General features: G+C 61.4%; 97 protein-coding genes, 1 tRNA gene, 1 pseudogene and 1 riboswitch (1 of these 100 only partly in view). Of the genes and pseudogenes, 50 read left to right on the forward strand and 49 right to left on the reverse strand.

The window, feature by feature from the left end; all coding sequences use genetic code 11:
- Positions 1–209: 209 nt before the first annotated feature.
- Positions 210–1,136: a cation diffusion facilitator family transporter gene (locus tag AACQ43_RS10365; protein WP_168967200.1), complete on the reverse strand. Its 927-nt coding sequence runs from the start codon at positions 1,134–1,136 to the stop codon at positions 210–212.
- Positions 1,137–1,302: 166 nt separating this feature from the next.
- Here AACQ43_RS10365 and ydiJ point away from each other — a divergent pair, with 166 nt between their 5' ends.
- From ydiJ to AACQ43_RS10385, 4 genes are all read left to right on the forward strand, one after another.
- Complete coding sequence (gene ydiJ / locus AACQ43_RS10370; RefSeq protein ID WP_168967201.1) at positions 1,303–4,362, forward strand: D-2-hydroxyglutarate dehydrogenase YdiJ; 3,060 nt, start codon at positions 1,303–1,305, stop codon at positions 4,360–4,362.
- Positions 4,362–4,850, forward strand: a complete 489-nt coding sequence (locus tag AACQ43_RS10375; RefSeq protein ID WP_168967202.1) for a hypothetical protein — start codon at positions 4,362–4,364, stop codon at positions 4,848–4,850. Before ydiJ ends, AACQ43_RS10375 begins: the two co-directional genes overlap by 1 nt.
- A gap of 126 nt (positions 4,851–4,976) precedes the next feature.
- Complete coding sequence (locus AACQ43_RS10380) at positions 4,977–5,438, forward strand: hotdog fold thioesterase (RefSeq protein WP_168967203.1); 462 nt, start codon at positions 4,977–4,979, stop codon at positions 5,436–5,438.
- Positions 5,439–5,623: 185 nt separating this feature from the next.
- The gene (locus AACQ43_RS10385) at positions 5,624–7,483 is read left to right on the forward strand and encodes a DEAD/DEAH box helicase (protein WP_168967204.1); all 1,860 of its coding nucleotides are present in this window, start codon (positions 5,624–5,626) and stop codon (positions 7,481–7,483) included.
- 363 nt (positions 7,484–7,846) lie between these two features.
- Here AACQ43_RS10385 and AACQ43_RS10390 read toward each other — a convergent pair whose 3' ends face one another.
- On the reverse strand, positions 7,847–9,169 hold the full coding sequence (locus AACQ43_RS10390; RefSeq protein ID WP_076361006.1) for a Na+/H+ antiporter family protein: 1,323 nt from the start codon (positions 9,167–9,169) through the stop codon (positions 7,847–7,849).
- A 247-nt stretch (positions 9,170–9,416) separates the two neighbouring features.
- Positions 9,417–10,076 (reverse strand): ribonuclease T, encoded by a 660-nt coding sequence (rnt, locus tag AACQ43_RS10395; RefSeq protein ID WP_168967205.1) that lies wholly within the window; start codon positions 10,074–10,076, stop codon positions 9,417–9,419.
- Positions 10,077–10,224: 148 nt separating this feature from the next.
- On the opposite strand from rnt, the gene AACQ43_RS10400 reads away from it, so the two are divergent.
- A complete protein-coding gene (locus AACQ43_RS10400; RefSeq protein WP_168967206.1) occupies positions 10,225–12,198 on the forward strand; it encodes a methyl-accepting chemotaxis protein in 1,974 nt (657 codons plus the stop codon).
- Between the two features lie 68 nt (positions 12,199–12,266).
- Complete coding sequence (locus AACQ43_RS10405) at positions 12,267–13,142, forward strand: flagellar protein MotY (protein ID WP_024944879.1); 876 nt, start codon at positions 12,267–12,269, stop codon at positions 13,140–13,142.
- 66 nt (positions 13,143–13,208) lie between these two features.
- Here AACQ43_RS10405 and gloA read toward each other — a convergent pair whose 3' ends face one another.
- From gloA to rsxA, 8 genes are all read right to left on the reverse strand, one after another.
- Positions 13,209–13,622 carry a lactoylglutathione lyase gene (gene gloA / locus AACQ43_RS10410; protein WP_011706456.1) on the reverse strand — a complete coding sequence of 138 codons (414 nt, stop codon included), beginning with the start codon at positions 13,620–13,622 and terminating at the stop codon, positions 13,209–13,211.
- A 132-nt stretch (positions 13,623–13,754) separates the two neighbouring features.
- Positions 13,755–14,396, reverse strand: a complete 642-nt coding sequence (gene nth, locus AACQ43_RS10415) for an endonuclease III (RefSeq protein WP_017408071.1) — start codon at positions 14,394–14,396, stop codon at positions 13,755–13,757.
- Positions 14,397–14,410: 14 nt separating this feature from the next.
- The gene (locus AACQ43_RS10420) at positions 14,411–15,169 is read right to left on the reverse strand and encodes an electron transport complex subunit E (protein WP_065017978.1); all 759 of its coding nucleotides are present in this window, start codon (positions 15,167–15,169) and stop codon (positions 14,411–14,413) included.
- Positions 15,170–15,185: 16 nt separating this feature from the next.
- Positions 15,186–15,818 carry an electron transport complex subunit RsxG gene (rsxG, locus tag AACQ43_RS10425; RefSeq protein WP_011706453.1) on the reverse strand — a complete coding sequence of 211 codons (633 nt, stop codon included), beginning with the start codon at positions 15,816–15,818 and terminating at the stop codon, positions 15,186–15,188.
- A 34-nt stretch (positions 15,819–15,852) separates the two neighbouring features.
- Positions 15,853–16,905, reverse strand: a complete 1,053-nt coding sequence (rsxD, locus tag AACQ43_RS10430) for an electron transport complex subunit RsxD (protein WP_168967207.1) — start codon at positions 16,903–16,905, stop codon at positions 15,853–15,855.
- 3 nt (positions 16,906–16,908) lie between these two features.
- A complete protein-coding gene (gene rsxC / locus AACQ43_RS10435) occupies positions 16,909–19,314 on the reverse strand; it encodes an electron transport complex subunit RsxC (RefSeq protein ID WP_168967208.1) in 2,406 nt (801 codons plus the stop codon).
- A gap of 6 nt (positions 19,315–19,320) precedes the next feature.
- The gene (gene rsxB / locus AACQ43_RS10440; protein WP_011706450.1) at positions 19,321–19,884 is read right to left on the reverse strand and encodes an electron transport complex subunit RsxB; all 564 of its coding nucleotides are present in this window, start codon (positions 19,882–19,884) and stop codon (positions 19,321–19,323) included.
- Positions 19,885–19,888: 4 nt separating this feature from the next.
- Complete coding sequence (rsxA, locus tag AACQ43_RS10445) at positions 19,889–20,470, reverse strand: electron transport complex subunit RsxA (protein WP_076361000.1); 582 nt, start codon at positions 20,468–20,470, stop codon at positions 19,889–19,891.
- Positions 20,471–20,582: 112 nt separating this feature from the next.
- Between rsxA and AACQ43_RS10450 the strand changes: the two genes are divergently transcribed.
- Both AACQ43_RS10450 and AACQ43_RS10455 read left to right on the forward strand, forming a co-directional pair.
- The gene (locus tag AACQ43_RS10450; RefSeq protein WP_168967209.1) at positions 20,583–21,479 is read left to right on the forward strand and encodes an EamA family transporter; all 897 of its coding nucleotides are present in this window, start codon (positions 20,583–20,585) and stop codon (positions 21,477–21,479) included.
- Positions 21,480–21,529: 50 nt separating this feature from the next.
- Positions 21,530–21,727 carry a hypothetical protein gene (locus tag AACQ43_RS10455; RefSeq protein ID WP_168967210.1) on the forward strand — a complete coding sequence of 66 codons (198 nt, stop codon included), beginning with the start codon at positions 21,530–21,532 and terminating at the stop codon, positions 21,725–21,727.
- A gap of 59 nt (positions 21,728–21,786) precedes the next feature.
- On the opposite strand, the gene AACQ43_RS22205 is transcribed toward AACQ43_RS10455, so the two are convergent.
- Both AACQ43_RS22205 and AACQ43_RS22210 read right to left on the reverse strand, forming a co-directional pair.
- Entirely contained in the window at positions 21,787–22,320 is a 534-nt protein-coding gene (locus AACQ43_RS22205; protein ID WP_256821952.1) for a methyl-accepting chemotaxis protein, read from the reverse strand.
- A gap of 6 nt (positions 22,321–22,326) precedes the next feature.
- Positions 22,327–23,181: pseudogene (locus AACQ43_RS22210) on the reverse strand (PAS domain-containing protein); the annotation flags it as partial.
- Between the two features lie 229 nt (positions 23,182–23,410).
- On the opposite strand from AACQ43_RS22210, the gene fabV reads away from it, so the two are divergent.
- Entirely contained in the window at positions 23,411–24,604 is a 1,194-nt protein-coding gene (fabV, locus tag AACQ43_RS10465; protein ID WP_060390276.1) for an enoyl-ACP reductase FabV, read from the forward strand.
- 163 nt (positions 24,605–24,767) lie between these two features.
- Positions 24,768–26,243, forward strand: a complete 1,476-nt coding sequence (locus AACQ43_RS10470) for a YfcC family protein (protein WP_101149472.1) — start codon at positions 24,768–24,770, stop codon at positions 26,241–26,243.
- A 65-nt stretch (positions 26,244–26,308) separates the two neighbouring features.
- Here the strand turns inward: AACQ43_RS10470 and AACQ43_RS10475 are convergent, their stop codons facing one another.
- Positions 26,309–27,523, reverse strand: coding sequence for a pyridoxal phosphate-dependent aminotransferase (locus AACQ43_RS10475; RefSeq protein ID WP_011706443.1), 1,215 nt, complete (start codon positions 27,521–27,523; stop codon positions 26,309–26,311).
- A gap of 379 nt (positions 27,524–27,902) precedes the next feature.
- On the opposite strand from AACQ43_RS10475, the gene AACQ43_RS10480 reads away from it, so the two are divergent.
- Positions 27,903–28,115: a DUF1653 domain-containing protein gene (locus tag AACQ43_RS10480; RefSeq protein ID WP_029302765.1), complete on the forward strand. Its 213-nt coding sequence runs from the start codon at positions 27,903–27,905 to the stop codon at positions 28,113–28,115.
- A 57-nt stretch (positions 28,116–28,172) separates the two neighbouring features.
- Here the strand turns inward: AACQ43_RS10480 and AACQ43_RS10485 are convergent, their stop codons facing one another.
- The 11 genes from AACQ43_RS10485 to AACQ43_RS10535 form a co-directional block, all read right to left on the reverse strand.
- Positions 28,173–28,436: a GrxA family glutaredoxin gene (locus AACQ43_RS10485; RefSeq protein WP_010633640.1), complete on the reverse strand. Its 264-nt coding sequence runs from the start codon at positions 28,434–28,436 to the stop codon at positions 28,173–28,175.
- 142 nt (positions 28,437–28,578) lie between these two features.
- A complete protein-coding gene (gene dacB / locus AACQ43_RS10490; protein ID WP_168967211.1) occupies positions 28,579–30,015 on the reverse strand; it encodes a D-alanyl-D-alanine carboxypeptidase/D-alanyl-D-alanine endopeptidase in 1,437 nt (478 codons plus the stop codon).
- Between the two features lie 131 nt (positions 30,016–30,146).
- Positions 30,147–31,907, reverse strand: coding sequence for a DEAD/DEAH box helicase (locus AACQ43_RS10495; protein ID WP_168967212.1), 1,761 nt, complete (start codon positions 31,905–31,907; stop codon positions 30,147–30,149).
- Between the two features lie 113 nt (positions 31,908–32,020).
- The gene (locus AACQ43_RS10500; protein WP_076360993.1) at positions 32,021–33,058 is read right to left on the reverse strand and encodes an HlyD family secretion protein; all 1,038 of its coding nucleotides are present in this window, start codon (positions 33,056–33,058) and stop codon (positions 32,021–32,023) included.
- Positions 33,059–33,061: 3 nt separating this feature from the next.
- Positions 33,062–33,400, reverse strand: coding sequence for a DUF3302 domain-containing protein (locus AACQ43_RS10505; protein ID WP_017408083.1), 339 nt, complete (start codon positions 33,398–33,400; stop codon positions 33,062–33,064).
- A 289-nt stretch (positions 33,401–33,689) separates the two neighbouring features.
- On the reverse strand, positions 33,690–35,111 hold the full coding sequence (locus AACQ43_RS10510; protein WP_076360991.1) for a carbon starvation CstA family protein: 1,422 nt from the start codon (positions 35,109–35,111) through the stop codon (positions 33,690–33,692).
- Positions 35,112–35,251: 140 nt separating this feature from the next.
- A complete protein-coding gene (btsR, locus tag AACQ43_RS10515) occupies positions 35,252–35,956 on the reverse strand; it encodes a two-component system response regulator BtsR (RefSeq protein WP_168967213.1) in 705 nt (234 codons plus the stop codon).
- A 57-nt stretch (positions 35,957–36,013) separates the two neighbouring features.
- A complete protein-coding gene (locus AACQ43_RS10520) occupies positions 36,014–37,684 on the reverse strand; it encodes a sensor histidine kinase (RefSeq protein WP_168967214.1) in 1,671 nt (556 codons plus the stop codon).
- A gap of 353 nt (positions 37,685–38,037) precedes the next feature.
- Positions 38,038–39,273, reverse strand: coding sequence for an HD-GYP domain-containing protein (locus tag AACQ43_RS10525; protein ID WP_076360988.1), 1,236 nt, complete (start codon positions 39,271–39,273; stop codon positions 38,038–38,040).
- 109 nt (positions 39,274–39,382) lie between these two features.
- Complete coding sequence (gene adhE / locus AACQ43_RS10530) at positions 39,383–42,046, reverse strand: bifunctional acetaldehyde-CoA/alcohol dehydrogenase (protein WP_168967215.1); 2,664 nt, start codon at positions 42,044–42,046, stop codon at positions 39,383–39,385.
- Positions 42,047–42,341: 295 nt separating this feature from the next.
- On the reverse strand, positions 42,342–42,974 hold the full coding sequence (locus tag AACQ43_RS10535; RefSeq protein WP_168967216.1) for a 2OG-Fe dioxygenase family protein: 633 nt from the start codon (positions 42,972–42,974) through the stop codon (positions 42,342–42,344).
- Between the two features lie 269 nt (positions 42,975–43,243).
- On the opposite strand from AACQ43_RS10535, the gene AACQ43_RS10540 reads away from it, so the two are divergent.
- From AACQ43_RS10540 to AACQ43_RS10575, 8 genes are all read left to right on the forward strand, one after another.
- Positions 43,244–43,879, forward strand: a complete 636-nt coding sequence (locus AACQ43_RS10540) for a YchE family NAAT transporter (RefSeq protein ID WP_016351085.1) — start codon at positions 43,244–43,246, stop codon at positions 43,877–43,879.
- A gap of 279 nt (positions 43,880–44,158) precedes the next feature.
- A complete protein-coding gene (locus AACQ43_RS10545) occupies positions 44,159–45,778 on the forward strand; it encodes an ABC transporter substrate-binding protein (protein WP_076360985.1) in 1,620 nt (539 codons plus the stop codon).
- A gap of 97 nt (positions 45,779–45,875) precedes the next feature.
- A complete protein-coding gene (gene oppB / locus AACQ43_RS10550) occupies positions 45,876–46,796 on the forward strand; it encodes an oligopeptide ABC transporter permease OppB (protein ID WP_011706429.1) in 921 nt (306 codons plus the stop codon).
- A 14-nt stretch (positions 46,797–46,810) separates the two neighbouring features.
- Entirely contained in the window at positions 46,811–47,722 is a 912-nt protein-coding gene (oppC, locus tag AACQ43_RS10555; protein ID WP_011706428.1) for an oligopeptide ABC transporter permease OppC, read from the forward strand.
- A 140-nt stretch (positions 47,723–47,862) separates the two neighbouring features.
- Positions 47,863–48,849: an ABC transporter ATP-binding protein gene (locus AACQ43_RS10560; protein ID WP_168967217.1), complete on the forward strand. Its 987-nt coding sequence runs from the start codon at positions 47,863–47,865 to the stop codon at positions 48,847–48,849.
- Complete coding sequence (locus AACQ43_RS10565; RefSeq protein ID WP_016351082.1) at positions 48,846–48,959, forward strand: hypothetical protein; 114 nt, start codon at positions 48,846–48,848, stop codon at positions 48,957–48,959. Before AACQ43_RS10560 ends, AACQ43_RS10565 begins: the two co-directional genes overlap by 4 nt.
- On the forward strand, positions 48,960–49,955 hold the full coding sequence (gene oppF, locus AACQ43_RS10570; protein WP_011706426.1) for a murein tripeptide/oligopeptide ABC transporter ATP binding protein OppF: 996 nt from the start codon (positions 48,960–48,962) through the stop codon (positions 49,953–49,955).
- Between the two features lie 294 nt (positions 49,956–50,249).
- Positions 50,250–51,194 carry a TerC family protein gene (locus AACQ43_RS10575; RefSeq protein ID WP_168967218.1) on the forward strand — a complete coding sequence of 315 codons (945 nt, stop codon included), beginning with the start codon at positions 50,250–50,252 and terminating at the stop codon, positions 51,192–51,194.
- 56 nt (positions 51,195–51,250) lie between these two features.
- Here the strand turns inward: AACQ43_RS10575 and alr are convergent, their stop codons facing one another.
- Positions 51,251–52,477: an alanine racemase gene (alr, locus tag AACQ43_RS10580; protein ID WP_168967219.1), complete on the reverse strand. Its 1,227-nt coding sequence runs from the start codon at positions 52,475–52,477 to the stop codon at positions 51,251–51,253.
- Positions 52,478–52,667: 190 nt separating this feature from the next.
- Here alr and AACQ43_RS10585 point away from each other — a divergent pair, with 190 nt between their 5' ends.
- Positions 52,668–53,123, forward strand: a complete 456-nt coding sequence (locus AACQ43_RS10585; protein ID WP_168967220.1) for a methyltransferase family protein — start codon at positions 52,668–52,670, stop codon at positions 53,121–53,123.
- A 78-nt stretch (positions 53,124–53,201) separates the two neighbouring features.
- Here the strand turns inward: AACQ43_RS10585 and AACQ43_RS10590 are convergent, their stop codons facing one another.
- The 4 genes from AACQ43_RS10590 to AACQ43_RS10605 form a co-directional block, all read right to left on the reverse strand.
- Positions 53,202–54,461, reverse strand: coding sequence for a dicarboxylate/amino acid:cation symporter (locus AACQ43_RS10590; protein WP_168967221.1), 1,260 nt, complete (start codon positions 54,459–54,461; stop codon positions 53,202–53,204).
- A gap of 205 nt (positions 54,462–54,666) precedes the next feature.
- A complete protein-coding gene (locus AACQ43_RS10595) occupies positions 54,667–55,143 on the reverse strand; it encodes a CC0125/CC1285 family lipoprotein (RefSeq protein ID WP_168967222.1) in 477 nt (158 codons plus the stop codon).
- 133 nt (positions 55,144–55,276) lie between these two features.
- A tRNA-Pro gene (locus AACQ43_RS10600) sits at positions 55,277–55,353 on the reverse strand.
- A gap of 231 nt (positions 55,354–55,584) precedes the next feature.
- On the reverse strand, positions 55,585–56,928 hold the full coding sequence (locus AACQ43_RS10605) for a dihydroorotase (RefSeq protein WP_168967223.1): 1,344 nt from the start codon (positions 56,926–56,928) through the stop codon (positions 55,585–55,587).
- A gap of 79 nt (positions 56,929–57,007) precedes the next feature.
- Between AACQ43_RS10605 and AACQ43_RS10610 the strand changes: the two genes are divergently transcribed.
- Positions 57,008–57,892, forward strand: a complete 885-nt coding sequence (locus AACQ43_RS10610) for a 6-carboxytetrahydropterin synthase (protein WP_168967224.1) — start codon at positions 57,008–57,010, stop codon at positions 57,890–57,892.
- A 75-nt stretch (positions 57,893–57,967) separates the two neighbouring features.
- Here the strand turns inward: AACQ43_RS10610 and AACQ43_RS10615 are convergent, their stop codons facing one another.
- Positions 57,968–59,968: a methyl-accepting chemotaxis protein gene (locus AACQ43_RS10615; protein WP_241872192.1), complete on the reverse strand. Its 2,001-nt coding sequence runs from the start codon at positions 59,966–59,968 to the stop codon at positions 57,968–57,970.
- A 262-nt stretch (positions 59,969–60,230) separates the two neighbouring features.
- Between AACQ43_RS10615 and hinT the strand changes: the two genes are divergently transcribed.
- From hinT to AACQ43_RS10665, 10 genes are all read left to right on the forward strand, one after another.
- Positions 60,231–60,581, forward strand: coding sequence for a purine nucleoside phosphoramidase (hinT, locus tag AACQ43_RS10620; RefSeq protein WP_168967226.1), 351 nt, complete (start codon positions 60,231–60,233; stop codon positions 60,579–60,581).
- The gene (locus AACQ43_RS10625) at positions 60,581–62,002 is read left to right on the forward strand and encodes a COG3014 family protein (RefSeq protein WP_168967227.1); all 1,422 of its coding nucleotides are present in this window, start codon (positions 60,581–60,583) and stop codon (positions 62,000–62,002) included. The genes hinT and AACQ43_RS10625 overlap by 1 nt, the downstream gene beginning before the upstream one ends.
- Positions 62,003–62,070: 68 nt before the next feature.
- Entirely contained in the window at positions 62,071–62,469 is a 399-nt protein-coding gene (locus tag AACQ43_RS10630; protein ID WP_010633660.1) for a YcfL family protein, read from the forward strand.
- Positions 62,469–63,065 (forward strand): penicillin-binding protein activator LpoB, encoded by a 597-nt coding sequence (lpoB, locus tag AACQ43_RS10635; protein WP_005302153.1) that lies wholly within the window; start codon positions 62,469–62,471, stop codon positions 63,063–63,065. The genes AACQ43_RS10630 and lpoB overlap by 1 nt, the downstream gene beginning before the upstream one ends.
- The gene (locus AACQ43_RS10640; RefSeq protein WP_168967228.1) at positions 63,055–63,909 is read left to right on the forward strand and encodes a phosphotransferase; all 855 of its coding nucleotides are present in this window, start codon (positions 63,055–63,057) and stop codon (positions 63,907–63,909) included. Before lpoB ends, AACQ43_RS10640 begins: the two co-directional genes overlap by 11 nt.
- 61 nt (positions 63,910–63,970) lie before the next feature.
- Positions 63,971–64,828: a DUF6279 family lipoprotein gene (locus AACQ43_RS10645; RefSeq protein WP_043123699.1), complete on the forward strand. Its 858-nt coding sequence runs from the start codon at positions 63,971–63,973 to the stop codon at positions 64,826–64,828.
- Positions 64,829–64,894: 66 nt separating this feature from the next.
- Positions 64,895–65,401 carry a hypothetical protein gene (locus AACQ43_RS10650; RefSeq protein WP_339354055.1) on the forward strand — a complete coding sequence of 169 codons (507 nt, stop codon included), beginning with the start codon at positions 64,895–64,897 and terminating at the stop codon, positions 65,399–65,401.
- Positions 65,402–65,548: 147 nt separating this feature from the next.
- Positions 65,549–67,351, forward strand: coding sequence for a protein translocase subunit SecD (secD, locus tag AACQ43_RS10655; protein WP_050438126.1), 1,803 nt, complete (start codon positions 65,549–65,551; stop codon positions 67,349–67,351).
- 112 nt (positions 67,352–67,463) lie between these two features.
- Positions 67,464–68,378: a protein translocase subunit SecF gene (gene secF / locus AACQ43_RS10660; RefSeq protein ID WP_024944906.1), complete on the forward strand. Its 915-nt coding sequence runs from the start codon at positions 67,464–67,466 to the stop codon at positions 68,376–68,378.
- Positions 68,379–68,689: 311 nt separating this feature from the next.
- Entirely contained in the window at positions 68,690–70,309 is a 1,620-nt protein-coding gene (locus AACQ43_RS10665) for a methyl-accepting chemotaxis protein (RefSeq protein WP_168967606.1), read from the forward strand.
- A gap of 49 nt (positions 70,310–70,358) precedes the next feature.
- Here AACQ43_RS10665 and AACQ43_RS10670 read toward each other — a convergent pair whose 3' ends face one another.
- Entirely contained in the window at positions 70,359–70,961 is a 603-nt protein-coding gene (locus tag AACQ43_RS10670; RefSeq protein ID WP_168967230.1) for a DUF924 family protein, read from the reverse strand.
- A gap of 259 nt (positions 70,962–71,220) precedes the next feature.
- Here AACQ43_RS10670 and AACQ43_RS10675 point away from each other — a divergent pair, with 259 nt between their 5' ends.
- From AACQ43_RS10675 to AACQ43_RS10690, 4 genes are all read left to right on the forward strand, one after another.
- Complete coding sequence (locus AACQ43_RS10675) at positions 71,221–71,361, forward strand: hypothetical protein (RefSeq protein ID WP_168967231.1); 141 nt, start codon at positions 71,221–71,223, stop codon at positions 71,359–71,361.
- Position 71,362: 1 nt separating this feature from the next.
- Positions 71,363–72,280 (forward strand): DUF808 domain-containing protein, encoded by a 918-nt coding sequence (locus tag AACQ43_RS10680; RefSeq protein WP_168967232.1) that lies wholly within the window; start codon positions 71,363–71,365, stop codon positions 72,278–72,280.
- Between the two features lie 181 nt (positions 72,281–72,461).
- Positions 72,462–74,240: a M3 family oligoendopeptidase gene (locus tag AACQ43_RS10685; protein ID WP_168967233.1), complete on the forward strand. Its 1,779-nt coding sequence runs from the start codon at positions 72,462–72,464 to the stop codon at positions 74,238–74,240.
- Between the two features lie 93 nt (positions 74,241–74,333).
- Positions 74,334–76,142, forward strand: coding sequence for a M3 family oligoendopeptidase (locus AACQ43_RS10690; RefSeq protein ID WP_168967234.1), 1,809 nt, complete (start codon positions 74,334–74,336; stop codon positions 76,140–76,142).
- A gap of 51 nt (positions 76,143–76,193) precedes the next feature.
- On the opposite strand, the gene AACQ43_RS10695 is transcribed toward AACQ43_RS10690, so the two are convergent.
- Positions 76,194–77,609, reverse strand: coding sequence for a nucleobase:cation symporter-2 family protein (locus AACQ43_RS10695; RefSeq protein ID WP_077096439.1), 1,416 nt, complete (start codon positions 77,607–77,609; stop codon positions 76,194–76,196).
- A gap of 468 nt (positions 77,610–78,077) precedes the next feature.
- Here AACQ43_RS10695 and ycfP point away from each other — a divergent pair, with 468 nt between their 5' ends.
- Entirely contained in the window at positions 78,078–78,617 is a 540-nt protein-coding gene (ycfP, locus tag AACQ43_RS10700) for an alpha/beta hydrolase YcfP (RefSeq protein ID WP_016351064.1), read from the forward strand.
- 78 nt (positions 78,618–78,695) lie between these two features.
- Positions 78,696–79,988 (forward strand): NAD(P)/FAD-dependent oxidoreductase, encoded by a 1,293-nt coding sequence (locus AACQ43_RS10705; protein WP_076360969.1) that lies wholly within the window; start codon positions 78,696–78,698, stop codon positions 79,986–79,988.
- 91 nt (positions 79,989–80,079) lie between these two features.
- On the opposite strand, the gene AACQ43_RS10710 is transcribed toward AACQ43_RS10705, so the two are convergent.
- The 3 genes from AACQ43_RS10710 to AACQ43_RS10720 are packed head-to-tail and all read right to left on the reverse strand — an operon-like array spanning position 80,080 to position 83,149.
- Complete coding sequence (locus AACQ43_RS10710; protein WP_168967235.1) at positions 80,080–80,880, reverse strand: hypothetical protein; 801 nt, start codon at positions 80,878–80,880, stop codon at positions 80,080–80,082.
- A gap of 46 nt (positions 80,881–80,926) precedes the next feature.
- Positions 80,927–82,006 carry an HBL/NHE enterotoxin family protein gene (locus tag AACQ43_RS10715; RefSeq protein ID WP_168967236.1) on the reverse strand — a complete coding sequence of 360 codons (1,080 nt, stop codon included), beginning with the start codon at positions 82,004–82,006 and terminating at the stop codon, positions 80,927–80,929.
- A 24-nt stretch (positions 82,007–82,030) separates the two neighbouring features.
- Positions 82,031–83,149, reverse strand: a complete 1,119-nt coding sequence (locus AACQ43_RS10720; RefSeq protein WP_168967237.1) for a hypothetical protein — start codon at positions 83,147–83,149, stop codon at positions 82,031–82,033.
- Between the two features lie 450 nt (positions 83,150–83,599).
- On the opposite strand from AACQ43_RS10720, the gene AACQ43_RS10725 reads away from it, so the two are divergent.
- Both AACQ43_RS10725 and AACQ43_RS10730 read left to right on the forward strand, forming a co-directional pair.
- Complete coding sequence (locus AACQ43_RS10725; protein ID WP_011706400.1) at positions 83,600–83,917, forward strand: heavy metal-binding domain-containing protein; 318 nt, start codon at positions 83,600–83,602, stop codon at positions 83,915–83,917.
- A gap of 271 nt (positions 83,918–84,188) precedes the next feature.
- The gene (locus AACQ43_RS10730; protein WP_168967238.1) at positions 84,189–84,791 is read left to right on the forward strand and encodes a hypothetical protein; all 603 of its coding nucleotides are present in this window, start codon (positions 84,189–84,191) and stop codon (positions 84,789–84,791) included.
- A 218-nt stretch (positions 84,792–85,009) separates the two neighbouring features.
- Here AACQ43_RS10730 and AACQ43_RS10735 read toward each other — a convergent pair whose 3' ends face one another.
- Complete coding sequence (locus AACQ43_RS10735) at positions 85,010–85,852, reverse strand: patatin-like phospholipase family protein (protein WP_168967239.1); 843 nt, start codon at positions 85,850–85,852, stop codon at positions 85,010–85,012.
- 265 nt (positions 85,853–86,117) lie between these two features.
- Between AACQ43_RS10735 and AACQ43_RS10740 the strand changes: the two genes are divergently transcribed.
- On the forward strand, positions 86,118–87,131 hold the full coding sequence (locus AACQ43_RS10740; protein WP_168967240.1) for a S66 family peptidase: 1,014 nt from the start codon (positions 86,118–86,120) through the stop codon (positions 87,129–87,131).
- 89 nt (positions 87,132–87,220) lie between these two features.
- Here the strand turns inward: AACQ43_RS10740 and AACQ43_RS10745 are convergent, their stop codons facing one another.
- Complete coding sequence (locus tag AACQ43_RS10745) at positions 87,221–89,482, reverse strand: LTA synthase family protein (protein WP_168967241.1); 2,262 nt, start codon at positions 89,480–89,482, stop codon at positions 87,221–87,223.
- Between the two features lie 254 nt (positions 89,483–89,736).
- On the opposite strand from AACQ43_RS10745, the gene AACQ43_RS10750 reads away from it, so the two are divergent.
- A complete protein-coding gene (locus AACQ43_RS10750) occupies positions 89,737–90,825 on the forward strand; it encodes a hypothetical protein (protein WP_103829112.1) in 1,089 nt (362 codons plus the stop codon).
- Between the two features lie 94 nt (positions 90,826–90,919).
- Here the strand turns inward: AACQ43_RS10750 and lysC are convergent, their stop codons facing one another.
- Positions 90,920–92,272 (reverse strand): lysine-sensitive aspartokinase 3, encoded by a 1,353-nt coding sequence (gene lysC / locus AACQ43_RS10755; RefSeq protein ID WP_168967242.1) that lies wholly within the window; start codon positions 92,270–92,272, stop codon positions 90,920–90,922.
- An 89-nt stretch (positions 92,273–92,361) separates the two neighbouring features.
- Positions 92,362–92,586, reverse strand: a riboswitch (Lysine riboswitch).
- Between the two features lie 107 nt (positions 92,587–92,693).
- Positions 92,694–94,022: an amino-acid N-acetyltransferase gene (gene argA, locus AACQ43_RS10760; RefSeq protein ID WP_011706389.1), complete on the reverse strand. Its 1,329-nt coding sequence runs from the start codon at positions 94,020–94,022 to the stop codon at positions 92,694–92,696.
- Positions 94,023–94,281: 259 nt separating this feature from the next.
- Between argA and msrA the strand changes: the two genes are divergently transcribed.
- Positions 94,282–94,914, forward strand: a complete 633-nt coding sequence (gene msrA / locus AACQ43_RS10765) for a peptide-methionine (S)-S-oxide reductase MsrA (RefSeq protein WP_168967243.1) — start codon at positions 94,282–94,284, stop codon at positions 94,912–94,914.
- Positions 94,915–95,254: 340 nt separating this feature from the next.
- Here the strand turns inward: msrA and AACQ43_RS10770 are convergent, their stop codons facing one another.
- Genes AACQ43_RS10770 through AACQ43_RS10780 form a run of 3 tightly spaced genes read right to left on the reverse strand, consistent with a single transcriptional unit; the run spans position 95,255 to position 96,487 of the window.
- Entirely contained in the window at positions 95,255–95,590 is a 336-nt protein-coding gene (locus AACQ43_RS10770) for a DUF3802 family protein (protein WP_024944925.1), read from the reverse strand.
- Between the two features lie 55 nt (positions 95,591–95,645).
- Positions 95,646–96,134 (reverse strand): GNAT family N-acetyltransferase, encoded by a 489-nt coding sequence (locus tag AACQ43_RS10775; RefSeq protein ID WP_076360958.1) that lies wholly within the window; start codon positions 96,132–96,134, stop codon positions 95,646–95,648.
- Positions 96,131–96,487, reverse strand: coding sequence for an MmcQ/YjbR family DNA-binding protein (locus AACQ43_RS10780; protein ID WP_168967244.1), 357 nt, complete (start codon positions 96,485–96,487; stop codon positions 96,131–96,133). The genes AACQ43_RS10775 and AACQ43_RS10780 overlap by 4 nt, the downstream gene beginning before the upstream one ends.
- 106 nt (positions 96,488–96,593) lie before the next feature.
- Between AACQ43_RS10780 and AACQ43_RS10785 the strand changes: the two genes are divergently transcribed.
- Both AACQ43_RS10785 and AACQ43_RS10790 read left to right on the forward strand, forming a co-directional pair.
- Complete coding sequence (locus AACQ43_RS10785; RefSeq protein ID WP_168967245.1) at positions 96,594–97,376, forward strand: alpha/beta fold hydrolase; 783 nt, start codon at positions 96,594–96,596, stop codon at positions 97,374–97,376.
- A gap of 153 nt (positions 97,377–97,529) precedes the next feature.
- The gene (locus AACQ43_RS10790) at positions 97,530–97,925 is read left to right on the forward strand and encodes a VOC family protein (RefSeq protein WP_168967246.1); all 396 of its coding nucleotides are present in this window, start codon (positions 97,530–97,532) and stop codon (positions 97,923–97,925) included.
- Positions 97,926–97,997: 72 nt separating this feature from the next.
- Here AACQ43_RS10790 and AACQ43_RS10795 read toward each other — a convergent pair whose 3' ends face one another.
- Positions 97,998–98,312, reverse strand: coding sequence for a ribbon-helix-helix domain-containing protein (locus AACQ43_RS10795; protein WP_026080093.1), 315 nt, complete (start codon positions 98,310–98,312; stop codon positions 97,998–98,000).
- 68 nt (positions 98,313–98,380) lie between these two features.
- Positions 98,381–99,358, reverse strand: coding sequence for a LysR family transcriptional regulator (locus tag AACQ43_RS10800; RefSeq protein WP_017778861.1), 978 nt, complete (start codon positions 99,356–99,358; stop codon positions 98,381–98,383).
- Positions 99,359–99,418: 60 nt separating this feature from the next.
- Here AACQ43_RS10800 and AACQ43_RS10805 point away from each other — a divergent pair, with 60 nt between their 5' ends.
- Genes AACQ43_RS10805 through AACQ43_RS10825 form a run of 5 tightly spaced genes read left to right on the forward strand, consistent with a single transcriptional unit; the run spans position 99,419 to position 106,788 of the window.
- Positions 99,419–101,116, forward strand: coding sequence for an L-lactate permease (locus tag AACQ43_RS10805; RefSeq protein ID WP_168967247.1), 1,698 nt, complete (start codon positions 99,419–99,421; stop codon positions 101,114–101,116).
- Positions 101,117–101,129: 13 nt separating this feature from the next.
- A complete protein-coding gene (locus AACQ43_RS10810) occupies positions 101,130–101,921 on the forward strand; it encodes a (Fe-S)-binding protein (RefSeq protein ID WP_211162545.1) in 792 nt (263 codons plus the stop codon).
- Positions 101,914–103,350 (forward strand): LutB/LldF family L-lactate oxidation iron-sulfur protein, encoded by a 1,437-nt coding sequence (locus tag AACQ43_RS10815; RefSeq protein WP_168967248.1) that lies wholly within the window; start codon positions 101,914–101,916, stop codon positions 103,348–103,350. The genes AACQ43_RS10810 and AACQ43_RS10815 overlap by 8 nt, the downstream gene beginning before the upstream one ends.
- A 1-nt stretch (position 103,351) precedes the next feature.
- Positions 103,352–103,996, forward strand: coding sequence for a LutC/YkgG family protein (locus AACQ43_RS10820; RefSeq protein ID WP_168967249.1), 645 nt, complete (start codon positions 103,352–103,354; stop codon positions 103,994–103,996).
- The gene (locus AACQ43_RS10825; protein ID WP_168967250.1) at positions 103,996–106,788 is read left to right on the forward strand and encodes an FAD-binding and (Fe-S)-binding domain-containing protein; all 2,793 of its coding nucleotides are present in this window, start codon (positions 103,996–103,998) and stop codon (positions 106,786–106,788) included. The genes AACQ43_RS10820 and AACQ43_RS10825 overlap by 1 nt, the downstream gene beginning before the upstream one ends.
- Before the next feature lie 152 nt (positions 106,789–106,940).
- Here the strand turns inward: AACQ43_RS10825 and AACQ43_RS10830 are convergent, their stop codons facing one another.
- Positions 106,941–107,801 (reverse strand): hypothetical protein, encoded by an 861-nt coding sequence (locus AACQ43_RS10830; RefSeq protein WP_168967251.1) that lies wholly within the window; start codon positions 107,799–107,801, stop codon positions 106,941–106,943.
- On the reverse strand, positions 107,791–109,503 hold the full coding sequence (locus AACQ43_RS10835; protein ID WP_168967252.1) for an AAA family ATPase: 1,713 nt from the start codon (positions 109,501–109,503) through the stop codon (positions 107,791–107,793). The genes AACQ43_RS10830 and AACQ43_RS10835 overlap by 11 nt, the downstream gene beginning before the upstream one ends.
- Positions 109,504–110,331: 828 nt before the next feature.
- Between AACQ43_RS10835 and AACQ43_RS10840 the strand changes: the two genes are divergently transcribed.
- Positions 110,332–111,276, forward strand: a complete 945-nt coding sequence (locus AACQ43_RS10840) for a hypothetical protein (RefSeq protein WP_168967608.1) — start codon at positions 110,332–110,334, stop codon at positions 111,274–111,276.
- Between the two features lie 101 nt (positions 111,277–111,377).
- Here AACQ43_RS10840 and AACQ43_RS10845 read toward each other — a convergent pair whose 3' ends face one another.
- Positions 111,378–112,430: a lipocalin-like domain-containing protein gene (locus AACQ43_RS10845; RefSeq protein ID WP_168967609.1), complete on the reverse strand. Its 1,053-nt coding sequence runs from the start codon at positions 112,428–112,430 to the stop codon at positions 111,378–111,380.
- 173 nt (positions 112,431–112,603) lie between these two features.
- Positions 112,604–114,647, reverse strand: partial view of an FtsX-like permease family protein gene (locus tag AACQ43_RS10850; protein WP_168967253.1) — the 3' portion only. The gene runs 404 nt beyond the window's last position; only the last 2,044 of its 2,448 coding nucleotides appear in the window; its start codon lies off the right edge, out of view; its stop codon occupies positions 112,604–112,606.

Below are 114,647 nucleotides of genomic sequence, written 5' to 3' on the forward strand. Positions count from 1 at the left end.
ATAAAGATAGGCTTTGACGGGAAGAAACGAAGGGCAACTTCGGGGATTGTCCATGATGGGCAATAAAACCTCGGGTTAAAAATGAGCCCTGATGATAACGGGAATCCCGTATTTGGCAAGAGGGGGGCGGGCAGCGCAGGGGCAAAGGCGCTCGCCAAGCGGGGCGACAGGCGCGGGCGGAGCTTGCCAGACAAGCCCCGCCGTGCGGCTTACAGCCAGCGTTTCTCGCGGGTGAAGCAGACCGACAGCCAGGCGTCCCCCAGGGTATCGCCGAGGCGGGACCAGAGCTCCTGGCGCAGGGCATCCTGGCGCTCGACGGGCCACTCCTGGCCGGGGGCTACCAGAATGTTGAGTTCGAGATCGAAGCGGCGGCCGCTTTTCGCCAGATGGCTGTAGCACTCGATGCCATGGCGCAGGCGCAGGGCCTCGACTTCGCTTGCCACCAGCCGGGAGACATCCCCCTTGGGGGCGATCTTCAGCACTTCCCGCAGGTTGCGACCGAGCACCTTGATGGGAATGAGGGTGGCGCAGAGGGCCAGCAGCGAGACCAGCACCGGGTCTATATAGCGGTTGTATTGGCCGTAGCCGATGGCATCGAGGCCGATGGCGACCACGAAGCCGATGAGCAGGGTAGTGCTGAGCAGGGTGTCGACCAGCCACTCCTTGGAGTCCACCCGCACCAGCTCGGAGTTGACCCGCTCGGCCACGTCGGCTTCGACCCGGTAGATGATGCCGCAGAAGAAGGTGGAGACGACGGCATAGATGAGGGCGTGGCCGAGATCGATCTCCCGTCCGCCCGCCAGCAGGGTGGTGAGGCCGTTGTAGAGTGCCGCCAGACAGAGCAGCAGAATAATGGAGCCGTTGATGACGTTGGCGATGGGCTCGAAGTGCGCATAGCCATACTGGAAACGGTCATCGGAGGGGCGGGTAACGAGGTAGGCGGTGACCAGACCGAGGCCTGTCATGCCCATGCTGAACAGGGTAAAGATGCCATCGAGCATGATGGCGTTGGAGCCAACGAACAGGCCGTAGCCGATGCCGAAGATGGCGAAAGTGATGCAGCCAAACAGCGACAGGGTAAGCGCCTGCTTCTCTGTGGTGACCAGCGTACTGATAACATGGCTGTGGTGAGCCATAAAAGTCCTCCTTTCAAATGGTTAATATTGCTACGCGCAAGCGGTTTTCGAGCTGATATACTGCCCGCTCACATGTGAGCGGACTGGCCTGATTGCCATTGATGGGCGATGGGTCAGTCGTAGTCGCCGGGGTGCCGGCATCAAGCAAATAAGGGAACAAGGATTCATGATCCCGAGACTCGATTACCAGGACAGTTTGTCACCCACAACCCTGTCGTTCCTAGAGTTGCTAGGGCGCAGCGCCTTTCGTGGTGATATCGAAAAGTCTTATGCAAGCCGGTTGGCGATGGCGACGGACAACAGCGTCTATCAGGTAGTACCTCAGGCGGTTCTCTATCCGCGCAGTGCGGACGACATAGCAGTAATGCTCAAGCTGGCGGCGGAACCGGCGTACCACACTCTGAGTTTTTTCCCTCGCGGTGGCGGTACCGGCACCAACGGTCAGTCATTGGGCGGCGGCATTATCGTCGATCTCTCCCGTCATATGAACCAGATCATGGAAATTAATCTGGAAGAGGGGTGGGTGCGCGCCCAAGCCGGGGTGGTGAAAGACCAACTCAACGCTTATCTCAAGCCCTACGGTTACTTCTTCTCGCCGGATCTCTCCACCTCCAACCGCGCCACTTTAGGCGGCATGATCAACACCGATGCCTCGGGGCAGGGCTCGCTGGTTTACGGCAAAACCTCGGATCACGTGCTCGGCCTCAAAGCTGTGCTGGAGAACGGCGATCTGATGACTACCGAGCCACTGACCGGTGAGCGACTGGCCGACAAGCTGGCGCTGGAGAGTCGGGAAGGGGAGATCTATCGCACCCTCTATCGCATCGGCAAGGAGCGCCGCACCGACATCGAGGCGACCTTCCCCAAGCTCAACCGCTTTCTGACCGGCTACGATCTCAAGCACCTCTATCAACCGGATACCGACACGCTGGATGTGAGCCGGGTGCTGTGCGGATCTGAAGGGTCTCTCGGCTTTATCACCGAAGCCAGACTCAATATCACGCCCATCCCGCGCTATCGCACCCTGGTTAACGTCAAGTACGACAGCTTCCCCTCCGCCCTGCGCAATGCCCCCTTTATGGTGCAGGCCGAGGCGCTGTCGGTGGAGACGGTGGACTCCCGGGTGCTCGGGCTGGCCCGCGCCGACATCATCTGGCATTCGGTGAAAGAACTTATTCAGGATGTGCCCGGCAAGGATCTGCAGGGGCTCAATATTGTCGAGTTTGCCGATACCGACGAGGCTGCGCACAAGGCCAAGGTGGCAGAGCTCTGCCGCCGTATCGACGCGCTGCTGGCTCATGGCGAAGCCGGGATCATCGGCTATCAGGTGTGTGACCACCTGCCGAGCATCGAGACCATCTACGCCATGCGCAAGAAGTCGGTGGGGCTGCTCGGCAACGCCGAAGGGCGCAAGAAGCCGGTGGCCTTCACCGAAGATACCGCCGTGCCGCCAGAGTCGCTGGCCGATTTCATTATGGAGTTTCGTGCCCTGCTCGATGCCCACGGCCTCGACTACGGCATGTTTGGCCACGTCGATGCCGGTGTGCTGCATGTGCGCCCGGCGCTCGATTTGTGCGATCCCGCGCAGGAGGTGTTGCTGCGGCGCATCTCCGATCAGGTGGTGGCCCTCACTGCCAAATATGGCGGCCTGATGTGGGGCGAGCATGGCAAGGGTTTTCGCTCCGAGTACAGCCCCGCCTTCTTTGGCGAGCTGTGGGAAGAGCTGCAGCGGGTCAAGGGGGCGTTCGATCCGGCAAACCGCATCAACCCGGGCAAGATCTGTGTCCCGTATGGCAGCGATGCCGAGCTGGTCTCGGTCGATGGCCCCAAGCGCGGCAAGTTTGACCGCCAGATCCCGGTGGCGGTGCGCGAGAGTTATACCCGGGCCCTCGATTGCAACGGCAACGGTCTCTGTTTCACCTTCGAGACCGACTCGCCCATGTGTCCCTCGGTTAAAATAAGCCGCGATCGCCGCCACTCACCCAAGGGGCGAGCCGGCCTGATGCGCGAGTGGCTGCGTCAGTTGGCGGAGCAGGGCTTCGACCCGTTGGCGGAAGAGGTAGCACTTCACTCCGGCGGCGTGCGCTTCAAACAGCTGGTGGAAAAGGTGCGCAACAGCTGGGCCAAACAGCGTGGCGAGTATGACTTCTCCCACGAAGTGATGGAGGCGATGGAGGGGTGCCTGGCGTGTAAAGCCTGCACCAGCCAGTGCCCCATCAAGGTGGATGTGCCCACCTTCCGCGCCCGCTTCATGCAGCTCTATCACAGCCGCTATCTGCGCGGTCCCAAGGATTACTTCGTCGGCACGGTGGAAAGCTATGCTCCTTTGCTGGCCAAGGCGCCGAAACTGGTCAACTTTTTCCTCGAGAAAGAGTGGGCCCAGAAGGCGACCGAGAAGAGCATCGGCATGGTGGACGTGCCGCTATTGAGCGTGCCGACCCTGGCCGAGGAGCTGCGCGACCATCGCGCCCGCTATTTCGACCTGCCGGGTCTGGAGGCCATGAGCCCCGAGCAGCGTCAAAAAGTGGTGCTCATCGTGCAGGATCCCTTCACCAGTTATTACGACGCCCCCGTGGTACGTGATCTGGTGAAGCTCGCCAGCAAGCTCGGCCTGCAGCCCTATCTGCTGCCGTTCAAACCCAACGGCAAGCCCCAGCACGTTAAGGGTTTTCTGCGCGCCTTCGCCCGTACCGCCGCCAGCAGCGCCCAGTTCCTCAACAAGGTGGCGGCGCTCGGCATCCCCATGGTGGGGGTCGATCCCTCCTTGGTGCTCTGCTATCGGGACGAATACGTGAAGGCGCTCGGCCCCGCCCGCGGCGACTTCCAGGTGCTGCTGCCCCAGGAGTGGCTGCTCTCCTTGCCGGCTGAGGCGCTGCCTGTGCGAGAAGCTGACGCCGGCGCCGAGCCCTGGTATCTGTTTGCCCACTGCACCGAGAAGACCACCAAGCCGTCGACCCACGGTGACTGGAGCACCCTGTTCCGCCGCTTCGGTGCCACGCTGCAACCGGTGTCGGTGGGCTGCTGCGGCATGGCCGGTACCTATGGCCACGATGCCAAACAGGTGGAGAACTCCAAGGGCATCTATGGCCTGAGCTGGGCCGAGCCTCTGGCTCGCCTGCCGCAAGCCCGTTGTCTGGCCACCGGTTATTCGTGCCGCAGCCAGGTCAAGCGGATGGAGGGGGAGAAACTCAAGCACCCGCTGCAGGCCCTGCTGGAACTGCTCTGATGCTGACGCTCCCTAAGCGGTTTCGGGTGCCGCAAGCCTATCGGCACCCGCACTTCCTGCTGCTGCCGGTCAACCCGACCCAGGCAGTGGTGGAGTTCGTCGCCATGCTGCGCGAGCGCGAGCAGCTTCATCAGCTGTTTCGCCTGGACGATGTGTGGCCCTCTGCCCATTTCAGCCTGAGCCAGCACGAGGCCGATCTGGAGTGGCAGCACTCCGAATTTCTGGCCAAACGCTCCTTTGCCTATGGCCTCTGGAGCCCGGCGCGGGAGCCCGAGTTCTGGGGTGGGGTTTATCTCTACCCCTCGGTGTTGCCGGAGGTGGCGGTAGAGCTCTTCTTCTGGAAGGTGGCCGAGGCGCCGCTCACCGATGCCGAACTGGAGGCCGAACTGCGCGCCTGGCTCGGCAAGGTGTGGCAGTGGCCCGAGCCGCGCCTGCCGGGGCGGGGCCAGCCCTGGTCCGAGTGGCCAGGGGTGACCTATCCCTGGTGAGGGTCAACCTCGATGCAAGATGCCCCAGCGTGGGCATCTTTTTTTTTGCTCCTTTTTCGCCGACACTGCTGGTTTGCCGCTACGGCGCATCGATAACCCGTTGATCACGCAAGGAGTCCGCGCACCATGAGTCAAGAAAGCAGCCCTATCTGGCGCAAGCCTATGAGCCTTGAAGGGCTTAACGCCAGCTCCCGCAACACCCTGATGGCCCACCTCGACATCGTCTATACCGCCTTTGGTCCCGACTGGCTGGAGGCCACCATGCCGGTGGATCACCGCACCCATCAGCCGCTCGGCATGCTGCACGGCGGCGCCTCCGTGGTGCTGGCGGAGACGCTGGGATCGCTCGCGGCCAACATGGCGGTGGGAGCGGAGAGCTACTGCGTGGGGCTGGAGGTCAATGCGAACCACCTGAGGGCCAAGCGGGAAGGGGTGGTGACCGGGCGCTGCAGCCCGCTGCATCTGGGGACCACGACTCAGGTGTGGCAGATAGAAATTCGGGATGAACGTGGTCGTTTATTGTGCACCAGCCGGTTGACCATGGCGGTGCTCAAACACAAGCGGGACAAGGACTCCCGCGAGGAGTGATCCGCAATAACGCACTATGCGTGCAAAATAAGCAAGCCATAGTCGCGAGATCCCTCTATAATTGCCAACGTCTTGAGATGCCTATCACATTTTTCAAGACAGCAGAACAAAGTGGCGCTATAATCGCCGCCTTTTTGCTATTCCGCGGTGTTAGCCGCCTGCCTTAATCTGGAAGAATCGAATCTATGTCTGATACCGAACAACTGCCCCTTTTTAGTGAGCTTGGACTGGCCGCGCCTGTACTGAAAGCGCTGCAGGACGTGGGCTATGAGCGCCCGTCCCCCATCCAGGCCGCAGCAATTCCCCACCTGATGGCGGGCCATGATCTGCTGGGGCAGGCGCAAACCGGTACAGGGAAGACCGCTGCTTTTGCCTTGCCTCTGTTGTCTCGTCTGGAAGCTGGTAACCGCAACACCCAGATCCTGGTGCTGGCACCGACTCGTGAACTGGCTCTGCAGGTGGCTGAAGCGTGCCAACGCTATGCCCACCACATGCCTGATTTCCACGTGCTGCCCATCTACGGCGGCGCCTCCTACGAAACCCAGACCCGCGCCCTGCGCCGAGGTGCTCAGGTTGTCGTGGGTACCCCGGGCCGCGTGATGGACCTGATCCGTCGCAAGAACCTGGACCTCTCCGGCCTGAAAGCCCTGGTGCTGGACGAAGCGGACGAGATGCTGCGCATGGGCTTTATCGACGACGTGGACTGGATCATGGAACAGTGCCCGGCCGGTCGTCAGGTTGCCCTGTTCTCCGCCACCATGCCGGAGCAGATCCGTCGTGTGGCCCAGAAGCACCTGAAGCAGCCCAAAGAGATCAAGATCGCCTCCAAGACTGCTACCGCCACCACCATTCGCCAGCGTTACTGGCAGGTGACCGGTCTGCACAAGCTGGACGCCATGACCCGTCTGCTGGAAGTCGAACCCTACGAAGCCCTGCTGGTGTTCGTACGCACCAAGAACGCCGCCGAAGAACTGGCTGGCAAGCTGGCAGCCCGTGGTCATGCTTGTGAAGCGCTGCACGGTGACATCCCGCAGAAGCTGCGTGAGCGTACCGTCGACAAGCTGCGTCAGGGCCAGCTGGACATCCTGATCGCCACCGACGTGGTTGCCCGTGGTCTGGACGTTGAGCGCATCACCCACGTGGTGAACTACGACATCCCCTACGACACCGAATCCTACGTTCACCGTATCGGCCGTACCGGCCGTGCCGGTCGCAAGGGCGAAGCCATCCTGTTCGTGGCACCGCGCGAGCGTCGCATGCTGCGCGCCATCGAGCACGCAACCCGTCAGGCCATCGAGCCGATGAAGATGCCGAGCACCGAGGACATCAACCAGCACCGTCTGGCCAAGTTCAAGGAGCGCATCCGCGAAACCATGATGGGCGAAGAGCTCGAGATCTACGTGAACCTGGTGAACGAGCTGATCGAAGAAGACTCTGCCGATCCGCTGGAGCTGGCTGCCGCACTGGCCAAGCTGGTACAGGGTGACCAACCGCTGCTGCTGGATGACTCCATTCCGGATCCGGTGTTCAACGCCGGCAACGATCGCGGTGGTTTCGAGCGTCGTGACTTCAACGACCGTGGTGGCCGTGATTTCGCCGACCGTGGCGATCGCCCGGCTCGTCGCATGCCGTCTCTGGAGCCGCGTCCGCTCAAAGACAACCCGGACGTGGAGATGGAGCGCTACCGCGTAGACGTGGGTGCCCATCACGGCGTCAAGCCGGGCCAGATCGTGGGTGCCATCGCCAACGAAGCGAACATCGAGAGCCGCTTCATCGGCAACATCGATATCGCCGATGACTTCTCCACCGTCGATCTGCCCAAGGGTATGAGCGCCGACGTGCTGGAAGTGATCAAGAAGGCCCGCGTCTGCCAGCGTCCGCTGCAGATCAGCCGCTACACCGAAGTGCCGGCCGGCAGCAACACTGCTCCCCGTCCGCCTCGTGGTGATCGTCCGTTCCGTGGCGACCGTCCCTTCAACAAGGATCGCCGCGAAGGCGGTTTCGACAAGGGTCGCAAATTCGGTGGCAAGCGCCGCGACAGCTAAACCTTGACTGCTAGCTAAAAAGGCCGCTCATCGAGCGGCCTTTTTGTTGCCCGTCGTTCACCCAGGCGACACTGCAGTACTACATGGGTGGGGGATGTGGATGGGTACGTCCATGGCGTACCCTTGATATCGCTGATGGGTTGCCTGACGTTGTCCTGGCAGTGTGGGGATGTGGCAGGGAAGAGACAGGTAAACGCAGGGTAGCGGGGGCTGCGAGCCACTCCCGCATAAATAGGGAAGGATGCAGCAGCAAGATCAGGCAGAGAGGGGCGCCCGGGCTCGTCTGTCCCGGTCTATGCCACGCGATGAAGGCAGCAAAAAGGCGACCCTGGGGTCGCCTTTTATGTTTATGCATCTTGGGGCTTAGAGCACCATGGCGGCAATCCAGCCGAAGATGATAAGCGGGATGTTGTAGTGGATGAAGGTGGGCACCACGCTGTCCCAGATATGGTCGTGCTGGCCGTCGGCGTTGAGGCCCGAGGTGGGGCCCAGGGTCGAGTCGGAGGCAGGAGAGCCCGCATCCCCCAGGGCGCCGGCGGTGCCGACCAGAGAGATGGTCGCCAGGGGGGAGAAGCCGAGGTGGATGCACAGCGGCACATAGATGGTGGCGATGATGGGCACGGTGGAGAAGGAGGAGCCGATCCCCATGGTGATGAGCAGGCCCACCAGCAGCATCAGGAAGGCGGCCAGCCCCTTGTGGCCGGCCATCATGCCGGAGACGGCCTGTACCAGGCTCTCCACCCCATGGGTCTCTTTCATCACGGCGGCGAAGCCGGCGGCGGAGATCATGATAAAGCCGATGAGGGACATCATGCGCACCCCCTGGGTGAAGGCATCCTGGCTCTCGCGGAACTTGATGACACCGCCACAGGTGAAGATGACGAAGCCAGCCAGCGCCCCCAGCACGATGCTGTTGGTCATCAGTTGCAGCCCCAGCGCCACGGCGATGGCCAGCAGGGCGACCCAGATGTGGTTGAGGTTGAGATCGACCGTCTCCGGCTCGGCGGCCAGGATCTGCTCCAGATCATACTGGCGCGGCTTGCGGTAGCTGAAGAAGACGGCGATCAGCAGGCCGACGAACATGCCCAGCACCGGAATGGCCATGGCCAGCGGCAGCTGGCTGTGTTCGACCGGCACGCCGTTGTCGATGAGGTTCTTGGCCAGGATGTTGTTGAGGAAGATGCCGCCAAAGCCTACCGGCAGCAGCATATAGGTCGCGGTCAGGCCAAAGGTGATGACGCAGGCCACCTGACGGCGGTCGATCTGCATCTGGGCCATGACGTGCAACAGCGGCGGGATCAGGATGGGAATGAAGGCGATATGGACCGGGATCAGGTTCTGGGAGGAGATGGAGACCCCCAGCACCGAGCTGAGCAGCAGGGCCTTGACCCAGAGGATGCGGGAGCTGCTGGCATCCTTGCCGAGTTGGCTGATCACCTTGCGCGCCAGCAGATCCGTGATGCCGGAGCGGGAGATGGCGACTGCGAAGGCCCCCAGCATGGCGTAGGAGAGGGCGATCTCGGCACCGCCACCCAGGCCACCGCTGAAGGTGCTGAGGGTCTGCTCGAGGGAGAGACCGCCGATCAGGCCGCCGACGATGGCGCCGATGGCGAGAGAGACCACCACATTGATCCGCAGCAGGCTGAGCACCAGCATCAGCGCCACCGCGATAACAACAGGATTCATTTGCTTTCCTTATAGTTTGTGTTGCTGTCTGTCGTGTGAAAGGCAGTTAGTTTGCGAAAAATGTGACAAATGTCGAGTAAAAAATCAGGTGAATGGCCTATCTACAGCATTCCCGGCGGTTCAACCCAGATGAAGAGTCGGGAGAGATAAGAAACGGTGCTGGATGGGCCTTTCTTCGGCATTCTGGTCAAACCAGATGGCGCAAGAAAAGAGGCTGCCGTGGCAGCCTCTTGGGAAGGGGGCGTCGTTACTCGCTGGCGTCGTCGGCTACCTCGTCCGGGTGGGCCGGGGGCCAGCCACCCAGGCTCTTCCAGCGGTTGACGATATGACAGAACAGCTCGGTGGTGCGCTCGGTGTCGTAGAGGGCGGAGTGCGCCTCTTTATTGTCAAACGGAATGCGCGCGCTCTGGCACGCTTTGGCCAGCACCGTCTGGCCCAGCGCCAGGCCGGAGAGGGCGGCGGTGTCGAAGGTGGCAAATGGATGGAACGGATTGCGCTTGAGGCCGGCCCGCTCGGCGGCGGCCATGACGAAGCCGTGATCGAAGGTGGCGTTGTGGGCCACTATGATGGCGCGGCTGCAATCCTGCTCCTTCATCCCCTTGCGGATGCCCTTGAAGATCTCGGTCAGCGCCTCTTTCTCGCTGACGGCACCGCGCAGCGGATTGAAGGGGTCGATGCCAGTGAACTCCAGCGCCGCTTTTTCCAGATTGGCCCCTTCAAACGGCTCGACATGAAAATGGAAGATCTGGTCGGGCACGAGCCAGCCCTGCTCGTCCATCTTGAGGGTATAGGCGGCGATTTCCAGCAAGGCGTCGGTTCTGGCATTGAACCCGGCGGTTTCAACATCGATGACGACGGGGTAAAAGCCACGAAAACGGCCCTTGAGGGTGTGAACAGCGTCGGTCATGGTATCTCGGTCGGCGTGAAATGAGGCGGCATTATGGCAAAAAAGCCGGCCTTTGTCCCTCATCGGCCGCTATCGGCACGGTGGCCGATTCTATTATCGATACGCGGGCTTATAATTGACCACTTCAACAATGGAATGGGGAGCAAGGATGAAGAAGCTGGGATTGGCGCACAAGATGTTGCTGGTGGTCTGCCTGCCACTGCTGGCTTTGCTGTTCTTCTCCGGCCGATACGTCTATGAGCGTTATCGGGTAGAGCAGGAGATGAATCAGGCCCAGGCCGCACTGGCGGTGGTGCGGGAAGCGGCGCAGCTGGCCCACGAGCTGCAAAAGGAGCGCGGCATGTCGGCCGGCTTCCTGGGTTCCGGTGGCAACAAGTTCCGCGATGCCCTGCCGGCGCAGCGCAAGCAGGTCGATACCCTGCTGCAGCGCTTTCGTGAGGATCCCGCCCTGCTGGCGCTCAAAGAGGTGCAGCAGGAGCTGGCCGGGCTCACCGCCATGCGCGAGCGGGTCAGTGCGCTGGGGGTCGAAGTGGCGGAGCAGGTCAGCTTCTATACCCGGATGATCACCCAGTTGCTGGCGGTGGTGGATCAGATCAGCATCAATAGCCGGGATGCCACCATAGCGCTGCAGACCAATGCCTATGCCGCCTTCTTGCAGAGCAAGGAGCGGATGGGGCTGGAGCGGGCGACCTTAAGCAACGTGTTCGGCCGCGACAGCTTCACGCCGGCACTGTTGCAACAGTTCATCTCTCTGTTGGCGGCCCAGAATACCTATCTTGAGCGTTTCCAGGCGGTGGCGAGCCCCTCCCAGCGTCAGCTGTTGGCCGACAGCCTGGCCTCGCCGGTGGTGAGCAAGGTGGCCGCCATGGAGAAGCTGGCGCTGGACAAGGCGGCCAGCGGCGGCTTCGGGGTGGATGCCGAGGCCTGGTTTGCCTTGAGCACCGACAAGATCAGCCTGCTCAAGGAGAGCGAAGACCGCCTCTATCAGCAGCTGTCCGAGCGGGTGGATCAGATGCGGGCGAAGAGTGCCAGCGACTTCTGGTGGGCCGCGACCGGAGTCCTGCTGTGCGTGCTGCTCACCAGCTTCGTCTGCTGGCGGGTGGTGCGGGATCTGCATCTGGGTTTCATGGCCCTGCACCATACCTTCAAGCGGCTGGTGCAGGAGAACGATCTGACGGTGCGGGTCAACTGGCGATCCGGTGACGAACTGGGGGCATTGTCGCGGGATCTGAACCACTTCCTCGAACATCTGGAAGGGCTGATGCTGGCGGTGCGCCGCTCCTGCGAGGTGCTGGCCCGCAGCGCCGCCGCCTCGGCCAACGTCATTGCCGAAGTCAACGCCGGGGTGGCCAAGGGATTTGGTCAGGTGGATCTGGTGGCGACAGCCGCTACCGAGATGGCCTCAACGGTTGCCGAGATCGCGCGCAACGCGACCCAGACATCGCTCGCGACCCAGCAGGCCATCGGCCGGGCCCGGCAGGGTGATAAGGAGGTGGATCAGACCATCGATGCCATCCAGCAGGTCGCGGGCACCTTGAGTGATACCCAGCAACTGGTGGACAGCCTGCATCAGGACACCGAGTCGGTGGGCGAGGCGCTCAATCTCATCAAGCAGATCTCGGATCGCACCAACCTGCTGGCCCTCAACGCCGCCATCGAGGCGGCCCGCGCCGGCGAATCCGGTCGCGGTTTTGCGGTGGTGGCGGAAGAGGTGCGGGCGCTGGCGTCGCGCACCCAGCAGGCCGCCGACGACATAGAGCGGATGCTGGTGCGGCTGCGGCAGGGGGCCAATCAGGCGGTGACCGCCATGCACCTGGGGACCGAGCAGGCGGGGCTGAGTGTGACAGAGGCCAAGCGGGCGGGCAGCGAGCTGACCGACATCGTCAACGAGGTGCGCAAGGTGAGCGACATGACCGCCCAGGTGGCCACCGCCACCGAGGAGCAACGCTATGTCACCGACGACATCCAGCACAACGTGATGACCATCCGCGAGGTGTACGAGGCACACCGCCAGCACTCGGAAACCCTGCAGCAAAACAGCGCCGAGCTGGATCTGCTGGCGCGGGAGCTGGCGGGGCGCATCGCCCGCTTCAAACTGATGGACGCTACTTCGACCCACTGATCGGTTTGCCCTAAAGCTTGTCCTGCCCCTGCCGATATCTAACCTGAGATCGTGTGGAGGGCAGGCAGTTGAACGCTTGGATGTTGGGGTTGGTCAGCATATCCGTGAGTATGCAGTTACAGGCGGGAGTCACCGAATTCGGTGCCGGCCTGGATCAATCCGTCTGGCGCTTGACCTCCGACACCCAGGTGGAGTGCCGGCTCGAGCACCCCATCCCCAACTGGGGGACGGGGGCATTCGTCAGCCGCGCCGGTCGCAAGATCAATCTGGATTTCGAGCTCAAGGGGCTGCGCCAGCAGGCCCAGACCCAGACCGTCAGCCTGGGCATCATGCCGCCGGTCTGGCGCCCTGGCATTGCCGGGCGGGAAGTGAGCCAGCTGCGCTTTTACCAGCAGTTTGACGGGCTGGTGGAGGGGCAGACCGCCTGGACCATGCTGGACGAGCTGGAAGGGGGGCGCATGCCGACCTTCCAGTACCGCGACTGGTATCGGCAGAATCGGCCGGTGCGGGTCTCGCTCTCCTCGGTCAACTTCCGGGTCAAGTATCAGGCCTTCGTGGATTGCCTCAATGGCCTGCTGCCCTACAGTTTCAACGACATCGCTTTCAGCGTGCTCACCTATGACAAGAACAGTGACGAGCTGTCGCTGGCCTCCAAGCGGCGGCTGGCGATGATCGGCGAGTATGTGAAGGTGGACAAGAGCATCGACGTGGTGGTGATCGACGCCTACAGCGACAGCTATGGCGGCCGCTGGCCGAACCAGAAGCTCTCCGAAAAACGGGCCGATGCCATCAAGAAGGTGTTTGTGGATCTGGGCATCGAACCCGGCAAGATCTCGGTGGAGGGGCACGGTGAGAAGCAGCACGTCGCCTCCAACGAAACCGAAGATGGTCGTGCCAAGAACCGGCGGGTGGTGATCAACATGGGCCGCAACGGCGCCATCTGAGGTAAACCCATCCATGAAAAAAGAGCGCCGTGGCGCTCTTTTTTGTTTTTCGGGGATGAGTCTGGATCAGAAGCTGTCGCCGAGGCCGCTGCCGGCATCCTTCTTGGCGATCAGCTCAATCTTGTAACCGTCCGGATCTTCCACGAAGGCGATGACGGTGGTGCCACCCTTGACCGGGCCCGGCTCGCGGGTGATCTTGGCACCGGCGGCGCGTAGCGCCTCGCAGGTGGCGTAGATGTCGTCCGCTTCCAGCGCGATGTGACCGTAGGCCGAGCCCAGCTCGTACTCGCTGACACCCCAGTTGTAGGTGAGCTCGATCACCGCTTCATCTTTCTCGTCACCGTAGCCGACGAAGGCCAGGGTGTACTTGTATTCGCTGTTCTCGCTCTTGCGCAGCAGTTTCATCCCCAGCACTCGGGTATAGAAGTCGATGGAGCGTTGCAGATCGCCGACGCGCAACATGGTATGCAGGATTCTCATTGCTCAATTCTCCGGGTAGTGGTTCTTGTGGTATTGGTGCCGCCCAGGGGAGCGGATACCGGCGCTTGGCTCAAGCCCGTGCTCGCCAGGAGCGGTGCCATGGCTACGCCGCTTGCGAGCCGGTAGCCGTGTTCAGCTCTCCGGGTAGACCTTTTCCTTGTACTCGCACAAGTCCTCGATGATACAGGAACCGCAGCGCGGTTTGCGAGCCAGACAGGTGTAGCGTCCGTGCAGGATCAGCCAGTGGTGCACGTCCAGCTTGAATTCGGCGGGGACCACCTTGAGCAGCTTCTCCTCCACCTGATCGACGTTCTTGCCCACCGCAAAGCCGGTGCGGTTGGAAACCCGGAAAATATGGGTATCGACGGCGATGGTGGGCCAGCCGAAGGCGGTGTTGAGCACCACGTTGGCGGTCTTGCGGCCGACACCGGGCAGGGCCTCGAGGGCTTCGCGGTTCTCCGGCACTTCACCACCGTGGCGCTCCAGCAGGATGGCGCAGGTCTTGATGACGTTCTCGGCCTTGGTGTTGAACAGGCCAATGGTCTTGATGTACTCCTTGACCCCGTCCACCCCCAGTTCCAGCATGGCCTGGGGGGTGTTGGCCACCGGGTAGAGCTTGTCGGTGGCCTTGTTGACGCTGACATCGGTGGCCTGGGCCGACAGCAGCACGGCGATCAGCAGCTCGAACGGCGTCTTGAAGTTGAGCTCGGTGGTGGGGTGGGGGTTGTCGTCCCGCAGTCGCTCCAGTATCTGCCTACGTTTCTGATTGTTCATGGCTCTCTCTTGGCTCAGAGCTGGGTCGCGCTGGCACCCGCGGCAGGCACGCTGCAGTGGGCCTTCTCGGCGCTCTGCTTGCGACCCATCCAGTCGTTGATGGCGTTCTTGCCGGCGATCATCAGGCCGAGACCGATGAAGCCGCCAGGGGGCAGGATTGCCAGCAGCAGGCTGGCATCGGCGTGGAACAGCTCGATGCGCAATGACTTGGCCCACTCTCCCAGCAGCAGGTCGGCACCGTCAAACAGGGTGCCCATGCCGATGATTTCGCGCAGCCCACCCAGCACCAGCAGCACCAGAGTAAAGCCGAGCCCCATCATGAAGCCGTCGAGGGCAGCCAGCAGCGGCGGGTTCTTGGAGGCATACGCCTCGGCCCGGCCGATGATGACGCAGTTGGTGACGATGAGGGCGATGAAGATACCGAGCGCCTGATAGAGGCCGTAGGTGTAGGCGTTCATCAGCAACTGCACGCTGGTCACCAGCGCCGCGATGATCATCACGTAGACCGGGATGCGAATATCCTTGGGCACCAGGTTGCGCACCAGCGAGATGGCGAGGTTGGAGCTGACCAGCACCGCCATGGTGGCAAGGCCGAGCCCCAGCGCATTGGTGAAGGTGGAGGAGACCGCCAGGGTGGGGCACAGACCCAGCACCTGAACCAGGGAGGGGTTGTTCTTCCACAGCCCCTGCAGCATCAGCTCCTTGAGCTCTTCGCGGCGGCCATTGCTCTCGCTGAGCGGGCTCTGCCCGTCAATCACATCGACTTGTTCCATAGCTTGTGCTCCGGCGTTAGGGGGTGGCGTCACAGGCGGGGGCGTCGCGCAGCAACTCTGGGTGCTCCTGTTGCAGCAGCAACAGGTTCTTCACCGCCTTGACCACCGCCCGGGGGGTGATGGTGGCGCCGGTGAAGGCGTCGAACTCGCCGCCGTCTTTCTTCACGGCCCAGCTGGCTTCGTTGTCGTGGCTGAGAAACTTGCCGACGAAGCTGTTGATCCAGTCCGATTTCTTCAGCTCGATCTTGTCGCCAAGGCCGGGGGTTTCCTTGTGGGCCAACACCCGCACAGCGCTCACGGCGCCCTTGGCATCGGTGCCCACGATGAGGCGAATGGCCCCACTGTAGCCGTCGGGAGCCACGGTTTCCAGCGCGTAGCCGGTGATTTCGCCCTGCTTGGTCGCGGTGTAGAGCGGCATTGCTTGGTCGCTGCCCAGATAGCGTCTGCTCTGTACCAGCTTGCAGCTGGCGACCAGATCGTTGTCATAGCTCCCCTCCGGCAGCAGGGCGGAGAGGGTGCGCAGCTTCTCCAGCTGCTGCTGGTGGGCGATCCGCCCCTGGGTCAGCTCGTTGGTCAGCACCACCACGGCGGTGCAGGCGAGGGCAAACAGGGCGAGAGTGACGCCGTTTTTGCGCATGCTCTTTAACATTGCATCATTCCTGAGGGTGAGGTGTGCGCGAGGGTCATTTGCGACGGGCTCCGTAGACTTTCGGGCGGGTCAGGCTGTCGATCAGCGGTACGCACAGGTTGGCCAGCAGCACGGCAAAGGCGAAGGCATCCGGATAGCCGCCAAAACGGCGGATGACATAGACCAGCACGCCGATGAGCACACCATAGACTAGGCGGCCGCGTGGGGTGGTACTGGCACTCACCGGATCGGTGGCGATGAAGAAAGCCCCGAGCATGGTGGCACCGCTGAACAGGTGCAGCATGGGCGTGGCAGTGGCATCCGGGGTTGCCAGATAGCCCAGGGTGGCGGCCAGCAGCAATGAGCCCAGCACGGCAGTCGGAATGCGCCAGTTGATCACCTTCTGCTGCAGCAGGAACAGGCCGCCCAGCAGGTAACCGAGGTTGACCCAGCTCCAACCGATGCCGCCCCAGCCTTCGAAGACGGTGTGGGTCATCACCTCGCCGGTGGTGAGGCCCTGAGTCAACCCGGTTTTCAGGGTGTCGAGCGGCGTGGCCATGGTCAGCCCATCCACCCCCTGCTTGAGCTGCGCCATGCTGTAACCGTCGAGGCTGAAGCCGGTGAAGATCACCGAGGCCGCATCGCCAAAGCCGATGTCATAGGCGGCGATGCTGGAGGGCGGCAACCAGCTGGTCATCTGCACCGGGAAGGAGACCAACAGCAGCACATAGGCCACCATGGCGGGGTTGAACAGGTTTTGACCCAGCCCGCCATAGAGGTGCTTGGCGATGATGATTGCAAACGCCGTGCCCAGCACCAGCATCCACCAAGGCAGTAGCGGCGGCAGGGAGAGACCGATCAGCACGGCGGTCAGGGCCGCGCTGCCATCCAGCAGGGCCGGTTTGACAGGGCGTCCGCGCAAGCGCAGCACCAGCGCCTCCGAACCCAGCGCTGTGACCAGCGCCAGCAGGATCTGGATCAGGGTGCCCCAACCAAAGAACCAGCTCTGCGCCAGAAAACCGGGCAGGCAGGCCAGGATCACCAGCAACATCAGGGTTTGGGTCTGTTTGCGGTTGTGAGCAAACGGCGCACTCGCGATATTGAACATGGATCAGTGGCTCTTGTCGGTCGATGGAGAAGGAGAGGCCTGAGCTGCTGCTTCGGCCGCCAGTTTGCGGGCCTTGGCACGGGCCACGGCGGCGGCAATGGCCGCTTTCTTGGGATCCGCATCGGCGGCTGGTTGCGGTGCATCGGCAGCCGGTGCAGCTACGGTGGTCACCTCGGGCTTGGCAGTGGCCTCCTCGTCTTGCACCGCTGCGGGCTTGGCAACGGCCTCCTCACCTTGTGCCTGAGCGGCCTTCTTGGCCTTGGCACGGGCGATGGCGGCAGCTATGGCCGCCTTCTTGGGGTCGACCTCGGCGGCTGAGTCAGGCTGCGGCGCTGCGGCAGGAGCTGCCACGGCAGCCTCTTCATCTTCGGCCACGGCTGCGTCCCCTTGCGCCTGAGCGGCCTTCTTGGCCTTGGCACGGGCAATGGCGGCAGCGATGGCCGCCTTTTTGGGATCCGTATCGGCAGCGGGGTCAGACTGGGGCGCTGCTGCAGGAATATCCGCAGCCGCCTCATCACCTTGCGTGCTGGCGGCTTTTTTGGCTTTGGCACGGGCGATGGCGGCAGCAATGGCGGCCTTCTTGGGATCCGTATCTGCAGCTGAGTTAGGCTGCGGCGCTGCAGCAGGGCTATCCGCAGCCGCTGCTTCGCCGGGCTCCTGAGCCGCTTTTTTGGCCTTGGCACGTGCCAGTGCCGCCGCAATGGCGGCTTTCTTGGCATCCTGCCCGTCCGTTGCCGGTGCATCGGCCTGGGCCGAGTCGGGCTCGCAGGCGGCCGCCTTGGCGGCGCGGCGGGCGATGGCCTCCTGCTTGCGCGCCTCGCGGGCGGCAATCATGGCGCTGTTGTCCGGCGCGAGTTCGCTGGCACCAACGGGTGCTGCGTCCTGCTTGGCCTTGATGCGGGCCAGTGCGGCGGCCACCGGATCTTCTCCGCCGGCCGCCGTCATGGCCTGGCGACGCTGGGCGGCAGCCTCGGCATGGCGGGCTTCGCGGGCGGCTTTTTCCCGTTCGAAGCGGGCCTGCTTGGCTTCGAAGCGCTGCTTGGCGCGCTCGGCCTTCTCGGCTTCGGCACGCGCCTCGCGGATGTCATCCTTGGCAATCTTGTAGTACTGCACCAGCGGGATCTCGCTTGGGCAGACCCAGGCACAGGCGCCGCACTCGATGCAGTCGAACAGGTTGAGCCCCTCGGCCTTGTCGTACTCCTTGGCCCGGCTGTACCAGTAGAGCTCCTGGGGCAGCAGGTTGGCCGGACAGGCATCGGCACAGGCGCTGCAGCGAATGCAGGCCTGCTCCGGACCGGGCGGCGGCAGCTCGGCCCGGGTGGGGGAGAGCAGGCAGTTGGTGGCCTTGACTACCGGCACCATGGCATGGGGCAGGGTGAAGCCCATCATGGGGCCGCCCATGATCACCCGCTGATCCGCCTCGGGCTGCAGTTCGAAACGCTGCAGCAACCAGCGCACCGGGGTGCCCAGCAGCACCCAGGCGTTGCCCGGCTTCTTGAAGGCGTCGCCGGTGAGGGTGACGATGCGGGAGATGAGCGGCTCGCCGTCGATGATGGCGCGCTTGATGGCAAACACGGTAGCCACGTTGAGCACCATGATGCCCATGTCCACGGCGCGGCCCCCTTTGGGGACCTGGCGGCCGGTGAGCAGCTCGATGGTCTGCTTGGCACCGCCCGAGGGATACTTGGTGGGCACCGTCTTGACCAGTACGTCTTCGTCCGTGGCATGACGGGTCAGCTCACCAATGGCGGCCGGCTTGTTGTCTTCCACCCCGATCAGGGTCAGCTTGGGCTTGAGCAGGTGCTTGAGCACCCGGATGCCGTCCATGATCTCGTCGGCATACTCCTGCATCAGCCGGTCATCGGTGGTGATGTAGGGCTCGCACTCCAGCCCGTTGACGATCAGGATCTCGGTCAGCTGACCGCGGCCATCAAGCTTGCTGTGGGTCGGGAAGACAGCGCCGCCGAGGCCCGCGATACCGGCCTGCTGGATGCGCTCGAGCAGCTCGCCCCGCTCCAGATTCCAGTAGTCGCTGCGGCCCTGACGCTCGCCCCAGGCATCTTCGCCATCCGGGGTAAGGGTGATGCAGAGATCGTCGAGACCCGAGGGGTGAGCCACCGTGTGGTGACCGATGGCGGTGATGGTGCCGGAGGTGGAGGCGTGCACCGGCACGAAACGCCCCTTGTCATGACGAGTGAGCGGCTGGCCTTTCTTGACCTTGTCGCCGACCCGCACCAGCAGGTCGCCGGCCGGGCCCGCGTGCTGGCGCACCGGGATGATGAGCTGGGATGGCAGACCGGCGTCCACCACCGGGGTGAGACTGGATTGGTCTTTGTTTTCGGGAGGGTGAATGCCGCCGTGAAAATCCCACAGAGTGCCGGCTTTGATGCGTTCGAGTAAGGACTGCATGGTTACTTATTCCACTATCTTGACCGGAATGGCGACGTTGGCCAGATCCCACTTCCAGTTGTCGACCGTGGTCGGCACCGGGATCATTTCGATACAGTCGGTCGGGCAGGGATCGACACAGAGATCGCAGCCGGTGCACTCGTCGGCAATGACGGTGTGCATCGCCTTGGTGGCGCCGACGATGGCGTCGACCGGGCAGGCCTGGATGCACTTGGTGCAGCCGATGCATTGATCTTCATGAATGAAGGCGACTTTCTTGATGGGGGCGGCGGCCTCGGCGCCGCCCAGCGGCTGGGGTTCGACCCCCATCAGGTCGGCAATCTTGCGCATGGTGGCATCGCCACCTGGCACGCACTTGTTGATCTGGTCGCCATTGGCCAGTGCCTCGGCGTAGGGCTTGCAGCCCGGGTAGCCGCACTGGCCGCACTGGGTTTGCGGCAGCAGGGCGTCGAGCTGATCGACGATGGGATCGGCTTCCACATGAAATTTGACGGCGGCAAAGCCCAGGATGATGCCGAAGGCCAGAGCCAGCAGAGCCAACACCAGAACGGCAAAGAGTATGTGAGTCATAGCGCTATATCTTGATGAGGCCGGTAAAGCCCATAAAGGCCAGCGACATCAGGCCGGCGGTGATCATGGCGATGGAGACGCCGCGAAACGGGGTCGGGACGTCAGCGGCCACCAGACGTTCGCGCATGGCGGCAAACAGGATCAGCACCAGCGAGAAACCGGTGGCAGCGCCAAAGCCGTAGATGATGCTCTGGATGAAGTTGTGGTGCTCGTTGATGCTGAGCAGGGCCACCCCCAGCACGGCGCAGTTGGTGGTGATGAGCGGCAGGAAGATGCCCAGCAGACGATAGAGGGTGGGGCTGCTTTTGCGGATAACCATCTCGGTAAACTGAACCACGACGGCGATCACAAGAATGAAGGCGAGCGTGCGCAGGTAGGCGATGTTCAGCGGGATCAGGATATAGTGTTCCATCAGATAGGAACTTGCGCTGGCCAGGGTCATCACGAAGGTGGTCGCCAGCCCCATGCCGATGGCGGTTTCCAGCTTGCCGGAGACGCCCATGAAAGGGCAGAGGCCGAGGAATTTCACCAGCACGAAGTTGTTAATCAGCACAGTGCCGACCAATAAAAGCAGGTACTCAGTCATTGCAGGTTGGTTATCCGGTGTGAAGGCGGCGGTATTATCTGATTTTAGGTGCCTTTTAACAACCGCAAGGCCGCATGGTTATTATTCAAATAGCCAATTTCATGGAGGAAAGGTGCGCCCTTTACCCATTTTTACCCTGACCCTGGCGATGCTGCTCTGGTCCAGCTCCTTCATCGCGCTCAAGCACGTGCTGGGGGTCTGGGGCTTCGGCCAGGTGCTGTTCATGCGCATGAGCGTGGCGGCGCTTTGCTGGCTGTGCTGCTATCGCTATCTCGGCAATTTCCGCTACAAGAAAGGGGACTGGCGCTGGCTGGCGTTGATGGGGGCACTGGAGCCCTGTCTCTATTTCCTGCTGGAGGTCAACGCCCTGCGCTACACCAGTGCCGGTCAGGCCGGCATGGTCTGTGCCCTGTTGCCGCTCATCGTGGCGCTGGTGGCCTTCGTGCTGATCCGCGAGCGGGTGAGCCGGCGCCAGTTGCTCGGCTTTGCTATCGCCATCTTCGGTATCGCGCTGCTCGGCTTTGGCAGCGGGACGGATGAATTTGCCCCCAATGCCCTGCTTGGCAACAGCCTGGAGATGGCGGCCATGTTCTGCGCCGCGACCTACTCGGTGGTGTTCAAGAAGCTCTGCAGCCGCTACAGCGTGCTGACCCTGACTGCGTTGCAGGCCTTCGTCGGCACCCTCTTCTTCGCCCCCTTTGCCTTTGGCGAACCCTGGCCGACGGCCTGGGTCTGGCAGGACATGGCGGTCATCGTCTTTCTCGGTGCCTGCGTGACCCTGGGGGCCTACCTGCTCTACAACTGGTCGGTGACCCAGGTGAAGGTGACGCTGGCGGCAGCCTACGTCAATCTCATCCCGGTGTTCACCCTGCTGCTGGCCTATCTGCTGCTGGGGGAGACCCTCAACGCTTTGCAATGGGTGGCCTGCGGCGCCGTGCTGCTGGGGATCGCGGTGGGGCAACTGCCGGCCAAACGTGTGCGGATGCCGGCGGCCACCACAGGCCTGTGATGGCCGCAAATTGACTACAGTCAGAGCATGTAGCAGCGAGGAGCGGGATCATGAGTGACATGAGGTTACTGGCGCAGGCGCGACTGCTGCTTGGCCACCATCCCTTCACCCTGGCCGATGCACAGGCACTGGAGGCGCTGGAAGAGGAAGCGGTGGGCGAGGAGGGGCTCTGCATCGCCGAGCTGTGGGAGTGCGCCCTGCAGCAGGCGGATGATGAGGCTAGGCACTATCTGTCGGGGCAGGATTGACGCTTTGATCGGAAGAAAAAACACGGGGCCTAGCCCCGTGTGTTGTGATGGCGAGGCCCCTAGATGGAGAGGCCCTTGACGGTGTCCGACACCGAGTTGGCGTCCTCGATGATCTCCTGAATGACACCGGCAATGATGTCGGCCTGGGCCTGGCCCGCCATCGCCTTGTCCGATACCACCGAGACGGTCTGGGTGATCCTGGAGGTGATGTCGGAGTTGAGCCGGATGACGGAGACTATCTCGCCGGTAGAGGTGGAGGTTCTCGCCGCCAGCTGGCGCACTTCATCGGCCACTACCGCAAACCCGCGGCCCTGCTCGCCGGCGCGGGCCGCCTCGATGGCGGCGTTGAGCGCCAGCAGGTTGGTCTGATCCGCGATGCTGCTGATGGTCGAGATGATGGACTCGATGCTTCTGGATTGCTGGTTGAGGTTCTCTATCTGCCGGCTGACTTCACTGACCGAGCTGTTGATGTGGGCCGAGGTTTCCAGCACCTTGTCGATCACCTCCCGGCCTCTGGCGGCGCTCAGCACCGTCTCTCCGGCGATGGCGCAGGCCTTCTGGGCCGCTTCGCGCACCGAGATGGACTTCTCCACCCGTTCGCTGATGTCACTCGCCAGCTTGATGATTTTGATCACCTTGCCTTCGTGGTTGAAGATGGGGTTGTAGGTGGCCTCCAGCCAGATCTTCTCGCCGTGGCGGCCACGGCGCATGAAGAGCCCGGACTGGATGGAGCCCGTCCCCAGATCCCGCCAGAAGTTGGGATTCTGCTGATAGAACTCCTCGTCACAGAACATGCGGTGGGATTGGCCCACCACCTCGTCCAGCCGGTAGCCGAAGCAGTGCAGAAAATTCTGGTTGGCGGTGATGACGGTGCCATCGGGCTGGAAGTCGATGACGGCCAGGGATTTGTCCAGTGCCGCCAGCAGAGCCTGGCTGCGTTCCAGGGTGGATTGCTGCTCGGTGACGTTGGAGGCCACCTTGGCTACCTTGATCACCTTGCCATCGAGGAGGATCGGAAAGTAGCTGGCCTCGAGCCAGACCGCCTTGCCCGATTTGGCCTGCCGGATGAAACGGCTGTTGCGGGATTCCCCTCTGCGCAGGTCCTGCCACAGCTGCTCATATTCACGGGTTTTCACGTCCTCGGGAAAGCAGAGGGCGCTGTGGTGCTTGCCAATTACCTCCTCCCGGGCGTAGCCCATGATGGCGAGAAAGCGATCGTTGACGAAGGTGACCACCCCCTCCGGGGTGAACTCGATATAGGGAACCCGTGACTGGATGGCCTGCTCAAAGGCGCCAAGTTCTGCGATCTGTGCCGCTTGTTCACTCTTTTCACTTCTACCCGTGCGATTCCAAAACATGGCTGAGCTCCTTGTTAAGACCCTGGTGAGGCCTTCCATGACAATACCCGACCGGCTGAATACTAGTACAGGTTGTTTGGCTGTCGCCTCAGCCATCAGGGGTAATTGCCTGTTTTATCATTATCAATCTTGCCATGTTGGCAAGTCGTGCAGAGGGGTGGGGAGGCCGGTTCTGCTCCGCAGTCTGACGGCAGGCTCCTGCGGCGGCATTTGTCCCACGCTTTGCTCATTTTCCCTGCGATTCAACACATCAGAGCACCTTATCGCGGCAAGATGAGGTATCTTATGCCCCGATTTCATCCATTAAACGGATCCGAGACCCAAAATGATCATCAAACCCAAGGTTCGCGGTTTTATCTGCACCACCACTCACCCGGTCGGTTGTGAAGCCAATGTTCGTCGCCAGATCGCTTATACAAAGGCCAAGGGCACCATCGAGAATGGTCCCAAGAAGGTGCTGGTGATCGGCGCTTCCACCGGTTATGGCCTAGCTTCCCGCATTGCCGCCGCCTTTGGCTCCGGCGCTGCCACCCTCGGTGTCTTCTTCGAAAAAGCCGGTAGCGAGACCAAGACTGCCACCGCCGGCTGGTACAACTCCGCCGCCTTCGACAAGGCCGCCAAAGAGGCTGGCCTCTACGCCAAGAGCATCAACGGCGATGCCTTCTCCAACGAATGCCGCGCCAAGGTGATCGAGCTCATCAAGCAGGATCTGGGTCAGATTGATCTGGTGGTCTACTCCCTGGCCTCGCCGGTGCGCAAGCTGCCGGATACCGGTGAAGTGGTGCGCTCTGCCCTCAAGCCCATCGGCGAGGTCTACACCACCACTGCCATCGACACCAACAAGGATCAGATCATCACCGCCACCGTCGAGCCGGCGAATGAGGAAGAGATCCAGAACACCATCACCGTCATGGGTGGTCAGGATTGGGAGCTGTGGATGGCGGCCCTGCGCGATGCAGGCGTGCTGGCCGACGGCGCCAAGTCCGTGGCCTACTCCTACATCGGCACCGACCTGACCTGGCCAATCTACTGGCACGGTACTCTGGGCCGCGCCAAGGAAGATCTGGACCGCGCCGCTGCCGCCATCCGTGGCGATCTGGCTGCCAAGGGCGGTACCGCCCACGTGGCCGTGCTGAAATCCGTGGTAACTCAGGCCTCTTCCGCCATTCCGGTGATGCCGCTCTACATCTCCATGGCCTTCAAGATCATGAAGGAGAAGGGCATTCACGAAGGCTGCATGGAGCAGGTTGACCGCATGATGCGCACTCGCCTCTACGCTGCCGACATGGTGCTGGACGATCAGGCCCGCATCCGTATGGATGACTGGGAACTGCGCGAAGACGTGCAGCAGACCTGCCGCGACCTGTGGCCGTCCATCACCAGCGAGAACCTCTGTGAGCTGACCGACTACACCGGTTACAAACAGGAGTTCCTGCGTCTGTTCGGTTTCGGGCTGGACGAGGTGGATTACGATGCGGATGTGAATCCGGACGTGCAATTTGATGTGGTCGAGCTCTGAGTCTGACCCAAGTTAAAACAGGGCCCCGCGGGGCCCTGTTTTTTTGGCAAAAATCCCGCTAAGTTACGGAATTTTATTATCCGCGATCACCTTTTTCCCATATCAAACCCGCTAGTCTGGCGGTGATCGGATCACATGACGGCATTGCCGAGGTACGGAAGCTATGACCACTCCACATGAAGCGCCCAAAAAGCGCCAACTCCCCACTGTCTATACCCTGCTTTTCATCATCATCGCCCTGATGGCGGCCCTGACCTGGGTGCTGCCGGCGGGCAAATACAACTACGTGACGGCCAAGACCCAGCAGCCGGTGGCGGCAGCCGCCGTGGCCGACTACAGCGGCGATGAGCGACTGTTGCCGGTGCCCGGCAGCTACACCGAGCTCCCCTCCCAACCGCAGGGGGTATTCGATGTGCTCAAGGCGCCCATTCAGGGCTTTCACAAGGCAGCGGACGTGGCGCTGTTCGTGCTCATCATCGGCGGTTTTCTGGCGGTGACCATGCAGAGCGGGGCGCTGGATGCCGGGGTTGGTGCCATCGTGCGCGGCTTTGCCGGGCGCGAGCGGCTGCTTATCCCCGTGCTGATCGCCCTGTTTGCCCTCGGCGGCTCCACCTTCGGCATGGCGGAGGAGACGGTGGCCTTCTGGGCTCTCATCGTGCCGGTGATGATGGCGGCGGGCTTCGATCGCATGGTGGCGGCGGGGATCATATTGCTCGGCTCCGGGGTCGGGGTGCTTGCCTCTACCGTCAACCCGTTTGCCACCGGCATCGCCTCCGGTTTTGCCGGCATTCCCATCGGGGAGGGGATTGGCCTTAGGGTTGTGCAGTGGCTGCTGCTGGTGATCTTCGCCTCCTGGTTCGTGATGCGCTACGCCAAGCAGGTGCAGCAGGACAAGTCCCGCTCCGTGCTGGCCGACATCGCCTATGACGACGAGTTCTCCCAGATGAAGAGCGGCAATCTCGCTTTCAGCGGCAAGCAGAAGCTCACCATGCTGGTCTTCTTCGGCACCTTCCTGCTGATGATCTATGCGGTGGTGCCCTGGTCGGATCTGGGCATCGATCTGCTGCCTACCCTGGGCTGGTGGTTCGACGAGCTCTCCACCCTGTTTTTCAGCGCTTCCATCCTGATCGCGCTGATCAACCGGATGCCGGAGTCCAACTACGTGGCGACCTTCCTGAGCGGCGCTCGGGATCTTATCGGGGTGGCGCTGGTGGTGGCGGTGGCGCGCGGCATCTATGTGGTGATGGAACATGGCGTCATCATCGACACCATTTTGCACTGGGCCGAGGGGCTGGTGAGCGGGCTGTCGTCGTCGGTCTTCATCCTGATGGCCTATCTGGTGCACATCATCCTGAGCTTCTTCATCCCGTCCACCTCGGGGCTGGCGACCGTCTCCATGCCGCTGATGGGGCCGCTGGCGGACTTCTCCGGGATCTCGCGGGATCTGGTGATCACCGCCTATCAGTCCGCCTCCGGCTGGATCAACCTGTTCGCCCCCACAGCAGCCCATCTGGTGGCGGGGCTGGCGCTGGCCAAGATCCCCTATGATCGCTTCGTGCGCTGGGTGCTGCCCTTCATCATCGGGGTGGCCCTCATCACCATGGCGGTGCTGGTAGCCGGTGCCCTGCTGCACGGCTGATGGCACGGATAGAAAACGACAGACAACAAAAAGGCTCCCGCGGGAGCCTTTTTCATGAGCCTTGCTTACTGCTTGTAGCCCTTGAGGAAGCGGGCGAGACGGCCGATGGCCTCTTCCAGCTCCTCTTCCCGGGGCAGGAACACCAGCCGGAAGTGATCCGGCGCTGGCCAGTTGAATCCAGTACCTTGTACCAGCAGCAATTTTTCCTGCTGCAGCAGATCGAACACCATCTTCTGGTCGTCTCGGATGTCGTACACCTTGGGGTCGAGGCGCGGGAACATGTAGAGCGCCCCCTTGGGTTTGACGCAGGAGACCCCAGGGATGTCGTTGAGCAGCTCCCACGCCTTGTCGCGCTGGCGGCGCAGGCGGCCGCCCGGCAGGATCAGCTCGTTGATGCTCTGGTAGCCACCCAGGGCGGTCTGGATGGCGTGCTGCATCGGCACGTTGGCACACAGCCGCATGGAGGCCAGCATCTCCAGTCCCTCGATGTAGCCCTTGGCACGGCCCTTGGGACCGGTGATGACCATCCAGCCCTGACGGAAGCCACAGGCACGGTAAGCCTTGGAGAGGCCGTTGAAGGTCACCACCATCACATCGTCGCACAGGGTGCAGACGCTGGTGTGGGAGATGTCATCGTAGAGGATCTTGTCGTAGATCTCGTCGGCGAAAATGATGAGGTTGTGCTGACGGGCGATCTCGATCACTTCAAGCAAAAATTCGCTGCCGTAGACGGCGCCGGTCGGGTTGTTGGGGTTGATCAGCACCAGGCCGCGGGTGCGCGGGGTGATGCGGGCGCGGATGTCGTCGAGATCCGGATACCAGTCAGCCCCTTCGTCGCAGCGGTAGTGCACCGCATGGCCACCGGAGAGGGTGACGGCGGCGGTCCAGAGCGGGTAGTCGGGGGAGGGCACCAGCATCTCGTCGCCGTTGTTGAGCAGCGCCTGCATCGCCATCACGATGAGCTCGCTGGCGCCGTTGCCGATGTAGATGTCGTCGATGTCGACCTTGCGCATCCCTTTCTGCTGGTAGTACTGCATCACCGCCTTGCGGGCCGAGAACAGCCCCTTGGAGTCGCAGTAGCCCTGGCTGAGCGGCATGTTGAGGATCACATCCTTGATGATCTCTTCCGGCGCATCGAAACCGAACGGGGCCGGGTTGCCGATGTTGAGCTTGATGATGCGGTGGCCTTCGTCTTCGAGACGGCGAGCTTCTTTATGCACCGGGCCGCGGATGTCATAGCAGACATCGTCGAGCTTGTGCGACTTGTCGATAGTGAACATGGTGACTGTGATTCCTTCCCCTGGGGGCGCGTTGGCGAAAAAGGCGTTTTTTAGTATCAAATTTCCTTTCCCCTATTCTTCACAGAATTGAATGCTAGAACAATCCTCTTTTTAGTAGAATTCCCTGATTTTTAGCCCTAAAACAGGGTTGCTAAAACGTTAAATTCAGCACGATCGTTTGTGGTAACCGAGTTTCACCAGTGAAAGATGAGGGGCTGATTAACAAAGCTACCCGACTGTGTTGAAATATTCATTCTCGCTGGCACGATTGGCTTGCGTGAAAAATGCCATAATTTTTGTCGGCGCCGGCCCCAAAAGCAGAGCATGTGGTCTGCGCGCCATGCTGGCGCCGCTTGGCGTCGATATCGAAGGAGTTCCCATGCAAGCCCCCGCAGTTGGTCGCTACCGCCATTTCAAGGGTGGGTATTATCAGGTGTTGACCCTGGCCCTGCACACCGAAACCGGGGAGCAGCTGGTGATCTACCAGAGCGAGCAGGATGGCGCCGTCTACGCCCGCCCGGTGGCCATGTTCATGGAGTGGATCGAGCATCAGGGAGAAGTGGTGAGCCGTTTCACCCCGGTTGCCGGCTGAGGCTGACCATTGACCATGAAAAAAGGCGCCTGACGGCGCCTTTTTCACAACCTGAGTTTACTGGTAGAGACCCAGGTTCTCTTTGGCATAAGCTTCGAAATCGGTGCAGCCACCGATGTGCTGCTCGTCCAGGAAGATCTGCGGCACGGTATTGACCGGCTTGCCGGCGCTCTTGGCCAGATCTTCCTTGGTGATGCCTTCGGCGTGGATGTCCACGTAGCGGAATTTGAAATCGTCACGCTGTTCAACCAGCTGCTCGGCGATCTGCTTGGCACGGACACAATAGGGGCAACCGGGACGACCAAAAATCACTGCAAACATGTTCTCTCTCCATTCATATGAGGCTGGGGACAGGATAGCCCTGCCTCGCGACTAGTCAAAGTGGAAATTGTCGATACGGCCGTTCGCCATCTTCGATAAGGCGCGCTTCGCCGGCCGTCATCGTCAATCACCATGCGGCAGCTCAACCCTGATCGGCGATCTGGATCGGCTGCTGCTGATAGATGCTCTCCAGCACTCCCTTCTCGAACACGGTCCAGGGCCAGGCGGCCTTGCTGGCGCGGTAGCGCTCGTGGGTTGCCGGATCTTGCGACAGGCCGCGCTGGAACATCACGAACGCCTTGCGCTGGCCACCGGCGGTATCGATAAAGCCCACCAGGTTGGAGGTACCGGTGATGGTGCCGGTCTTGGCGTGCACCTTGTTCTTCATCATGGGGGCGGTGACGCTGCGCCGCCACGCCAGGGTGCCATCTACCTGAGAGCTTGGCAGTAGCTTGATAAGGCCAAGTTCGGCATCATTTTTCTGGATGAAGTTCAGCACCGACAGCATCTGGCGGGCGCTGATGAGATTGTGAGCGGAGAGGCCGGAGCCGTCGGCCAGGGTGGCGTTGCCCAGATCGATGCCGTTCTTGGTCAGGATGGCGCGCACCGCCATGGTGCCGCTGCGATAGCTGCCCGGCTTGTTGTAGTAGTGGCGACCTACGGTCTTGAGGAAGGTATCGGCATAGAGGTTGTCCGATTTCTTCAGCATCTTGGCCAGCATCACCGGCAGGGAGACCGAGTAGTGGGTGCCCAGCGTCTCGGCGTTGTCCGGTGCTTTGTGGGTAACCCGCAGCAGGCCGTCATGCTTGATACCGGCACGGTCCATCGCCCAGCGGATGTTGTCCCAGCCCCAGGCTTCCACGTCGTGGATGGCGAAACGCAGACCCTGCGGATCCTTGTTCGGGGTGATGCAGCCCTTGAGCTCGTAGAAGTTGCCCTTGGCCATGTCCACTTCCAGTGCGCAGAACTGGCGCGCCATGTCGGCGTAGCTCATCACCTCCACGTTGTCGGCACCGATGCCGATGGGCACGCCGGTGGCCACATTGCCGACCGCCGGTTTGCCAATCTGGGTGGCGGTAATGGTGCCGTAGGCACAGTTCTTGTCGATGATGACCGAGGAGACGGGCGCGGCGAAGCAGAGGGTCTGATCCCCCCATGACCAGCCGTTACCGCGCTCGTAGCCGTTGTAGGCGCCGGTATTGACGTAGACGTTGCCCTTGATCTGGTTGACGCCAAGCTGCTTGAACAGGGCCAGCAGATCCATCCGTGACAGGGTGGGGTCGCCGACGAAGTTGATCCAGATATCGCCATTGATGACGTTACCCTGCTTGGCGCCGGGCTGGGCCTGAATATCGGTGGCGAAGCGGAAGTCGGCACCCAGCTCAAGGCGGGCCGCCAGCGCGGTAAGCACCTTCATGGTGGAGGCGGGGGCGATCATCTGGTCCGCATGACGGGCAAACTCAACGCCGTTGTTGCCCTGCACTATGATGGCGTACTGGCCACCCTGAGGGGGCGTCAGCGGGGCGGCGTGAGCTGCCAGAGAGAAAAGAGCACAAAAACCAATCAACAGCCGCTGCATAACATCCTCTAACGTGACGAAGGGGCCCGGCAGTTGTGCCGGCCCTGATAATTCAACCTTGTTTCACCTGCCGATGCAGGATCGGCCGTGGCAAAGCAATTCATACGATTTATGCCGGTCGCCACTGGCCATTACGCCAGCGAGTTAGCGGTGCGATAGCGACCCTCATAATCAAAAATCTTCTCTTTTATCTGCCAGAAGCGCCCCGATTTGCGGGCGATGACGAAATCGGGATGGCGAAACTGGCTTTCTGCCGCCAGCACGCTCGCCAGGGTGGCAAATTCGGGCTCCAGACCCGGGGCGGGCCAATGATGACGCACAAAGTGCTGTTGAAACAAGCGCCGTGCGCCCTCGGAGTGAAATCCGAAGTACTCATTGAGGGTGAGACCATCCTCATCGTGATAGGTCACCTCCAGCCGCTCCCCCTGTTTGCCGCGCCCTGCGGTGAAGGTGAGACCGGCGCAGCGGATCACCATGCAATCCTTGAGATTGAGCGCCTCTTTGAGCTTGTCGTCAGGGTCCACCAACAGCTGATCGCAGCTCTGGCAGCGGCGGGCGGCAATGTCGTTTTCGGCGCCGCAAGCGGGGCAGATCTTGGCGCGAAAGCGGTAGTCGCACTCCTCGCGGTTGCCCTCGTCATCTTCAAACAGCCCCTGACAGCGGCGGCCATAGTGCTCGATCACCTTGCCATCCTCGTCGGTCTTGCCCCAGAAGGTGTTGGCAAAGCCGCAGGCAGGGCAGGGCACCTGCACCGGCTCGGTACCGGCGTGGGGGCGAGGTTCCCCCACTTCGGGAGCGAACAGGTTGAAGTTGTTGCCGGCGTAGTCGAGCACCAGACAATCCTCCTTGCCCGGCGAGAGGCGCAGGCCCCGCCCGACGATCTGCTGATAGAGCGAGACCGACTCGGTAGGTCTGAGCATTACGATAAGATCGACATGGGGAGCATCGAAGCCGGTGGTGAGCACCGCCACGTTGACCAGAAACTTGAGCTCGCGTGCCTTGAAGGCGTTGATGAGGGCATCGCGCTCCGGCCCCGGCGTTTCGCCGGTGATAAGGGCTGCCTGCTGGCCTCGGGCACCCAGCAGGCCGTGGATTTCACGGGCGTGTTCGACGGTGGCGGCGAAGATCATCACCCCCTGCCGGTCGGCGGCATACTCCAGTACCTGACTCAGGATATGGGGGGTAACCCGCTCCTGCCGCTTGAGCTCGCCGTTGAGCTCCGCCTCGCTGAAGAGGCCGTTCTCCCGCGGCACCAGCTTGCTGAAGTCATAGTGAACGATGGGAGCATCCACCATGTGTGGCGGTGTCAGGTAGCCGTTTTTGACCATAAAGCGCAGCGGCAGCTCGAACACGCAGTCGCCGAACAGCCGCTCGCCGTGGCTTTTGACCATGCCGTGGTAGTGGCGCCGGTAGATCCAGCCCAGTCCGAGGCGATAGGGGGTCGCGGTGAGGCCGAGGATCTTGAGGGCGGGATTGGCGGCCTTGAGGCGGTCTATCACCTGATGGTACTGGCTGTCGTCATCGAGCGAGACCCGGTGGCACTCGTCGATGATGAGCAGCGAAAACGCCCCGTCGAATGCTGCCAGATTGCGTGCCACCGACTGCACCGAGCCAAACACCACCTGGGCGCTCGCCTCCTTGCGATCCAGCCCGGCGGCGAAGATGTCGGCCTTGAGCCCCCACGCCTCGTACTTGGCGTGGTTCTGCTCCACCAGCTCCTTGACGTGGGCCAGCACCAGCACCCGGCCGCGCGCCTTGCGGGCCAGTTCGGCGATCACCAGACTCTTGCCGGCCCCCGTGGGCAGCACCACCACGGCGGGATCCGGGTGCTGGCGAAAGTGGCTGATCACGGCGTTGACGGCGTCGGTCTGATAGGGTCTGAGGACGAACATGCAGGCTTGGGGTATCGATGTGGGGTGATGCAGGATGGCGCCATTATAGGGATCCTAGCGCCAAAAAACAGCGGGCCGGCATGGTGCCGGCCCGCTGGCGATGACGTCTTTGCTTAGTGGAAGGGGAAGACGTAGTTCATCCAGCTGGCCATGCGCAGCAGCACCTTGCGCATCACCGAGACATGGTGGAAGTGCTTGGTGTAGATGGCGGCCTGGCCGCTGGCCCCGGCGATCACCTGATACTTGGCCCACTCGGGGTCGGTGATGGAGATGAGCACCGGCAGGCGGCCCGGTCGCACGGCACTGGTCTGATCCAGCAAACCGGCGTTGGCCTGCACATTGCCTGCGGCGATGGCCGGGATCACGGCGGTCACCTTGCCCTGGAAGATCTTGCCGGGGATGCCGTCGATCACCACCTCGGCCTCATCGCCCACCGCCAGGCGCTGCATGCTGTTCTGCCAGAACCAGCCAACATAGGCGGTCTCGTCTTTGTGGATGAAGGTCATCACCGGACGATACATGAAGGGGGTGGCTATCATACCGGGGCGCAGGGCCAGCTGCACCACGTGGCCGTCGCTCGGAGCATAGACCACGGTCTGTTCGACCTGATATTTGGCCTCGTCCAGCTGGGCCTGCAGATCTTCCAGTGTTGCCTGTTGCTGCTCGAGCTGGGCTACGATGTCGTCCACGTTGGCCTGGGTAACGTCGAGGTCGCGCTGCTTGCCGACGCCGCGACGCATCAGGTCGCTGGCGCGATCCCGGTCCAGCTTGGCGGAGCGCAGTCTGGCCTCGATGGACTTGAGGTGGTTGCGGTTGGATTCAACCCGTGCCGCCAGGCTGTCTGCTTTGAGCTGGAAGGGGGCGGCATCCAGGCGAAACAGCACGTCGCCCTTCTTCACCGGCTGGTTGGCCTGTACCGGCACCTCGATGACACGGCCCTTGACCAGCGGCACGATCGGGGTGGAAACGTAGTAGTTGCGCGCCATTTCCGAGTAGGGATGGTTGTAGTTCATCAGCATGATCAGGGTGCCGATGAGCAGCACGCCGCCCAGTACGGCAGTGGGTACGGTCCACTTGTTGAGCGGAATGCGGAAGATTTTGAAGATGGCCACGCAGATGGCCGTGTAGGTCAGGATCAGTAGCAGGTCCATGATTTATCCCTGTTGCTCGGTCTGTTCGATGGTATTGAGACGGGTTTTGAGGTCGGCCAGCTCCTGTTTGAGCTGCTGGATATCCTCTTCATCCTGCTGCAGCCGCTGATTGAAGCCCCAGCCCCGTTCGGGACGATAGAGGGTGGCCCAGATCCAGAGGAAGGGCCACAGCACGTGCAGGGTGAACAGACTGACCCAGCCGGCCACGTGAATGGCGTCCTGATGGGGGTGCTGACGATGCTTGGCTATTTCATAGGGAATGTCGTGAATGACGATGACCCCGTAAAAAATGACCAAACCCACAAAAAAAAGCAGACCAAGAGCAAAATAATCGAGTGCCATTTACGCCTCCGCTGGCTTGACGCACCGCATTGTAATTGGGAACAGGGTTCTGCAAGGCAGTCAGCCACCTGATTTCCCTCCTGTCGGGCCCGAAATCTTAAGTCGTTTTGTTGTACTGAAGCTTAAGTAGTTTCCAAGTCGTCAAAACAGACGCTGATGTTGTTGGGGGCAAGTCCGTAAAGTCGTATCCATGACAAGGACTTACGCTGGGAGTATGGCATTGCTGAAGGGAAATGTTCAGCAAAAAAAGGAGCCTTGACGGCTCCTTTTTTGACATGGTCGGTGTGGATCAACTTTCGCTGGGCTTGTTGATCAGCGCGGGCCTGAATTTCACCAGGAAGGCCACCGTGATGATCAGGGTGCTGGCCAGCCCAATCATGGTGGAGACGCCCATCTCCAGCCCGAACCCGATGGGGGCGTTGGCCAGGTAGGTGAACACCACGGCGGTCATGAACATGGCGGGAATGGTGCAAACCCAGTGCAGCTTGCCCTCTTTGGCGAGGTAGGCCGCCGCCGCCCACAGCATCATCACGGCGGTGGTCTGGTTGGCCCAGCCGAAGTAGCGCCAGATCACCCCGAATTCGGCCTTGGAGATGATGAAACCGAGGATGAACATGGGGATGGCGATGAGCAGTCGCTTGGCCATGGGCTTCTGGGTCAGTTTCAGGAAGTCCGCGACAATGAGGCGGGCACTGCGAAACGCGGTGTCGCCGGAGGTGATGGGCAGGATCACCACGCCGAGGATGGCCAGGATGCCGCCGACGGTGCCGAGCAGGCTGGTGGAGACCTCGTGCACCACGGCAGAGGGGCCGCCGCTGGCCAGGGTGGCGTTGAGCGCCTCGGTGCTGTCGTAGAAGGAGAGACCCAGGGTGCACCAGATGAGGGCGATGATCCCTTCACCAATCATGGCGCCGTAGAAGATGAAACGGCCGGAGCTCTCGTTTTGCATGCAGCGCGCCATCAGCGGTGACTGGGTGGCGTGGAAGCCCGACACGGCGCCGCAGGCGATGGTGATGAACAACAGCGGCCACAGCGGCAGCTCGGTCGGGTGCAGGTTGGAGAAATCCATCCCGGTGTTGTAGAAGCCTTTGCCGGAGACGATGAGGCCGATGATGAGGCCGACCGACATGAACACCAGCAGGGCGCCGAAGATGGGGTAGAAACGGCCGATGATCTTGTCGATGGGCACGATGGTCGCCAGGATGTAGTAGGCGAAGATGGCCGCAATCCAGTAGACCAGATCGGTTGAGGTGAGGTTGGCCAGAAGGCCAGCCGGGCTCAGCACGAACACCACGCCCACCAGCATCAACAGCACCACGGCGAACAGGTTCATGAAGTGCTTGGCGGTGGTGCCCAGATGCTCACCGACCACGGTCGGCACCGAGGCGCCCTTGGCGCGCACCGACAGCATGCCGGAGAAGTAGTCGTGCACCGCACCGGCGAAGATGCAGCCGAAGACGATCCAGAGCATAGCGACCGGACCGTAGAGGGCGCCCAGGATGGGGCCGAAGATGGGGCCGACGCCGGCGATGTTGAGCAGCTGAACCAGATAGACCTTCTTGTCCGACATGGGGACATAGTCAACCCCGTCCGCCATGGTGATGGCGGGGGTTTTCAGCTCCGGCTTGGGGCCAAATATCCGTTCAATGAATTTGCCGTATACGAAATAGCCGGCTATCAGCAAGCCGACACAGAGGAAGAACCAGATCATTGCTACGCTCCTGCTTTGTTATTTTTAGGTGTGCGCAGCCACTCTAGGGCGTTGGGCTGTTAATGGCAGGTGAAAAAAGATGAGCGGCGCCATGGCGTGCCGAGCGGTCGGCGCTCGTGATCCGGCTCACACCGCGGGGCTTACTCCAGCCCCAGCATTTCCTTCAACTCCTTCAGGTAACGGCGACTGACCGGCACCCGGGCGCCGCTCGGCGTCACTATCTCCGCCAGCTGGTTCTCCAGCAGCCGGATCTCGAAGATGGCGGCTGGGGCCACCAGATACTGGCGATGGCAGCGCAGCAGCGGGGTCTTCTCCTCCAGTGATTTGAGGGTGAGCTGGGTATGGAACTGCTCGCCCTGGCTTGCCACGTGCACCCCACCGAGATCGGAGAAGGCGTACTCCACCTGTTCGATGGGCAGCAGCCGTACCCGGTTGTGCAGGTAGCCCGGGATATGGCGAATGGCGGGGGCGAGCGCCGTCATGGGCTGGGGGCTGAGATCTTGCCTGAGCCGCGCCAGCGTCTTGGCGAGGCGGGCCGGCTCCACCGGTTTGAGCAGGTAGTCGAAGGCGTTCTCCTCGAACGCCTGGATGGCGTACTCGTCAAAGGCGGTGACAAAGACGATGCGGGGCAGGGGATCGAGCATGGCCACCAGCTCCATGCCGCTGAGCTTGGGCATCTGGATGTCGAGAAACACCACGTCGGGTTTGAGCCGCTGAATAAGCGCCAGCGCCTCGATGGCATTGGCAGCCGCCCCCAGCAGATCGATATCGGGCTCGGCGACCAGGTGCTGCATCAGCTCCTCGCGGGCATAAAGCTCATCATCAACGATGAGGGTGCGGATCATGGGGTTCTCCTGCGTGATTGGGGTAGTGGGTGGAGATGGTGTTGGACGGTGACCGGTTCATGGCTGCTCCCTTGGCAGGGTGACGGAGACCCGGGTCCAGCAGTCGGGCTCGCAACTGACGCTCAGGCCATAGCGGTTGCCGAAAGCGCTCTGGAGACGCCGGTCCACCAGGGTCATGCCTAGCCCGTCGCCGGCCGGTTTCTCCTGCCAGGTGCCGGCATTGTCCTCCACGTGAATGATGACCCGCTCTGCCGTCTGCTCGGTGTAGAGGCGAATGTGCCCCTGCTCCAGCAGGGTGGAGGTGCCGTGCTTGATGGCATTCTCGATGAGAGGCTGCAGGGTGAAGCTCGGTAGCTTGAGGTCGGCGAGAGTCGGCGGGATCTCGTTTTGCACCGTCAGCCGGTCGCCAAAGCGGGCCAGCTCGATCTCCAGATAGGATTGGCAGTGCTCCTGCTCTTCTTGCAGGGTGGCCAGGCCGCTCTGGCGCTTGAGGTTCTTGCGAAAGAACAGGGAGAGGTGCAGCAGCAGCTGGCGCGCCCGCTCCGGCTCGCGCCGGGTGATGGCGCTGATGGTGTTGAGGGTGTTGAACAGAAAATGGGGATTGATCTGGGCTTGTACCAGCTTGAGCTCGGATTGCACCAGCAGCCGTTGCTGCTGTTCCAGCCGGCCGGTCAGCAACTGCTGGGAGAGCAGGTTGGCAATCCCTTCTCCCAGGGTGTGGTTGATCTTGAGAAACAGCCGCTTCTTGGGCTCGTAGAGTTTGATGGTGCCGATCACCCCCTCGTCGCCGTGCAGCGGGATCACCAGCACCGAGCCGAGCTGGCACTGGGGCGAGATACTGCAGCGGTAGGGCTGGCTGTTACCGTCGGCAAACAGCACCTTGTTGCGGGCGATGGCCTGCATGGTGATGGCCGAGGTGATGGGGGTACCTGGCCGGTGGTGATCCTCACCGATGCCGATGAAGGCGAGGATCTTGTCGGTATCCGTGATGGCGACGGCGCCCACCCCGGTCTCCTCCTGGATGATGCGGGCAATCTTCTGGCTGGCCTGTGGGGTGAAGCCCTGGCTCATGATGCCGACGGTGCGGTTGGCGATATTGAGCGCCTTGGCGGAGAAGACCCGGGAGAACTTCTCGTACATCTGCTGCTGATCGCGGATCATGCTGATGAAGAGCGCGGCGCCGCAGGAGTTGGCCAGGATCATGGGAGTGGCGATGGTGCGCACCAGCAGCAGGGATTTATCGAATGGCGTGGCCACCAGCAGGATGATCACCATCTGCATGATTTCGGCGTAGAGAGTGGTAAAAAAGGCGATGCGCGGCTCGAACAGCGCGTCCATCTTGCCCGCCCGCATCAGCCGCCAGTGCACCAGCCCACCCAACAGCCCCTCGCAGGTGGTGGAGATGGCGCAGGCGAGATCGGTGAAGCCGCCCAGGGTATAGCGGTGCAGGCCGCCGGTCAGCCCTACCAGAAAGCCCACCAGCGGGCCCCCCAGCAGCCCGCCCAGCACGGCGCCAACGGCGCGGGTATTGGCGATGGCGTCGTCGATGTCCAGCCCCACATAGGTGCCGAGAATGCAGAAGCAGGAGAAGGTAATGTAGATGAGCACCTTGTGAGGCAGCCTGACCGAGTAGTTGGCCAGCGGACGCAGCAGCGGACTCTTGGAAAAGAGGTAGGCGATGACCAGGCTGACGCTCATCTGTTGAAGCAGGGAGAGGACCAACTGCATAAAAAACGTTCCTCAGAGTCCGTGCCGAAAAAAGCGGCAACCTTGAATAAATGTGATCAGGATCTTGTTCTGCGGTGCGCCTGGGCGGGATTGCGGCCGCAGTGTGCCAGAAACGTGAAATAAAACCATATTAAATCAGCATGTTAAATTGATATTTGTGTAATCGACCAAGGGTTGATATTGCTGGATGGAGCATGAATGCATCCGCTGGATGCGCCACACGGAGGTGGCATGCTCCGCCCGGCCCCTTGGCTGGGCGTTTTTTATCCAGGGTGGATGGCGAACAATTTTGCGGGCAATCGAGTGATTATTCAGGTTTGTCCAATGAGTTATCCCCAGCTTCTGGGGATAACTCAGAAGGCAAAATAGTAACAGAAGCGTCGTGTCAGGTTGAAAAACAGCCGTTGTCCCTCATCCAGCTCTTCCTGTTTCAATATTCCGGCAATAATCCGCTCATCTTCCCGCAGGTCGATCATGGATACCGCTTCCGGGCGCTGGGCTTTGATATAGGGCAGGATCTTCGGTTTAAGGGGCATGGTGGGCTCGGTGGAGAGTACCAGCGCGATGCTCTCGTCCGAGAGTTTTACCAGAGAGCCCGGCGGATAGACCCCCAGCACCTTGATCAGCAACTTGACCAGATTCTGGTCGAATTTCTTCTGGGATAACTTGTAGAGCTGGCTGATGGCCTGACTCGGCGCAGCAGGATTGCCGCTGTTGCGGGGATGGAGCAGCTCGTCGTAGAAGTCGACCAGCCCGATGATCCGCGCCAGCGGCGGGATCTCGCCCCCCTTGATGCCAAGGGGAAAGCCGCTGCCGTCAAGGCGCTCGTGATGCAGATGGGCCACCTGGCGGATCTTGGGCTCGAAGGCCTGCAACTGGGTTAGCATCTCCAGCCCGTACTGGGGGTGCATGTTGAGGAAGTTCTGCTCCGACTTGTTGAGCTCCCCCCGTTTCTGGGTGATCTGGGTCGGGATCTTCAGCTCGCCGATGTCGTGCACCAGGCCGGCCAGCCCGGTCTCTTCGATTTCAATGGGGTTCATGCCGAGCTCGCGAGCCATCAACATGGCGATGAAGGCCACGTTCAGGCTGTGCTGCAGCAGGATGTCGGTGTGCGGGCTGCGAATGAGGTGCAGGCCGAGCGGCCCTTCGTGAGCGCTGATGCGGGCGGCGGCGTTGCGCACTATCTGTGCCGTGTTGGCGAGCCCTTCGTCCGGCTTGAGGTTCAGTGCCCCGAGCGCATCGCGCAGCTCGGACATGGATTGGCCGAAGGCCTTGTCGGCAGCGCGCAGGGAGCGGCGAAAGGCTTTCTCATCAAACGGCGGAGGGCCGCTATCAACCAGCTCTTCAATGAGCGACAGGTCTGGCCCGGCGGAAGGAATGTCACCGCGCAAGATGGGTTCGATAGGCAGGTCGCTCTTGTCAGGGTCCACCATCAGCAGGCTGAGCTCGAGATGGCGAATGATGTCGAGCTGCTGCTGATCCTTGATCTTGAATGCATTGAACATAAAAGGGTGGTTGGTCCATCCCGTGGGGAGATGGATGTAGTGACCTACTCTCAACTGCTCGATGGAGGCTTGTATCAGCGCCATACGCTAGCTCGCATTTCATGAATGCCTATGAACAAGCTAGCAAAATTAAGCAGATAGACAAACAAAAAAGCCCGCGCATGTGCGCGGGCTCTCGAGTCGGTTCAGCTTATCAGGCTTTGGACTTCTTCTTGCCTTCAACCTTGGCTTCTACCTTGGCCGCTACCTGAGCGTCTTCGGTGAAGGGACGGCCGTAGTAGGTGTCCAGCAGGATGGCTTTCAGCTCGCTGATCAGCGGGTAGCGCGGGTTGGCGCCGGTGCACTGGTCATCGAAGGCTTCTACGGCCAGTTGGTCAACCTTGGCCAGGAAGTCAGCTTCAGACACGCCGGCTTCACGGATGGAGGCCGGGATGCCCAGAGTGGCTTTCAGCTCGTCCAGCCAGGTCAGCAGCTTCTCAATCTTGGCAGCGGTACGGTCACCGGCGGCAGTCAGACCCAGGTGGTCGGCCACTTCGGCGTAGCGACGGCGAGCCTGCGGACGGTCGTACTGGGAGAACGCAGTCTGCTTGGTCGGGTTGTCGTTGGCGTTGTAGCGGATCACGTTGCTGATCAGCAGGGCGTTGGCCAAGCCGTGCGGAATGTGGAACTCGGCACCCAGTTTGTGAGCCATGGAGTGGCACACACCCAGGAAGGCGTTGGCGAACGCGATACCGGCGATGGTGGCGGCGTTGTGTACTTTCTCGCGAGCAACCGGGTCGTTGGCACCGTTCTGGTAGCTGGACGGCAGGTACTCTTTGAGCAGTTTCAGGGCTTGCAGCGCCTGACCGTCGGAGTACTCGTTGGCCAGTACGGAAACGTAGGCTTCCATGGCGTGAGTCACGGCATCGATACCGCCGAAGGCACACAGGGATTTGGGCATGCCCATGACCAGGTTGGCGTCGACGATGGCCATGTTCGGGGTCAGCTCGTAGTCGGCCAGCGGGTATTTCATGCCGGTGGCGTCGTCGGTCACGACCGCAAACGGGGTCACTTCAGAACCGGTACCGGAAGTGGTGGTGATACAGACCAGTTCGGCCTTCACACCCATTTTCGGGAACTTGTAGATACGCTTGCGGATGTCCATGAAGCGCATGGCCAGGTCTTCGAACGCGGTTTCCGGGTGCTCGTACATCACCCACATGATCTTGGCCGCATCCATCGGTGAACCACCGCCCAGCGCGACGATCACGTCCGGCTTGAAGGAGTGGGCCATCTCGGCGCCTTTGCGTACTACAGACAGAGTCGGGTCGGCTTCTACTTCGTAGAACACTTCCACTTCCATCTTCAGGCCCTTGAGCAGACGAACCACTTCGTCGGCGTAGCCGTTGTTGAACAGGAAGCGGTCGGTCACGACCAGTGCGCGCTTTTTACCTTCCAGGTCGCCCAGGGCGATCGGCAGGGAACCACGACGGAAGTAGATGGATTTCGGAAGTTTGTGCCACAGCATATTTTCTGCCCGTTTTGCGACTGTCTTCTTGTTGATCAGGTGCTTGGGACCCACGTTTTCGGAGATGGAGTTACCACCCCAGGAACCGCAACCCAGCGTCAAGGACGGTGCGATGGCAAAGTTGTACAGGTCACCGATACCACCCTGAGTGGTCGGGGTGTTGATCAGGATACGAGCGGTCTTCATCTTGTCGCCGAAGTACTTGATGCGGTCGGCGTTGCGATCCTGGTCGGTGTACAGGCCGGAGGTGTGGCCGATACCACCCAGGTTGACCATGGTGCAGGCCATTTCGACGGCTTCTTCGAAGTTCTTGGCACGGAACATACCCAGAGTCGGGGAGAGCTTCTCGTGAGCGAACTCTTCCTCTTCACACACTTCCAGACCTTCACCGATGAGGATCTTGGTGGTGGGGGGCACGGTTACGCCGGACATTTCGGCGATCTTGGTCGCAGGCTGGCCCACGATGTTGGCGTTCATGGCACCGTTGATCAGGATGACCTTGCGGACCTTGTCAGCTTCTTCTTTGGTCAGCACATAACCGTTGTGAGTCGCGAAACGCTCTTTCACCTGGTCATAGATGGAGTCAACCACGATGACGGCTTGCTCGGAGGCACAGACCACGCCGTTGTCGAAGGTTTTGGACATCAGGATGGAGGCGACGGCGCGCTTCACATCGGCAGTTTCGTCGATGACAACGGGTACGTTACCGGCACCTACACCGATGGCAGGTTTGCCAGAGGAGTAAGCGGCTTTCACCATGCCCGGGCCACCGGTGGCCAGGATCAGGTTGATGTCGTTGTGCTTCATCAGGGCGTTGGAGAGTTCAACGGTCGGTTGATCGATCCAGCCAATGATGTCTTTCGGTGCACCGGCGGCAATGGCTGCATCCAGTACCAGCTTGGCTGCGGTATTGGTGGAGTTCTTGGCACGGGGGTGCGGGGAGAAGATGATGGCGTTGCGGGTCTTCAGGGAGATCAGTGATTTGAAGATCGCAGTGGAGGTCGGGTTGGTGGTCGGTACGATACCGCAGATGATACCTACCGGCTCGGCGATGGTGATGGTACCCATCTCGTCATCTTCACTGAGGATGCCGCAGGTCTTCTCTTCTTTGTACTTGTTGTAGATGTATTCGGAGGCGAAGTGGTTCTTGATAACCTTGTCTTCGATGATACCCATACCGGATTCTTCCACGGCCATCTGGGCCAGGGGGATACGGGCATTGCTGGCGGCCAGGGCGGCGGCACGGAAGATCTTGTCTACCTGCTCTTGCGAGAAGCTGGCGAATTCACGCTGTGCTTCTTTGACGCGGGCGACCAGTGCATCCAGTTCAGCCATATTGGTTACTGCCATGTTTATCTCCTGATGATTTGAAAACTGTTTAGTAAGACGTTGGCAATGCCCGGCAATTATAGATGCCCTGTCAAGAACAGAATCACCACAACGGGGTATTTACATGCCTTACTAAATCGCTTTCTGAGTCGATTATAGAGCGGGGCTGACTCAGAAAAACTTGATCTGGATCATGTGTAACAAAAGAACAAAAGAAATTTTGTTTCACAATACATGTTTTCCAGATGTTGCGCAGTTGTAGAGTGAGCCAGAGATGGGATGAATGGGGCGTGAACAGGGGCTCACGCACTATTTTTCAAGCAGTTAGCACGACTACGTCCCAGTGTCCCCGGTGCGAGTCTTGGGGTAGTATGGGGGCGGCATTGTGATAGAAACGGCGATCATCCAGGATCAGATACTCGCCAGCGTTTAATTGTTGTTGAAAAAATGGTTGTTCTTTTAATCCATGATAGAGCTGCAAGGCGCCGCCGCTGACCCCGTCACTGCCACAAAAGAACACCCCGATGAAATCAAAGCCGTCCTGATGTACGCCTTCCGGGGCGGGCGGCACGCTTTCACCTTCGCCGGTGACGATACGCATCTGGTGAATGCCGATGGCCTGGCCATCCGCCAGCCGGGTATGGCGGGCAAAGCGGGCCAGCATCAGCTGAAAGGTGGGGTGGGCGACGAAGGCGGGATCCAGCTCGGCATAGGTTCTGGGCACGTCCCCCAGAAACTTGTTGATGGCGGCCGCCTGGAAGAAGACGCCGTTGTCGAGGGCATAAAAGTGGCTGCCCTCTTTTTCAACCCGGCCGTAACGGCGTTCGCGAAAGCGGCCCTGGATATAGGGATCAACCGGCAGCCGGTCGAAGAAGCCCAGCAGGGGGGCGACACTGCCAGCGGGCAGTGAATCCAGATGCCATTGCAACTTGATGTCCGTATCAATCATTACAAAATCCTTTTTTACGAAGATGAAATGTTGCGCCAAAACTCCGTGGCCACATAAAACTCGAAGTGATTTTATCAGAGTGTTAAATGGCGACAATCTTTATTAACAACTCGATATGTTGAATTTCGTCGTGACATTAGAGGAACTAACTGAAAAGCCACGGAAAGGGTGAGATTATTTGATTGGTGAAGGTTTCGGCCATGGTGTAAATTTACGCACGGTTTATCGGGGTGGCCCGCAGGGCCTCGTTCTACTTCTGGATGGCGCCTATGGCAGCAATTGACGTCTCTTTATATCTGAAGTTTTTCATCGGTTTGTTCGCAATCATCAACCCGCTCGGCCTGTTGCCGGTGTTTGTCAGCCTGACCAGCCATCAAACGCCGGAAGAGCGGATGAAGACCAACACCACCGCCAACATTGCGGTGATGATCATCCTGCTGGTCTCCATGTACATGGGGCAGCTGATCCTCGATGGTTTCGGCATTTCGCTGGCGTCGTTCCGCATTGCCGGCGGCTCGCTCATCACCCTGATCGCCTGGTCCATGCTGCAGGGCAAGCTGGGGGAGGTGAAGCACAACAAGCAGGAAAAAGGGGAGCTCGCCGCGCGGGAATCTGTCGCTGTGGTGCCGCTGGCGCTGCCGCTGATGGCCGGTCCCGGCGCCATCTCTTCCTCTATTGTCTATGCCAGCCAGAGCACCTGGTCCCAGATGCTGGGGATGTCGGTGGTGGTGATGGTGTTTGCCTTCTGCTCCTGGCTCATCTTCCGCGCCGCCCCCCTGCTGTTCAAGGTGATGGGCAACACCGGCATCAACGTGGTCACCCGGATCATGGGTCTCATCATGATGTCGCTTGGCATCGAGATCATGGTGGCGGGGATCAAGGGGGTCTTCCCTGGATTGATGTGATTCAGGTCTGTTTTGTTGGAGCCGGTCCTTGTGACCGGCTTTTTATTGTTTCTTTTTTGTTGGTCATTTCCTAGAATCGAGCGGGTTTGTATAAAAAACGTCCATTACGGGATATTTAAATTCTGAATAATTGGTTAAAAGCTGCTTTTTTGACCATGAAGTCCAGTCCTGCCTGACGATATCTATTGCATTATCAGAAATGTCAGGGAATTATGCTGGCAGCGGGGTACTTATCTCGTCGATGGAAAATTGCATGGAATGTTCTTGTGGAGTATGGAAATGACTCATAAAAAAACAATGATTAATACCCTCTTGGTGGCAGCACTGTTCGGCGGTGTCAACGCGGCACAAGCCGCCGATGTTCCCGCAGGTACCAAACTGGCTGACGTTCAGCAGCTGGTAAAAGGCAATGGCTCCGAGCCTGCCACTCTCGACCCGCACAAAACCGAAGGAACGGTTGAATCCAATATTCTGCGTGACCTGTTCGAAGGTCTCGTTGCCTCCGGCCCCAAAGGGGAAATTCTTCCCGCCATGGCCGAGTCCTGGGAAACCAAGGACAACAAACACTTCGTGTTCCACCTGCGCAAAGATGCCAAGTGGTCCAACGGGGATCCCGTGACAGCCCACGATTTCGAGTTCGCCTTCAAGCGGGCCGTGGATCCCAAGACGGCGTCTCCCTACTCCTGGTATCTGGAGATCCCGACCATCGTCAATGCCAGCGAGATCATCGCCGGCAAGAAAGCGGCCGACACCCTGGGTGTGAAGGCAGTGGACGACTACACCTTCGAGGTGCAGCTGGAGAAGGCGGTGCCTTACTTCGTCAGCATGCTCTCCCACACCACCACCTACCCGGTGCCGAAGAAGGTGATCGAGAAGTTCGGTGACAAGTGGACCCAGCCCGGCAACATGGTATCCAACGGTGCCTATGTGCTGAAGGATTGGGTGGTCAACGAGCGCGTCGACGTCGAGCGCAACCCGAACTACTGGAACAACGCCAAGACCGTCATCAACAAGGTGACCTATCTGCCGATCCAGTCCACCAACGCCGAACTGAACCGCTATCTGGCTGGCGAAGTGGATCTCACCTACAACATGCCCATCGAGCGCTTCAAGCAGATGAAGAAGGAGCTGCCAAACGAGGTGAAGGTGAGCGGCTATGTCGGTACCTACTACTACCAGTACAACTTCAAGCACAAGCCGTTTGACGATGTGCGGGTGCGTACCGCCCTCTCTTATGCCATCGACCGCAACGTGATCGCCGACAAGGTGATGGGCAAGGGCGAGACTCCGGGATACACCCTGGTGCCTGATTTCGTGGACGGCTTCAAGCCGGTGGCACCGGCCTGGTCCAAGCTGACCCAGGCAGAGCGCGATGCCAAGGCGAAAGAGCTGCTGACCGAAGCCGGTTTCGGCCCGGGCAAGCCGCTCAAGTTCGAGCTGCTCTACAACACCGACGACAACCACAAGAAGGTGGCGGTTGCCGTGGCCTCCATGTGGAAGAAGCTGGGCGTGCAGGTGAGCCTGGTCAACCAGGAATGGAAAACCTATCTGGAAACCAAGAAGCAGGGTCAGTTTGATGTGGGTCGTGCCGGCTGGATCGCCGACTACAACGAAGCCTCTTCCATGCTGGATCTGATGCAGACCACCCACGGCAACAACGACGGCAAATACTCCAACCCGGCGTTTGACAAGCTGATGAACGAGTCCCGCAATCAGGTGGATGCCGATGCCCGCAACAAGCTCTATGTGCAGGCTGAAGAGATCCTGGCCAAGGACATGCCGATCGCTCCCATCTATCAGTACGTGACCTCCCGCATGGTCAAGTCCTACGTGGGCGGCTACCCGGCCAACCCGCTGGACAACCTCTACAGCAAAGACATGTACATCATTGCTCACTGAGTAAAGTAACACGTCGCATAACAAAGCAGGCCCGCCGGATGGCGGGCCTTTATTACAACCGCGACCCTTTGGAAGCAGTACAGGACAGGAATTGTCTATGTTGAAATTCATTTTTAAACGTCTACTGGAAGCGATCCCGACTCTGCTGGTCTTGATCACCGTCTCCTTCTTCATGATGCGTTTCGCGCCGGGCAACCCCTTCACCAGCGAACGCTCCCTGCCGCCGGAAGTTCTGGCCAACATCGAAGCCAAATATGGCCTCGACAAGCCCATCGGCGTGCAATACCTCACCTATTTGGGCAATCTGGTTCAGGGCGACCTCGGTCCCTCCTTCAAATACAAGGACTTTACCGTCAACGATCTGGTGAGCCAGGCGCTGCCGGTATCGGCCAAGATTGGCTCCTTCGCATTTCTGTTCGCGGTGACGCTGGGGGTCACCTTCGGCACCATTGCCGCCTTGAAACAGAATACCGTCATCGACTACCTGTTGATGTCGTCGGCCATGGCCGGGGTGGTGATCCCGGGCTTTGTGCTGGCTCCCTTGCTGGTGTTGCTGTTCAGTATTCATCTCGGCTGGTTCCCGGCCGGTGGCTGGCAGGGTGGTGGGGTGCAATTCATGGTGCTGCCGGTGTTCGGCATGATGATGTACTACATCTCCGCCATCTCGCGGATCATGCGGGGCAGCATGATCGAGACTATGAACTCCAACTTCATCCGTACCGCCCGCGCCAAGGGCTTGCCGCTGCGCCACATCATCCTCAAGCACGCGCTGCGTCCGGCCATGCTGCCGGTGGTCTCCTATCTGGGACCGGCATTTGTCGGCATCATCACGGGTTCCGTGGTGATCGAAACCATCTTCGGCCTGCCGGGGATTGGCCAGCTGTTCGTCAACGGTGCCCTCAACCGTGATTACTCCATGGTGCTCGGTCTGACCATTCTGGTCGGCGCCCTCACCATCACCTTTAACGCCGTGGTCGATATTCTCTATGCCTTTATCGATCCCAAGATCCGTTACTAAGTCGGGAGTACATCATGGTTGTCACAACTGAAAAACGCGAAGCCGTCGAGGCGTTCGCCCAGCAAGTGGAAGTGGTGGAAGGACGCTCCCTGTGGAAGGATGCCCGTCGCCGTTTCCTGCGCAACAAGGCCGCGCTCACCAGCCTCATCATCCTGACCATCATCGGTCTGGCGGTGATCGTAGGGCCGCATCTGTCCCAATACACCTTCGACGATCCTGACTGGGGCGCCATGCAGGCAGCTCCGGACATGGAAACCGGCCACTGGTTTGGCACCGACAGCTTGGGGCGCGATCTGTTCGTGCGCACCCTGCTCGGCGGGCGCATCTCGCTGATGGTCGGCATCATGGGGGCCATGGTGGCCGTCATCATCGGCACCCTCTACGGCGCGGCCTCCGGCTTTATCGGCGGCCGGGTCGACAGCCTGATGATGCGGGTGCTTGAGATCCTCAACGCCTTCCCCTTCATGTTCTTCGTGATCATGCTGGTGACCTTCTTCGGCCGCAACCTAGCGCTCATCTTCATCGCCATCGGCGCGGTGAGCTGGCTCGACATGGCGCGGATCGTGCGAGGCCAGACCCTGAGTCTCAAGAGCAAGGAGTTCATCGAGGCGGCTCATGTCTGCGGCGTCTCCAAGTGGAAGATCATCACCCGTCACATCGTGCCAAACGTGCTGGGGATCGTGGCGGTCTACGCCACCCTGTTGGTGCCGGGCATGATCATGTTCGAATCCTTCCTGAGCTTCCTGGGACTGGGCGTACAAGAGCCCATGACCAGCTGGGGCGCTCTGCTTGATGAAGGCTCCAAGTCGATGGAAGTGGCCATCTGGCAACTCCTGTTCCCCGCCGGTTTCATGGTGGTGACCCTGTTTTGCTTCAACTTCCTCGGGGATGGTCTGCGTGACGCCCTCGATCCGAAGGATCGCTGAGAAAGCGGCGAAAGATCGCTGATAGAACGGCGAAGAAGCGCTGAAACAACGCGCCGAGGGGCCGCAGAGTGCGGCTCAATCGGGCGGCTAGCGCATCGGATCGACAGGAAAACGTCACGAAAGATCGATAAGGAGTTTTTATGAAATTACTGGATGTAAAAGATCTGCGGGTCGAGTTCAAGACCCCGGACGGCAATGTGGTGGCGGTCAACGACCTCAACTTCTCCCTCGCTGCGGGCGAGACCCTGGGGATCGTCGGCGAGTCCGGTTCGGGCAAATCCCAGACCGCGTTCGCCATCATGGGGCTGCTGGCCAAGAACGGCGTCATCACCGGTTCGGCCAAATTTCAGGGCGACGAGATCCTGAATCTGCCGGAGCACAAGCTCAACAAGATCCGCTCCGAGAAGATCGCCATGATCTTCCAGGACCCCATGACCTCGCTCAACCCTTACATGAAGGTGAAGGATCAGCTGATGGAAGTGCTGATGCTGCACAAGGGCGTCAGCAAGGCCGAAGCGTTCGAAGAGTCGGTGCGCATGCTGGATGCGGTCAAGATCCCGGAAGCGCGCAAGCGGATGGGGATGTATCCTCACGAATTTTCCGGTGGCATGCGCCAGCGGGTGATGATCGCCATGGCGCTGTTGTGCCGGCCGCAGCTGCTCATCGCCGACGAGCCGACCACCGCGCTGGACGTGACCGTACAGGCCCAGATCATGACCCTGATGAACGAGCTCAAGCGCGAGTTCAACACCGCCATCATCATGATCACCCACGATCTGGGCGTGGTGGCGGGCATCTGCGACAAGGTGTTGGTGATGTATGCCGGTCGTACCATGGAGTACGGCAAGGTCAACGATATCTTCTATCGCCCGAGCCACCCCTATACCGAGGGCTTGTTGCGCGCCATTCCCCGCCTCGATACCGAAGGGGAAGAGCTGCCCACCATCCCGGGCAATCCGCCCAACCTGCTGCGTCTGCCCACCGGCTGTCCCTTCCAGGAGCGCTGCCACCGGGTGAGCGAGATTTGCGGCAAGCAGTCGCCAGTTCTGACGCCGTTCAACGACGGCCGGGAGCGGGCCTGCCATTGGGTGTCTGATGCCATCAATGCCAAGGAGGTGAGCGTATGAATGCTGTTATATGCGGCCAGCAATCCTCCAAGCTCCTGACGCCGTTCAACGACGGTCGGGAGCGGGCCTGCCACTGGGTATCGGATGCCATGATCAAGGGAGTGAACTAAATGGGGACTGACAAGAAACTGCTGCTGGAAGTGTCCGACCTCAAGGTCCACTTCAGCATCAAGAGTGACAAGGCCTGGCCCTGGGCCAAACCCTCCGCCCTGAAGGCGGTGGACGGGGTGACCCTGCGCCTGTATGAAGGGGAGACCCTCGGGGTGGTGGGGGAGTCGGGTTGTGGCAAATCCACCTTTGCCCGGGCGCTGATCGGCCTGGTGCCGGCCACCGACGGCAAGGTAGTGTGGCTGGGCAACGATCTGACCAAGCTCGACCAGAAGGCGCTGCGCGAGAAGCGCAAAGAGATCCAGATGATCTTCCAGGATCCGCTGGCCTCCCTCAACCCGCGCATGACCATCGGCGACATCATCGCCGAGCCGCTCATCACCTTCTATCCCGACCTCTCCCGAGATCAGGTGAAGGAGAAGGTGCGGGCCATGATGAGCAAGGTGGGGCTCTTGCCCAACCTGGTGAACCGCTACCCTCACGAGTTCTCCGGCGGTCAGTGTCAACGCATCGGCATCGCCCGGGCGCTGATCCTCGAGCCCAAGATGATCATCTGCGACGAGCCGGTGTCGGCGCTGGACGTCTCCATTCAGGCGCAGGTGGTCAACCTGCTCAAGGCTATCCAGAAGGAGATGGGGCTGTCGCTCATCTTCATCGCCCACGACCTGTCGGTGGTCAAGCACATCTCGGATCGGGTGCTGGTGATGTATCTGGGCAATGCGGTGGAGCTGGGGACCCGCAAGGAGATCTTCGCCAACCCCTTGCACCCCTATACCAAGGCGCTGATGTCGGCGGTGCCCATTCCGGATCCGGATCTGGAGCGCAGCAAGACCATCCAGATCCTGGAGGGTGATTTGCCATCGCCGATGAACCCGCCGTCAGGCTGCGTGTTCCGCACCCGCTGCCCGGTGGCCGGCCCTGAGTGTGCCAAGACCCGGCCCCAGCTCGAGGGCAACTTCGACCATGCGGTCTCCTGCCTCAAGGCGGATCCGCTCTGAGGATGAGCAGGCAGAACAGGGCGCCTAGGTGGCGCCCTGTTTTTTTGCAGCCGGCATGAAGATGCCTCTTGGCGTGATCTTTTTCCGCTGTTACTATCCGCGCAACAAGGGGAGTAACTTCTCGCCGGTTTGTCGTCATTACGGTGCACCCATATCCTGCAGTGCACCCGGCAGCCGGGCAGTTGACGCAAGTCGGCTGTAAGTGAGACCTTGCCGAGAGGCAAGGTGTATCTGCTCCAAACGCAAACCCACGCCTCTCGGTCGTGGGTTTTGTCGTTTTTGGGAGAAGTGAATATGGGTGAATGGTGGATGTGGACCGGTTTCTTCAGCATAGTGCTGGTCCTGTTATGGATAGACATACGGTTTGTCGGTGGTGGCAAATCCCACAAGGTGTCGCTCAAAGAGGCAGGTATCTGGTCCCTTATCTGGGTCAGCGTGGCGCTGCTCTTCAATCTGGCCATCTGGCTCTGGCTGGATCACAGCGCAGGCCGTGAAATTGCCAACCAGAAGGGGCTGGAGTTCCTCACCGGCTACCTCATCGAGAAGGCACTGGCGGTGGACAACGTCTTTGTCTGGCTGATGCTGTTCGGCTACTTTGCCATTCCGGCCGAGCTGCAGCGCCGGGTGCTGCTCTACGGGGTACTGGGTGCCATCGTGATGCGGGCCGGCATGGTGTTCGCCGGCAGCTGGCTTATCGAGCAGTTCCACTGGATCCTCTACCTGTTCGGCGCCTTCCTGCTGCTAACCGGGGTCAAGATGCTGTGGGCGGCTGACAAGGAGCCCGATCTGGCCAACAACCCGCTGCTGGGCTGGATGCGCCGTCGCTTCAAGGTGACGGAGACGCTGGAGGGGGAGAACTTCTTCGTCTGGCGTGACGGTGTGCGCTATGCCACCCCGTTGCTGCTGATCCTGGTGCTGGTAGAGGTGAGCGACCTTATCTTTGCGGTAGACAGCATCCCGGCCATCTTCGCGGTGACCACGGATCCCTTCATCGTGCTGACCTCCAACATCTTCGCCATCATGGGTCTACGTGCAATGTACTTCCTGCTGGCCGGCGTGGCCGAGCGTTTTGCCCTGCTCAAGTACGGCCTGGCGCTGATCCTGATGTTTATCGGGGTCAAGATGCTGCTGCTGGATATCTTCAAGATCCCGACCGGCATCGCATTGGGCGTGGTTGCGCTGATCCTGCTGGCCTCCATGGGGTTGAGCCTCTGGGTGACCCGCAAGAAAACGGCATAATTGGCAAACAAGCAAAAGGGCTCCCGCGGGAGCCCTTTTTTATGGCAAAGACTGGCTTAGCGCTTGATCTTCTTGGGGTTGGTGTAGCCCCAGATGGTGTACATGTCCGCCAGCAGGGCGCCGTTGTACTCCTCGAGATCCGCCTGTTTCACCTCGGCACTTCCCTGACGGCCAAACAGCACCACCTCGTCACCGGGTTTGACCCCTTTGAGGTCGGTCACATCCACCATGATGGTGTTCATGGAGGTCTTGCCGACCACCGGCACCTTCTGGCCCTGGATCAGCACATAGGCCTTGTTGCTCAGCGCCCGGCGATAGCCGTCGGAGTAGCCGAGTGGCAGGTTGGCGAGCCAGGAGTCGCGCTTGAGGGTGAACGTGCGGTCATAACCGACGGTGTTGCCGGCCGGGTAGTGGTTGACGGAGGCAACCTGGGTCTTGAACGCCATTACCCGCTTGTACTCGGTGTAGGAGGGGATGGAGTCACCGTACAGCAGGCCGCCCGGGCGCACCATGTCGAAGTAGGCGTCCGGCACTTCCAGGGTGGCGAAGGAGTTGGCGGCGTGGATGGTGATCTTGTTGCGATCCAGCTTGCCCGCTTCCAGCAGCCACTGGGAGTCCAGCTTGAACTGGGCCAGTCCCATCTTGACGTCCTCTTTCTCCTCCACCGGGAAGTGGGTCATGATGCCGACCGGGGTGATCCCCTTGAGCTTGAGCATGGCCAGCGCGTCTTCCTTGGAGTCAGCCAGACGCAGATCGATGCCGTTGCGGCTCATACCGGCGGAGTTGAGCGCGATGTGCACCGGGATATTGGTGTGGTGGCGCTGGGCGATGTCGGCGATGCCTTGGGCACTCACCAGGCTGCCGATGAGCTCTTCCATCTTGTAGGGCAGGGCCTGCTCGACTTCGACCGGGGTGGCGGCACGTACCCGCATCAGGCGGCCGGTGAAGCCCTTCTCGCGGGCCACGCGGGCTTCTTCGTTGCTGGCGATGCCGATGCAGGGAATGCCGGCCTTGACCACAGAGGGCACCAGCAGGTCGATGCCGTGGCCGTAGGCGTCGGCCTTCATGATGGCGCAGATCTTCGGCCCTTTGTCACCGAGGCGATCCTTGAGGGTCTGGATGTTGTGCTCGAAGGCGCCGAGATCGACTTCCAGCCAGGCATTGCTGGCGGTCTGCACTTCGCCGTTGCGATGATCGCTGGCCAACGGCAGGTAAGGGGCCGCGACGGCCTGACCGGCCAGCAGGCCCAGGATCAGGGTGGCCAGCAGTGTCTTCTTGTGCATGGGGTGGTTCCTTTTTTATTGTTTGGGTTGAGGTGCATGACGGCCGCCAGGCGGCCGTTTTCACGCAGGTGGGATAAAGTGTAGCCAAGGCATTGTTATTGTTATGAACTTTGTCAATTTTCCAGGGCGCTATTCCCGTCGGGAAGTGTAACGCAAGGTGCCGATCGTGGCACCTGCCAGGAGTCAATAGATGATGAGTCTTGAGTGTCGGGTGCCACCGCTGCTGCTGTTTGGCCTGATCGTGGTGGCCATGCTGGGATGGGGGGACGCTGCCGAGAGCGGCAGTGGCGCCGGCTGGCGGCTGGCCGCTCTGTTGTTGGCGGTGCTGGGCACTGTGTTTGGCTTGGGGGGCGTGCTGCGCTTTCGCCGCCAGGGCACCACGGTGACGCCGCTGCACCCCGAGCAGGCCAGTGCGCTGGTAACGGGCGGGCTCTATCGCCTCAGCCGCAATCCCATGTACTTGGGGCTGCTCTGCTGGACGATGGCGCTGGCCTGTTATCTGGGCGGGCTGCTGGTGTGGCTCGGTCCGCTGCTGCTGTGGGGCTGGCTCAACCGCTGGCAGATAGTGCCAGAAGAGCGAGCGCTGCAGGCCCGCTTTGGCGATGCCTATGCCGACTATTGCCGGCGGGTGAGGCGTTGGTGCTGAGCCTTGCCGTGTCGCCATAAAGAAGCATAAAAAAACGGCCCGCGTCTGCGGGCCGTTTTGATGGCGGTGATGCGGGGATCACGCCTTGGCGGTGTCCACGTCACCCAGAGGTTCGGTTTCACCCAGGCTGTCTTCGCTCTTGGCGACCACGCTGGCGGCGATGGCGTTACCCAGCACGTTGGTGGCGGAGCGACCCATGTCGAGGAAGTGGTCGATGCCGAGCAGCAGCAGGATGCCCGCTTCCGGAATGTGGAACTGGTTGAGGGTGGCGGCAATCACCACCAGAGAGGCGCGCGGTACGCCGGCCATCCCCTTGGAGGTGACCATCAGCAGCAGCAGCATGGTGATCTGCTGGGCCATGGAGAGCTCGATGCCGTAGGCCTGGGCGATGAACATCACCGCGAAGGTGCAGTACATCATGGAGCCATCCAGGTTGAAGGAGTAGCCCATCGGCAGTACGAAGCTGGCGATGCGTTTGTCACAACCGAACTTCTCCAGACGATCCAGGGTTTTCGGGTAGGCAGCTTCGGAGCTGGCGGTGGAGAAGGCCAGCAGGATCGGCTCGCGGATCATCGCCAGCAGGGTCACGATGCGGCGGCGGATAAACAGGCTGCCCATGGCGATCAGCAGCAGCCAGAGGCAACCCAGCGCCAGGTAGAACTGTGCCATGAAGGTGCCATAGGTGGCCAGGATGCCGAGCCCTTCCTTGGCGACCATGGCGGCAATGGCGCCAAACACCGCGAAGGGAGCGAAGTTCATCACGTAGCCGGTCACTTTGAGCATGATCTCGGCGGCGCTGGCCATCAGCATCACCACCGGTTTGGCGGCATCACCCAGCGCGGCGGCAGCCAGCCCGAAGAACAGGGAGAACACCACGATCTGCAGGATTTCGTTGGTGGCCATGGCCTCGATCACGCTTTTGGGAATGGCGTGGGTGACGAAATCCTTGAGGGAGATGGCGCTGGCAACCACGCCGGAGCTGGCGGTGTCGTCAGGCAGGGAGAGGGAGAGCCCCACGCCCGGTTGCATCAGGGTGACCATCACCAGACCCAGGGTCAGTGACAGCAGGGAGGCCAGCATGAACCAGCCCAGGGTTTTGGCGCCGATACGGCCCACGGTGCGGGTATCGCCCATCTTGGCGATGCCGACCACCAGAGTGGTAAACACCAGGGGGGCGATGATCATCTTGATCAGACGCAGGAAGATATCGGTCAACAGGGTGATGTCGCTGGCAAAGCTGGCGGCCTGGTCAGGGGCAAACATGCGATAGCCCTGGCCAGTCAGGATACCAACCAGCATCGCGATGAGGATGGCAACCGTCAATTTGTTCATTTTCATGGGGTGGGTCCCAGTTTTGATAAGTGCAGAGCGTTTCAAGCGGCAAGGGTGCCGCTTCAGTCCGTTTTTGTGATCCGAGCCGTAGATTCCTGACAGCCGGTGTGCTGGCAGCATGCCTAATCCGGGGGGGTAAATCCAGCGCCTTGTGGCAGAATTTTATCTTGTCATTAGTTGTATGTGATATAGATCTTGCAATTTGGCTATATTAATCGCTGTTTATTTTAATGTTTGCAAGATAATCGGCTTTCAAGATTTGGTCGTTTTTCGCGCTGCGAGTGAGGGTGAAGATGAGCAACGCCGAGATGCGGTGTTCCACGGTGCGCTGCTCCAGAAAGGGATCTGGCTCGTCGTCATCGAACCCGAACAGGGGGCGACTTGGCGTCACCCTGACCGCGTCCCGTTGCAGGGTCAACTCATTGATCTCAAGCCACTGATAACCTTCGGCTTGTGCCACTTCGCCCGCCCGTTTCAGCACATACTTGCGAGCGGTTTCCCGGCTCACCAGATCGTTGCCGACAAATTCCAGCTGCCACTTGTCAGGCCCGAGCCGGGTCTGGGAGAAACCGGTCCGGCCGTTCCAGAATGACGGCTGGCTGTGATAAGGGGTGGCGCAGCCGAGCAGCAGGAGAGCGCAGAGGCCGAGCCACTGCAGACGCTGGCAAAAGGGGCGGGGAGAGGGCATCTCGAACACCGGTTGGCAACACAGGGCATCACTACAGCACAAACCGATCGGTGACACAATGCAGGCCGCGTGGTGCCATGTTGCACCAAAAAGAAAAGGCCTTGTCATCTGACAAGGCCTTTCTCGGGGAATTTGGTCGGTGTGAGAGGATTCGAACCTCCGACCCTCTACACCCCATGCAGATGCGCTACCTGGCTGCGCTACACACCGACGGAGTCAGCTCGGCTGACGGGGGCTGAGTTTATGGAGATGGACCCTGCCTGTCAACAGCGGAAATTCCACTCCGGGATCGTTCGCCTGCTTTGCGAGCAATCTGCGCTTAAAGTGCCGCCAATCGCCCAAAAACCGCGCATGACAGGGCCGTGAGCGGCTGCAAATAAACAGGCCGCCCGGGTGGGCGGCCTGTGATGGTGCTGTGGTGACAACGCACATAAAGAGGGATCAGCGGGTGAAGGTGAGCCGTTTGCCCAGCACCTCGTTGGTGACCTGGCCGTTTTGCCAGGCTATTTGACCATTCACCAGGGTCATCTCCACCGTGCTGTGGAAACGGTAGCCGTTGAAGGGCGACCAGCCGCACAGATAGAGCAGGTTGCTGTCGTTGACCACGTAGGGCTTGCCCAGATCCAGCAGCACCAGGTCGGCGAAGTAACCCTCGCGGATGTAGCCGCGATCCTGCACCTGGAAGCGCTCGGCCACCGCGTGGGAGGTCTTCTTGACGATGGTCTCCAGCGAGAATACCCCGTTGTGGTAGAGCTCCAGTAGGGCCAGCAGGGAGTGCTGCACCAGCGGCACGCCGGACGGCGCCTTGAAGTAGCTGTTCTGCTTCTCTTCCCAGGTGTGGGGGGCGTGGTCGGTGGCGATGATGTCGAGCACGTCATTGCGCACCGCATCCAGCAGGGCGTGCTGGTCGGCGGCGCTCTTCACCGCCGGGTTGCACTTGATCTGGCTGCCCAGGGTGTCGTAGTCCGCTTCGTTGAAGAACAGATGGTGAACGCACACCTCGGCGGTGATGTTCTTGTCCTTGAGATCCTTCAGATCCGGGGTGGCGGTGAAGAGCGACAGCTCTTTGGCGGTGGTCAGGTGCAGCACGTGCAGCTTGGTGCCGTACTGCTTGGCCAGGGAGACCGCCAGGCTGGAGGATTTGTAGCAGGCGTCGGCGCTGCGGATGCGGCCGTGCTCACGCATCGGCACACCCTCGCCCCACTTGGCGCGGGCTTCGTCTTCCAGCACCTTGATGGTGGGGGTGTCCTCGCAGTGGGTAACGATCATCACCGGGCTTTCGCGGAAGATGGCGGCCAGGGTCTCCTGATTGTCCACCAGCATGTTGCCGGTGGAGGCACCCATGAAGATCTTGATGCCGCAGGACTGTTTCGGATCGAGCTTCTTGATCTCTTCCAGGTTGTCGTTGGTGGCGCCGAGGTAGAAGCTGTAGTTGGCGGCGGAGGAGTTGGCGGCTATCTGGTATTTGGCTTCGAGGGCATCGAGGGTGGTGGTCTGGGGATTGACGTTGGGCATTTCCATGAAGCTGGTGGTGCCACCGGCCACGGCGGCCCGGGATTCACTGGCGATGGTCCCCTTGTGGGTCAGCCCTGGTTCCCGGAAGTGGACCTGATCATCGATCATTCCGGGGATGAGGTGACGGCCCGCGGCATCGATCACCACTGCATCGGGGGCCTGGATATCCGGGGCGATGCGGGCGATCCGTTCCCCCTCGATCAACACGTCGGAGGCATAGATGCGGCCTTCATTGACCAGGGTGGCATTCTTGATAAGCAATTTGTTCATGGGGGAGTCCGGTTCCTTTGTCAGTGATCGCGGGTCATAATAGCGCAAACCGCCCTTTCTCTGTAGCAAGGCCTGACTGATGAAGTTATTTGTAAAAGATTTGACCGTGATCGACTCCAGCTATCTGTGCGAACGCCGCGGTATGGTGGGGGAGAGCTGGCTGGTGGACATCGAAATGAGCGGCGAGCTCAACGAGATGAGCATGTTGCTGGACTTCGGCCGGGTCAAGAAACTGATCAAGTCGATCATCGACGACGAGGTGGATCACAAGCTGCTGGTGCCGACCGAGTGCCCCCTGGTGCAGGTGGCCCAGCTGGACGGTGACGAGAGCACCGTCGATCTGCTGCGGCCGGGCCGCTCCATTCACCTGCGCTGCCCGAGCCAGGGCTTTGCCTTCATTCCGGCCCCTCAGGTGGACAAGGAGTCCGTCACCCGCTATCTGCTGGCGGTGCTGGCCAAGCGGCTGCCGGGCAACATCAAGGATCTGTCGCTGACCCTGCGCCAGGAGGCCATCGACGGCGCCTTCTACCACTACAGCCACGGCCTCAAGAAGCACGACGGCAACTGCCAGCGCATCGCCCACGGCCACCGCTCTCCCATCGAGATCCACGTGGACGGCGAGCGCGACCAGGAGCTTGAGCTCAACTGGGCCGAGCGCTGGGCCGACATCTACCTGGGGACCGACGAGGATCGGGTGGCCCTCGGCGATCTCGCGTTGAGCGAGCAGGCCAAGGCCATCCTGCAAGAGGCTGGCGAGCACTACGTCGGCTTCAAGTATGTGGCACCGCAAGGGCTGTTCCAGCTGGCCATGCCGGCGGTGGAGGTGGAGATGATCGACACCGACACCACCATAGAGCTGCTGGCCCACTACATTGCCCGCGAGGTGAAGAAGAGCGTGGGCGACAAGTTCATCAAGATTGTCGCCTATGAAGGGGTGGGCAAGGGCGCCATCGCCTACGCCTGATCTCGCGCCGCTTGCCAGTAAAAAACAAGGCCCCGCATCTGCGGGGCCTTGTCGTTGCCGGGGCTGGCGTAGGCGTCAGGCACTGAGCCGGAAGCGCTTGACCAGGCTCTCCTGCTGCTCGGCCAGCGAGTCGAGCTGCTGGCTGGTCTCGGCCACCCGCTCTATGCCCTGATAGTTGAGATCCGAGATGTCGGAGATGCGGTTGAGGTTGGTGGCGATGTCGGCGCTGGTGGCCTGCTGCTGCTCGGCGGCGGAGGCGATCTGGCTCGACATGTCGCTGATGAGCACCACTATGCCCTGCACCTCTTCCATGGCGTTGTTGGCGTGGGAGCTCTGATCCATGCAGCTGTCCATCTCGCGCGAGCACTCCTGCATCACGGTCACCGCCTTGGCGACCCCCTGCTGCAGGTTCTCGATCATGGTCTGGATTTCGCTGGTGGACTGGGCGGTGCGCCCGGCCAGGCTGCGCACCTCGTCGGCCACCACCGCAAACCCGCGTCCCTGCTCGCCGGCCCGCGCCGCTTCGATGGCAGCATTGAGGGCCAGCAGGTTGGTCTGCTCGGCGATGCCGCGAATGACGTCGAGGATGTTGCCGATCTGGCCGCTCATGGCACTCACGTCGCCAATCACCTTGCCGGTCTGCTGCAGCTTGCCCGCCAGCTGGTGGGTGGTGGTGATGTTGCCGGCCATCACCTTGCGGCCGGTCTCGGAGGCTTTCTCCACGTCCATCACCCGCTCCAGGGTCTGGTTGGCGGCCTGAGCCACCTCGCGCACCGAGGCCTCCATCTGGGTCATGGCGGCGGCGACCGAGGCGGTCTCCTGGCGCTGTTTCTCCAGATCCGCCCGCACCGATTCGGTGGTGTGGCGGTTGTCGTGGGCGGCGTTGTTGAGCTGGGCCGACGCCTGGGAGAGCTGGCTCAGCACCTCGCCCATCTGCTCGATCAGCAGGTTGACCTGGCTGCCGAGCCGGCCGAATTCGTTGTTGCTGCGAAAACCGATGCGCTGGGTCATGTCGCCCTGAGTCACCTCGGTCAGCACTCGCAACAGCTCCTTGAGCGGACGGCGAATGGCCTTGCCGAGGGTGTAGGCCACCAGGATGGCGATGGTGATGGCGATGACCAGCGCCACCCCCTGGGTGAGGGTGCTCTGGGTCTGCACCTTGCCGGAGGCGCGGATGCTATTGTTCATCAGCTGCTGGCTCTGGGCGGTGATCTGCTCGAGCTTGCTCTGGATGTTGACGATGAGCTTGCTGGCCTGCTTGCTCTGCTCGCGCATCCGCTCCTGCTGCTGCATCAGCGCCAGGTACTGGGCCAGCACGCCGTCGCTGGCAGTGGTGTCGCGCACGAAGCCGTGCACGTAGTGGCCCATGTTGTTGTCAAAGTCCTTGAGCTCCCCCTGCAGATCCTTGATGGTGCTGTTGAAGCCCTCGATCTGCATCTTGTTGCGCTTGAGCGCCGCCTCGATGGGGGCGGGAATGCTCTGGTTGAGCGCATCCATGGTGGAGAGCTCGATGGCAGAGAGCTTGGTGGTCAGGGTCTCGGAGAGCATCTTGATGAAGCTGTCGTCGACGGTCACCATCATGTCCCCCAGGTTCTTCTTGAACTGGGGCAGGCTGACCTGGAACTGGCCCTTGGCCTGGTTCACCTTGTAGAGCCGGGTGAGCAGGGCCTGGTGTTCGGTGGGCAGGGTGTCGGTCAGCTGCAGGTAGTCCTTGACCAGCTGGTTGAGCGCGCCGAGCTCCCCCTGCAGCTCCGGGTGTTCCGCCGCCTGCCGGGCGAGGGTGGCGAGAGTCTGGTCGACCAGTGCCTTGGCCTGCTGCAGCTCGGCCACTTCGGCCGGGATCTGCTTGAGATCCTGCTCGGTCAGCACGTCGGTGAGCCACTTGTTGGCGCTGAGCAGGCTGATCTGGGTCTGGCTGCTGGCGATCACCAGCGGCATGGTCTGCCGGGTGACCTGATCCAGCGCCTGATTGAGCTCGCTCTGGCTGCGGAAGGTGAGTACCGAGGTGGCCGCCATCACGGCCACCAGGATGGCAAAGCCAAGATAGACCCTCTGCAAGATGGAGAGGTCTGACATTGTTTGTTTCATTATTGTCCCGCTGTATATGCAAAAGTCCCTTGCCTGAATACCCCGTCCATTTGATACCCTGCTACCACTGTGGGCGAGCAACGTCGGCAGACGTCTTCCGGCTATCGGTATTTTTAACAATAACTGAAGAGAATGGGACAACGGCTGTGTCAAATGTCGGCTTGTGTCACACTTGCCGGGCCTTGATGACGGGCGTTGGAACCGCTTGAGACAGGCATTGAATTTTCTTTTTCATATAAAGGAGTTATCCATGGCGCAAGAAACCATTTTCAGCAAAATCATCCGCAAAGAGATCCCCGCCGACATCCTTTATCAAGACGACCTGGTGACCGCCTTTCGCGACATCCAGCCCAAGGCCAAGACCCATATCCTGATCATCCCCAACGTGCTGATCCCCACCGTCAATGACGTGGAGCCGGATCATGAGCTGGCACTGGGCCGGATGTTCACCGTGGCCCGCAAGCTGGCCAGCGAGGCGGGCATTGCCGAGGATGGCTACCGCCTCATCATGAACTGCAACCGCCACGGCGGGCAGGAGGTTTACCACATCCACCTGCATCTGGTCGGCGGCCAGCTGCTGGGACCCCTGCTCAGCCTGTGATGCCGCGCCTTCCACTGGCCGGCCTGCTGCTGGCCGGTTCCCTGCTGGGGGGCTGTGCCTCCCACTGGCAAGACATGTTCGTCTCCTATTCCGATCAGATGGTGCCGCTGCGCAACCAGCTGTTATTGGGTCATGCCGCCGAGGCGCTGCCCGAGGTGCGCGACTCCACGCCGGGGGACGATACCTATGTGCTGGACCGGCTCGAGCAGGGCCGCATCGCCTGGCTGGCGAGTCAGGATGCCGCCAGCAAGCAGGCCTTTGCCGCCGCCGACAGCCGGCTGGCGTGGGAAGACAATCAGGCCGAGTACCGGGTCAGCCAGGGGCTGGCCCAGGCGGGCAGCCTGCTTACCAATGACCAGACCCTGGCCTACCGGGCGCCCGATTACGAGCGCACCATGCTGCACCACTATCTGGCTCTCAACTACCTGCAGCGCGGGGATGCCGAGGGCGCCCTGGTGGAGGTGCGCCGCGCCAACCAGGTGCAGGAGCAGGCCCTCAAGCGGCGGGCCGACGAGGTGCGCAAGGCACAGCAAAAGAGCGAAGAGGCCGAGGCAGAAGGGGAGATGCGCCAGCTGATGTCGCGCGGCGCCCCCGAGCTTGACCGGCTGATCGGGCGGGTCAAGAACGGTTTTCAGAACGCCTACACCTTCTATTTCTCCGGCGTGCTCTATGAGGCGGCCGGCGATCTCAACGATGCCTGGGTCGACTATCAGCGCGGCTACCAGATAGCGCCGGACAACCGCAGCCTGCAGGATGCCTTGCTGCGCCTGGCTGTGCTGCGGGGCGCCGCGGACGAGATCCGCGAAACCGAGAAAAAGGTGGGTCGCAAAGCACCACCACTCACTAAAAATCAGGGCCAACTGGTGGTGCTGTTTGAAGATGGCCTGATCCCGGCACGGCGCGAGCTGTTCCTGCCGCTGCCCATCGCCACCTCCGGCGGCGATTTTCGCACCTTTACCGTCGCCATCCCCTATTACGATAATCGGGCCAGCGACACCGGGCCGCTCACGGTATCGGTGGGCAAGCGCGTCGAGCAGACCAGCGAGCTGGTCAGGCTAGAGGCGCTGGCGGCCAAAGATCTGCAGGAGCGGCTGCCCGGCATGCTGACCCGCCAGGCGCTGCGGCTGGTGGCCAAGGAGCAGGTGCGGCGCACCGCCGCCAAGGAAGGAGGGGATGTGGGCAACATTCTGGTCGGCATCTTCAATACCCTCTCGGAGCGGGCTGACACCCGCAGCTGGTTGACGCTGCCGGCCCAGGCAGCGAGCTGGCAGGGGATGCTGCCTGCGGGTGACGTGAACCTTACCCTGGGGGCGGGGGCAGCGCAGCGGCAATTGCCGCTCACCATCCACCAGGGACGCACCACCCTGGTGTGGGTGCAGCGGCTCGGCGCCGGGTTGACGACGCGGGTGATGCCGCTGTGACGGCGAACGATGGCAATACACATGAGTGACCGGTCGGGCCCCTCGGGGTCGCCGGCAAGGAGAGCAAGATGAAAGCACATGGGTTGGCTCTGGGCCTGGTTCTGCTGCTGGCAGGCTGCGCCACCAATACCTCCGGCGTGGCGCTCTATGGGGCGGCGGGTGCCGCGCCAGTGGCGGAGCAGCATCAAAACGTCAATGTCACCCTGACCGAGCTCAGCCGGCGCGAACAGAATGGCCTGCTGCAGGTCAATGTGGCGGCGGCCAGCACCCAGCGCGGTGACAACAAGCTGCAATACCTGTTCTATTGGTATGATGAGGCGGGGCAGGAGGTGGCCAGCGATGGCCGCGGCTGGACGCCGCTCAAGCTGCACGGCTATCAGACCCGCACCCTGTCTGCCCTGGCGCCGAGCCCGGCTGCCCGGGGCTACCGGATTTACGTACGCGAAGTGATTGAGGAATCCTACTGATGAAAATGAATCATGCCCTGCTGATCCTGACCGGCGCCCTGCTGCTGGGCGGCTGCTCCAGCACCACCGTCAGCTATGGCGATCCGACCGAAACCGAGACGGTGACCGTCGATTACGGTTCCAGCGATCTGCAGGCCATCGCCGACAAGATGGCGGATTCCATGCTGGCGTCGCCGGCCACCAGCGAGATCACCGCCGGCGGCCGTCCGGTGATGTTCATGGACTCCATCCGCAACAAGACCTCCGAGCACATCGATACCGAGGCCATCACCGACACCATCCGCACCAAGCTGCTGCGCGCCGGCAAGTTCCGCTTCGTCGACATGAGCAAGGTGGCGGCGGTCAAGCAGCAGCTCGAATACCAGCAGAGCAGCGGCATGGTGGATCCTGCCTCCATGGTGCGCCTTGGCAAGCAGACCGGTGCCCGCTACATGGTCTATGGCAACCTCGCCAGCATCGTCAAGGACAACGGCAAGGTGAAGGATGTCTACTACCAGATGACCATGAACCTGATGGATCTGCAAAACGGCGAGCTGCTGTGGGCCGATCAGAAAGAGATCCGCAAGCAGGCCAAGAAGTCCACCTTTGGCTGGTAAATCGAGCGAGGCCTCTCTGGCGGCCACCGAGGGCGCCCTGCTGGCCCGCCTGCCGCCGCCCTGGCGTTCGGGCCGGCTGGAGTCATTGGCCAGCGGCCTGACCAACTGCAACTATCGACTGCGCCTCCCCTCGGGGCGCAGTCACTTTTTGCGCCAGGGCCACCCCGATCCGGTGCGCCTTGGCATCGACCGGGCCACCGAATGGCAGCTCTATCAGGGGGCCGTGGGGCAGGGACTGGCTTTGCCCTGCCATCACAGCGATCCTGCCACCGGCCTGATGCTGCTGGACTGGTGCGATGAGCCGAACTGGCTGGCGGCGCCGCCCCCGGCTGCGTTGCAGCCAGCGCTGCTGGCCGGGGTGCTGACGCGGCTGCACCGGTTGCCGGTGCCGAGCGTGGTGATGGCGGTGCGGGCCCACAGCGCCGGCTATCGTGCCCGGCTGGCCCGGGTGCCTGCCTGGCTGCCGGCGCTGGAGCGGGGGCTGCTGGCCAGCCGCGAGCCCGCCGATTGCTGGCTCCCTTGCCATCATGATCTCAATCCGGCTAATTTGTTGGGGAGCCGGCCCTGGGTCATTGACTGGGAGTATGGCGCCGCCGGGCATCCCGGTTTCGAGGTGGCCAGCATCCAGCGCACCCACGGCTGGCAGGATACCCAGCGCGAGGCGCTGGAGCAGGCATATTGCGAGCGGGCAGGGGGGCCTGTCGGACCACGCGGCTTTCAGAGCCGGGCCTTTTTACCCTGGGTCGATTACATAGGGTTGCTGTGGGCGCTGCTGATGGCCGAGCAGCAGCCAGGGCCTGACTACCAGGCGCTGATCGATCTCAACCGGCAGCGACTGGAGTAGGCATCAGGCATTATGAATCATCCGTTGCGTCAACCCTGTTTCATCAACATTGGAGCCCTGCATGGTGACCACCTTTTCCTGGCGCAAGCCCAGTAGCTGGAGTCTGCTGCTGCTCTGTCTGCTGCTGGCCGGCTGCTCCACCCGGGTCGTCTATTACTGGCTCGACGTGGCCATCGTCTGGCAGCTGGACGACTACTTCTCGCTGGATCGCAGTCAGAAGCGGCTGCTGGACAACGAAGTGAAGGGGCTGATGGCCTGGCACCGCCAGCGAGAGGTGCCCCGTTATGCCGACGATCTCGATGCGCTGGCCAAGGCGGTGGCGAGCCCCATGACCCCGGCTCAGGTCTCCCGCCATCTGGATGCGGCCCAGCAGAGCCTGACCCGCACCCTGGAGAACACGGTGCCGCGGGCGGTGCGGCTGGCACGCACCCTGACCGAGGCGCAGGTGGCCATGTTCATGAAGGACCGGCTCACCCGCCAGGCGGAACGGGAAAAGGAGTTTGCCGACAAGCCCAGGGAGGAGATGCTCAAGGAGTTTCGCGACAAGATGAACGAGCGGCTGGTGTTCTGGATTGGCGAAGTGAAACCGGCCCAGGCCCCGCTGGTGGCCCAGTGGGCCCAGTGGCAGTACGAGCTGCAGGCCCCCTGGCTTGAGTTTCAGACCGCCTGGACCAAGGAGCTGGACCGGCTGATGAAGCAGCGCCAGAGCCAGGACTTCGGCGCCCAGCTCACCGCCCTGCTGCAACAGGGGGACGGCCTGATGGATGGGCGCTTCACCGGCTACACCGATCAGTCGCGCCAGCGCACCGTCAACTGGCTGAGCGATCTCAGCCAGTCGCTGGACATCTCCCAGCGAGCCCACCTCTACAGCCTGCTCAAGGGCTATGCCCGCGATTTCAGGCAGATGTCGGAGGGATAATGGCGCCAAGGGGGCCGCAGGGCAGGGGCCGGCCGGCCCCCATGCCCTTGTTCTGACGGGGCCCCTGTGGTAGTTTGCCCTTTCTATTATGCGGGAATTAACTTTTTGAGCCTGACCGACAAAGTGAAACTGGCGCTGATGACCCTGCTCATCACCCTCGCTCTGTTGTTCTCTACCCTCTCGGTGGAGGGGGTCAAGCTGCCCGCCTCCCAGCAGTCGACCCAGCAGGTACAGCTGATGGGGGATACAGTGGCGCCGACCGATGGCGGCCAGGTGATCCACAGTGCCAGCGACAGCGACGACGGGGTCGTCAAGTTCGTCAGCTCCCACCAGAATCACCTGCTGCGGCTCGAACACTCCCTGCGCAGCGATCATCAGCCCGGCAACGTGGTGTACCAGCTGATCATGAGCTGGTCCCAGCAGGCGATCCTGCTGCTGCTGTGCGGCCTGCTGTTCTATGCCGCCCTCTTCTATCGCAAACACAGTTTCCGCGATCGGTTTGCCACCATCCATCGGCACCGGTTGCAACGCCAGCACCTGCAATACCGTTTCTGTCAGAGTTACCTCGCCTGATCCCGATGGGGTCCGGTCCTTTCGCACCACCTCATCGCCTCCTGATGCCTGCTCACCGCGCGTGAACGGGCCACTGTCTCATTCGTATTTTCTTGCGTGCCGCCTGCGTGGCGAGTGCGCAGCCTTCTCCTGACAGAGGCTGATCTCATGAGAAAAAAGAGTCGTATCACCTTGAACCGCATGAACATGTGGCAGTACGCCCTGCTGCTGCTCATGCTGTTCACCTTTGCGTTTTACTCCCTGCCCACCTTCTTCGGTGAGCAGCCCTCCCTTGGTCTGCACGGCCAGACCAGCCTGACCGAGGCGCAGCGTACCCTGCTGGCCGACAACCGCATCGAGCCACTTAAACAGGTGCAACAGGGCGAGCGGGTCGAGCTGGTGTTTGCCAGCCAGGCCGAACAGCAGCGCGCCAAGCAGCTGCTGGAGCAGCAGGGCTATGACAGCTCGGCGCTGACCCTGGAGTTCTACTCCAACGCGCCGGGCTGGATCAGCCAGCTCGGCGCCGCCCCCATCAAGCTCGGGCTGGATCTGCGCGGCGGCTCCCAGCTGCTGATCGGGGTCGATCTGAGCTTCGTGGTCGACAACCAGACCAAGAACCTGGTGGACATGCTGCGCACCCAGTTTCGCGAGGCGCGCCTGCGCGGCGCCAACGTGGCCCGGGTGAGCGAAGGGGAGGTGAGGGTGATTTTGCCTGAGGTGGCCGACCAGGCGCCCTGGCTCACCATCATCAAGGATTCCGCCGGCACCCGGCAGGATCAGTGGAGCCTCAAGCGCAGCGGCAACGAGCTGCGGCTGGTGATGAGCGAGGCCGAGCGTACCCTGCTGGCCAACAACGCGGTGACCCAGAACCTGTCGATCCTGAAAAAGCGGATCAACGAGCTCGGCATCGTCGAGGCCTCGGTACAGCGCCAGGGGCAGGACGGCATCCGCATCGAGCTGCCCGGGGTGCACAATCCCAAGCAGGCGAAAGAGGTGATCGGGGCCACCGCCTCGCTGGCCTTCTATGAGGCCCAGGCCGATAGCCGCTTCTTCATGGCGGATCGCAACGGCCAGGCGGTGGGGCTGGCCCGCAAGCCGGTGCTGACCGGCGAGCACATCGTCGATGCCCGAGCCAACATGGGCGAGATGGGGCAACCCCAGGTCAACATCGTGCTCGACAGCCTGGGCGGCAGCAAGATGAACCAGTTCAGCCGCCAGAACGTGGGCAAGCCGATGGCCACCGTCTTTACCGAGTACAAGACCAATGCCGAAGGCAAGCTGCGGGCCAGGAGCGAGGTGATCAACGTCGCCACCATCCAGACCGCCCTTGGCAACCAGTTCCGCATCACCGGGATCGGCAGCCTGCCAGAGGCCCAGGAGCTGGCCATGCTGTTGCGCGCCGGTGCCCTCACCGCGCCCCTCAAGATCCTGGAAGAGCGCAGCATAGGCCCAACCCTGGGTCTGCAGAACATCGAGGCGGGCTTCACCGCGCTGGCGTTCGGCATGGCGGGCATGATGCTGTTCATGATGGCCTGGTATCGCAAGTTCGGCTGGGTCGCCATCACCGCGCTCATCGCCAACCTGCTGATGCAGGTGGGCATGTTGGCGGTGCTGCCGGGCGCGGTGCTGACCCTGCCGGGGATCGCCGGTCTGGTGCTCACCGTCGGCATGGCGGTGGATACCCACGTGCTTATATTCGAGCGGATCAAGGACCGGTTGCGGGAAGGGGGCTCCTTGGCCAACGCCATCGACTTTGGTTACCGCTCGGCGTTTCGCACCATCTTCGATGCCAACATCACCACCTTGATCTGCGCCGTGGTGCTCTATGCCATCGGTTCCGGGCCGCTGCAGGGCTTCTCCATCACCCTGATCCTGGGCCTCATCTCCAGCATGGTGACCGGCATCTGGGGCACGCGCGCCATCATCAACCCCCTGTGGGGCAAGAGCAGCGCCAAGCTGCTGAGGGTGTGACCATGACTGTCCACCACCTGTGTCATCGCGCCGCGCGTTCGAGCCTGCTCCGCGCCCGCGTCACGCGCTTCCCTGGGGGAAGCTCGAGCCATCTGCTGTCGAGGGAACAACAATGCTGAGAATGATCATTGCCATGGGACTGACCCGCTGGCGTTATATTGGCCTGTGGGCCTCCGTGCTGCTGACCGTGGCGAGCATCGCGGTGCTCGCCATCAACGGCCTCTCCCTCGGTCTCGACTTCACCGGCGGCATCCTGCTGGAGTTTCGCATCCAGACCCTGAAGGAGGCCCATGAGCTCAACGCCCTGTTGACGGCCCCCCTGGCGGGTGTGGTCGAGCTGCACGGCGCCGGTGTGCCCGGCGAGTGGCTGATCAAGCTGCCGCCCCACGAGCTGCCCTGGGCGGCCGAGGAGCTGGCGGTGATGCTGGGTCAGCAGCTCAACCTGCCGGTGGAGCTGCTGCGCACCACCATCGTCGGCCCCCAGGTGGGCGCCGAGCTGTTCCAGCAGGGGATGCTGGCGGTATTGGTGGCCTCGCTTGCCATCTCCGCCTATCTGGCGGTGCGCTTCGAGTGGCGCCAGGCCATCGGCATCCTGGTGTCGGTGCTGCACGACGGTCTGGTGGCGTTGGGGCTGCTGGCGCTGTTCAACATCGAGTTCGATCTCAACGTCATCGCCGGCCTGATGGCGGTGATCGGCTACTCCCTCAACGACAGCATCGTCATCTCCGACCGCTTGCGGGACTTGCTCAGCTCGCGCACCCAGATGGGGATCCACGACTGCTCCGACGTAGCCATCAAGGCCACCTTCAGCCGTACCATGATCACCTCGGGCACCACCTTGTTCACGGTGGGAGCCCTGCTGCTGTTCGGTGGCGACGCCCTTTACGGTTTCTCCTTCACGCTGTTCGCCGGCATCCTGGTGGGCACCATCTCCTCCATCACGGTGGCCTCCACCGTGCAGGAGCTGCTGGGGCTCTCGCCGCAGGCTTACCAGAAAAAAGAAGAGGAGCTGGCGGAGGCGGCGTGAGCTTCATCGACGGCCACCAAACTGTGGACCTACCGGCTCATCCGAGCGGAGATAAATAGCGAGAAGGAAGACGATATGTCTTCCTTCTTTTTTTGGCCGGCCGGCGCAAACGTAGTCGAATCTTTTTCGCATTCAGATTTCGCCTGCTGCCAGCGAGGATATTTTAAAGATTGGATCTGACCATTGGCAGTGGGGAAGGAGAGAGTGCTGGCAACAGTGACAGATGTGCAAGGAAGAGCACATTTTACGGGCCATCCGGAGGTTGCCCATCGTCTACACTGCAATGGAGTTTATTAATGGAGAAAGCAGTTATGAACATCGCTCGTCGGCTTCAACTTATTGCCCTGCTGGTGATGCTGGCACTGGCATTTCTCAGTTGGTTCAGCATAAACAGACTCTCTGCTGCAAACAGCGATCTCGGATATGTGACCGACAATACGGTCCCCAGCATCTCCATCATCAAACAGGTACAAGCCGATTTCTATGCATTGCATGCCTTGATCCAGACCCATGTGCTCAATACCGACAACAACAAGATGAGTCAGATTGAGACTGGCATTGCAGATCTTCGTACTGAAATCAGTTCTCTCTTGAAAAAATACGAAGCCGAGATGCTGTCCAACGAAGAGGATCGGCAACTGACGACGGATGATCAGCGCATCATTGAGCAATATTATCAGGAGATAGAAAAGGTCCTGATATTGTCTCGCGATAATAAAAACACCGAGGCCAGAGACTTTATCGCCAATAATGTCATGCCACTGTTCGAGCTGTTTTCCAAGGCCATAGATAAGCATGTTCACTTCAATGTCAAATTGGGCGAAGCGGTCAAGTTGCAGAGTGAAAAGAACTACGACAATAGCCTCCAGACCATGTTGTTTATTTCTGGCGGTACGGGAATATTGACCCTGGCTCTGTTTATCTGGTTATTCAAACAGGTTGCCAATCCACTGCGACTGGCGATGGTTACGCTCTCCGATATTCAACATAATTTGAACTTTACCTTGCGGGCCAAGGTGGTTCAGCAAGATGAAATTGGTTTGACACTCTCTGCCGTCAACCGTCTTCTGGATACCTTACAGCAAACCTTTACCGAGTTTTCAGTGGGCAGTCTACAGATAAAGAGCACTGCCGAGTCGCTCTCCCAGGCGGCTCATCATCTTGCCTCGTCGGCGAGTCAGGCAAATGATGCCACCAGCCTCATTGCCGCCGGGGTGGAAGAGATGACGGTGAGCATCACGGATATTTCCCAGCGAACCCAGGAGGCCAGCCGCATCACCAATGAATCTGGCAAGCTCGCCAGCGATGGGGGGACCACGATAGACAGAACGGTGAAAGCCATCAACGAGATCGCAGAGGCCATTCGTCAGGCTTCCAGCGAAGTGTCGGCATTGGGCGATGGCATTTCCCGGATCGGTGGTGTCGTGAACGTGATCAGCGATGTGGCGGGGCAGACCAATTTGCTGGCGTTGAATGCGGCCATTGAAGCCGCGCGAGCGGGTGAACAGGGGCGAGGTTTTGCCGTGGTGGCTGACGAGGTGCGTAAACTGGCGGAGCGGACGGCCCAATCGACCAGGGAGATCTCGGAGACGGTGGAGTCTATTCAACAGGGTTCCCAGCTCACGGTTGCCAAGATGGTTCAGGTGGAGGAAAAAGTGTCACAGGGGGTGGCCATGGCCACTGAAAGCGGGGAGATCATTACCCAGATCCGTCATGCTTCCCATCGCGTCATGGATCAGGTCGGTGAGATCACCATCGCGATTCGCGAACAGAGCTCGGCGGCGGAGTCCATTGCCCATCAGGTGGAGCAGATTGCCCAGGTTGTCCAGCAGACCAGCAGCACGGCGGAAGAGACATCGGCAGCGGCGGAAGAGCTGAATGTGACCACCGAGAATATTCACCAGCAGATCTCTCGTTATCGCATCCAGTGATCACAGCGAGTGCCAACTCCCCGCCACATGGCGGGGATTTTTTTGTCGGTCAGAAACCTGAACCCGGTTGCAGCAAGAAGGCGGCCTCCTCGGCCGTGTCCTGGCGGCCCAGGATGGCGTTGCGGTGGGGGAAGCGACCAAAACGCTCGACGATCACCTGATGGCGGCGGGCAAAGTCGGCAAAGCCGGCGAAGGTCTCCCGCGCCGGGCCATCTGCCTGCTCGGTCGCCAGCCCCTCGAACAGGGTCACGCTTCTGGCCTGCTGCTCGCGGGATTCGGCATGCTCCAGCGGCAGGTAGAAAAAGACCCGCCCCAGCGGCGGCAGTGCCAGATCTGCCTCCAGAGAGAGCCCCTTGAGGCAGAGATCCCGCGCCTTGGCATCCTGGGCAAAGGCGGCGGGGGTGCCGCGGTGGATGTTGCGCGGCAGCTGGTCCAGCAGCAGGATAAGGGCCAGCCGGCCCTCGGCCGCGTCGGCCCAGTGGGCGAGCTCGCCGGCGGCGGCTGCGGCGGCCAGGTCACCGAAGCGGCTGGCGAGCAGGGCGTCGGTGTCGCTGTTTTTGCCCCACCAGAGGGGTGCTTGGCGTTTGGCGCGGGTGACGTCGTCGGTCTCTTCGCCAAACCAGAATGTGATCAGCGGTTGCCAGGGTTGCATGGAATACTCCTTAGGCCTGCGGGCACCGGATGAAACAAGGCCAAATGACCCTGATGTGGTTGCTGCCGAACGGGCGGCTTCTCGTTACACTGTGCCATCTTTTCCCGCAATAGGGATCCCCCTTCGGCCGGAACCGGTTGGTCGGTCCTGTCGGATGACATGGCCAATGTACTCGATGGTGTGGCGCTGATGATGTGGCCAACAAGGGCGCGGTGTGCTGCGGGAAGCTCTCTTCTACTGACATAAGGATATCTCTGATATGGCCGGAACCAGTTTGTTGGCCCTGCCGGGCGATATTGCCAGCGTGCCGGGCGACGTGGCGCTGATGACCAAGGTCGTGGCCAACAAGGTCGTGGTGTGCTGCGGGAAGCTCTCTTCTACTGACATAAGGATTCTCTGATATGGCCGGAACCAGTTTGTTGGCCCTGCTCGACGATATTGCCAGCGTGCTCGACGACGTGGCGCTGATGACCAAGATGGCGGCGAAGAAGACCGCCGGGGTGCTGGGGGACGATCTGGCCCTCAATGCCGAGCAGGTTTCCGGGGTGCGCGCCGAGCGGGAGCTGCCGGTGGTGTGGGCGGTGGCCAAGGGGTCGTTTCGCAACAAGCTTATTCTGGTGCCTGCCGCCATCGCCATCAGTGCGCTGGTGCCCTGGCTCATCACCCCGCTCCTGATGCTGGGGGGCGCCTACCTTTGCTTCGAGGGGGCCGAGAAGCTGGTCCACAAGTTTCTGCCCCATGAGGCGAGCGAGGGGGAGGCACACACCGCCCCCATTCCCGATGATCTGGTGGCGTTTGAACAGCAGAAGATAAAGGGGGCCATTCGCACCGACTTTATTCTGTCGGCCGAGATCATCGTCATCGCCCTTGGCACCGTACAGGGGGCGAGCCTGGCGCTGCAACTGTCGGTGGTGGCGGGCATCGCCCTGCTGATGACGGTGGGGGTCTACGGCCTGGTGGGGCTCATCGTCAAGCTCGACGACATCGGCCTGCACCTTCTGAAAAAACCCGATGGCAGTGCCTTGCGCCGGGCGGTGGGGCAGGGGCTGCTGGTGACGGCGCCGCGACTGATGCACCTGCTGGCACTGGTCGGCACCATCGCCATGTTCATGGTGGGGGGCGGCATCCTGGTGCACGGCTGGCCTTTCGTGCATCACCTGATTGAAGGGGCGGCCGCCGCCGTGGCTACCTTGCCTGCGGTCGGCGCCGCCCTCGCGCTGGTGACGCCGACCCTGCTCAACGCAGTGGCCGGCGTGGTGTCCGGGTTGGTGCTGGTGCTGGCCATGACCCTGGTGAGCAAGCTCAAGCCCGCCAAATAGTGGCGGCGGGCTGACCATCGCGGGGCATATCCCTGCGAGGGGGGGCATCCCGTCAGAGACTGTCTCGTCTGTTGCCTCGGATGGGGGCTAGGCAAGGGCCTGCCCCCTTCGTACTATCCGGCTGACACCCGCTCACAGAGGCGGGGTCAGCCCACATGGACGCAAACAGACAAGGAAGGTCATGAAACCACCCGTTTGGCTGGATGATCACATCTATGCCGCCCCCGACTGCCCGGCGATCGACGCCGATTTCCAGCGTGCCCGCGAGGCCCTTAACCGCCTGCCACCCCTGCTGGATGAACTCACCAAAACCAACGACATCAATGCCTTGCGCCATCTGCTTCGGGCCATCCGGGCCTGCTGGAGCGAGGTGCGCCGGCTGGAGTGGAACTGCCAGACCTACGGTTACAACCGGCTCAGCCGGGATGGGCGCGACGAGGCGGCCCGGGTGCTGCTCTCCCGCGGCCAGCAGTTGCAGGCAAGCCTGGCCCAGCTTTGCAAGCCGGTGACCCTGTTCTGGGTGCGCGCTCCCGAGGAGCTGGTGCGCGCCTTGCTGCAGGATCCCGAGCTGTTCGAGCTCGCCTACGCCATTCGTCACGACCGGCGCCAGCAGGATCAGTGGCTCTCTCTGGAGAGTGAGCAGTTGATCGCGGGGCTGAGCGTGGACGGCCTGCAGGGGTGGGGGGATCTCTACGACAACCTGGTAGGAAGGCTCAGGCCGGTGGTGGAGGGGCAGCCCATGGGGCTGGCCCAGGCGGACAACCTGCTGGCCCACCCGCAGCGGGCGCGGCGCGCCGCCGCCTGGCACGCCATCCAGGCCGCCTGGGGGGCAGAGCAGGAGACGGTGGCCGCCATCCTCAATGCCATCAACGGTTGGCGCAACGAGCTGACCCGCCAGCGTGGCAGGGCACGCAGGTGGGATGCGCTAGACGTTTCCTGCCATCAGGGGCACCTGGAGCGGGTCACCCTGGAGACCCTGATGACGGCGGCCGGCGAGCACAAGGAGCTGGGGCGACGGGCCCTGCGCGCCATGGCCTGTGCCCAGCAGATTAGTGATTTCGCCCCCTGGGATCTCTATGCCCCGGCGCCGGCTGTGGCGAGCGGCCTTATCAGCTTCGAGCAGGCGCTGACCCTGGTGGCCGACGCCTTCGCCGGCTTTGACCCCGAGATGGGGGCCTTTGCCCGCATGATGGCTGCCAATGGCTGGATTGACGCTGCCCCGAGTGAACACAGGCGCAGCGGTGCCTACAGCACCGAGTATGCCGATCCGCCCGAGCCGCGGGTGTTTCTCACCTTCGAGGGGACCCTGGACAACGTCATCACGCTCGCTCATGAGTTGGGGCACGCCTGGCACAGCTGGCTGCTGCGGGAGTTGCCGCTGGAGCAGCGTGACTACCCCAAGACGCTGGCGGAGACCGCCTCCCTGTTTGCTGAGGCGCTGGTGCGCGATGCCCTGCTGGCGGCCACCGACAACATGGAGCAGCGCCGGGCCATCGCCTGGCTGGACGGAGAGCGCGCTGCCAGCCTGCTACTCGACGTGCCAGCCCGCTTTACCTTCGAGCGGGCCCTGGTGGCGGCACGGGAGGAGGGGTACGTGGGGGCCGGCCAGCTGCGGCAGATGATGAAATCGGCGCAGCAGCAGTGTTATGGTGACACCCTGAGTCAATATGACGAGCTGTTTTGGGCCAGCAAGGGCCACTTCTCCATCGCCGAGCTCGGGTTCTACAACTACCCATATCTGTTTGGCTACCTGTTCAGCCTGGGGCTCTATGCCCAGCAGGCGCGGGCGGGGCGCGAGTTCGTCCACGCCTATCGAGAGCTGCTGCGCGACACCGGCCGCATGAGCGCAGAAGAGCTGGTGGAGAAGCACCTGGGGGTCGACATCCGTGAGCCCGCCTTCTGGCAGGAGAGCCTCGATTATGTGGAGGAGGCGGTTGCCCGCCTCGAGCGGCTGGTCTAGGCAGCACGGCGGTTTTTATCCTGGTGGCGGGCCCTGTGGCTCGCCACGCGCATTCAAAGGGGCTCGGCCCCGCAACCTGATGATGAGCATTTGATGCAGCAACGAATCTACCCACAACAGTGGCAAAACCAGCATATCTATCCCGCCCTCGACTGCCCGCAGGTGGCCGCCGATCTCGCCCTGGCGCGCGCCAGTGTGGACGAGCTTGGCCTGTTCCTCGAGGGGCTTGGCGCCGTGCGGGAAAATGCGCAGGCGCTGCAGGATTTCTTGCGCGAGGTGCGGCTGCGGGCCCAGCGCATTCGCAACATCGGCTGGAACCTGGCCGTGCTGGCGGCCTGTCGGGGCAGTCAGGATGCCCGCGACGAGCTGGCCAAGCAGCTGGCCTCCCGCGCCCGCGCCCTCAATGCCGATCTGTTCAAGACCCTGGCCCCGGTCGAGGATCTGATGCTGGTGCTGCCGGAGCCCGAATTCGAGCAGCTGATGGCCGACGCCCTGCTGGGGGAGGAGGCGTACCGGCTGCGCCACGAGCGCCTTTTGCAGGATCAGCGCCTGCCGGTGGAGGCGGAGCAGCTGGTGATCGGCCTTGGCACCGACGGTCTGCACGCCTGGGGCAACCTCTACAACGATCTGGTGGGCAAGATCCGGCTGGTGATCGATGGCCGCGAGATGGGGCTGGCCGAGGCGAGCAACCTGCTCTCCAGCCCGCTGCGGGCCCTGCGCCGGGAAGCGTTCGATGCCATCAGCGCCGGCTGGGAGGGGGAACAGGAGACGGTGGCCGCCATTCTCAACGCCATCAATGGCTGGCGGCATGAGCTTTCGCGCCAGCGCGGCCGCAGTCGCCAGCTCGATGCGCTCGACCTCTCCTGCCATCAGAGCCACATCGAGCGGGCGACCCTGGATACCCTGATGCAGGAGACCTGGCGCGCACGCGGGCTGGGTCAGCGGGCGCTGGGGCTGATGGCCGAGCGCCTCGGCATCGAAGAGCTGGGGCCGGAGGATTTGTTTGCCCCGCCGCCTGCCGCGGTGAGCCGCGAGATCCCGTTCGAGGAGGCCATCGAGATCATCGCCGAGGCATTCTCCCGTTTTGATCCCGAGATGGGCGAGTTTGCCCGCATGATGGCCGAGAAGGGGTGGATCGATGCCGCGCCCACCCCCAACCGGCGCACCGGGGCCTACTGCACCAAGTTTGCCGAGCCGGTGGAGCCGCGGGTGTTCATCACCTATGCCGGCACCATGGACAACGTCATCACGCTCGCCCATGAGCTCGGCCACGCCTGGCACAACTGGCTCATTCGCGATCTGCCCATGAGCCAGCGCAGCTACCCCATGACGCTGGCCGAAACCGCCTCCATCTTCGCCGAGACCCTGGTGCGCAGCGCCCTGTTCGAGCAGGCGCAGACCCCCGAAGAGCAACAGGCCATCGCCTGGGCGGAAGCCGACGGCGCCGCCACCTTCCTGGTCAATATCCCGGCCCGCTTCGATTTCGAGCGCGCCCTGGTGGCGGAGCGGGCGTCTGGCTATGTCTCGCCGGCGCGGCTCAAGGCGCTGACCGACGAGGCCTGGGGCCGCTGGTATGAGCAGAGCCTGTGCCGCTATCCCCCCCTGTTCTGGGCGGCCAAGGCGCACTTCTCCATCGCGGGCTTGGGTTTTTACAACTACCCCTACCTGTTCGGCTATCTGTTCAGCCTCGGCGTCTATCAGCAATTGATGAGCCGTCAGGCTGCGGGGGAAACTAACGTGGCCCAGGCCTATCGCGACCTGCTGCGCGATACCGGCCGCATGAGCGCCGAAGATCTGGTGGTCAAGCACCTGGGCCAGGACATCCGCCAGAGCGCCTTCTGGCAGGGCAGCCTGGCGCTGGTGGCAGCGGCGGTGGATCGCTTCGCCCAGACCCGCGGCTAACACAGGCTTGCTGAATGAAACCGCCGGGCAGCCATGCTGCCCGGCGGTTTTTTATGAGGCGGGTTTGCCTGGCTGCGGCTGAGCGGGCGGGCGTACCGGCCCCACTAGCAGGGGCCTCGGCTGGTGGCGCAGATCTGGCTGGTAGCCGTTGAAAAAGAGGTTGAGCAGCACCGAGCTGAGGGTGGCCAGCAGGATGCCGCTGTGAAACAGCGGTTGCAGGGCGGCGGGGAAGTGCTGGAAGAAGTGGCCGGAGACGGTGGGGATCATGCCGACACCTAGGCTGATGGCGACGATGTAGAGGTTGTGGCGATTGCTGTTGTAGTCGGCCCTGGCCAGGATGCGGATGCCGGTGGCCAGTACCATGCCGAACATCACGATGCCGGCGCCCCCCAGCACGAAGGGGGGAATGGAGGCGACCAGCACCGACATCTTGGGCACCAGGCCGAAGGCGAGCAGGATCCCCCCCGACATGACGCAGACCCAGCGGCTCGACACCCCGGTCACGCTCACCAGCCCGATGTTCTGGGAGAAGGAGGTGTGGGGGAAGCTGTTGAAGATGCCGCCGATGATGGTGCCGATGCCATCCACCCGCAGGCCGCGCACTATGTCGCCCCGGCTGGCCGGGTGGCCGACGATGTCGCCGAGCGCCAGAAACATCCCCATCGACTCGATGAAGGTGATCAGCATGATGACGGTGAGGGTGGCGATGGAGATGGGGTCGAAGGTGGGCCAACCGAAGGCGAACGGCACTATGGGGGCGAACCAGGCCGCTTCACTCAGACCGTCCAGGCTCACTTCCCCCATGGCGATGGCCACTCCGAAGCCGAACAGGATGCCGAGCAGCACCGAGATGTTGCTGAAAAAGCCCTTGGTGAAGCGGGTCACCAGCAGGATGAAGGCCAGCACCAGAAAGCTGGTGCCGATGTAGCGCAGGCTGCCGTACTCGGGGTTGCCCTTGCCTCCCGCCATCCAGTCGATGCCCACCTGCATGATGCTGATGCCGATGGAGGTGATGACCACCCCGGTCACCACGGTGGGAAAGAGTGGCATCAAGCGGCCGATGAGTGGCACCAGCAGGGTGGAGAGGATGCCGGCGGCGATGGTGGCGCCGAAGATGCCGGTCAGCCCCAGCGCCGGGTTGGCGCCGATGGCCAGCATGGGCATGACGGCGGCGAAGGTGACCGACATGATGACCGGCAGGCGGATCCCGGCGAAGCGGCCGATGCCAAGGCACTGCAGCAGGGTGACGATGCCGCAGCAGAAGAGATCCGAACTGATGAGATAGGAGATTTGATCCTTGGGCAGTCCCAGGCTGCCGCCGATGACCAGCGGTACCGCCACGGCGCCGGCATACATCACCAGCACATGCTGCAGGCCAAGGGTAAAGAGCTGGCCGGGGGGGAGCAGGCGCTCCACTTCATCGATGGCGCGGCCCTTGGCCGCCCCGGGGGGCTGGGTCTGGTTCATGAACAGATCACTCCTTGCGACCCGGCGGCGATAGCCGGGCAAGATGGGGCAGGCTGGCTGTCCCGTTCATGGATGGGGTCCGGGTCGCCCTGGATCCGGCCGCGCAGGCGAAGATTGCCTTCACGCGGTATCGCAGGGGAGTGCAGGAACCGTGCTCAGCCGGCATGCATGGGTGTCTGTTGGCCCTGTTTGTGCGCTTTTTTGCAGGCGGGATCACGCGTGCACGCGCCGACGGCTGACAATCGTTTGCCAGTTGATGGGACCGAGCTTTCAGATTGGTAGCCCGGTTATCATTTCGAGCGGCCGGGCTCTCAGATTGATAGCCGGCAGTGGACGGCGGCGCACCGTCTGGTTTCATCCGTAACCGAGGGCGTGATCCAAAGCAAGAAAGTAGGATGTTTTGGTGGCGCAGGGCCCCGCCGCTGGGGTAGTTTCGATAAAACCGACACAGATCCTGAGGTCTTATCCATGATCATCTATCTGCATGGCTTCGATGCCACCAGCCCGGGCAATCACGAGAAAGTGCTGCAGTTGCAGTTTATTGATGATGATGTGCGTTTCGTGCACTACAGCACGGTTCACCCCCGTCATGACATGAGCCACCTGCTCAAGGAAGTGAAGAAGCAGCTCGACATGAGCACCGATCCCAAGCCCCTCATCTGCGGGGTGGGGCTGGGTGGGTACTGGAGCGAGCGCATCGGCTTCCTGTGCGGCATCAAGCAGGTGATCTTCAACCCTAACCTGCACCCCGAAATCACCATGCAGGGCAAGATCGACCGACCGGAAGAGTACGAGGATATCGGCACCAAATGTGTGTCTGAATTTCGTAGTAAAAATTCAGGAAATTGCCTCTGCATCCTTTCCGTTCAGGATGAAGTGCGCGATAATGGCGAAACTGAGCGTGAATTGAAGAATTATTACAACATCGTGTGGGATGAGCGAGAGACGCACAAGTTCAAGAATATCTCTCATCACCTGCAACAGATGAAGGCTTTCAAAGAAGCCTGATTGATCGTCACGTCATGGATTCAACTATCAAGGGAGCCGATGGCTCCCTTCGCTTTAATGGAACCGAGGTAATTAACCATGACCAATATTGTTGTCGTCGGCGGCGGTGCCGGCGGTCTGGAGCTGGCCACCAGCCTGGGCCGCAAGCTGGGCAAGAAGAACAAGGCCAAGATCACCCTAGTTGATCGCAACCGTACCCACCTGTGGAAACCCCTGCTGCACGAAGTGGCCACCGGCTCCATGGACGCGGGCATCGACGCCTTGAGCTACCAGTCCCACGCCAAGAACCACGGCTTCGACTTCCAGCTGGGTACCCTGACCGACATCAAGCGCGACGAGAAACGCATCGTGCTGGGGAAGATCGTCGACGATAACGGCGACATCGTGGTCAACGAGCGCGAGCTGCCCTACGACTACCTGGTGATGGCCATCGGTTCCGTCTCCAACGACTTCAACACCAAGGGCATCAAGGATCACTGCATCTTCCTGGACAGCCCCTCCCAGGCGCACCGCTTCCACAACAGCATGATGAACCGCTTCCTGCAGTTCGCCACCGAATACCAGCCGGGTGACAAGGTGAAGATTGCCATCGTTGGCGGCGGCGCCACCGGCGTCGAGCTCTCTGCCGAGCTCTACAACGCGGTCGAGCAGCTCTATGCCTACGGCTTCAAGAACCTCACCACCGACAGCCTGAAGGTGACCCTGGTGGAAGCGGGCCCCCGCATCCTGCCGGCCCTGCCGGAGCGCATCAGCGGCGCCGCCCATCAGGAGCTGGTCAAGCTCGGCGTGGACGTGCGTACCGCCACCATGATCACCGAAGCGACTGCCGATGGTCTGCATACCAAGGATGGCGAGCTGATTGAAGCGGACCTGATGGTGTGGGCGGCCGGTATCAAGGCGCCGGACTTCATGAAGGATATCGCCGGTCTTGAGACCAACCGCATCAACCAGCTGGTGGTGAAAGAGACCCTGCAGACCACCCGTGACGAGAACATCTTCGTCATCGGTGACTGCGCCGCCTGCCCGCAGCCGGACGGCAAGTTCGTGCCGCCGCGCGCCCAGTCCGCCCACCAGATGGCGACCCAGGCGTTCAAGAACATCCTGGCCAAGATGAACGGTGGTGAGCTCAAGCCCTACCTCTACCACGACCACGGTTCGCTGGTATCCTTGAGCCGCTTCTCCACCGTGGGCAGCCTGATGGGCAACCTGATGCGCGGCTCCATGATGGTGGAGGGCTACATCGCCCGTCTGGTCTACATCTCGCTCTACCGGATGCATCAGATCGCCCTGCACGGCTACGTCAAGACCGGCCTCATCATGCTGGTGGGTCGCATCAACCGGGTGCTGCGCCCGACCCTGAAGCTGCACTAAGCCGCCTGGGGCAAACGTGGCGGGGCGGCAACGGCCCCGCGCACTATGAAAAAGGAGAGGCCCTGGCCTCTCCTTTTTTGTTGCGGGCAGATCAGGAGGCGTCCACCTGCAGGGTGCGCACCTCGGTGAGGGCGGCGGTGAAGAACAGCCGCGCCAGCTCCGGATCCCCTTGTCCGGCATCGCGGGCGATGTTGGCAATGTCGCCGCCGAGCAGGGTGATGGTGTTGCCCACCTTGCTCACCCGATCGATGAGGGAGCCAAATTGCTGGGAAAAGGCTGTCGTCTGGCCGAGGAAGCCTTGCTGACGCTGGATCTGCCCCTCAATCTGGTTCACCTGTCCCTCCAGGCTGCTCACCTTGTTCTGGGTCTGCGTCAGGGTGACGGCCAGGGCGATGAGGCCCGGCAGTCCCAACAATCCCAGCCCCAGCAGGTAGAGTTTTTTCTTGTTGAGGGAGTCGAGCTCCTGCCGGGCACCGTCCAGGTTGGATTGCAGCCCGGCGATGGTGGCTTGCAGCTCCACGCCGATCCGTTGCAACGCGATGTTGTCTTGCGTGATGCGATCGTTGGCGCTCTGGCTGGCGGTCAGAGTCTGGGCGGTCAGGGTCTGGATGGGGGCTATTTCCTGCTGGACCAGATCGACGAACACCTTGAGGGCTTCGGGGTTGAAGGGGCCGGTATTGGCCAGCTGCTGGGTCAGTTGCAGCTCCAGGCGGGCAGCAAATGTCAGGACTTGCTGCTGCATGGTTTGCACCTGGGGCAGCAGGGCGGCAACCACCTCACCGACGTTCTGCTGGATGTTGACGGCGTTTTGCGGCAGACCGCTGAAGGACTGAATGGTCGCTTCGGCCTGCTGCATGTTGGCAATGGATTGGGAAAGAATGCCGTTGCTCATGGGGTCTCCTTGCTGAAAGAGGGCGGCCAGGCCGCCCTCCCGTGGTTTAGGCGGCCAGGCGCGCCACGAAGTTGGCGATGGTGTCGGTCTGCGGTACTTGCAGCGGGCTCACCCCGGCCATCTGGGCCTTGATGGTGGTCACGTCGGTGAGCACCGTCTTGACCGTGGTGTCGGCGGCGGTCAGCCAGAGCTGGCGGATGTCGTCGCCGCTGGTGATCCCCTTGTCCAGGTCGGTGATCAGGCTGCCCAGATCGGAGGTGAGGGAGTCCCAGGCGTTGCTCATCTGGGTGGCGGCGGTGACGGCGTTTTGCGCCTGTACCTGCAGCCCCTTGTAGCCGTTGCCGATCTGGGTGGCGATCAGCACCTCGCTGTTGAGGTTGCTGCGTTTCTGGTACAGATCCTGGCGGGCGCCCAGCGAGTTGTGCAGCACAATGGCGCCAGCCGTGATGCCGCCGGCCCCAGCCACCATCATGGCGACCCCGCCGATGACCACCGGGGTCGAGGTGCCGGCGGTCACGAAGTCGGCCACGGCACCGATGGCGGTGACGAAGGCGCCACCAATCACCAGCAGCCCCCCGGCGACGATGCCGGCGATGGCGCCGTCAATGGCCGCATTCACCTTGTCGATGTCGCCGTTGAGCTGGGCGAGCACCCCGTTATCCCCCTGCACCTTGCTGTTGAGGTTCACCACGATCCCCTGGAAGTTGCTGGAGTCGGTGATGAGATTGTTGTTGAGATTGACGATCACCAGGCGGGTGTCGGAGGAGAGCCGCTGATATTCGGTGGCCTGCTCCTTGATGACGCTCAGCTGTCTGAGCCACTGCGCCTTGGTGGAGCCGGGCGGCAGCACGGCCGGAATGGCGTTTTGCAGGGCAAAGTAGTTGGAGATGTTGCTGATGTTGGTGATGATCTGCGGCTGGATGGTATTGAGATAGAGGTCGGCGTGCCCCTTCGCCAGATCGAGCCCCTGGTTGATCTGGGTCTGGTTGTCCTTGAGGTTCGGGAACTGGCTGAAGTCCACCGGCACCTGCTGCTTGACGCTGTTGCAGTAGGTCTGGATCTGCATGGCTTGGGAAGCCTGGTTGGCCATACCCTGGTCCATGGTGATGGTTGTTGCGTTGGTCATTTGGCGTGTCCTTGCGTGGTGGGATTAAGCGTCGGGCAGAATGCCGTTGCCGGCGTAGGCTGCCTTGATGTCGTCAACCTGGCTCGAGAGCAGCTGCCAGGACTGGGTGTTGAGCGCCACGGTGCGCCGCAGCTGGCGTACGTCGTCGGGGCTGTTGAGGTCAGTGACCACGGGCACGGCCCCTTGATAGGCGTCGGCCACCTTCTGCCAGCCTGCGGGCAACTGGGTGACGGTGTCGGCAACCCGGCTGTAGGTGTCGACAAACAGCTGGTTTTGCGCCTGCACCGACTTGGCCACGCTCAGCAGGGTGTTGGTGGCGGCCAGTGCCTGGTAGGCCTGGGCCAGCTTGTCGGTGTTGGTCTTGAGCTCGCGGGCCGCCTGGCTGGAGCCAGCGATGCCTGAGGAGAGCGCCTCGAGGCCGGAGATCATGTACTGGGTCTGCTGATCGGTCTCTTTGGCTATCTCCTGCGAGGTGGCGGGTTTGGCTCCCTTGTCGGCCGGTTTCTGCTCCAGCGTCAGCGAGGTGACGATGGCCCGTCCCAGCTGGTTGACCCCTTCACCGGCCTTGCCGCCCTCATCGACGATCGCCTGAATATTGGCGGCGATAGCCTGGTTGAGGGCGTCAATGATCTCGGTCTGACGCTTGGCGTCGGCCATCAGATCCTGCTCGAGCTGGGTGATGACGCCGTTGAACTGGGTCATCAGGGGGCGCAGGGAGCTCCAGGCCACCTGCACGCGGGTATTGAGTGCCTGGGCATTGAGCCGATAGCTCTGGGCCTGATCGACGAGGGACGTCAGTTGCTGTCCCAGCCGGGCCCCGCCCGCGAGAACGGCGGCGTCATCTTCCTGACCCAGCAGGCGGTTGAATGCGGCGACCAGGGCGTAGAAGTTGGAGCCGTTGCTCAGCAGATGGATAAGGCCGGACAGGTTGGTCTGCTGGTAATAGCGTGCCTGGTTCATCATCTGGGCCTGGTAGGCCTCGATTTTTACCGCGAGGGTGGAGTCGATCTCGCTGTTGGCCAAGGACTGCTGCATCAACAGCAAGTTCGCATAGGTCTGGTTGAGCAGGGCGGGTGAGGTCGCCGACAGGTAGGCGGCCAGCAGACCTTGATCCCCCAGATCCAGGGTGGCGATCGTGGTCATGACATGGCCTCCATCGCGGTGTCGGCGAGCGGGCTGGCGGGGGAACATGCCCCCAGTGCGAGGGTGGGGTGAGGTAGTCGGGTATCCTGCTGCATCATGCTGCTCTCCTCGTGACGAAGTGGGTCTGTCCCTGCGCTGGTGCCGGGACAGACTCACCCTAGGGAAAGGCAAAACGGGTCACAACTGACACTTTTATCACTTGATGTTTGAGCCGGATCGGCTAATGAAAGGGACGTCTGCAGGGGGCGTGTCGACGGCCCGGCGTTGTCTTTTGTCGATAACGTCTGCCGGTAAACAGGCCTGTCATCGGGCTGTGGCTCCGGGATATGGCTCCGGGATATGGGGCACGATCAGCCAGGGTCTGGCTGGCACGTATCGAGTCTGCCTGCTTGCCTGGTCCCCTGCGCTGCTTTAGGCTGTCTCCCCAGTACACTCCACAAGGAAAGCAAGATGATCCTCTCAACCACTCCCACCCTGGAAGGCAAGACCATTCGCGAGTACCGCGGCATCGTCGTGGGCGAAGCCATTCTCGGCGCCAACGTGTTCAAGGATCTGTTCGCCGGCATCCGCGACATCATCGGCGGCCGCTCCGGCGCCTATGAAAAAGAGCTGGCCCGGGCCCGGGAAATCGCCTTCGACGAGCTCAAGGAGCGCGCCGCGGCACTGGGGGCCAATGCGGTGGTCGGCATCGACATCGACTACGAGGTGGTGGGGCAAAGCGGCAGCATGCTGATGGTCAGCATCAGCGGAACCGCCGTGCTGGTTTAAGCCTGCGCTCCCCCTGCTTTGGCAAAGGCCGATAACCTGGTTATCGGCTTTTTTGTGGGGGCTGGCGGTGCCGCTTCCCTGGCCATCAGCAGAAAATGTGCCAATGTATGCTCATAACTTGTTGATTGTTATCTTTAATATTTTTTAATAATGGCCCGCTGCCAATTTCATATTTTTTAACTGGGCGGCGGTGAGCCGTCAGCACTAGAGTGTGTGCCATCAGGACGACATCCGGCATGGATGAATTTCATCTCTCTCAAGGCGTATCAAGATGCACAAGAAATCAGCTCTATTGACCATCATCACCCTGGCCATCACCGCCCATGCTGGCAGCGTTGCGGCGGCCGTGCCCAATTTCAGCGCCAGCTGCCCCATGAATATCCAGGTCAAGGGAGAAGGGGGAAGCGTCTACATCAACGGCAAGAAGGCCACCCTGAAAACCGATGCCCCCAATGCCTATTCGGCCCAGAGCGGCAAGATCATGATCGGCATCACCTCGGATTCCGCCACCAGCGAGCCCAGCATCGACTACGCCATCAAGCACGACAAGCGGGCCAACGGCCTCTGCACCGTGCAATCCTGGTCAGCAGGCAAGGCGGCCGCGTTGCCGATGGCCAAGGGAAACTCTCCCTATCAGGGCAAGTGGACCGCCAAGAACAGCGGGACCGGTCAGACCGTGACCGAGATCCGGATCGACGGCAAGGAGCAGGTGTGGGTCAACGAGGTCAAGGTGAAGGCCAAGCGCACCGACGGTGCCCTGCAGTTTCGTCAGGGGATGATTCTCTATACCCTGCAGGGCGATCCCCGAGTGCGCAGCGAAAGCAGCTGGCAGGATACGGATGCCGGCTCGACCGGCCCGATCACGCTGGAATAACCGACAGTTCATCTAGAGGGTAACAGCGGCGCAGGCGATGGCTTGCGCCGCTTTTTTGTGTGGCCAAGAAAAAAGGGGAAGCGGAGCCACGCGCCGGCCGACGACAGATCCCCACCGGTTGTCGACCTTGATGCTCTGCTTCCCCAAACGAGGTGATGGCTGGGTTGCGATGTTGGACGAGCCGGCCTGTAGCCCGGCTGCATTACTCTCTGTCGGTGTTAGTTGAGCAGGGCGGCCTGATAGCCGGCGCACTTGCCCATCACGTAACCTAGCTCCAGCTTGTCGGGGTCACGGGTAAAGCGGGAGACCGGAAAGTAGTCGGCCGGCGCTATCACCTCGATCTGGCAGTCCGCTGGCGGATTGGCGATAAAATCGAGTGCCTCGTTGTAGCTGCGATCCCGCTGTTCCAGCGCCTGCGCCAGGGCGGGGCGAGTTTTCAGCAGGGTGCGGATCATCCAGGGGAAGGGCATCGGCTTGAGCCGATAGCCCAGCGGCTCGGAGAGGATCACCGTCAGCTGACGGGCGCCGCGCCGGTAGGCCTCGATCACCGGGATGGAGTCGGCTACCCCGCCATCGGTCATCGGCACCCCGTGTACCTCGGGATATTCGCGAGAGGCGAGGGGGATGGCACAGCTGGCTGGCAGCACTTCATTCATGTTCTCCGGTTTGACCCGGATGTACTCCGCCTTGCCGGTCAGGGTATTGGTCACCACCGCGTAGAAGGGGATGCCGCTTTGCCGGTAGCTGTGTACGTCCAGCGGGTACTTGCGGCAGCTGGTGTTCCACAGCCAGTGGATATCCACCAGATTGCCTCCCTTGGCAAAACGCAGCGGGTCCATGAACTCCTGGCGGCAGGCCAGCTCGGTCAGGATGTCGTGGCTGCGACCATGCTGGCTGGCGAGATAGGCCAGCAGGTTGGTGGCCCCCGCCGAGACGCCGATGGCAAAGTCAAACGGGCGATAGTCATGCTCGATGAAGGCATCCAGCACGCCGCTGGCAAATATGCCGCGCATGGCGCCGCCTTCGACAACCAGAGCGCTGGGGGATGGGTGTGTTTTCATGACTGACGCCTTATCGATGATCCGGCCAAACAGAGCCGTATTAGGAAGGCCAGCTGTGGGCCGGCGAGCGGATTGGGTTCATTCTAGGCAGGGGATATTGTTCGGTATATCTGTAAATTTTGAATTAGTCGTTTTGTTTTAATAAACAAAAGGGGTTGCTTGACTGCTTGTGAAGCAGACTAGGAAGGGACTAGTATGGGGACGTTTTTATCCTCAGCCCCGGGAAGGAGGGGCCCCATCATCTCTGTCAGGGAGTACGCAATTCATGGCTCTGCTCAAACCGCCGGGGCTCAAGCCCGGCGATACCATCGGCTTTTTTTCTCCCTCCAGTGCGGCCACCGCCTGGGCGCCAAACCGCTTTGCCCGTGCCGGGGCGTTTCTGGAGGGGCAGGGCTTCAGACTCAAGGCAGGCAGCCTCACCGGCCAGCAGGATCACTGGCGATCCGGCTCCATCGCCGCCCGGGCCGAGGAGCTCAATGCCCTCATTCGCGATCCAGAGGTGCGCTGCATCATGTCGGTGATTGGCGGCAACAACTCCAATTCCCTGCTGCCTTACCTCGATTTCGATGCACTCAAGCGCGATCCCAAGATAGTCATCGGCTACTCCGACGTGACGGCCCTGCTGCTCGGCATTCATGCCCGCACTGGCCTGGTCACCTTCTACGGGCCGGCGCTGGTGGCCTCTTTCGGCGAGCTCTCGCCGCTGGTGGACGAAACGCTGGCGGGCTTTCGCCAGATCTGTCAGGCCGGGGGCGCCGCCGTGCCCCACACAGTGCCGACCCCGGCGCAATGGACCGAGGAGCGGCTTGACTGGGAGCAGCAGACCAGGGCCAAGCAGTGCCAACCAAACCGACTGATCTCGGTGGGTACCGGTCGGGTGCGGGGCCGGCTTATCGGCGGCAACCTCAATACGATGGCGGGGATCTGGGGTTCCCCCTATATGCCGGCCATCGAGCAAGGGGACATTCTGCTGCTGGAGGACAGCCTCCATTTGGCAGCGACGGTGGAGCGCTCGTTTGCCCACCTCAAGCTGTGCGGGGTGTTTGATCGCATCGGTGCCCTGGTGCTCGGCAAACACGAGCTGTTCGACAGTCAGGGCAGCGGCCGGCGGCCGCTCGACATCTTGCTGGAGGTGGTGGGGGAGCCGACCTTCCCCATTCTGGCGGAGTATGACTGCGCCCACACCCACCCCATGCTGACCTTGCCCCTTGGCATCGAGGTGATGCTGGATCTCGATGCCCAGCGTCTCACCCTGTGCGAGTCCTGGCTCGGCGAGTGAACCCGCTCCGGCTGCCATCGCCGCATCGGCAAACAGACAAAGAGGTCGCCCGGGCGACCTCTTTGTCATCTGTCCCGCGATAGCGGGGCTCAGGGCTGGGCGTCGGGCCGGAAGCTGGCGCGGATCTGCGGCACCAGGGGCGCGACATCAAATCCCTTCTCTTCTCCCAGCACCGGGTGGAGCAGGGCCAGATCCGGGATGGGGGTCATGTCGCCCGCCAGCAGCTGGCGAGTGGCCTGACCCATCTGATAGAGCTGGCGCACCGGGGCAAACTGGGTCGCCAGATTGAGGGAGTCATCGGCGCGGGCAAAGGCCATCATGGGGATCTGGTAGCTGGCATCGCGGGGCGGCTTGTCGCCGTGAATGCCCTTGCCGGCGGACATCAGGAACGGCTGGTGATCGCCAAACGCCACCACCAGATAGCGTTTTCCTGAGCGATCCAGGCTGGTCAGCAGATGCTCCAGCGACGCCATGGCATCCACCACGCCGGTGTAGTAGGTGTTGAGCAGCTGACGGTCGGCGTCGCTCTGATCCGGGCAGGCCTTGTCGAGCTGCTGGGCCTGGTAGCGATCCCCGTCGAAGGGGCCGTGCCCCTGCATGGTGACCGCGTAGGCAAACAGCGGCTGCTCATCCTGCTCGCTGCGCTTGAGCAGGTGGTCGATCAACGCATCATCCGAGATATAGAGCCCCTTGTGTTCGAGCGTGGAGAAGCGGGTATCGAACCAGCGCTCTTCATAGCCAAGGGCCGGGATCGCCTTGGCGCGGCCCCAGAATTTTTCCACATAGGGGTGGGCAAACAGGGTCTGGTAGCCACTTTGCTTCGCACTTTGTGCCAGGCCCGGCACCTGCTCCGAGAGGTAGTAGTAGGGCACCACCCCCTGTTTGAGCAGCCCCACCGGCAGGCCGGTGTTCATCTCGAACTCCGCCAGTACCGTCATGCCGCCGGTGGTGGGGGAGTGGATGGTCTTGTGCCACTGCTGCACGCTGGCCGGCAGGCTCAGGGTGGGGGGCGGCGCGCAGATCTTGCCCTGCCAGCCGAGCCAGAGGGATTCATATTGCAGCACGATCACCAGATCGAAGCGGGGCGGCTGGCTCAGGCTGACGTGGCTGAGCTGAGGGGTGAACTCGTTGATCTGCAAGGGATAGCGAAACACGCTGCCGCTTTGCAGCATCTCGTCCACCAGGTTGAAGAGATAGAGGCCGGGTCCCGAGCGGATGATGTCTCTGTGGTAGTTGACCGCTCTGTCCACGTAGCGAATGTTGGGCCCCAGCAGCTTGTTGCCGGTCTGGGTGGCGAACACGCACAGCGCAAAGAAGGCGGCGGTGGCGGCCAGGGTGCGCAGGATCCAGCGCGACAGGGCGAAGCGCCAGCACAAGAAGAGGGCGAGCGCACCGCCCAGCAGCGGCAGCACCGGGTGCTGCTCCAGCAGGATGCGCAGCAGCGCCACCAGGTTGCCGAGATCGTCCCCCCCGAGCGGTACCCCGTAGATGGCGATCTTCATGAAATTCGCCAAGAGGCCGATGCCGGACAGCGCCGTGAACACTAGCCCCATGTAGAGGTTGAAGCCCGCCAGCGCGCAGAGGCTCCAGCCCAGCACCATGCTGCCCCAGGCGAGGTAGTAGTGCTCGGGGCGAAAGCCTGACCAGAGCAGAAATTCCCCCAGCTTGAACACCACGAAGCCGTGCAGCAGCACGAAGGTGAGGTTGCCGAGCAGCAGGCTGCCGGCGATGCGCCAGCGCAGATTGCGCCTGAGGGTGGGCAGCACTACCTTCAGCACGGCGGCGCTCAGGGCTAGCACCAGCAGCAGGCTGGTGCAGAGATAGGTGAGGTTGAAACCCCGCTCCGGCAGGGTCTGCAGGATCTGGCTGAATTCACCGCTCTCGGGTCTCTCCTTGAGCAGCAGGCCGATCCGCAACTGATAGCGGCTGGCCAGGGCGTCGTCGGGGGCGCGCAGGGTGCTGTTGAGATCCAGGGTACAGCGCCCCTTGCGGCACTGCTGGCGCTTGTCCACCGGCTGGCTCAGCTGATCGATGCGCTCGCCCCTCTCATTGAGCAGCTCCACCCTGACCTTGTCACCCTCCTGCAGCGGCCCGCGCAACTGCCACTGGCTGCGAACCACCAGATAGAGGCCGCGGCTGTCGCTCTTGTAGAGCAGGGCGTGACGGGTGAGGGTGGCGATGGGGTTGTCCGCCGGCCCCAGCACCAGCGGCTGGGCCCGACCGAGCCAGCTGGCGGGGTTGATCTGCGGCAGCAACAGGGTCAGCAGCAGCAGCGCGGCCAGCATGGCGAGCAGCACGGCGGGCAGAGCAGGCACCCTGGCTGACAAGCGCGCTGAAGTGGGGGCTTTCATATGGGCTCATCCTTTGAGCGAGTTGCGATGAAACATGGCTGCTGCATTTAATTTGACCCGATGGTGATGGGCTTGTTCCTTGTTGTCAATTTAATGACCGGACAATGAACATTGCGTGACCGTGAAACCATGCAAACTGTGATCCCGATCCGGGGGCCGCACTCATTCTGTGATGAAAGCGTCATCATGGCGCTTTGCCACTGGCCTGCCTCTGCCTTGCTGCTTAGTCTCTCAATATGGATGGAGGTACATGTATGAATCCCAAAGTAGCGGCACGTCAGGCAAGATTGCTCCGCATGTTGGAGAGCAAACAGGAGATCCGGATCGGGCGCGAGCAGGACTGTCCCTTGTCCGTGGCCAAGCTGGTGCGACTCAAGGAGGATCATCCGGCGGTGCTCAAGGTCTATCGTCATGGCCTCACCGCCGAGGTGTTCCACCTCAAGGTGGAGGGACATCACTGGTGCCTGAAGCGGCGCCGGCACGACTCCCTGGTGGCCAACGTGGACGGCAGAACCGCCTTCCTGACCGAGCTGGAGCGCCGCCGCGAGATTGAGGCCCTGCGGGAGTTGCACCCCACCATCCTGGCCAACGTGGTCTGTACCTGTTTTGGCTCGGCCCGGGCCGGCGTGCTGGTCTCCCCCTGGCTGCGGGGCGTGCCGGTGCATGCACTGAACGAGCGCAACCTGGCGCAGATGCTGGCGGTGCAGGCGGAGCTGGCCCATTGGGGCTGGTTCGACTGGGATCCGAGCCCCGGCAACCTGCTCGACGACGGCCAGCAGATCAGCGTGTTCGACTTTGGCTACATGTGGCCCTTTGACCCCCGCCATGAATTCAACTCCAACGGCCTCACCGATCCCGCATTTCACGTGCCGGAGCGGCTGGAGACCCGCACCCTTTCTGGCCTGTGGCTCGACGAGCCGGATCCGCTGCCGCAGTTTCGCTACTGGCGCGGCCTGTGTATCAATTGGGCGCAGCGGGAGCTGCAACACCTGACCCGGGAGGGGGCGAGTGCGCCGGTGCTTGCCCGCTTGCAGAGCCTGCTGGGGGAGTGGCGCTCGGCGCTGGCCAGCGAGGAAGCGCTCGCCGCCAACTGGTGGCGCGACATGTATCGCAGCCATCGGCTCGACATTGCCGACGATCTCAGCGGCAAGAGCTGCGGTCCGCTTACCCTGCGCCGGCTCGACTGGTTGCAGCAGGCGGTGACCGAGCATTTCGCCGAGCTGGTGGACAACCTGGGCCCCGACGAGGCTGGCTTAAGTCAGGTGGCGCTGCTGAGCCGGCTGGAAGGGCTGCGCGAGGAGATCCGGGCCAACCTGCTGCCGGTACCGACCCTGGTGGGCTAGGGAGAACCGCACTTAGATTTCATCTGCGTATCACCCTATATAAAGAGAGGGGCCAGCCGGCCCCTCTCTTTATTTCCATGCTGTGCCTGCACAATCAGTCGAGCAGCTCCTGGTGGAGGCGGTTGACGATGTGGCCCGCCTCGTCCTCCTTGACCAGGAAGCAGAGGTTGTGGGCGCTGGCGCCGTAACAGATCATGCGGATGTTGTGCTCGCGAATGGCGTCAAAGACCTGACTGCCCACCCCGGCCGCTTCGCTCATCCGGTTGCCGATGAGCGCCACCAGCGCCAGCCCCGTCTCCACCTGCACCTTGCACAGCTGGCCAAGCTCCGCCAGCACCTTGTCGCCGAGGATGGGCTCGCCATTGCTCTGGCTGCCGGTGTGATCCAGGGTGAGCGACACGCTCACCTCCGAGGTGGTGATGAGATCCACCGAGATGCGGTGGCGGGCCAGGATGCCGAACACCTCGGCCAGAAAACCGTAGGCGTGGAACATGTTGAGGCTGTGCAGGGTGACCAGTACCTGGTTGCGGCGCAGGGCCACGGCGCGAAACAGCGGATTGGTGCGAGTGCTGGCGCGGATCCAGGTGCCGCCGGCAGCCGGATCCTTGCTGGAGCCGACAAACACCGGGATGTCCTGGCGCACCGCCGGCTGCAAGGTGGCTGGGTGCAGCACCTTGGCGCCGAAGGTGGCCATCTCGGCCGCCTCCACGAAGCTGATTTCGGGGATGGGGCGGGCCCGGGTGACCAGGCGCGGATCCGTGGTGTAGATGCCGGGCACGTCGGTCCAGATCTCGATGGTTCCGGCATCGAGCGCCTCGGCCAACAGGGCCGCGCTGTAATCGGAGCCGCCGCGGCCCAGGGTAGTGGTGCGCCCATCGCCGTCGGCACCGATAAAGCCCTGGGTGATGATGAGGCTGTCGCCAAGCAGGGGGCCCAGCGCGGCCTGGCAGAGGGTGCGGGTGGCGGCCAGATCCACGCTGGCCTTGCCAAAGCGGCTGTCGGTGCGCAGCAACTGGCGCGCATCCTGCCAGCAGGCTTTCACGCCACGCTGGCGCAGCAGTTCGGTAAAGAGGCGGGTGGACATCAGCTCGCCGCAGGCGATGAGGCGATCCGCCAGTTCGGCATCGGTGTGCAGATGAGCCTGGCGCGCCATGGTGCGGATCTCGCCGAGCTGGCCGTGGATGAGGCTACTCAGATCGCCTGGGTCGCCCAGCTCCGTCAGAATGGCCTGCTGGATCTCGGTGAGCCTGACCAGTTGCGCCTCCTGGCCCGCCTCGTCCAGGTCGCCCTGAGCCAGTGCCACCAGCAGGTTGGTGACGCCGGCGCTGGCGCTCAGCACCACCACCCGGGTGGCCGGGTTGGCCAGCACCACATCGGCGCAGTTGTTCATGGCTGCCGCGTTGGCGACGCTGGTTCCGCCAAACTTGGCGACATTGATCGGGCTCATTGCTTACTCCTGTCTTAATATGAAAATCCGGATCCATCGGGCAAAAAGAGAGGAGGAGGCTGAAAATGGCAGGAATGATCGAAGCTATCCCGGCCAGAAGCACTCCACCCGCAGAGCCCATCCCGTACCCGCCCCTGACGGGGCGCGGTGGGGGATGACCACTACCGATGACAACCCGGGGGATTCAGCCCCCGCAGCCGACACTGAGGTATCCAGTTGCCTCAGATGTCTCGGCGCTGCTCCCCCTGACCCAAGTTCACCGGACACTGGTGTCCTCCCTCGGGCTGCCTGGGCAGCGCTCCTCTTCTGGCTCCACCAGGGCGGTGGAGTGCATTTAGAAATACCTTGCGTTGGATTGCACTGTCAATCGAGTTTGTGAAAAAGTTCAAAAAGTCAGCCAAGTCAACGCAAAATCAATGGGTTATACGATTGTCTTTGACAAAACCTTGGAGCGACGCTGCCAGTTGTAGAGGCGTTGGCGCGCCACCGGCAGATCTTCCACCTCCAGCGGATCGAAGCCCCGCTCCCGGAACCAGTGGATGGAGCGGGTGGTGAGCACGAACAGGCGGCGGATGCCGAGTCGCTTGGCCCGCTCGGCCACCTTGGCCACCAGCTGATCCCCCCGGTTGGAGTTGCGGTAGTCGGGGTGGATGGCGACGCAGGCCATTTCCGCCATCGCCTCTTCCATGAAGCAGTAGAGCGCCGCGCAGCCGATGATGAGGCCGTCGCGCTCGATGATGGTGAACTTGTCGATCTCCATCTCCAGCTGCTCGCGGGAGCGGCGTACCAGGATCCCTTCCTCCTCCAGCGGGCGGATGAGATCCAAGATGCCACCGATGTCCTCGATGGTGGCGGCGCGCGCCTGCTCTGCGCTTTCCCGCACTATCTGGGTGCCGAGGCCGTCGCGGCTGAACAGCTCCTGCAGCATGGCACCGTCATCCTGATAGCTCACCAGGTGGGAGCGGGGCACGCCGCCGCGGCAGGAGGCAATGGCCGCGCGCAGGTAGCGGGCGGTGCCGGACATCTCTTCCCCCGCCTGTTCCAGCTCCACCAGCAGCTCTTCGGCCTGCTCGGGGAAGAGCTCGGAGATGGCCTCGCCGTGGCGGTCCATCACCCCCTGGGTGCTGCTGAAGCAGATGAGTTTGTCTGCTTTCAAATCCACCGCCACCCGGCGGGCCACCTCTTCCGAGCTCAGGTTGAAGCTCTCGCCGGTGACCGAGCAGCCGATGGGAGAGATGAGCACCAGGCTCTTCTGATCCAGCTGGCGGGTGATCCCCTCCACGTCGATGCGGCGTACCCGACCGCTGTGGCAAAAATCGATGCCATCATCCACCCCGAGCGGCTGGGCGGTGACGAAGTTGCCGCTCACCACGCTGATGCGGGCACCCTGCATTGGCGTGTTGGCGAGCCCCATGGAGAGCTGGGCGGTGATGTCATACTGCAACCCGCCGCACACCTGCTTGATGATGGCGAAGCTCTCGTCATCGGTGACCCGGATGCGCTTGTGGTACTGGGCCTCGATGCCGGCACGGGCCAGCGCCTCGTCGTTCTGCGGACGGGAGCCGAATACCAGCACCAGGCGTATCCCTAAGGTCTGCAGCAAGGCGATATCGCTGACGATGTTGGCGAAATTGGGGTGGCAGAGGGCTTCCCCCCCCATCATCAGCACGAAGGTGGCGCCTCTGTGCACATTGACGTAGGGGGTAGACTGCCGAAAGGCATAGACCAGGCTGGGTTCGCGTTCACGCACTTGAGGCTTCTTCCATAAAAAAACAGCAATGGGCTCAATATATGAAAATAAATTCACAAATCAAGATTAAATATTGATTTTGCGCGATTTTGTCATCGGGACGGCCTGGCGGCCCGAACAGCGGCGACACCAGGCGGGGCAGGGGCGTCAGCGGTGTGAGGGTGCGCCTCAGGTTGATCCCGGCCCATAAACTGTTATCTTCGATATTCCTTTTCGTCAGCTGTGCGATCGCACAGGTTTTTATACAAGGACAGGGTGCATGGAACAGATTATTTCGCCGGCAGACGCGCTGCCGGGACGCCGCGAGGCGATGGTGATTGGCCAGCAGCATGCGGTCAATGGTCACCCGACTCAGGGACCCTGGCCTGAAGGGATGGCGGTGGCCTGGTTCGGCATGGGCTGCTTCTGGGGGGTGGAACGCCTGTTCTGGCAGCAGCCCGGGGTCTACTCCACCGCCGCCGGCTATCAGGGCGGGGTGACCCAGAATCCCACCTACAAGGAGGTGTGCAGCGGATTGACCGGCCATGCCGAGACGGTGCAGGTGGTGTTTGATCCCAAGGTGATCAGCTACGGCGACCTGCTCAAGCTGTTCTGGGAGCAGCACGATCCAGCCCAGGGCATGCGCCAGGGCGGTGACATCGGCACCCAGTACCGCTCCGTCATCTTCTTCGGGGACGACACCCAGGAGGCGATTGCCCAGCAGAGTCTGGCCGCCTACCAGCAGGCGATGACGGCCAGCGGTGACGGGCGCACCATCACCACCCGCATTCTGCCGCTGGTGCCCTTCTATTACGCCGAGGATTACCATCAGCAATATCTGGAGAAGAATCCGGACGGATATTGCGGCCTGGGGGGCATCGGCGTCTGCCTGCCACCGAGCCTCAACAGCTAGGTGAAGATGACGGGTATCTGTGACTTGTCATTGATTGTGAAAAGAAAAAGGCCGCGTTTGCGGCCTTTTTATCGGGTTTTGTCAGGAGAGTGAAAAAAATCATAAAAAAATGTGTCATGAGCGGGAACTAAATTGAACCCGCTTTGCCTAACCTAGTAGCCACCATGGATGGCGGCTAAGACCAGACACATTTCTTGCCTCGAAAATTCATAAAAGTCATTGAAAAGCTTGATGAGTTGAAATGATAGCAAGCAGGGCTGCCCGTTGAAGGCGGCCCTTTTCATGTTTGCGGTGCGGAAAATTTGCGAGGGTGTGGCGAACTTGGCGTTCGCCATTGTGATCAGCTGATGGCGCCGTCAAACAGGTTCTTGATAAGATCGATGAACTCTTCGAGGAAGGCTTTCTGCTCCGGGGTCGGGGCGCGCAGCCAGACGGCGGAGAGCACCTCTTCCAGATCGGCCACCACCGCATCGGCTTCCTGCATGATCACGAAGCGCAATTTGGGATCGAGCTGCGGGTTCTGCTCGCAGATGGCCATCAGGTTGCTGGCCACCCGGCCGCTCACCAGATCTTCGATGGTCTGTTCACCACTGCTCTGTTGCTGGGTTTCAAACAGTCCCAGACTCTCCACCAGATACTCAATCAGGGCGATATAGCCTTCGCTTTCTACAACCATGGCGGCCTCAATCCTCAACAATACGAAAAAACTGTGCGTATTTTAGTGGCTGGACCTAGCTTGGCAAGCGGCAGTGCAGGCGATAACGGATAAAACTGACCCCGCCGCGCTCCACGTTCTCCAATCCGGTCAGCTCAAAGCCATACCGTAAAAATAGCCCATAGCTGAAGACGCTGGCTTCCGTTGTCAGCTGTGTGAGTCCGAGTCGTTTTGCCTCGGCGAGGGCCGCAGCCAGCAGCAGGCCGCCATAGCCCCGGCGCGGGTGATCGGCGCTCACATAGAGCAGGCTGAGGTGGCCATCCTGACTCAGGGTGACGAAACCGAGTGGCTCGCCGCCTTGCTCCAGCACCCAGCCATGGTGCTCGCGCAGCTGGCCGGCAAAGCCGGGATGATGGGCGCCGAGGGCCCACTGCTCCACCTGCTCCGGGCTGTAGTGCTGGGGGCCAATCCTTCGTACCGACTGCTCGAACAGGGCGCAAAGGGCGGGGATGTGCTGCTCGTTCAGCTGAACGAGCCTGGGCTCTGCTGCCATGGCGGGGCTCATCGCTGCGGTGCCTGCGGGCGCTTGGCCTTGGGCAGACCGGCCACCACCCGCTCGTAGGAGTGATGCACCCAGCCCTGCCAGAGATCGTCGGCCAGGCCGTTGCTGAAGGTGACCGTGTTCCAGTGCTGCTTGTTCATGTGCCAGCCCGGTTTGACCTCGGGGTGGAGTTCGCGCAGCAGCAGGGCCAGCTCGGGTTCGCACTTGAGGTTCAGCCGCAGCGGCTCGGCCTGCCAGTCCAGCAGGGCAAACATCTTGCCGGCGATGCGATAGACCAGGATCTCTGGGCCGAAGGGGGTATCCTCCTGAGCGCCCGGCAGGGTCAGCAGAAAGGATCTCAAACGGGTCAATTCCATGGTCATGTTCCTCGCCGCTTGCGGTGCAAACGTATTAGTCGGGTGAAAAAATCTGCTAAGATGCGCGTCTACTATACCCCAATGCCGTCGATGAGGGAGTCGCAAGATGCTGTATCACAAGACCTTCGAGCTGGGTCCCGAGCGGGATTGGGTAGTATTCGTGCACGGGGCGGGCGGCAGCTCCTCCATCTGGTTCAAGCAGCTGCGCGCCTATCGCGAACACTTCAACGTGCTGTTGCTGGACCTGCGTGGTCACGGTCAGTCCCACAAGCTGCAGCAGGTGATCAAGGGCCACTACAGCTTTCGGGCGGTGACCGAGGATATCCTGCAACTGCTCGATCACCTCAACATTCGCCGCGCCCACTTCGTCGGCATCTCCCTTGGCACCATCCTCATTCGCCATCTGGCGGAGCTTTGTCCCGAGCGGGTCAAGAGCATGGTGCTGGGCGGCGCCATTTTGCGGCTCGACATCCGCTCACGGGTGCTGGTGCAGCTCGGCCGCCTCGGCCAGCATATCCTGCCTTACATGTGGCTCTACCGGCTATTTGCCTTCATCATCATGCCGCGCCAGCACCATCAGGAGTCGCGCAACCTGTTCGTGCGCGAGGCGCGCAAATTGTGCCAAAAAGAGTTCAAGCGCTGGTTTCGTCTCGCCACCGAGGTGAACCCCCTGATGCGCTACTTCAAGGAGCGGGCCCTGCCCATTCCGACCCTCTATGTGATGGGGGAGGAAGATCACATGTTCCTGGCGCCGGTGCGCGAACAGGTGGCGCGCGATCCCTACAGCCGGCTCGAGATCATCGACGGCTGCGGCCACGTCTGCAACGTGGAGCAGCCCGAGCACTTCAACCGCCAGTCGCTGGCCTTTCTCACCGCCCAGCCCGGCTGAGCTGGCGCCAGCCGCCGATTTGATGCGGCCCTGGTGGCTTGAGCCTGCGAGGTCATGTCAGGTTTTGGCCGGCAATCGCCGGGTGCTAGTCCACTACTACCCGGCCGGCTGAGCCCTTGGTTACCCTGTGACTCCCATCACCAAGGAGTCCCTATGATCAAACTCGTTCACAGCATGATCCGGGTTCGCGACCTGGATAGATCCGTGCGTTTCTACCGCGAGGCCCTCGAGCTGGCGGTGCGGGATCACTTCCCCTTCGACGGTTTTTCCCTTACCTACCTCGCCAATGACCAGAGTGGTTTCGAACTCGAATTGACTCACAACCAGGGCCAGGCCGAGCCCTACCGCCACGGCAACGGCTATGGCCATCTGGCGGTGACGGTGGAAGACATCGAGGCGGCGCATCAGCGCCTGACGGCGCTGGGTCTGGCCCCTGCGCCGGTCAAGGCGATGCACCATGGGGGCACCCTGCTGGCCCGGCTGTTCTTTTTGACTGACCCCGACGGTTATCAGATCGAGTTCATCGAGCGGGCCGGCCGTTTCGCCTGAGCTTGAAGCGTGGAATAGGAAGGGGCCGCAGCCTGGTGCTGCGGCCCTTTTTTCATAAGGGAGCTGCGTCCCTCAGGCGGCGACGTTCTGCTCCTGTCTCGTTTCCAGATGGACCAGGCAGGAGCAGCGCAGCAGGGAGGCAAAGTTGCTCATCTCCATGCCGTTGCCGAGCGCCTCCTGATAGAGCTCGGAGAGAAACAGCCCCATGGAGCGCCCCTGGGCCTGACAGAGCTGCTCCAGGATGGTCCAGAATTTGTTTTCCAGCCGGATGCTGGTGCTGTGGCCGCAGATCCGCACCGAGCGGGTAGTGCAGGCGTAGTGAGTGGGATCCTGGCCGGAGAAGACGGTGCACATGGGCTGGTCCTGAGCGGTAAAGGGGAGGGCCATGGTAGGCAACTCTGCCGCCTGGGTCAAAAAAGCCCCCCGTTTGGGCCTAGGATGACCGCCATCCCCCGTCAGCCGAAGTAGTGAGCGATATCGAGGTAGCGCTGGCGGATGTGCTCGATCAGCAGCCTTATCTTGCGCGGCGGCTGGCGGGTGAAGGGGTAGACGGCGTAGATGCCGAGCTTCTTGCCCACCCGGTCCGGAAACAAGTCCACCAGATCCCCGTTCATCAGGTCGTGATAGACGAGGCAGCGCGGCACATAGACGATGCCGCGCCCCCCCAGCGCCGCCTTGCGCAGGGCCCCCGCGTTGTCGGTGCAAAAGCTCCCCGACACCGACAGCAGATAGTCCCCCTGTTCCCCCTTGAAGGCCCACTCCGAGGCCCCTGTGCTCTGGTAGGCGTAGCGCAGGCAGTTGTGGGTGAGCAAGTCTGACGGCTCGCGCGGCGCCCCGAAGCGGCGCACGTAGGCGGGGGCGGCGCAGATCACCCACTGGGAGTCGAGGATGTGGCGGGCAATCAGGCTCGAATCATCCAGATAGCCGGTGCGAATGACCAGATCGAACCCCTCTTCCACCAGATTGACGAAGCGGTTGTCCAGCGACATCTCCACCGTGAGCCCGGGGTGCTGCTGGCAAAAATCGGCCACGGCGTCGGCCAGCAGCAGCTCCCCCGAAATGGTGGGCACCGACATCCGCACATGACCGCTCACCTTTTCACCGAATCCTGCCACCGCATCGAAGGCGTCCAGTGCGGCGGCCTTCACATTTTTGGCACCCTGATAGAGCTCCTTGCCCGCCTCGCTCAGGGTGAGCCGGCGGGTGGTGCGATAGAGCAGCTGCACCCCGAGCTCCTCTTCAAGACGCCCGATACGCTTGCTAACCACTGAATTTGTCAGGGAATTTTGCTCGGCCACCTTGCTGAAGGAGCCGGCCTCCACCACCTGGGCGAAGAGAATGAGGTCGTCGGTACTGGCCATATTGATCGATTTTTGGAACGAATGTTGTTCATTATTTCCATATATCGCGAAAAAAGAACAGGGTAAGGTCACGTCCGCTTAACAAAACAACAACAAGGTGCGCCTCTGCACCGCTCGGACAAGGACGCAATGATGACAGATACCCTGTTGGCCCTGGTGGCCTTCTCGCCGATCGTGGTGGCCGCCGTGCTGCTGGTCGGCCTCAACTGGCCCGCCAAGCGCGCCATGCCCATCGCCTTTATCCTGACCGTATTCATCGCCCTGTGGGGCTGGCAGATGAGCCCGACCCGGGTGCTCGCCTCCAGCCTGCAGGGGCTCATCATCACGGTGACCGTGCTCTGGATCGTGTTCGGCGCCATCCTGATGCTCAACACCCTGAAACACACCGGCGCCATCAGCGCCATTCGCGGCGGTTTCACCAACATCTCGCCGGACCGGCGCATCCAGGCCATCATCATCGCCTGGTGCTTCGGCGCCTTTATCGAAGGGGCCTCCGGTTTTGGCACCCCGGCCGCCATCGCGGCACCCCTGCTGGTGGCCATCGGCTTTCCGGCGCTGGCCGCGGTGCTGCTCGGCATGATGATCCAGTCCACCCCGGTGTCGTTCGGTGCGGTGGGGACCCCCATTCTGGTGGGGATCAACAAGGGGCTCGACAGCCAGGCCATCGGCCAGACCCTGAGCGCCGGCGGCAGCAGCTGGGAGGTCTACCTGCAGCAGGTGACCACCAACGTGGCCCTCATTCACGCCGTGGTCGGCACCCTGATGCCGGTGCTGATGGTGATGATGCTGACCCGCTTCTTCGGCCGCCACCGCAGCTGGACCGAGGGGCTCGCCATCCTGCCATTCGCGATTTTCGCCGGGCTCGCCTTCACCGTGCCCTATGCCCTCACCGGCATGCTGCTTGGCCCCGAGTTCCCGTCCCTCATCGGTGGCCTGGTGGGGCTGGCCCTGGTGGTGACGGCGGCGCGGGCCGGTTTTCTGGTGCCAAAAACCAGCTGGGATTTCGCCCCCGAGCAGGAGTGGCCCGCCGAGTGGTTGGGCTCCCTCAAGCTCGATCTCAAAGAGGCCGTCGCCCGCCCCATGTCGCTGCTGCTGGCCTGGCTACCCTATGTGGTGCTGGCCCTCTTGCTGGTGGCCAGCCGAGTGAGCCCGGCATTCAAGGCCAGCCTCCTGTCGGTGAGCCTCGCCTTCACAGACCTCTTGGGGGAGAAGGGGGTCAGCGCCTCCATTGAGCCGCTCTACCTGCCGGGGGGGCTGCTGGTGCTCTGCGCCCTGCTCGCCACCTTGCTGCAATCGCGCTCCCTCGCCCCCTTCGGGCGGGCGCTGGGGGAGTCCAGCCGCACCCTGATCGGCGCCGGCTTCGTGCTGATCTTCACCGTGCCCATGGTGCGCATCTTCATCAACTCCGGCGTCAACGGGGCGGATCTCGCCAGCATGCCGGTGACCACGGCCAATTTTGCCGCCGGGCTGGTGGGGGAGTTCTTCCCGGCCCTGAGCGCCACTATCGGCGCGCTGGGGGCCTTTATCGCCGGCTCCAACACGGTGTCGAACATGATGTTCAGCCAGTTCCAGTTTGAAGTGGCGCAGACCCTGGGGGTCTCCACCGCCGCCATGCTGGCGCTGCAGGCAGTGGGGGCGGCGGCCGGCAACATGATTGCCATTCACAACGTGGTGGCGGCGTCGGCCACCGTGGGGCTGCTCGGCCGTGAGGGGGCGACGCTGCGCAAAACCGCGCTGCCGACCCTCTACTACCTGCTGGCCACCGGTCTTATCGGGCTGGTGCTCATGTACAGCTTCCACATCTCGGATGTCCTGCTGCAGTTGAAGTAAAGGAGAGCAAGTGATGAAGGTAATGCGGGTCTATCCGGCCAAGCCGGCCGATGTCTATCTCTACGCCACCTGTCTGGTGGACCTGTTCGACCCGGTGGCGGGGCTCGATGCCATCGCCCTGCTCGAGCGGGAAGGGATAAGGGTGCACTTTGTCGAGAAACAGACCTGCTGCGGGCAGCCGGCCTACACCTCGGGCCATGAAGAGGAGGCGCGCCAGGTGGCGCAAAGCCAGATGGCACTCTTCCCCGAGCCCTGGCCGGTGGTAGTGCTGTCGGGCTCCTGCGGCGGCATGATGCACCATCACTACCGCCGCCTCTTTCCCGAAAGCCGCGAGGTGGCGGCGTTTTGCGAGCGGGTGTTCGAGCTCACTGAGTTTCTGGCCCAGGTCTGCCGGGTGCGCTGGCACGGGGTGGGGAGGGCGAACATCGTCATGCACACCTCCTGCTCGGCCCGGCGCGAGATGCAGGTACACAGCCGGGCCCGCGCCCTGCTGTGCCAGCTCGATGGGGTCACCTTGCATGAACAGGCCTACGAGAGCGAGTGCTGCGGCTTTGGCGGCACCTTCTCGGTGCGCCACCCCCACATCAGCCAGGCCATGGTCGAAGACAAGACCCGCCACCTGCTGGCCACCGGCGCGGACACCCTGGTGAGCGCCGACTGGGGGTGTCTCTTGAACATCAAGGGATCCCTGGCCTATCAGGGCAAGACACTGCCCGCCATGCACCTGGCCAGCTTCCTGCTCGCCCACAGCGAGCCGGTGGTTCAGTGCTTACAAGAGCCAAAACAGGAGGCCCATCATGAGTGAGCACGCCAAGTATTCGCCGCGCCGCTTCCATCCCCAGGCCGAGGCGGCCCTGGCCGACCCCGTGCTGCGCCAGAATTTTCGCGGCGCCATGGATTATCTGCGCGCCAAGCGCCGCGACGCCTTCGCAGACCCGGCCGAAGAAGAATCGGTGCGCGATGCGGCGGAGCAAATTCGCCAGCGTTGTCTCTCGCGCCTGCCCGATCTTTTGGTGCAGCTCGAAACCAACTGCGAGCGCAATGGCATCCGGGTGCACTGGGCCCAGACGCCGGCTGAGGCCAACGCCATCATCCTTCGCATCGCCCAGCAACATGGGGTGAGCAGCATCGTCAAGGGCAAGTCCATGGTGAGCGAGGAGGTAGGCTTCAACCACGAGATGGCGCGCCACGGCATCCGCTGCCTTGAGAGCGACATGGGGGAGTTTATCGTCCAGCTCGACGGCGACACCCCGTCCCACATCATCATGCCCGCCATCCACAAGAACAAGCAGGAGGTGAGCGACACCTTCGCCGGCAACCTGGCGGATTTCACCCCCACCACCGACGTGGACGCCCTGATCCAGACCGGGCGGCGGGCCTTGCGCGAAGAGTTTCGCCGCGCCGGCATGGGGCTCTCCGGCGTCAATTTCGCGGTGGCCGAAACCGGCAGCCTGTGTCTGGTGGAGAACGAGGGCAACGGGCGCATGTGCACTACTGTGCCGAAAGTGCACGTGGCCATCACCGGCATCGAGAAGGTGGTGGAGTTTTTATCCGATGTGCCGCCCCTTTACAGCGCCCTGACCCGCTCGGCCACCGGTCAGGCCATCACCACCTACTTCAACGTCATCAGCGGCCCGCGCCGGGCAGGGGAGCTGGACGGCCCGGACGAGGTACACCTGGTGCTGCTGGACAACGGCCGCAGCCAGGCTTACCGGGACGAAGAGCTGCGCAAGACCTTGCAGTGCATCCGCTGCGGCGCCTGCATGAACCACTGCCCGGTCTACACCCGCATCGGCGGCCACGCCTACGGCACCATCTACCCGGGGCCCATTGGCAAGATCATCTCCCCCCATCTGCTGGGGCTGGAAAGCACGAGCGATCTGGTGACCGCATCGAGTCTGTGCGGCGCCTGCGGCGAGGTGTGCCCGGTGCGCATCCCCATTCCCGACCTGTTGCAGCGCCTGCGCCGGGAGGCCAAACACGACGCTATGCCTGGCCACGCGCCGCTGGCGGGGCAGGGGGCGGCCAGGAGCCGGCTCGAGACGTTTGCCATGCAGGGCTTTGCCTTTGCCGCCACCCACCCGCGCCTCTATCACGCCGCGACCGGGGTGGCCGGTCGTCTGTGGGGCTTGATGCCCAAACACCTGGGCCCCTGGACCCAGTGCCGCGAGGCCCCCAAACCCGCCCCCCAGAGCCTGCACGCCCTGCTGCGCCAGAAGAAGAAGGAGTCCTGAGATGTCGAGCAAAGAGGCCATATTAAGTCGCCTGCGCGGCGCCGCCACCCCCCTTGCCCACGCCTCCCATGGCTGGCAGCCCTGGCGCGGGGAAGATGAACAGGCGCGGCGTGAGCGCTTTGTTGCCGGGATCAGCGCCAGCCATGCCGAGATCCTCACCGTCAAGGAGGAAACCCTGGCCCAGGATCTGGCCGCCTGGCTGGATGAAGAAGGCGTGACGAGTCTGGCTTGTGGCCAGGGGGGCCGCTGGCAGGCGGCGGTTGCGGCCGCCTGCGCTGGGCGATCTGTGTTGACCCCCTCTGGCGAGTTCGCAAGCTGGAAAGACGATCTGTTTGATGCCTGTCAGGCGGGCATTACCCACTGCGCGGGCGCCATTGCCGATACAGGCACCCTGGTGTTGCTGCCGGATAACGGTGAGCCACGCACCCTATCCCTGGTGCCCCCCTGCCATATCGCCCTGCTGGCGGCCTCCACCATCGCCGACAACCTGGCGGGGCTGGTGGCGGCCGGGCGCTGGCAGCAGGCCATGCCCACCAATCTGCTGCTGGTCTCCGGCCCCTCCAAGACCGCCGACATCCAGCAGACCCTGGCCTACGGCGCCCACGGCCCGAGCCGCCTGCTGGTGGTGCTGGTGGAGGATTGTTGATGCCCTGGAACCAGTTTGACGCCGCCGTGCTCTCGCGCATCCCGCCGGAGCGGCTGGTGAGCGACCCGGATCTTCGGCTGGCCCACGGCACGGACGCCAGCTTCTACCGCTTGGTGCCCGAGCGCATCGTGCGCCTCGACTCCCTCGATGAAGTGCGCTTTGTGCTGTCGGTGTGCCGCGAATTGGGCCTGCCGTGCACCTTTCGCGCCGCCGGTACCAGCCTCTCGGGCCAGGCCCTGAGCGATTCGGTGCTCATCACCCTGACCGACAGCTGGCGCGGCCACCGCATTCTGGACGAGGGCGCACGCATCGCCCTGCAACCCGGGGTGATCGGCGTCGATGCCAACCGCTATCTGGCGCCGCTGGGGCGCAAGATTGGGCCGGATCCCGCCTCCATCAACGCCTGCAAGCTTGGCGGCATCGCCGCCAACAACTCGAGCGGCATGTGCTGCGGCACCGCCCACAACAGCTACCACACATTGCACGCCATGACCCTGCTGCTGGCCGATGGCACCGTGCTGGACAGTGGCGATCCCCACAGCCGCGCCGCCTTTGCGGCTGTGCGCCCGGAGCTGCTCACGGGGCTCGCCGCCCTGCGTGCCGAGGTGTTGGCGAACGCCGAGCTTGTCGCAAAAATTCGCCACAAGTACCGGCTCAAGAACACCACCGGCTACGCCATCAATGCCCTGCTCGACCATGAGGACCCCATCGATATCCTCACCCACCTGATGATCGGCTCGGAGGGGACTCTCGGCTTTATCGCCGAGGTGGTGCTCGACACCGTGCCCGAATACCCCCACAAGGCCTCGGCCCTGCTGGTGTTTCGGGACGCCGAGCAGGCGTGTCTGGCCACCTCGCGCCTTAAAGCTGCGCCGGTGGCGGCGGTGGAGCTGATGGATGGACGATCCCTTCGCTCGGTGGCGGGCAAGCCCGGCCTGCCGGACTTTATCAAGACGCTGGACCTGGCTGCCTGCGCCCTGCTCGTCGAGGTGCATGGGGAATCGAAGGAAGAGCTGGCCGATCGCTGCGAGCAGGTGATGGCCATGGCCGCCGAGTTCGCTCAGGTCGCCTCTGTGCCTTTTACCGTCGACAGCGCCGGCCTCTGGGCCATTCGCAAGGGACTCTTCCCGGCGGTGGGGGCGGTGCGCACCACCGGCACCACCGTCATCATCGAGGATGTCGCCTTTCCCATCGAGCGCCTGGCCGAAGGGGTGGCGGGGCTGCAGCAACTGTTCGATCGCTTCGAATACGGTGAAGCCATCATCTTTGGCCACGCGCTGGAGGGGAACCTGCACTTCGTCTTTACCCAGGGCTTTGACGATCCGGCCCAGGTGGCCCGCTACGGCGCCTTTATGAATGCGGTGGCCGAGCTGGTCGCGGTGCGTTTTGGCGGGTCCCTCAAGGCCGAGCACGGCACCGGCCGCAACATGGCCCCCTATGTGGAGCTCGAATGGGGGCCGGAGGGGATGGCGCTGATGCGCCGCATCAAGGCGCTGCTGGACCCCGACGGCCTGCTCAATCCCGGCGTCATCATCAATGACGACCCCAAGGCCCACCTGGCCCACCTCAAGCCCATGCCGGCGAGCGATGCCATCGTGGATCCGTGCATCGAGTGCGGCTTTTGCGAGGCGGTTTGCCCCTCGCGTACCCTGTCGCTCTCACCGCGCCAGCGCATCGTGCTCTATCGCGAACTGGCCCGCCGTAATCGTGCCGATGAGCCCTCCAATCAGCTGAGCCGGCTGTTTGACTATCAGGGCATCGACACCTGCGCCGCCACCGGGCTCTGCGCCGATCGCTGCCCGGTGGGCATCAACACCGGAGCGCTCATCAAGAAGCTGCGCACTGACAAATATCAGCGCTTCGTGCCCATCGCCCGCTGGAGCGCCGATCACTTCGCCGGCGTCACCCGCACGGCTCGCGGGGCCCTCGGCCTCAAAAGGATTGCCGGCAAGCTGTTGGGAGACAAGGCGCTGGCCGGATTGGTGAACGGGGTTCGCCATCTGAGCGGCCAGCGCACACCGGCCTGGCTGCCGACCCTGCCGGGGCCAAGTCGCTACCAGTGGCCCCAAGGGGAGGGGAGCAATGACGGTTCGCGCGAGCGCTCCGTGGTTTATCTGCCGTCGTGCGCCAGCCGGGTATTCGGCCAGCAGGAGGAGGCCCCGTCACTGCCGGACGTGGTGCTATCCCTGCTCAATAAAGCGGGTTGCCGGGTGATAGTGCCGCAAGGCATCGAGGGGCTCTGCTGCGGCATGCCCTATGACAGCAAGGGGATGGTCGAGGTGGCTACCGCCAAGCGTACTGAGCTGGCGGCGGCGCTGTGGCAGGCAAGCGAGCAGGGGCGTTGGCCCGTGCTGCTCGACACCAGCCCCTGCGTGCAGCGGCTGCTCTCGGGGGCGCTTGGCAAGGACCTGCGGGTGTTCGAGCCCTCCGCCTTTGTGCTGGAACACCTGCTGCCCCACCTTGAGCTGACCCCTATCGATGAGACAGTGATGCTCCATATCACCTGCAGCAGCCGGCGCATGGGGCTGGGGGATAAGATGCTGGCGGTGGCCCGCGCCTGCGCCCGTGAGGTGATAATCCCTGAGCATATCCAGTGCTGCGGCTTTGCCGGCGACAAGGGGCTGATGACCCCGGAGCTTAACGCTGCCGCGCTCGCTAGCCTGCCCGCCCAGGTCCCCAGGGATTGCCGTCAGGGATTCAGCAACAGCCGTACCTGCGAGATGGGGCTCAGCCAGCACGCCGGCATTCCCTATCACAGCATCCTCTATCTGGTGGATCAGGCGGCACAATAAACAAAACCCCGGCAGAGTAAATTCTGTCGGGGTTGTTGGGGAAAGTTTTATGGTTTTAATTTTAACACACGCTCACAGCTGAATTTAAAAGTCAAAAAGTAAATGTATCTGAATACTGAGCTTTACTATGTTACTTATTATTGTTGAGTGTTCTATATGTTAGCTGGTAATGGTCCATTCTCTAGGTATTCCATTATCTCATCATTTTCTAGAATAGAACGATATAGTACAGAATCCCATGAGTTGATAGATTTTTCTTGTTCCATTTCCAAAAAAAGAGTTAAGGTCGTTCGAAAATTCTGCATGCCAGGTTGTCGGCAGTTATTTGCTCTCCGCAGGATACTTATATATCTTGTCTTAAAGTACTCTTTGAAGCGAGTTAGGAAGTCAATGCCCTCCAAGTGATGTTTCACTAATAATTGAAGTTCTTCAGGCAAATCCTCTTTAACAGAAACCTCTATTGATGGTGTGGCATATGGAGGAGTGAATTCTATCGAGAATAAAGGTCTGTCCACATCATCAAAATATGGGTGTATGTACCTCTTTTCCCCATCCTCAGTGATATACTCCGTTAGTTTTTCACCTTGACACCAGTCACACATTGGCGTCAGGTTAAGTAATAAAACTGACAATTCAGGAAATACATCTTTTGGGAGGTAATGGTCTAGAGTCCTGGGTCTTCCTGGTTCTCCACAGCTAGGGCAAACAACCAATCCATTATGCTTTCGCATAGCTTCCAGTTGATGGAATGGTAATTTTTCAAATGTAGGTTTGTATAGGCCAATAAGGGATTTCTTTCGCTGAATAGCCTCTTCTTCGGAGTCTGTATAGTGACTCAAGTTAAGAGGAGTTAGCATTGCGGGATTTCCGTGATGCTCTATAAAGTTTTGTGCTTGTGTTATCAGATCATTTTCAATCCTATTGTAGAAAGGTCTATGTTTTTGCCTTTCACTCAATACTCCCTTCAATATCTCGATAGAATTTTCTTCGGGAAGTTTTATTTTAGATACCATTGGACTTCCTTGAGTTGAGAAGCTTTATCAACATTTCTTCATTTAGCTCTTCTCCAAGCCTGTCAATTATATCCTGAGGGTCGTCGTAGATTTCCAGTTGTTCATTAATCCAGTTATCGAACGGTTTAGTGATGGAGTTATCGCCAAAAACATAAGATGAAATTCTCTGCATATCACCACCAAATGTTTCAAAGGGTGGGTGTTCGATTTCTATTTTATCATTTCGCTTTCGGTATACATGTACGCATTTAGCTGGAACCTCTCTTGTGATAGCTAAAGAGTGAGTGGCTAAAATAGCTTTAGAAGTAAAAGCTTTTAGAACTTTTTTGAGCAGGCAAATAAACTCTATTTCTAATGTTGGATGTAAAAAAAGCTCAGGTTCATCAATAACAACTAAACTATCCTTCCTTATTTGTCCGACCACATTCACTACAATATAACAGAATAATCTTTGGCCGGAACTTATTTCAACGGCTTTGTTTTCTTTAATGAAAATAGCACCGGATTCAAACTTAATGCATTCTTCTAAATGAATGTCCCATTCACTTGCCTTCTGAATTACACGACCATTTATTTTAAGGAGTTTATTATTTTCACCAAATAGGAATTCCGAGAAATCATTAATCTGATTGAGTAGAGAAAAATCATCAACTATTTCAAATGCAATGAAATCAAATTCAATTGCCGACATTAAGACTGATAATATAGTTTCGAATTTACATGTCCAGTTAGGCAACAAACCAAATTTAAAATCATCATGTAGAGACTTCAATATTGAAGATACTGAATCACTTGCCGGTAGATTTCTACTAATACCTATTCTCTTATTTCCACCTACATCCTCAATTATCCTGCGAAAACCAAAATATCTATAAGCATCTTTATCTTTCAAATTGGTCCCGGATAGATCAATAGTGAATTCTTCAAATGGGCTATAAGATATAAGAATTAATTTAGAAATGTTTGGATAATGATCAAAAGGTTCGTGCTGTAATTTATCAAGTGCAATCTTACTCCCTTGCTCTACACCTAACCAGTATTCAACTAAGGATTTTAATGTATATGATTTACCTATGCCATTTTCACCAATAAGAACATTAATATCATAAGGGAGAAGGTCAGAATTGAATTTGAAGTGTATTGGCTCAACCACACCATCTCGTCTTATACTGTTAAGCGTAAAGTCATTAATGTTTGAAACCTCTTCATTAAATAGCTTCCAGCCATCTTCATAAGCTTTCCTAGCTCCCGCTTCTCTGAGAGGTGATACGGAAAAGTCGTCATGCTCAATCAACTGGATAGCATTTTTATCTTTTAAAACATATTTTAAATAGCCAGCATCTCTTATAAGAACAAGGATATCTTTAGCTGCATCCATTCCTATCTTTGCAATAAGGATTTCATAAAAATCAATGTCACTTGGAACCGACACGTAATTCAGGTTTGGAATAGGGAAAAAACCATCCCATCCATTTTCACAAAGTTCGTTTAACTTTTTTGGTGAGTAATTGTCATTTTCGATCAATACTTTAAGGCTAAATTCTAAAAAACTATTACCATCAATGTATAAGATAGCATTGAGGGTAGTGCTTATCCCATAGTCATCCCAATTGTTGAATGAAAGAGATAGCATAGTGTCTTCAGATGGAAGTTTTGGTGGAATTGCTCGCCAATTACTTCCTTTATGATAAAAAACTTTCATGCTCAATTCCTTTTAAATAACGCGATAATACTATTTTGAGCGTATTATAATAACGGCACCTTAATAATCTGGAAATGCAACGTGCCGATAGCTATTCTTGATTTATTTGTGAGGCGGATCTGAAGGTTCGGTTTTATTTATATTCAAAGTGCTTGTGATAATGTACCTGTGTACAAAATAGTTAGTGTGGAGTTTTTAAGGTCTTTTCTGTTGAAGGGGAGTGTGATGATATAAAATAAAAGTGATTCGTTATGCAATAAACCTCAAGGAATCAAAAAAGGATTTATTATATAGCTGTATGATTTTTATATGTAATCTAATATGAGCTATTCTGTGTAAATATATAGCATTTTCCAATCTTTTAACTATCAATGCTTACTAGCACTTATATTGTCTCATAATAAAAAATAGCTACCGCACGGGGTTACAGCTCCCCGAGCGCTGCTTTTAACCAGATTGGACGTTGATCAAACATGGGCTGAGCTTGGTTGCCTTTGGGGCTATGAGGGCCGGATGAGTAGCCTATCAAAGGTCGACCGTTCCTGTTGAGTAAAAACACAGCGGATCCGTGGGATTTGAATGAAATCTTGATGGCGGTCAGATTTTGACGCGGAACGGTCGAGAGAAACGGGAGAGGGGAGATGGCTTCTCTTCTTGTTGCTGCACCGCCCGGTCAACCAAGTCATGTGTTATCTCTTGCTCATCAATGCCTTGTAACAGCTGGTTACAGATCTTGCGTCGACCGGCGAACCCTTCCTCCAGTAAATTCAGCGGCGATTGAATGCACCTCACATAGCAAAGCAATTGCAAGGAACAAGAGTCATGAGAATGCACCACAAGGCCATGCTGGCCATCGCCTGCACCGCCGCCCTGTCCGCCTGCGACAGCGAGAAGGCGGCCAACAGCATCGCCAAGCGCGCGCCGCTGCCGTTGCCCGATGCCGGCGTCTATGAGGCAAACCTGCTCAGCCGCGATGGCGATCAGGGGCCGCTCAAGATGATCAAGGGAGTGGAGGGATTGGCGCTGGTCTATCCCAAGGGGGATGGCGAGCAGCGCTGGGGCGTCTGGGTCGAGAACGACGGCAAGTCGATTACCTCTTCGCAATGGATGGGGCAGGCGGCCCAGAAGGAGAACAAGGAGGGCATCTATCCAGTGCTGCTGGAGCGCACCTCGGTGCGGGGCAAGCGGCTCGATGCCCAGAGCAACGACCACAACCTCATCAGCTTTCAAGACAAAGCGGTAACCGATCTGGCTGGCAAGGAGGTCAAGCGCTGGACCTTTGACTTCAGCCGTACCGGCACCCAGTTCCGGGATCCGGATCAGAGTACCGCCCTTTATCGCGACTGGAGCGGCCACCTTGCCGTGAGCAAGCTCGCCGCCCGGACGATCACCAGCGACAGCTGGCGGGTGGCAGAGGACGCCGGCTTTGGCGATGCCATGGTGGGGCTGATCCGCAGTACCAACAATGGCGGCGCCCTGACCCTGGAGATCGAATTTCCCAAGGCGGGCTGTACCCTGACCGGCAAGGGCAGTGCAGAGTCTGGCAAGGGGCTCAGCAAGCTTAACCTGAGCGGGTTTGGCAAGTGCAGCTTCAAGGCATCAAGCGATCTCAGCCCGCTTGAGAACAAGTGGATGCTGGGCCTGGCCAAGGCCAAAGAGGGGGCAACGGCCTACGTCGCCGCATTCGAGATGCCGGATACCCGCAAGACGACCCTGGTGGTGGGCTTCCCCGAACAGCATGGTCTGATGATGGTGGGCGACAAGCAGCCCTGATCCCGTCTTGATATCCCGCCCAGCACTGCGTTGTTACCCCGGCCTGGCCGGGGTTTTTGATGCCGTGTGGGCTGTCACCAGAGACAAGCAAGGGGCAAGGCTTAGTAGCCGGTCATCTCCAGATAACCGACGCCCTTGGCGTCTCCCGAGACGGACACCGCCCCCTCCCAGTAGTCAAAGCGTCCCGTCATGGCCTGATTAGGCTGTCGAGCCTGAATACGGAGGTTGAGATCCCCGGCCTTAAGCTGCCACTCGATGGGGTAGGCTTGCCCCTTGGGGCCGCGCCAGGTCTTGCCGGGGGTGAGGCGGATCTGCTCAGGATCCAGCACCCGGCTGCTGCCGTCCCGTTCAATCAGGATGCCATAGCGGTTCTCCGGCTTGTTTTCGGAATTGGCGCGGCCTGTCTTGGTGCGCAGGCGAAACAGCATCAGCTCGCGGCTATCGTCAAATTGCAGCGAAAACCAGTCCCAGCCCGATTGCCACTCGGCCAATACCGAGCTGCTCCACTCGTGATCAAACCACCCCTCACCGCTGACGTTGCGGGTCTCCCCATCCAGGGTCAAGGTGCCGCTGATGGTCAGGCGCGGGTAGGAGTAGTAGAAGGAGGCGTTGCCCGGGCTCTTCTCGCTGTAACCCTGTTTGCCCTGCAGCACCGCCGGCTTGGCGGCGCTCACCTTCACATCAAGATCTCCCGCCTTGCTCTGCACCTTGAGGGTGGCGGGAAAGAGCGATTCCCCTTGAGAGGCCAGCACCCACTCTTTCAGCCAATACTGACCGCCGCCGGCACCGGCGAGCCCTGGCCCCTGGCGGCTGGTGCGCTCGTCCTGCTGGTGGCTGCCTTTGCTCAAATCCGTGATGGCGAACTGGGCCAGCCAGAGCTGGGGGGTGAGCCAGGGGTTGTCGGATGTTATCTCCTGCTCGATACCCTGACGAAACAGGGTCCACTGCATGCCGTAGCCGCGCCCCTGCTCGTCTTTGAGGTTGCCGGTGAGATACCACCACTCGGATCGGTAGTCGGGGTGGGCAGCGTGATCCGTGGGCAGACGGATGGACTGGCCCGGCAGGGCCTTTTTGAAGTGATCGCTGCCGCCACCAAGGATGGCGCCCAGATCGCTGGCCTGCGCGTTGCCGCTTATGGCAACAAGCGGGATCAAGAGGGTTGCGAGCCAAGAGGACAAGATTCCCCTCACCCTGGCTCTCTCCCGAAGGGAGAGGGGATGGTTCGCGGCAGCTCTGTGCGCTTCTCTGCGCTGAATCAAGGGCGGTGGCAGATATGTAGTCAATGGGAACGTCAAGCCATGGCTGAGCCAGTGCGCTAACCAATATTTCATACCACTCTCCTTGCGGCGTACCAGGATGCAAGCGCGCCACAGACAGGGGCGAGCAGGAGCGCCGTGACGGCGTGCAAGGGGGCGGCCTCGAAGGCCAGCCGCCAGCCGAAGGCGCGGGGGTTGACCACCTCGATCAGCACCCAGGCAAGGCCATAGCCCACCGGCAGGGCCAGCAGCGCGGTGAGCAGCCCGAGGCCCGCCCCCTGCCACACCAGCAACCGGCGGCAGTGGCGCGGGCTCAAGCCAAGGCTTTGCAGGGTCTGCAACTCGCCGCGCCGGGCCAGCCCCAGCACCATGAAGGCCGAGCCGATGCCGACGAAAGCGATCCCCAGGATCAGCAACTTCAATAGCTCGGTCACCACGAAGGTCTGATCGAACACCCTGAGGGCGGCGGTATGGATGGCGGGGGCGGGCAACAGGTTCACCCGCTCGCCAAACTGGGCCCGCAGGCGATCGGCGAGGCGATCAACGTGCGGGCTGAAGAGGGCCAGGGATTGTACCTTGCCCCCTTCGAAGGCGTGCAGTATCTGCCCCTTGTCGCTGCCGTAATCCTGATAGACGCCGGTGACGGTGAAGGTGCGTGGCCCCTGCTCGCCGCTCACCTCGAGGCGCTGCCCCACCTTGACCCCGAGGCGTACCGTCAGCGGTTCGCTCGCCAGCACCTCGTCGGGAGCGGCGGGCCAGCGCCCGGCCAGCAGCGGATAGGCGGCTTTGAGCTCGGGGATAAAGTCCATCTGCGCCCACTCGATGGGCTGCCCCTGCCAGCGGGCCGGGTGCACCGAGCGGCGCGAGGCGGCGCGCACGTCCGGCGCGGCGAGGATGGTGTTGAGGGTCTGCTCGCTCAGGGCGCCCTTGCTGCCGGCCACCCCCTTGGGGGCGGTGACGTAGAGATCGGCGGCCAGGCGCTGGCCGAGCCAGATCTCCACGCTCGAGCGAAAGCTCGACACCATGACCCCGATGCCGATGGCTGCGGCGATGGCCAGTTGCAGCGCCATCACCGCGATGGCGGTGCGATCCAGGTGATAGAGGGTTTCGGCCACCCCGAGCCGGGCGCTGAGGGAGCCGCGCTCGCGTCGGCGCAGCCGGCCCAGCACGGCGCGCAGCACATCGGGCAGGGCGAGCGCCATGGCCAGCAGCCAGCCGCCGGCCACGAAGAGGGCGCCGCCCAGCCCGGTTTCTGGCCGCCACAGACAGAGCGCGCAGAGCAGCAGGATGACGATGGCGAGCCCTCGACGTTGCCAGGGATGAGCCGGCGGGCGGCTGTTGCCCTCTCGCAGCTCTAGTGGGGATTGGCGCAGCAGTTGCCACCAGCCGGGCAGGTTGGCGGCAAGGGTGCCAGCCAAGCCAATCACCAGCGCCTTGCCAAGGCTGGCGGGGGAGAGGCGCAGCAGGTCGATGGGGTTGGGGCCATAAAGGTCGGCCAGCGCCTGGGTGAGCTGCCCCATCAGGGCCAGGGCCAGCAGGCTTCCCAGCAGCAGCCCGAGCAGGGTGCCGATGCTGGCGAGGATCAGGATCTCCAGGGTCAGCCAGCGCAGCAGCCGGCGCGGCGGCATGCCGAGGATGATGAGCTGGGCCAGCTGGTGGCGGCGCACGCTCTGCACGAAGCGCTGGGCGTTGAACACCAAAAACAATCCTACCGCCATGGCGAGCAGGGAGAGCGCCGTGAGGTTCAGCGCCAGCGCATCGCCGAGCTGGCTGGCATCGAGGGCCGGGCTGATGGGCTCAAGCCAGAGGGGCTGATGGGGGGCATAGGATTGCAGGGCCGCCTGCAAGGCTCTTTGCAAGGTATTGGCCTCACCCTCGCTGAGCTTGAAGACGATGCGATCGAGCCGCCCTTCCTTGCCCAGCAGCGGCTGGGCGAGGCCGATGTCCGTCACCAGCAGCCGCTCCATGGGCACGGCGCCGGGTTCGAAGGTGCCGGCCAGGGTGAGGGTCAGCGGGCGGGGTGGCGCCCCTTCACCGCCACCCAGCACGAAGCGGCGGCTCTGGCCCGTTTGCCAGCCAAGGCGCTTGGCTTCGGGGGCTGCCAGCCAGATGCTG

This window comes from Aeromonas sp. DNRA1 (assembly GCF_963888745.1).
Taxonomy (GTDB): domain Bacteria; phylum Pseudomonadota; class Gammaproteobacteria; order Enterobacterales; family Aeromonadaceae; genus Aeromonas; species Aeromonas hydrophila.

Coding starts and splice junctions, on each gene's coding strand:
- AACQ43_RS10690 (WP_168967234.1), top strand. CDS start 74,334: ATGCAGCAACGAATCTACCCACAACAGTGGCAAAACCAGCATATCTAT.
- AACQ43_RS10365 (WP_168967200.1), bottom strand. CDS start 1,136: ATGGCTCACCACAGCCATGTTATCAGTACGCTGGTCACCACAGAGAAG.
- AACQ43_RS10560 (WP_168967217.1), top strand. CDS start 47,863: ATGAAATTACTGGATGTAAAAGATCTGCGGGTCGAGTTCAAGACCCCG.
- AACQ43_RS10510 (WP_076360991.1), bottom strand. CDS start 35,111: ATGATCTGGTTCTTCCTCTGTGTCGGCTTGCTGATAGCCGGCTATTTC.
- AACQ43_RS10470 (WP_101149472.1), top strand. CDS start 24,768: ATGACCACTCCACATGAAGCGCCCAAAAAGCGCCAACTCCCCACTGTC.
- AACQ43_RS10665 (WP_168967606.1), top strand. CDS start 68,690: ATGAACATCGCTCGTCGGCTTCAACTTATTGCCCTGCTGGTGATGCTG.
- AACQ43_RS10735 (WP_168967239.1), bottom strand. CDS start 85,852: ATGAAAACACACCCATCCCCCAGCGCTCTGGTTGTCGAAGGCGGCGCC.
- AACQ43_RS10475 (WP_011706443.1), bottom strand. CDS start 27,523: ATGTTCACTATCGACAAGTCGCACAAGCTCGACGATGTCTGCTATGAC.
- secF (WP_024944906.1), top strand. CDS start 67,464: ATGCTGAGAATGATCATTGCCATGGGACTGACCCGCTGGCGTTATATT.
- AACQ43_RS10505 (WP_017408083.1), bottom strand. CDS start 33,400: ATGGCACTCGATTATTTTGCTCTTGGTCTGCTTTTTTTTGTGGGTTTG.
- AACQ43_RS10785 (WP_168967245.1), top strand. CDS start 96,594: ATGCTGTATCACAAGACCTTCGAGCTGGGTCCCGAGCGGGATTGGGTA.
- AACQ43_RS10630 (WP_010633660.1), top strand. CDS start 62,071: ATGAAAGCACATGGGTTGGCTCTGGGCCTGGTTCTGCTGCTGGCAGGC.
- AACQ43_RS10775 (WP_076360958.1), bottom strand. CDS start 96,134: ATGAGCCCCGCCATGGCAGCAGAGCCCAGGCTCGTTCAGCTGAACGAG.
- AACQ43_RS10565 (WP_016351082.1), top strand. CDS start 48,846: ATGAATGCTGTTATATGCGGCCAGCAATCCTCCAAGCTCCTGACGCCG.
- AACQ43_RS10710 (WP_168967235.1), bottom strand. CDS start 80,880: ATGAGCAACGGCATTCTTTCCCAATCCATTGCCAACATGCAGCAGGCC.
- AACQ43_RS10770 (WP_024944925.1), bottom strand. CDS start 95,590: ATGGTTGTAGAAAGCGAAGGCTATATCGCCCTGATTGAGTATCTGGTG.
- AACQ43_RS10795 (WP_026080093.1), bottom strand. CDS start 98,312: ATGGCCCTCCCCTTTACCGCTCAGGACCAGCCCATGTGCACCGTCTTC.
- fabV (WP_060390276.1), top strand. CDS start 23,411: ATGATCATCAAACCCAAGGTTCGCGGTTTTATCTGCACCACCACTCAC.
- AACQ43_RS10805 (WP_168967247.1), top strand. CDS start 99,419: ATGACAGATACCCTGTTGGCCCTGGTGGCCTTCTCGCCGATCGTGGTG.
- rnt (WP_168967205.1), bottom strand. CDS start 10,076: ATGACCGACGCTGTTCACACCCTCAAGGGCCGTTTTCGTGGCTTTTAC.
- AACQ43_RS10585 (WP_168967220.1), top strand. CDS start 52,668: ATGATGAGTCTTGAGTGTCGGGTGCCACCGCTGCTGCTGTTTGGCCTG.
- AACQ43_RS10825 (WP_168967250.1), top strand. CDS start 103,996: ATGCCCTGGAACCAGTTTGACGCCGCCGTGCTCTCGCGCATCCCGCCG.
- oppC (WP_011706428.1), top strand. CDS start 46,811: ATGGTTGTCACAACTGAAAAACGCGAAGCCGTCGAGGCGTTCGCCCAG.
- AACQ43_RS10420 (WP_065017978.1), bottom strand. CDS start 15,169: ATGGAACAAGTCGATGTGATTGACGGGCAGAGCCCGCTCAGCGAGAGC.
- AACQ43_RS10595 (WP_168967222.1), bottom strand. CDS start 55,143: ATGCCCTCTCCCCGCCCCTTTTGCCAGCGTCTGCAGTGGCTCGGCCTC.
- AACQ43_RS10680 (WP_168967232.1), top strand. CDS start 71,363: ATGGCCGGAACCAGTTTGTTGGCCCTGCTCGACGATATTGCCAGCGTG.
- msrA (WP_168967243.1), top strand. CDS start 94,282: ATGGAACAGATTATTTCGCCGGCAGACGCGCTGCCGGGACGCCGCGAG.
- AACQ43_RS10520 (WP_168967214.1), bottom strand. CDS start 37,684: ATGCAGTTGGTCCTCTCCCTGCTTCAACAGATGAGCGTCAGCCTGGTC.
- AACQ43_RS10535 (WP_168967216.1), bottom strand. CDS start 42,974: ATGATTGATACGGACATCAAGTTGCAATGGCATCTGGATTCACTGCCC.
- alr (WP_168967219.1), bottom strand. CDS start 52,477: ATGCACAAGAAGACACTGCTGGCCACCCTGATCCTGGGCCTGCTGGCC.
- AACQ43_RS10730 (WP_168967238.1), top strand. CDS start 84,189: ATGCACAAGAAATCAGCTCTATTGACCATCATCACCCTGGCCATCACC.
- AACQ43_RS10400 (WP_168967206.1), top strand. CDS start 10,225: ATGAAGAAGCTGGGATTGGCGCACAAGATGTTGCTGGTGGTCTGCCTG.
- AACQ43_RS10740 (WP_168967240.1), top strand. CDS start 86,118: ATGGCTCTGCTCAAACCGCCGGGGCTCAAGCCCGGCGATACCATCGGC.
- AACQ43_RS10780 (WP_168967244.1), bottom strand. CDS start 96,487: ATGGAATTGACCCGTTTGAGATCCTTTCTGCTGACCCTGCCGGGCGCT.
- AACQ43_RS10495 (WP_168967212.1), bottom strand. CDS start 31,907: ATGTTCGTCCTCAGACCCTATCAGACCGACGCCGTCAACGCCGTGATC.
- gloA (WP_011706456.1), bottom strand. CDS start 13,622: ATGAGAATCCTGCATACCATGTTGCGCGTCGGCGATCTGCAACGCTCC.
- AACQ43_RS10715 (WP_168967236.1), bottom strand. CDS start 82,006: ATGACCAACGCAACAACCATCACCATGGACCAGGGTATGGCCAACCAG.
- AACQ43_RS10455 (WP_168967210.1), top strand. CDS start 21,530: ATGAGTGACATGAGGTTACTGGCGCAGGCGCGACTGCTGCTTGGCCAC.
- hinT (WP_168967226.1), top strand. CDS start 60,231: ATGGCGCAAGAAACCATTTTCAGCAAAATCATCCGCAAAGAGATCCCC.
- AACQ43_RS10610 (WP_168967224.1), top strand. CDS start 57,008: ATGAAGTTATTTGTAAAAGATTTGACCGTGATCGACTCCAGCTATCTG.
- AACQ43_RS10720 (WP_168967237.1), bottom strand. CDS start 83,149: ATGACCACGATCGCCACCCTGGATCTGGGGGATCAAGGTCTGCTGGCC.
- AACQ43_RS10525 (WP_076360988.1), bottom strand. CDS start 39,273: ATGGCGCTGATACAAGCCTCCATCGAGCAGTTGAGAGTAGGTCACTAC.
- rsxA (WP_076361000.1), bottom strand. CDS start 20,470: ATGACTGAGTACCTGCTTTTATTGGTCGGCACTGTGCTGATTAACAAC.
- AACQ43_RS10695 (WP_077096439.1), bottom strand. CDS start 77,609: ATGAACCAGACCCAGCCCCCCGGGGCGGCCAAGGGCCGCGCCATCGAT.
- AACQ43_RS10810 (WP_211162545.1), top strand. CDS start 101,130: ATGAAGGTAATGCGGGTCTATCCGGCCAAGCCGGCCGATGTCTATCTC.
- AACQ43_RS10820 (WP_168967249.1), top strand. CDS start 103,352: ATGTCGAGCAAAGAGGCCATATTAAGTCGCCTGCGCGGCGCCGCCACC.
- ydiJ (WP_168967201.1), top strand. CDS start 1,303: ATGATCCCGAGACTCGATTACCAGGACAGTTTGTCACCCACAACCCTG.
- AACQ43_RS10590 (WP_168967221.1), bottom strand. CDS start 54,461: ATGAAAATGAACAAATTGACGGTTGCCATCCTCATCGCGATGCTGGTT.
- AACQ43_RS10385 (WP_168967204.1), top strand. CDS start 5,624: ATGTCTGATACCGAACAACTGCCCCTTTTTAGTGAGCTTGGACTGGCC.
- lpoB (WP_005302153.1), top strand. CDS start 62,469: ATGAAAATGAATCATGCCCTGCTGATCCTGACCGGCGCCCTGCTGCTG.
- nth (WP_017408071.1), bottom strand. CDS start 14,396: ATGAACAATCAGAAACGTAGGCAGATACTGGAGCGACTGCGGGACGAC.
- AACQ43_RS10685 (WP_168967233.1), top strand. CDS start 72,462: ATGAAACCACCCGTTTGGCTGGATGATCACATCTATGCCGCCCCCGAC.
- AACQ43_RS10830 (WP_168967251.1), bottom strand. CDS start 107,801: ATGGTATCTAAAATAAAACTTCCCGAAGAAAATTCTATCGAGATATTG.
- oppB (WP_011706429.1), top strand. CDS start 45,876: ATGTTGAAATTCATTTTTAAACGTCTACTGGAAGCGATCCCGACTCTG.
- AACQ43_RS10605 (WP_168967223.1), bottom strand. CDS start 56,928: ATGAACAAATTGCTTATCAAGAATGCCACCCTGGTCAATGAAGGCCGC.
- AACQ43_RS10485 (WP_010633640.1), bottom strand. CDS start 28,436: ATGTTTGCAGTGATTTTTGGTCGTCCCGGTTGCCCCTATTGTGTCCGT.
- AACQ43_RS10745 (WP_168967241.1), bottom strand. CDS start 89,482: ATGAAAGCCCCCACTTCAGCGCGCTTGTCAGCCAGGGTGCCTGCTCTG.
- AACQ43_RS10835 (WP_168967252.1), bottom strand. CDS start 109,503: ATGAAAGTTTTTTATCATAAAGGAAGTAATTGGCGAGCAATTCCACCA.
- AACQ43_RS10625 (WP_168967227.1), top strand. CDS start 60,581: ATGCCGCGCCTTCCACTGGCCGGCCTGCTGCTGGCCGGTTCCCTGCTG.
- adhE (WP_168967215.1), bottom strand. CDS start 42,046: ATGGCAGTAACCAATATGGCTGAACTGGATGCACTGGTCGCCCGCGTC.
- rsxD (WP_168967207.1), bottom strand. CDS start 16,905: ATGTTCAATATCGCGAGTGCGCCGTTTGCTCACAACCGCAAACAGACC.
- rsxB (WP_011706450.1), bottom strand. CDS start 19,884: ATGACTCACATACTCTTTGCCGTTCTGGTGTTGGCTCTGCTGGCTCTG.
- AACQ43_RS10750 (WP_103829112.1), top strand. CDS start 89,737: ATGAATCCCAAAGTAGCGGCACGTCAGGCAAGATTGCTCCGCATGTTG.
- rsxC (WP_168967208.1), bottom strand. CDS start 19,314: ATGCAGTCCTTACTCGAACGCATCAAAGCCGGCACTCTGTGGGATTTT.
- ycfP (WP_016351064.1), top strand. CDS start 78,078: ATGATCATCTATCTGCATGGCTTCGATGCCACCAGCCCGGGCAATCAC.
- AACQ43_RS10725 (WP_011706400.1), top strand. CDS start 83,600: ATGATCCTCTCAACCACTCCCACCCTGGAAGGCAAGACCATTCGCGAG.
- lysC (WP_168967242.1), bottom strand. CDS start 92,272: ATGAGCCCGATCAATGTCGCCAAGTTTGGCGGAACCAGCGTCGCCAAC.
- AACQ43_RS10675 (WP_168967231.1), top strand. CDS start 71,221: ATGGCCGGAACCAGTTTGTTGGCCCTGCCGGGCGATATTGCCAGCGTG.
- AACQ43_RS10645 (WP_043123699.1), top strand. CDS start 63,971: ATGGTGACCACCTTTTCCTGGCGCAAGCCCAGTAGCTGGAGTCTGCTG.
- AACQ43_RS10480 (WP_029302765.1), top strand. CDS start 27,903: ATGCAAGCCCCCGCAGTTGGTCGCTACCGCCATTTCAAGGGTGGGTAT.
- secD (WP_050438126.1), top strand. CDS start 65,549: ATGAGAAAAAAGAGTCGTATCACCTTGAACCGCATGAACATGTGGCAG.
- AACQ43_RS10705 (WP_076360969.1), top strand. CDS start 78,696: ATGACCAATATTGTTGTCGTCGGCGGCGGTGCCGGCGGTCTGGAGCTG.
- dacB (WP_168967211.1), bottom strand. CDS start 30,015: ATGCAGCGGCTGTTGATTGGTTTTTGTGCTCTTTTCTCTCTGGCAGCT.
- oppF (WP_011706426.1), top strand. CDS start 48,960: ATGGGGACTGACAAGAAACTGCTGCTGGAAGTGTCCGACCTCAAGGTC.
- AACQ43_RS10500 (WP_076360993.1), bottom strand. CDS start 33,058: ATGGACCTGCTACTGATCCTGACCTACACGGCCATCTGCGTGGCCATC.
- AACQ43_RS10575 (WP_168967218.1), top strand. CDS start 50,250: ATGGGTGAATGGTGGATGTGGACCGGTTTCTTCAGCATAGTGCTGGTC.
- AACQ43_RS10540 (WP_016351085.1), top strand. CDS start 43,244: ATGGCAGCAATTGACGTCTCTTTATATCTGAAGTTTTTCATCGGTTTG.
- AACQ43_RS10390 (WP_076361006.1), bottom strand. CDS start 9,169: ATGAATCCTGTTGTTATCGCGGTGGCGCTGATGCTGGTGCTCAGCCTG.
- AACQ43_RS10815 (WP_168967248.1), top strand. CDS start 101,914: ATGAGTGAGCACGCCAAGTATTCGCCGCGCCGCTTCCATCCCCAGGCC.
- rsxG (WP_011706453.1), bottom strand. CDS start 15,818: ATGTTAAAGAGCATGCGCAAAAACGGCGTCACTCTCGCCCTGTTTGCC.
- AACQ43_RS10375 (WP_168967202.1), top strand. CDS start 4,362: ATGCTGACGCTCCCTAAGCGGTTTCGGGTGCCGCAAGCCTATCGGCAC.
- AACQ43_RS10380 (WP_168967203.1), top strand. CDS start 4,977: ATGAGTCAAGAAAGCAGCCCTATCTGGCGCAAGCCTATGAGCCTTGAA.
- AACQ43_RS10790 (WP_168967246.1), top strand. CDS start 97,530: ATGATCAAACTCGTTCACAGCATGATCCGGGTTCGCGACCTGGATAGA.
- AACQ43_RS10670 (WP_168967230.1), bottom strand. CDS start 70,961: ATGCAACCCTGGCAACCGCTGATCACATTCTGGTTTGGCGAAGAGACC.
- AACQ43_RS10545 (WP_076360985.1), top strand. CDS start 44,159: ATGACTCATAAAAAAACAATGATTAATACCCTCTTGGTGGCAGCACTG.
- AACQ43_RS10840 (WP_168967608.1), top strand. CDS start 110,332: ATGCACCACAAGGCCATGCTGGCCATCGCCTGCACCGCCGCCCTGTCC.
- AACQ43_RS10615 (WP_241872192.1), bottom strand. CDS start 59,968: ATGTCAGACCTCTCCATCTTGCAGAGGGTCTATCTTGGCTTTGCCATC.
- btsR (WP_168967213.1), bottom strand. CDS start 35,956: ATGATCCGCACCCTCATCGTTGATGATGAGCTTTATGCCCGCGAGGAG.